This is a genomic window from Aliiroseovarius sp. CAU 1755 (assembly GCF_054482655.1).
On record NZ_JBTLRH010000001.1, the window covers coordinates 567,348 to 680,000 of the forward strand.

General features: G+C 59.0%; 107 protein-coding genes, 1 tRNA gene and 1 rRNA gene (2 of these 109 running past the window's edge). 58 read left to right on the forward strand and 51 right to left on the reverse strand.

Annotated elements, in window-relative coordinates; genetic code table 11:
- The 3 genes from ACXYMP_RS02750 to leuC form a co-directional block, all read right to left on the reverse strand.
- Positions 1-629, reverse strand: the 5' portion of a protein-coding gene (locus ACXYMP_RS02750; RefSeq protein WP_458904202.1) for a hypothetical protein. Its footprint begins 259 nt before the window's first position; the window shows 629 of its 888 coding nt (coding positions 1-629); it begins with the start codon at positions 627-629; the stop codon falls past the left edge of the window.
- 214 nt (positions 630-843) lie between these two features.
- A complete protein-coding gene (gene leuD / locus ACXYMP_RS02755; RefSeq protein WP_298567304.1) occupies positions 844-1,449 on the reverse strand; it encodes a 3-isopropylmalate dehydratase small subunit in 606 nt (201 codons plus the stop codon).
- A gap of 12 nt (positions 1,450-1,461) precedes the next feature.
- Positions 1,462-2,868 (reverse strand): 3-isopropylmalate dehydratase large subunit, encoded by a 1,407-nt coding sequence (gene leuC / locus ACXYMP_RS02760; protein WP_458904204.1) that lies wholly within the window; start codon positions 2,866-2,868, stop codon positions 1,462-1,464.
- A gap of 244 nt (positions 2,869-3,112) precedes the next feature.
- Between leuC and ACXYMP_RS02765 the strand changes: the two genes are divergently transcribed.
- The 10 genes from ACXYMP_RS02765 (at position 3,113) to ACXYMP_RS02810 (ending at position 12,513) form a co-directional block, all read left to right on the forward strand.
- Positions 3,113-4,513, forward strand: coding sequence for a mechanosensitive ion channel family protein (locus ACXYMP_RS02765; RefSeq protein ID WP_458904206.1), 1,401 nt, complete (start codon positions 3,113-3,115; stop codon positions 4,511-4,513).
- Between the two features lie 175 nt (positions 4,514-4,688).
- A complete protein-coding gene (rsfS, locus tag ACXYMP_RS02770; RefSeq protein WP_298567311.1) occupies positions 4,689-5,054 on the forward strand; it encodes a ribosome silencing factor in 366 nt (121 codons plus the stop codon).
- Positions 5,055-5,073: 19 nt separating this feature from the next.
- Positions 5,074-5,544 carry a 23S rRNA (pseudouridine(1915)-N(3))-methyltransferase RlmH gene (gene rlmH, locus ACXYMP_RS02775; protein ID WP_298567315.1) on the forward strand — a complete coding sequence of 157 codons (471 nt, stop codon included), beginning with the start codon at positions 5,074-5,076 and terminating at the stop codon, positions 5,542-5,544.
- Positions 5,545-5,616: 72 nt separating this feature from the next.
- Positions 5,617-7,137: a 2,3-bisphosphoglycerate-independent phosphoglycerate mutase gene (gene gpmI / locus ACXYMP_RS02780; protein WP_298567318.1), complete on the forward strand. Its 1,521-nt coding sequence runs from the start codon at positions 5,617-5,619 to the stop codon at positions 7,135-7,137.
- A 14-nt stretch (positions 7,138-7,151) separates the two neighbouring features.
- Positions 7,152-8,300: a murein hydrolase activator EnvC family protein gene (locus ACXYMP_RS02785; protein ID WP_458905302.1), complete on the forward strand. Its 1,149-nt coding sequence runs from the start codon at positions 7,152-7,154 to the stop codon at positions 8,298-8,300.
- The gene (locus ACXYMP_RS02790) at positions 8,300-9,634 is read left to right on the forward strand and encodes a S41 family peptidase (protein ID WP_298567321.1); all 1,335 of its coding nucleotides are present in this window, start codon (positions 8,300-8,302) and stop codon (positions 9,632-9,634) included. Before ACXYMP_RS02785 ends, ACXYMP_RS02790 begins: the two co-directional genes overlap by 1 nt.
- Positions 9,635-9,747: 113 nt before the next feature.
- Entirely contained in the window at positions 9,748-10,242 is a 495-nt protein-coding gene (locus tag ACXYMP_RS02795; RefSeq protein WP_298567324.1) for an RNA pyrophosphohydrolase, read from the forward strand.
- Positions 10,242-10,730: a hypothetical protein gene (locus ACXYMP_RS02800; protein ID WP_298567326.1), complete on the forward strand. Its 489-nt coding sequence runs from the start codon at positions 10,242-10,244 to the stop codon at positions 10,728-10,730. Before ACXYMP_RS02795 ends, ACXYMP_RS02800 begins: the two co-directional genes overlap by 1 nt.
- An 82-nt stretch (positions 10,731-10,812) precedes the next feature.
- Positions 10,813-11,502, forward strand: coding sequence for a ribulose-phosphate 3-epimerase (gene rpe, locus ACXYMP_RS02805; protein WP_298567329.1), 690 nt, complete (start codon positions 10,813-10,815; stop codon positions 11,500-11,502).
- Between the two features lie 63 nt (positions 11,503-11,565).
- Positions 11,566-12,513 carry an MBL fold metallo-hydrolase gene (locus ACXYMP_RS02810; RefSeq protein WP_458904211.1) on the forward strand — a complete coding sequence of 316 codons (948 nt, stop codon included), beginning with the start codon at positions 11,566-11,568 and terminating at the stop codon, positions 12,511-12,513.
- Between the two features lie 10 nt (positions 12,514-12,523).
- Here the strand turns inward: ACXYMP_RS02810 and ACXYMP_RS02815 are convergent, their stop codons facing one another.
- Genes ACXYMP_RS02815 through dapE form a run of 3 tightly spaced genes read right to left on the reverse strand, consistent with a single transcriptional unit; the run spans position 12,524 to position 17,119 of the window.
- Positions 12,524-13,678, reverse strand: a complete 1,155-nt coding sequence (locus ACXYMP_RS02815) for a lytic murein transglycosylase (protein ID WP_458904213.1) — start codon at positions 13,676-13,678, stop codon at positions 12,524-12,526.
- 31 nt (positions 13,679-13,709) lie between these two features.
- A complete protein-coding gene (rnr, locus tag ACXYMP_RS02820; protein WP_298567334.1) occupies positions 13,710-15,965 on the reverse strand; it encodes a ribonuclease R in 2,256 nt (751 codons plus the stop codon).
- On the reverse strand, positions 15,962-17,119 hold the full coding sequence (gene dapE / locus ACXYMP_RS02825; protein WP_458904216.1) for a succinyl-diaminopimelate desuccinylase: 1,158 nt from the start codon (positions 17,117-17,119) through the stop codon (positions 15,962-15,964). The genes rnr and dapE overlap by 4 nt, the downstream gene beginning before the upstream one ends.
- A 276-nt stretch (positions 17,120-17,395) precedes the next feature.
- Between dapE and ACXYMP_RS02830 the strand changes: the two genes are divergently transcribed.
- Together ACXYMP_RS02830 and ACXYMP_RS02835 are read left to right on the forward strand one after the other, a co-directional pair.
- Entirely contained in the window at positions 17,396-18,982 is a 1,587-nt protein-coding gene (locus tag ACXYMP_RS02830) for a Hint domain-containing protein (protein ID WP_363317608.1), read from the forward strand.
- Between the two features lie 89 nt (positions 18,983-19,071).
- Entirely contained in the window at positions 19,072-19,671 is a 600-nt protein-coding gene (locus tag ACXYMP_RS02835; protein ID WP_298567339.1) for a hypothetical protein, read from the forward strand.
- Positions 19,672-19,683: 12 nt separating this feature from the next.
- Here ACXYMP_RS02835 and ACXYMP_RS02840 read toward each other — a convergent pair whose 3' ends face one another.
- The 3 genes from ACXYMP_RS02840 to dapD form a co-directional block, all read right to left on the reverse strand.
- Positions 19,684-20,319, reverse strand: a complete 636-nt coding sequence (locus tag ACXYMP_RS02840; RefSeq protein ID WP_298567342.1) for an HAD hydrolase-like protein — start codon at positions 20,317-20,319, stop codon at positions 19,684-19,686.
- A complete protein-coding gene (locus ACXYMP_RS02845) occupies positions 20,319-20,660 on the reverse strand; it encodes a hypothetical protein (protein WP_298567345.1) in 342 nt (113 codons plus the stop codon). The genes ACXYMP_RS02840 and ACXYMP_RS02845 overlap by 1 nt, the downstream gene beginning before the upstream one ends.
- A gap of 281 nt (positions 20,661-20,941) precedes the next feature.
- A complete protein-coding gene (dapD, locus tag ACXYMP_RS02850) occupies positions 20,942-21,769 on the reverse strand; it encodes a 2,3,4,5-tetrahydropyridine-2,6-dicarboxylate N-succinyltransferase (protein ID WP_298567347.1) in 828 nt (275 codons plus the stop codon).
- A 187-nt stretch (positions 21,770-21,956) separates the two neighbouring features.
- Here dapD and ACXYMP_RS02855 point away from each other — a divergent pair, with 187 nt between their 5' ends.
- Positions 21,957-22,799, forward strand: coding sequence for an LOG family protein (locus ACXYMP_RS02855; RefSeq protein WP_298567351.1), 843 nt, complete (start codon positions 21,957-21,959; stop codon positions 22,797-22,799).
- 5 nt (positions 22,800-22,804) lie between these two features.
- Here the strand turns inward: ACXYMP_RS02855 and ACXYMP_RS02860 are convergent, their stop codons facing one another.
- The 4 genes from ACXYMP_RS02860 to ACXYMP_RS02875 all read right to left on the reverse strand — a co-directional run bounded on the left by ACXYMP_RS02860 (position 22,805) and on the right by ACXYMP_RS02875 (position 25,765).
- Positions 22,805-23,407 (reverse strand): hypothetical protein, encoded by a 603-nt coding sequence (locus ACXYMP_RS02860; protein WP_298567354.1) that lies wholly within the window; start codon positions 23,405-23,407, stop codon positions 22,805-22,807.
- Between the two features lie 99 nt (positions 23,408-23,506).
- On the reverse strand, positions 23,507-23,863 hold the full coding sequence (locus ACXYMP_RS02865) for a DUF1428 domain-containing protein (RefSeq protein WP_298567356.1): 357 nt from the start codon (positions 23,861-23,863) through the stop codon (positions 23,507-23,509).
- A gap of 82 nt (positions 23,864-23,945) precedes the next feature.
- A complete protein-coding gene (gene rlmN / locus ACXYMP_RS02870; RefSeq protein ID WP_458905304.1) occupies positions 23,946-25,130 on the reverse strand; it encodes a 23S rRNA (adenine(2503)-C(2))-methyltransferase RlmN in 1,185 nt (394 codons plus the stop codon).
- Positions 25,131-25,237: 107 nt separating this feature from the next.
- Positions 25,238-25,765 carry an invasion associated locus B family protein gene (locus ACXYMP_RS02875; protein WP_298567358.1) on the reverse strand — a complete coding sequence of 176 codons (528 nt, stop codon included), beginning with the start codon at positions 25,763-25,765 and terminating at the stop codon, positions 25,238-25,240.
- Positions 25,766-25,947: 182 nt separating this feature from the next.
- On the opposite strand from ACXYMP_RS02875, the gene ACXYMP_RS02880 reads away from it, so the two are divergent.
- Positions 25,948-26,946: an asparaginase gene (locus ACXYMP_RS02880; RefSeq protein WP_458904221.1), complete on the forward strand. Its 999-nt coding sequence runs from the start codon at positions 25,948-25,950 to the stop codon at positions 26,944-26,946.
- On the opposite strand, the gene ACXYMP_RS02885 is transcribed toward ACXYMP_RS02880, so the two are convergent.
- From ACXYMP_RS02885 to ACXYMP_RS02895, 3 genes are read right to left on the reverse strand one after another with little or no spacing between them, the layout of a single operon-like run.
- On the reverse strand, positions 26,943-27,701 hold the full coding sequence (locus ACXYMP_RS02885; RefSeq protein ID WP_458904223.1) for a TSUP family transporter: 759 nt from the start codon (positions 27,699-27,701) through the stop codon (positions 26,943-26,945). The genes ACXYMP_RS02880 and ACXYMP_RS02885 overlap by 4 nt on opposite strands.
- Positions 27,694-28,572: a phosphoserine phosphatase SerB gene (serB, locus tag ACXYMP_RS02890; RefSeq protein ID WP_458904225.1), complete on the reverse strand. Its 879-nt coding sequence runs from the start codon at positions 28,570-28,572 to the stop codon at positions 27,694-27,696. The genes ACXYMP_RS02885 and serB overlap by 8 nt, the downstream gene beginning before the upstream one ends.
- A 17-nt stretch (positions 28,573-28,589) precedes the next feature.
- Entirely contained in the window at positions 28,590-29,462 is an 873-nt protein-coding gene (locus tag ACXYMP_RS02895) for a Stf0 family sulfotransferase (protein ID WP_298567370.1), read from the reverse strand.
- A gap of 235 nt (positions 29,463-29,697) precedes the next feature.
- Between ACXYMP_RS02895 and ACXYMP_RS02900 the strand changes: the two genes are divergently transcribed.
- From ACXYMP_RS02900 to ACXYMP_RS02910, 3 genes are all read left to right on the forward strand, one after another.
- Positions 29,698-30,840 (forward strand): phosphoserine transaminase, encoded by a 1,143-nt coding sequence (locus ACXYMP_RS02900; RefSeq protein ID WP_458905306.1) that lies wholly within the window; start codon positions 29,698-29,700, stop codon positions 30,838-30,840.
- 64 nt (positions 30,841-30,904) lie between these two features.
- Positions 30,905-32,497: a phosphoglycerate dehydrogenase gene (serA, locus tag ACXYMP_RS02905; RefSeq protein WP_298567373.1), complete on the forward strand. Its 1,593-nt coding sequence runs from the start codon at positions 30,905-30,907 to the stop codon at positions 32,495-32,497.
- A 93-nt stretch (positions 32,498-32,590) separates the two neighbouring features.
- Complete coding sequence (locus ACXYMP_RS02910) at positions 32,591-33,331, forward strand: metallophosphoesterase (RefSeq protein WP_298567376.1); 741 nt, start codon at positions 32,591-32,593, stop codon at positions 33,329-33,331.
- On the opposite strand, the gene nagA is transcribed toward ACXYMP_RS02910, so the two are convergent.
- The 4 genes from nagA to ACXYMP_RS02930 are packed head-to-tail and all read right to left on the reverse strand — an operon-like array spanning position 33,332 to position 37,156.
- Complete coding sequence (nagA, locus tag ACXYMP_RS02915; protein WP_458904228.1) at positions 33,332-34,486, reverse strand: N-acetylglucosamine-6-phosphate deacetylase; 1,155 nt, start codon at positions 34,484-34,486, stop codon at positions 33,332-33,334.
- Complete coding sequence (locus ACXYMP_RS02920; protein WP_458904230.1) at positions 34,483-35,511, reverse strand: SIS domain-containing protein; 1,029 nt, start codon at positions 35,509-35,511, stop codon at positions 34,483-34,485. The genes nagA and ACXYMP_RS02920 overlap by 4 nt, the downstream gene beginning before the upstream one ends.
- Positions 35,512-35,526: 15 nt before the next feature.
- Positions 35,527-36,282, reverse strand: coding sequence for a GntR family transcriptional regulator (locus ACXYMP_RS02925; RefSeq protein WP_298567386.1), 756 nt, complete (start codon positions 36,280-36,282; stop codon positions 35,527-35,529).
- Complete coding sequence (locus tag ACXYMP_RS02930) at positions 36,269-37,156, reverse strand: glucosamine kinase nucleotide-binding domain-containing protein (protein ID WP_458904232.1); 888 nt, start codon at positions 37,154-37,156, stop codon at positions 36,269-36,271. Before ACXYMP_RS02930 ends, ACXYMP_RS02925 begins: the two co-directional genes overlap by 14 nt.
- Positions 37,157-37,294: 138 nt before the next feature.
- Between ACXYMP_RS02930 and ACXYMP_RS02935 the strand changes: the two genes are divergently transcribed.
- The 6 genes from ACXYMP_RS02935 (at position 37,295) to ACXYMP_RS02960 (ending at position 43,362) form a co-directional block, all read left to right on the forward strand.
- A complete protein-coding gene (locus tag ACXYMP_RS02935; protein WP_458904234.1) occupies positions 37,295-38,224 on the forward strand; it encodes an N-acetylmuramic acid 6-phosphate etherase in 930 nt (309 codons plus the stop codon).
- 24 nt (positions 38,225-38,248) lie between these two features.
- Positions 38,249-39,502: an ABC transporter substrate-binding protein gene (locus ACXYMP_RS02940; RefSeq protein WP_298567394.1), complete on the forward strand. Its 1,254-nt coding sequence runs from the start codon at positions 38,249-38,251 to the stop codon at positions 39,500-39,502.
- Between the two features lie 69 nt (positions 39,503-39,571).
- Positions 39,572-40,486, forward strand: a complete 915-nt coding sequence (locus tag ACXYMP_RS02945) for a carbohydrate ABC transporter permease (RefSeq protein ID WP_298567397.1) — start codon at positions 39,572-39,574, stop codon at positions 40,484-40,486.
- Between the two features lie 13 nt (positions 40,487-40,499).
- Complete coding sequence (locus ACXYMP_RS02950) at positions 40,500-41,339, forward strand: carbohydrate ABC transporter permease (protein WP_298567400.1); 840 nt, start codon at positions 40,500-40,502, stop codon at positions 41,337-41,339.
- A complete protein-coding gene (locus ACXYMP_RS02955; RefSeq protein ID WP_298567403.1) occupies positions 41,336-42,370 on the forward strand; it encodes a Gfo/Idh/MocA family protein in 1,035 nt (344 codons plus the stop codon). The genes ACXYMP_RS02950 and ACXYMP_RS02955 overlap by 4 nt, the downstream gene beginning before the upstream one ends.
- A complete protein-coding gene (locus ACXYMP_RS02960) occupies positions 42,367-43,362 on the forward strand; it encodes an ABC transporter ATP-binding protein (RefSeq protein ID WP_298567406.1) in 996 nt (331 codons plus the stop codon). The genes ACXYMP_RS02955 and ACXYMP_RS02960 overlap by 4 nt, the downstream gene beginning before the upstream one ends.
- An 84-nt stretch (positions 43,363-43,446) precedes the next feature.
- On the opposite strand, the gene pnp is transcribed toward ACXYMP_RS02960, so the two are convergent.
- Positions 43,447-45,594, reverse strand: a complete 2,148-nt coding sequence (gene pnp / locus ACXYMP_RS02965; RefSeq protein ID WP_458904238.1) for a polyribonucleotide nucleotidyltransferase — start codon at positions 45,592-45,594, stop codon at positions 43,447-43,449.
- A 246-nt stretch (positions 45,595-45,840) separates the two neighbouring features.
- Between pnp and ACXYMP_RS02970 the strand changes: the two genes are divergently transcribed.
- Positions 45,841-46,533, forward strand: a complete 693-nt coding sequence (locus ACXYMP_RS02970) for an SGNH/GDSL hydrolase family protein (protein ID WP_458904240.1) — start codon at positions 45,841-45,843, stop codon at positions 46,531-46,533.
- Positions 46,534-46,543: 10 nt separating this feature from the next.
- Here ACXYMP_RS02970 and ACXYMP_RS02975 read toward each other — a convergent pair whose 3' ends face one another.
- The 3 genes from ACXYMP_RS02975 to ACXYMP_RS02985 all read right to left on the reverse strand — a co-directional run bounded on the left by ACXYMP_RS02975 (position 46,544) and on the right by ACXYMP_RS02985 (position 48,165).
- Positions 46,544-47,263, reverse strand: coding sequence for a sterol desaturase family protein (locus ACXYMP_RS02975; protein ID WP_458904242.1), 720 nt, complete (start codon positions 47,261-47,263; stop codon positions 46,544-46,546).
- A 143-nt stretch (positions 47,264-47,406) separates the two neighbouring features.
- Positions 47,407-47,676 carry a 30S ribosomal protein S15 gene (gene rpsO, locus ACXYMP_RS02980; RefSeq protein ID WP_260517468.1) on the reverse strand — a complete coding sequence of 90 codons (270 nt, stop codon included), beginning with the start codon at positions 47,674-47,676 and terminating at the stop codon, positions 47,407-47,409.
- 156 nt (positions 47,677-47,832) lie between these two features.
- Complete coding sequence (locus tag ACXYMP_RS02985) at positions 47,833-48,165, reverse strand: DUF5665 domain-containing protein (protein WP_458904245.1); 333 nt, start codon at positions 48,163-48,165, stop codon at positions 47,833-47,835.
- A 180-nt stretch (positions 48,166-48,345) separates the two neighbouring features.
- On the opposite strand from ACXYMP_RS02985, the gene ACXYMP_RS02990 reads away from it, so the two are divergent.
- Positions 48,346-49,644 carry a calcium-binding protein gene (locus tag ACXYMP_RS02990; protein WP_458904247.1) on the forward strand — a complete coding sequence of 433 codons (1,299 nt, stop codon included), beginning with the start codon at positions 48,346-48,348 and terminating at the stop codon, positions 49,642-49,644.
- Between the two features lie 34 nt (positions 49,645-49,678).
- Here ACXYMP_RS02990 and ACXYMP_RS02995 read toward each other — a convergent pair whose 3' ends face one another.
- Positions 49,679-50,185, reverse strand: a complete 507-nt coding sequence (locus ACXYMP_RS02995; RefSeq protein WP_458904249.1) for a DUF1643 domain-containing protein — start codon at positions 50,183-50,185, stop codon at positions 49,679-49,681.
- Positions 50,186-50,278: 93 nt separating this feature from the next.
- On the opposite strand from ACXYMP_RS02995, the gene deoA reads away from it, so the two are divergent.
- Positions 50,279-51,586, forward strand: a complete 1,308-nt coding sequence (gene deoA / locus ACXYMP_RS03000) for a thymidine phosphorylase (protein ID WP_458904251.1) — start codon at positions 50,279-50,281, stop codon at positions 51,584-51,586.
- Here the strand turns inward: deoA and truB are convergent.
- Both truB and rbfA read right to left on the reverse strand, forming a co-directional pair.
- Positions 51,576-52,481, reverse strand: coding sequence for a tRNA pseudouridine(55) synthase TruB (gene truB / locus ACXYMP_RS03005; RefSeq protein ID WP_458904253.1), 906 nt, complete (start codon positions 52,479-52,481; stop codon positions 51,576-51,578). The genes deoA and truB overlap by 11 nt on opposite strands.
- On the reverse strand, positions 52,481-52,912 hold the full coding sequence (gene rbfA, locus ACXYMP_RS03010; RefSeq protein WP_458904255.1) for a 30S ribosome-binding factor RbfA: 432 nt from the start codon (positions 52,910-52,912) through the stop codon (positions 52,481-52,483). The genes truB and rbfA overlap by 1 nt, the downstream gene beginning before the upstream one ends.
- A gap of 94 nt (positions 52,913-53,006) precedes the next feature.
- Here rbfA and dapB point away from each other — a divergent pair, with 94 nt between their 5' ends.
- Entirely contained in the window at positions 53,007-53,816 is an 810-nt protein-coding gene (gene dapB / locus ACXYMP_RS03015) for a 4-hydroxy-tetrahydrodipicolinate reductase (RefSeq protein WP_458904257.1), read from the forward strand.
- A 20-nt stretch (positions 53,817-53,836) separates the two neighbouring features.
- Here the strand turns inward: dapB and ACXYMP_RS03020 are convergent, their stop codons facing one another.
- Positions 53,837-54,040: a DUF1674 domain-containing protein gene (locus tag ACXYMP_RS03020; protein ID WP_458904259.1), complete on the reverse strand. Its 204-nt coding sequence runs from the start codon at positions 54,038-54,040 to the stop codon at positions 53,837-53,839.
- A gap of 69 nt (positions 54,041-54,109) precedes the next feature.
- Between ACXYMP_RS03020 and ACXYMP_RS03025 the strand changes: the two genes are divergently transcribed.
- From ACXYMP_RS03025 to blaOXA, 10 genes are all read left to right on the forward strand, one after another.
- Positions 54,110-55,369 carry an RsmB/NOP family class I SAM-dependent RNA methyltransferase gene (locus ACXYMP_RS03025; RefSeq protein ID WP_458904261.1) on the forward strand — a complete coding sequence of 420 codons (1,260 nt, stop codon included), beginning with the start codon at positions 54,110-54,112 and terminating at the stop codon, positions 55,367-55,369.
- Positions 55,370-55,490: 121 nt separating this feature from the next.
- Positions 55,491-57,239, forward strand: a complete 1,749-nt coding sequence (locus ACXYMP_RS03030; RefSeq protein WP_458905308.1) for a heparinase II/III family protein — start codon at positions 55,491-55,493, stop codon at positions 57,237-57,239.
- Between the two features lie 22 nt (positions 57,240-57,261).
- Positions 57,262-58,851 carry a bifunctional phosphoribosylaminoimidazolecarboxamide formyltransferase/IMP cyclohydrolase gene (purH, locus tag ACXYMP_RS03035; protein ID WP_298567441.1) on the forward strand — a complete coding sequence of 530 codons (1,590 nt, stop codon included), beginning with the start codon at positions 57,262-57,264 and terminating at the stop codon, positions 58,849-58,851.
- A gap of 7 nt (positions 58,852-58,858) precedes the next feature.
- On the forward strand, positions 58,859-59,329 hold the full coding sequence (gene lspA / locus ACXYMP_RS03040; protein WP_298567444.1) for a signal peptidase II: 471 nt from the start codon (positions 58,859-58,861) through the stop codon (positions 59,327-59,329).
- Between the two features lie 53 nt (positions 59,330-59,382).
- Complete coding sequence (locus tag ACXYMP_RS03045; protein ID WP_298567447.1) at positions 59,383-59,910, forward strand: DUF3035 domain-containing protein; 528 nt, start codon at positions 59,383-59,385, stop codon at positions 59,908-59,910.
- Positions 59,911-60,044: 134 nt separating this feature from the next.
- Positions 60,045-61,379 carry a M16 family metallopeptidase gene (locus ACXYMP_RS03050; protein WP_458904264.1) on the forward strand — a complete coding sequence of 445 codons (1,335 nt, stop codon included), beginning with the start codon at positions 60,045-60,047 and terminating at the stop codon, positions 61,377-61,379.
- The gene (locus ACXYMP_RS03055; protein ID WP_458904266.1) at positions 61,379-62,689 is read left to right on the forward strand and encodes a M16 family metallopeptidase; all 1,311 of its coding nucleotides are present in this window, start codon (positions 61,379-61,381) and stop codon (positions 62,687-62,689) included. The genes ACXYMP_RS03050 and ACXYMP_RS03055 overlap by 1 nt, the downstream gene beginning before the upstream one ends.
- 69 nt (positions 62,690-62,758) lie before the next feature.
- The gene (mutL, locus tag ACXYMP_RS03060; protein WP_458904268.1) at positions 62,759-64,624 is read left to right on the forward strand and encodes a DNA mismatch repair endonuclease MutL; all 1,866 of its coding nucleotides are present in this window, start codon (positions 62,759-62,761) and stop codon (positions 64,622-64,624) included.
- Entirely contained in the window at positions 64,621-65,850 is a 1,230-nt protein-coding gene (locus ACXYMP_RS03065) for a DNA recombination protein RmuC (protein WP_458904270.1), read from the forward strand. The genes mutL and ACXYMP_RS03065 overlap by 4 nt, the downstream gene beginning before the upstream one ends.
- Positions 65,851-65,959: 109 nt before the next feature.
- Positions 65,960-66,748 (forward strand): class D beta-lactamase, encoded by a 789-nt coding sequence (gene blaOXA / locus ACXYMP_RS03070; protein ID WP_458904273.1) that lies wholly within the window; start codon positions 65,960-65,962, stop codon positions 66,746-66,748.
- 36 nt (positions 66,749-66,784) lie between these two features.
- Here blaOXA and ACXYMP_RS03075 read toward each other — a convergent pair whose 3' ends face one another.
- The 4 genes from ACXYMP_RS03075 to ACXYMP_RS03090 are packed head-to-tail and all read right to left on the reverse strand — an operon-like array spanning position 66,785 to position 69,907.
- The gene (locus ACXYMP_RS03075) at positions 66,785-67,924 is read right to left on the reverse strand and encodes a saccharopine dehydrogenase family protein (RefSeq protein WP_458904275.1); all 1,140 of its coding nucleotides are present in this window, start codon (positions 67,922-67,924) and stop codon (positions 66,785-66,787) included.
- Positions 67,925-67,938: 14 nt separating this feature from the next.
- Positions 67,939-68,178, reverse strand: coding sequence for a SemiSWEET family sugar transporter (locus tag ACXYMP_RS03080; protein ID WP_458905310.1), 240 nt, complete (start codon positions 68,176-68,178; stop codon positions 67,939-67,941).
- A gap of 10 nt (positions 68,179-68,188) precedes the next feature.
- Positions 68,189-69,244, reverse strand: coding sequence for a saccharopine dehydrogenase (locus tag ACXYMP_RS03085; protein WP_458904277.1), 1,056 nt, complete (start codon positions 69,242-69,244; stop codon positions 68,189-68,191).
- Positions 69,245-69,256: 12 nt separating this feature from the next.
- Positions 69,257-69,907 (reverse strand): histidine phosphatase family protein, encoded by a 651-nt coding sequence (locus ACXYMP_RS03090; protein WP_248364872.1) that lies wholly within the window; start codon positions 69,905-69,907, stop codon positions 69,257-69,259.
- A 145-nt stretch (positions 69,908-70,052) separates the two neighbouring features.
- On the opposite strand from ACXYMP_RS03090, the gene fdhF reads away from it, so the two are divergent.
- Positions 70,053-72,803 (forward strand): formate dehydrogenase subunit alpha, encoded by a 2,751-nt coding sequence (fdhF, locus tag ACXYMP_RS03095; protein WP_458904279.1) that lies wholly within the window; start codon positions 70,053-70,055, stop codon positions 72,801-72,803.
- Between the two features lie 157 nt (positions 72,804-72,960).
- Here the strand turns inward: fdhF and ACXYMP_RS03100 are convergent, their stop codons facing one another.
- Genes ACXYMP_RS03100 through ACXYMP_RS03140 form a run of 9 tightly spaced genes read right to left on the reverse strand, consistent with a single transcriptional unit; the run spans position 72,961 to position 79,855 of the window.
- Complete coding sequence (locus ACXYMP_RS03100; RefSeq protein WP_298567475.1) at positions 72,961-73,353, reverse strand: CBS domain-containing protein; 393 nt, start codon at positions 73,351-73,353, stop codon at positions 72,961-72,963.
- On the reverse strand, positions 73,350-73,529 hold the full coding sequence (locus ACXYMP_RS03105) for a hypothetical protein (RefSeq protein ID WP_298567477.1): 180 nt from the start codon (positions 73,527-73,529) through the stop codon (positions 73,350-73,352). The genes ACXYMP_RS03100 and ACXYMP_RS03105 overlap by 4 nt, the downstream gene beginning before the upstream one ends.
- A gap of 16 nt (positions 73,530-73,545) precedes the next feature.
- Positions 73,546-74,520: an FAD:protein FMN transferase gene (locus ACXYMP_RS03110; RefSeq protein ID WP_298567479.1), complete on the reverse strand. Its 975-nt coding sequence runs from the start codon at positions 74,518-74,520 to the stop codon at positions 73,546-73,548.
- A 3-nt stretch (positions 74,521-74,523) separates the two neighbouring features.
- Complete coding sequence (gene nqrF / locus ACXYMP_RS03115; protein WP_458904282.1) at positions 74,524-75,747, reverse strand: NADH:ubiquinone reductase (Na(+)-transporting) subunit F; 1,224 nt, start codon at positions 75,745-75,747, stop codon at positions 74,524-74,526.
- Positions 75,744-76,358 carry an NADH:ubiquinone reductase (Na(+)-transporting) subunit E gene (nqrE, locus tag ACXYMP_RS03120; protein WP_458904284.1) on the reverse strand — a complete coding sequence of 205 codons (615 nt, stop codon included), beginning with the start codon at positions 76,356-76,358 and terminating at the stop codon, positions 75,744-75,746. The genes nqrF and nqrE overlap by 4 nt, the downstream gene beginning before the upstream one ends.
- Positions 76,355-77,020, reverse strand: a complete 666-nt coding sequence (locus tag ACXYMP_RS03125; protein WP_458904286.1) for an NADH:ubiquinone reductase (Na(+)-transporting) subunit D — start codon at positions 77,018-77,020, stop codon at positions 76,355-76,357. The genes nqrE and ACXYMP_RS03125 overlap by 4 nt, the downstream gene beginning before the upstream one ends.
- Before the next feature lie 3 nt (positions 77,021-77,023).
- Positions 77,024-77,818, reverse strand: coding sequence for an FMN-binding protein (locus ACXYMP_RS03130; RefSeq protein WP_298567490.1), 795 nt, complete (start codon positions 77,816-77,818; stop codon positions 77,024-77,026).
- On the reverse strand, positions 77,805-78,587 hold the full coding sequence (locus ACXYMP_RS03135; protein ID WP_458904288.1) for an RnfABCDGE type electron transport complex subunit D: 783 nt from the start codon (positions 78,585-78,587) through the stop codon (positions 77,805-77,807). The genes ACXYMP_RS03130 and ACXYMP_RS03135 overlap by 14 nt, the downstream gene beginning before the upstream one ends.
- Entirely contained in the window at positions 78,584-79,855 is a 1,272-nt protein-coding gene (locus ACXYMP_RS03140) for a Na(+)-translocating NADH-quinone reductase subunit A (RefSeq protein WP_458904290.1), read from the reverse strand. Before ACXYMP_RS03140 ends, ACXYMP_RS03135 begins: the two co-directional genes overlap by 4 nt.
- A gap of 131 nt (positions 79,856-79,986) precedes the next feature.
- On the opposite strand from ACXYMP_RS03140, the gene ACXYMP_RS03145 reads away from it, so the two are divergent.
- The 4 genes from ACXYMP_RS03145 (at position 79,987) to ACXYMP_RS03160 (ending at position 86,539) form a co-directional block, all read left to right on the forward strand.
- Positions 79,987-81,165 carry a cytochrome c3 family protein gene (locus ACXYMP_RS03145; RefSeq protein ID WP_458904292.1) on the forward strand — a complete coding sequence of 393 codons (1,179 nt, stop codon included), beginning with the start codon at positions 79,987-79,989 and terminating at the stop codon, positions 81,163-81,165.
- A 64-nt stretch (positions 81,166-81,229) separates the two neighbouring features.
- Entirely contained in the window at positions 81,230-82,399 is a 1,170-nt protein-coding gene (locus tag ACXYMP_RS03150) for a cation:proton antiporter (RefSeq protein WP_458904294.1), read from the forward strand.
- Positions 82,400-82,613: 214 nt separating this feature from the next.
- Positions 82,614-85,295: a cation-translocating P-type ATPase gene (locus tag ACXYMP_RS03155; RefSeq protein WP_458904296.1), complete on the forward strand. Its 2,682-nt coding sequence runs from the start codon at positions 82,614-82,616 to the stop codon at positions 85,293-85,295.
- A 290-nt stretch (positions 85,296-85,585) separates the two neighbouring features.
- Positions 85,586-86,539, forward strand: coding sequence for a calcium/sodium antiporter (locus ACXYMP_RS03160; RefSeq protein WP_458904298.1), 954 nt, complete (start codon positions 85,586-85,588; stop codon positions 86,537-86,539).
- Positions 86,540-86,637: 98 nt separating this feature from the next.
- Here the strand turns inward: ACXYMP_RS03160 and ACXYMP_RS03165 are convergent, their stop codons facing one another.
- Both ACXYMP_RS03165 and ACXYMP_RS03170 read right to left on the reverse strand, forming a co-directional pair.
- Positions 86,638-87,339: a response regulator transcription factor gene (locus tag ACXYMP_RS03165; protein WP_298567513.1), complete on the reverse strand. Its 702-nt coding sequence runs from the start codon at positions 87,337-87,339 to the stop codon at positions 86,638-86,640.
- Positions 87,336-89,258, reverse strand: a complete 1,923-nt coding sequence (locus ACXYMP_RS03170; protein WP_458904301.1) for a PAS-domain containing protein — start codon at positions 89,256-89,258, stop codon at positions 87,336-87,338. The genes ACXYMP_RS03165 and ACXYMP_RS03170 overlap by 4 nt, the downstream gene beginning before the upstream one ends.
- A 216-nt stretch (positions 89,259-89,474) precedes the next feature.
- On the opposite strand from ACXYMP_RS03170, the gene ACXYMP_RS03175 reads away from it, so the two are divergent.
- From ACXYMP_RS03175 to ACXYMP_RS03200, 6 genes are all read left to right on the forward strand, one after another.
- Positions 89,475-91,640, forward strand: coding sequence for an AMP-binding protein (locus tag ACXYMP_RS03175; RefSeq protein ID WP_298567517.1), 2,166 nt, complete (start codon positions 89,475-89,477; stop codon positions 91,638-91,640).
- Entirely contained in the window at positions 91,637-92,467 is an 831-nt protein-coding gene (locus ACXYMP_RS03180; RefSeq protein ID WP_458904304.1) for an ABC transporter ATP-binding protein, read from the forward strand. The genes ACXYMP_RS03175 and ACXYMP_RS03180 overlap by 4 nt, the downstream gene beginning before the upstream one ends.
- A gap of 10 nt (positions 92,468-92,477) precedes the next feature.
- On the forward strand, positions 92,478-93,464 hold the full coding sequence (locus tag ACXYMP_RS03185) for a branched-chain amino acid ABC transporter permease (RefSeq protein ID WP_248364882.1): 987 nt from the start codon (positions 92,478-92,480) through the stop codon (positions 93,462-93,464).
- 3 nt (positions 93,465-93,467) lie between these two features.
- Positions 93,468-94,544: a branched-chain amino acid ABC transporter permease gene (locus ACXYMP_RS03190; RefSeq protein ID WP_248364883.1), complete on the forward strand. Its 1,077-nt coding sequence runs from the start codon at positions 93,468-93,470 to the stop codon at positions 94,542-94,544.
- Positions 94,545-94,654: 110 nt separating this feature from the next.
- On the forward strand, positions 94,655-95,941 hold the full coding sequence (locus ACXYMP_RS03195; protein ID WP_248364884.1) for an ABC transporter substrate-binding protein: 1,287 nt from the start codon (positions 94,655-94,657) through the stop codon (positions 95,939-95,941).
- A 77-nt stretch (positions 95,942-96,018) separates the two neighbouring features.
- Positions 96,019-96,855: an ABC transporter ATP-binding protein gene (locus tag ACXYMP_RS03200; RefSeq protein WP_298567526.1), complete on the forward strand. Its 837-nt coding sequence runs from the start codon at positions 96,019-96,021 to the stop codon at positions 96,853-96,855.
- Positions 96,856-96,950: 95 nt separating this feature from the next.
- Here the strand turns inward: ACXYMP_RS03200 and ACXYMP_RS03205 are convergent, their stop codons facing one another.
- Positions 96,951-97,817 carry a hypothetical protein gene (locus tag ACXYMP_RS03205; RefSeq protein ID WP_458904308.1) on the reverse strand — a complete coding sequence of 289 codons (867 nt, stop codon included), beginning with the start codon at positions 97,815-97,817 and terminating at the stop codon, positions 96,951-96,953.
- A gap of 61 nt (positions 97,818-97,878) precedes the next feature.
- On the opposite strand from ACXYMP_RS03205, the gene ACXYMP_RS03210 reads away from it, so the two are divergent.
- Complete coding sequence (locus tag ACXYMP_RS03210) at positions 97,879-99,099, forward strand: phenylacetate--CoA ligase family protein (RefSeq protein ID WP_458904310.1); 1,221 nt, start codon at positions 97,879-97,881, stop codon at positions 99,097-99,099.
- A 126-nt stretch (positions 99,100-99,225) separates the two neighbouring features.
- On the opposite strand, the gene ykgO is transcribed toward ACXYMP_RS03210, so the two are convergent.
- Entirely contained in the window at positions 99,226-99,351 is a 126-nt protein-coding gene (gene ykgO / locus ACXYMP_RS03215) for a type B 50S ribosomal protein L36 (protein ID WP_005850168.1), read from the reverse strand.
- Between the two features lie 81 nt (positions 99,352-99,432).
- Positions 99,433-99,507, reverse strand: a tRNA-Val gene (locus ACXYMP_RS03220).
- A 156-nt stretch (positions 99,508-99,663) separates the two neighbouring features.
- On the opposite strand from ACXYMP_RS03220, the gene ACXYMP_RS03225 reads away from it, so the two are divergent.
- Positions 99,664-100,524, forward strand: a complete 861-nt coding sequence (locus ACXYMP_RS03225) for an N-formylglutamate amidohydrolase (RefSeq protein WP_458904318.1) — start codon at positions 99,664-99,666, stop codon at positions 100,522-100,524.
- Positions 100,525-100,526: 2 nt separating this feature from the next.
- Here ACXYMP_RS03225 and ACXYMP_RS03230 read toward each other — a convergent pair whose 3' ends face one another.
- Positions 100,527-101,780: a DNA polymerase IV gene (locus ACXYMP_RS03230; protein WP_458904320.1), complete on the reverse strand. Its 1,254-nt coding sequence runs from the start codon at positions 101,778-101,780 to the stop codon at positions 100,527-100,529.
- 61 nt (positions 101,781-101,841) lie between these two features.
- Here ACXYMP_RS03230 and ACXYMP_RS03235 point away from each other — a divergent pair, with 61 nt between their 5' ends.
- Genes ACXYMP_RS03235 through ACXYMP_RS03245 form a run of 3 tightly spaced genes read left to right on the forward strand, consistent with a single transcriptional unit; the run spans position 101,842 to position 103,486 of the window.
- Entirely contained in the window at positions 101,842-102,285 is a 444-nt protein-coding gene (locus ACXYMP_RS03235; protein WP_458904322.1) for an NUDIX hydrolase, read from the forward strand.
- 44 nt (positions 102,286-102,329) lie between these two features.
- Positions 102,330-103,217, forward strand: a complete 888-nt coding sequence (locus ACXYMP_RS03240; RefSeq protein WP_298567537.1) for an SPFH domain-containing protein — start codon at positions 102,330-102,332, stop codon at positions 103,215-103,217.
- Positions 103,217-103,486 carry an NfeD family protein gene (locus ACXYMP_RS03245; protein ID WP_298567539.1) on the forward strand — a complete coding sequence of 90 codons (270 nt, stop codon included), beginning with the start codon at positions 103,217-103,219 and terminating at the stop codon, positions 103,484-103,486. The genes ACXYMP_RS03240 and ACXYMP_RS03245 overlap by 1 nt, the downstream gene beginning before the upstream one ends.
- A gap of 17 nt (positions 103,487-103,503) precedes the next feature.
- On the opposite strand, the gene ACXYMP_RS03250 is transcribed toward ACXYMP_RS03245, so the two are convergent.
- The gene (locus ACXYMP_RS03250; RefSeq protein ID WP_458904325.1) at positions 103,504-104,232 is read right to left on the reverse strand and encodes a hypothetical protein; all 729 of its coding nucleotides are present in this window, start codon (positions 104,230-104,232) and stop codon (positions 103,504-103,506) included.
- Between the two features lie 195 nt (positions 104,233-104,427).
- Positions 104,428-105,129 carry an orotidine-5'-phosphate decarboxylase gene (gene pyrF / locus ACXYMP_RS03255; RefSeq protein ID WP_298567543.1) on the reverse strand — a complete coding sequence of 234 codons (702 nt, stop codon included), beginning with the start codon at positions 105,127-105,129 and terminating at the stop codon, positions 104,428-104,430.
- A 225-nt stretch (positions 105,130-105,354) separates the two neighbouring features.
- Between pyrF and clpB the strand changes: the two genes are divergently transcribed.
- Positions 105,355-107,970, forward strand: coding sequence for an ATP-dependent chaperone ClpB (gene clpB, locus ACXYMP_RS03260; protein ID WP_458904327.1), 2,616 nt, complete (start codon positions 105,355-105,357; stop codon positions 107,968-107,970).
- 93 nt (positions 107,971-108,063) lie between these two features.
- Here the strand turns inward: clpB and ACXYMP_RS03265 are convergent, their stop codons facing one another.
- Entirely contained in the window at positions 108,064-108,300 is a 237-nt protein-coding gene (locus ACXYMP_RS03265) for an EF-hand domain-containing protein (RefSeq protein ID WP_298567546.1), read from the reverse strand.
- A gap of 394 nt (positions 108,301-108,694) precedes the next feature.
- On the opposite strand from ACXYMP_RS03265, the gene ACXYMP_RS03270 reads away from it, so the two are divergent.
- From ACXYMP_RS03270 to msrQ, 3 genes are all read left to right on the forward strand, one after another.
- Entirely contained in the window at positions 108,695-110,182 is a 1,488-nt protein-coding gene (locus ACXYMP_RS03270) for an FMN-binding glutamate synthase family protein (RefSeq protein WP_458904330.1), read from the forward strand.
- A 102-nt stretch (positions 110,183-110,284) separates the two neighbouring features.
- A complete protein-coding gene (msrP, locus tag ACXYMP_RS03275; protein WP_458904332.1) occupies positions 110,285-111,193 on the forward strand; it encodes a protein-methionine-sulfoxide reductase catalytic subunit MsrP in 909 nt (302 codons plus the stop codon).
- On the forward strand, positions 111,193-111,837 hold the full coding sequence (gene msrQ, locus ACXYMP_RS03280) for a protein-methionine-sulfoxide reductase heme-binding subunit MsrQ (protein ID WP_458904334.1): 645 nt from the start codon (positions 111,193-111,195) through the stop codon (positions 111,835-111,837). The genes msrP and msrQ overlap by 1 nt, the downstream gene beginning before the upstream one ends.
- A 153-nt stretch (positions 111,838-111,990) precedes the next feature.
- Here the strand turns inward: msrQ and ACXYMP_RS03285 are convergent, their stop codons facing one another.
- Positions 111,991-112,323 carry a hypothetical protein gene (locus tag ACXYMP_RS03285; protein WP_458904336.1) on the reverse strand — a complete coding sequence of 111 codons (333 nt, stop codon included), beginning with the start codon at positions 112,321-112,323 and terminating at the stop codon, positions 111,991-111,993.
- Positions 112,324-112,544: 221 nt separating this feature from the next.
- Between ACXYMP_RS03285 and ACXYMP_RS03290 the strand changes: the two genes are divergently transcribed.
- Positions 112,545-112,653, forward strand: a 16S ribosomal RNA gene (locus ACXYMP_RS03290); it runs 1,360 nt beyond the window's last position.

Consider the following 112,653-nt stretch of genomic DNA (forward strand, 5'->3'; position numbering starts at 1 on the left):
CGGACCAGTCGGCGCACGACGTCGCCTCCGGTCGTTGGGTCAAAGGTGGGTAGGTTGACCCAGACGTTGAACGCGCCAGCAGATTTCGACGGCCATTCCGTGAAGCGCAGAGCAATCAGGAAGACAGCCATGGACAAGAGCGAGATCAGATAGCTCATGCCAGCAGCGGCGCGCAACAGAACCATGTCGCTGAAGGAGGCGTTCTCGGGCAGCATTGAAACCACGAACCGCACAGGGCTGTAGGGAAAGTCGATGGCTTGGCCGATCAGCATCCCGACCGAAGTCAGAAATTGCGTCGCGGTCGAGTTGTCAGTCTGACCGCGAACGATGACCGACAAGCAGAACACCGTTGCAAAAAGTGCGGCAAAGCGAATGCGGTTGAAGGGCGGCGCATCGCGAAATTCGACAAGACCCGGATAGGTCGAGGCGTATTCAAAGATCGTAAGCGCTGCGGCGAAGATTGCGACGATGGCAACGATCTGGCCGGATTCCTGACTGACGCCAGGCACCAGAATTGACGGAGTCGCAATCAAGATGATCATCAGGAAGGCGCGCGCTATCGCGCCAATCATACGGCTAACCACTACCTTCATCCCTTCCACCAATGCAGATGTGTTGTCGAAGCACATCCTTGGCTGTTTGCTGTCTCGTCATCGTGGACGGACCGCTTATTCTTTTGCGTCATACTGCGCATCATCATACCCCCACTTCAAGTTGCAGCCTAAAATGGCCGGTAAAATGTGTTGCTTTTAAGGGGAAACTGGTGCGACTTTGCACCAAATTGTGCAAAAAATGGGGCCGTCTTCTCAGGCAGCCCCATTTTTATTTTTTCTTTAGAAGTGCTTAGACCCAGGGGCGGGTGGCCCCAACTGTGTCCTCATAGGCTTTAATTGAGCCCTCTTTTTCCAGCGTGAGGCCGATATCATCAAGGCCATTCAGCAGGCAATGCTTCTTGAATGCATCAACTTCAAAGGGAATCGCCTCTCCGTCCGAGGTGGTGATGACCTGTGATTCGAGGTCAACCGTCATCCGCGCATTGGCGCCTTTCTCAGCATCGGCCATCAGTGTGTCGACTTGTTCCTGCGGCAAGACGATCGGCAGAATGCCGTTCTTGAAGCAGTTGCTAAAGAAGATGTCCGCGAAGCTGGTCGAGATCACGCACTTGATACCGAAGTCAGCGATCGCCCACGGGGCGTGTTCACGCGACGACCCGCAGCCGAAATTATCGCCGGCGACCAAGATCTGGGCGTCGCGATATTGCGGCTTGTTCAGGACGAAATCCGCGATCTCGTTTCCTTTGCGATCATAACGCATTTCGTCGAACAGGTTCACGCCCAGACCCGACCGCTTGATGGTCTTCAGAAAGACCTTCGGGATGATCATGTCAGTGTCGATGTTGACCAACGGCATGGGGGCCGCGATGCCGTGGAGTTTTTCAAACTTTTCCATAGTGCGGGTTCCTCAGATAAAGTCACGAACGTCGGTCAGCTTGCCGGTCAGGGCAGCCGCCGCGGCCATCGCCGGGCTGACAAGGTGGGTGCGGCCTTTGTAACCCTGCCGCCCCTCGAAGTTCCGGTTCGAGGTGGACGCGCAGCGCTCTTCCTCGGCCAGCTGGTCGGGGTTCATCGCAAGGCACATCGAGCAACCTGCCAGGCGCCAATCAAAGCCTGCGTCCTTGAAGATGTCGGCCAGACCTTCTTCTTCCGCTTGCGCGCGCACAAGGCCGGACCCCGGCACGATCATCGCGCGCAGCCCGTCTTTGACCTTTTTGCCCTTCACGATTTCAGCGACGGCGCGCAGGTCTTCGATGCGCCCGTTGGTGCAGGACCCGATAAAGACGGTATCGATCTCGATATCCGTCAGTTTCTGGCCGGGCGTCAGGCCCATGTATTCGATGGCACGTTTGGCGGCTTCGACTTTGCCGCCGGTGAAATCGTCGGGGCTGGGTACGGTTGCTGAAATTGGCAATACGTCCTCGGGCGAGGTGCCCCAAGTCACGACTGGTTCGATCTCTTCGCCCTTCAGGGTGATGACCTTATCGAAATGCGCGTCGTCGTCGGAATAGAGAGTCTTCCACCATTCAAGCGCCTGTTCCCACTGGCCTGCTTTCGGCGCGTGGGGGCGGCCTTTGACGTATTCAAACGTGGTCTCGTCAGGTGCGATCAGGCCAGCGCGGGCGCCGCCTTCGATGGCCATGTTGCAGACCGTCATGCGGCCTTCCATCGACAGATCGCGGATCGCTTCACCGCAATATTCGATGACATAGCCGGTGCCGCCTGCGGTGCCGGTCTTGCCAATCACGGCAAGGGTGATGTCCTTGGCGGTCACACCGGGCTTCAACTTGCCGGTGATCTCGACCTTCATGTTCTTCGATTTCTTCTGGATCAGCGTCTGGGTGGCCAGAACGTGTTCGACCTCGGACGTGCCGATGCCATGCGCCAGCGCGCCAAACGCGCCGTGGGTGGCGGTGTGGCTGTCACCACACACAACAGTCATGCCGGGCAAGGTCCAGCCTTGCTCGGGCCCGACGATATGCACGATGCCTTGGCGCACATCATCTACAGGGTAATAGTGGATGCCGAAATCCTTCGCGTTCTTATCGAGCGCGTCGACCTGAATGCGGCTTTCTTCGTTCTCGATGCCCTTGGCGCGGTCCAGCGTGGTGGGGACGTTGTGGTCCGGCACGGCGATGGTTTTGTCAGGCGCGTGCACCTGACGGCCCGCCATACGCAACCCTTCGAAGGCTTGCGGGCTGGTCACTTCGTGCACCAGATGGCGGTCGATATACAAAAGGCAGGTGCCGTCATCGGCTTCGTGGGCCACATGTGCGTCCCAGATCTTGTCATAGAGTGTCTTCGGGGCGGTCATTTGCGCTCTCCGTGGATGGTCATGGGTGGGTATCAGATGTCGAAAGGGTGCCCGCCTTAAAGGCAGGCTAGAACAGTCAGCGTCGCGCCAAAAAAGCGCCAAGGCAGGCGCGCGCGGTCATCCATGTCGAAAATCCGAGTCATGCAGACGGGATACTCCTTTGCTGTCACTGGGGCAAGAGCGCAGCGGCACTGGCGGCATTGTGGCTCTGGACCTGCGGGAAAGCGCGTGTAAAACTCGGCGCATGGAGCCAGAAAGCACGCCGGATGCCGGCACCACCCCCAATAATGCCACCGGATCGGAAAACCTGCCGGATCTTGCCAGCGAAACGTTCACCAGTTTGCGTGACCAGTTAGAGCCGCTGTGGAACGACGGTGCGGCCTTTATACTTAGCCTTGGGCAAACCTGGCGTCTGTATCAGGTTGCAATCATTTTCGCGATTGCCGTTCTGGCATGGGTGATCGGCAAAATGGTGGATCCCAAGATCCATGACTGGCTGCGCACGCGCGAGGGCTGGTCAAAGCGACGGCTTCGCTTTGCCATCCACCTGCGCCGCCGCGTGCCGATGATCCTGTTCGTATTGCTGGCATGGCTCGTGACCTCGGTGATGCGTGAAATGACGTGGCCGTCCCGATCGTATCTGATCGCGGCGGTGGGAACCCTTGCTACGGCTTGGGTGTTCGTCGGACTTGCCTCGGTTGTTGTCGAGAACCGAACGCTGCGACGCACGACCAAATGGGGCATGTGGATCTATGTCACGCTTTACTATCTTGGGGTGACAGAAGAAATCGGCGAGGTCTTGGACAACCTCGCAATTTCGACGGGCACTTTCCGCATTTCGCTTCTGGATGTGATCAGCGCGGTGGTCGTCACCGCTGCCTTGTTCGCCCTTGCCCGCATGTTCAGCCGCGCTTCGGCCGAGAAAGTGCGAAATAACGAAGATATCTCGCCGTCGATGCAGGTGCTGACGGTGAAGTTTATTCAGTTGCTGCTTTATGGCGCGGCGTTCTTCCTTGGCCTTAAGGTGATCGGCGTGGACCTGACCGGCCTCGCCGTCCTGTCCGGTGCCATCGGTGTCGGCCTTGGTTTCGGTTTGCAAAAGGTCGTGTCGAACCTCGTGTCCGGTGTCATCATCCTGTTGGACAAATCGATCAAACCCGGTGACGTCATCAGCTTGGGCGAAACCTTCGGTTGGATCCAACAATTGGGTGCGCGCTATGTGTCCGTTGTCACGCGGGATGGCCGGGAATACCTAATCCCGAACGAGGACCTGATCACCGGGCAGGTGGTGAACTGGTCACATACGAATTCATTCGTGCGGCTGGATATCTATTTCGGGACAGCCTATGGCGACGACCCACACAAGGTGCGCAAGATCGCAATCAGCGCCGCGGCCAGCGTTGAACGCGTTCTCAGCTTTCGCCCGCCCGTGTGTCACATCGTCGGCTTTGGCGATAGTTCGGTCGATTATATCCTGCGCTTCTGGATTGATGACCCAACCGGCGGGCTGACGAACATTCGCGGTAATGTCTATCTGGCGCTTTGGGATGCCTTTGCGGAAAACGACATATCAATACCGTTCCCGCAACGCGAAGTGCGGCTGTTGGAGGATGCAAACGACGGGACTGCCAAAGCCGGGGCGTGACCAATTTGCCCCCAGTTTTTTGCCACGTTCTTGACTGTCATTGAGGTCACCCCCAAGTGGTGCTACGATTCTTATGTGCCCAGCGCCGGGGCCGATCGGCGCGATTTGATAGGAGGACAATGTCCTGTCTCCGCAAACAGAGGTCGCAAACGATGCGACCGCAGGGAAACCCGCAATGACGGCAACCCCGAAAAACAGCGTCAGCGACGATATTCTGTCGCGCGTGCTCAGCTCTCTGGAAGATGACAAGGCCGAAGAAGTGGTCACGATTGATTTGCGCGGCAAATCAGAGATGGCGGATCACATGGTGATCTGTTCTGGCCGCTCGACCCGCCAGGTTGCCGCGATTTCCGAGAAACTGACCGACAAGCTCAAGCAAGAAATGGGTGTCTTCAGCAAAGTTGAAGGCAAGGATCAGGGCGATTGGGTTCTGATCGACACAGGCGATGTGATCGTGCACGTGTTCCGCCCGGAAGTTCGCGAGTTCTATCAGCTTGAGAAGATGTGGATGGAGCCCGGCGCACCGGGTGCTTCCGTCTGATTTGTAGGGCCGCACAGGCATGAAAGTTCATATCTGTGCTGTTGGTCGCCTGCGGGCGGGCCCCGAGCGTGCGCTGTTCGATGATTATGTAACCCGATTTGACCGGTCCGGGCGCGCGTTGGGCTTGGGCCCGATCCACCTTCACGAAGTCGAGGACAAGAAGGGTGGCGGCATGCCTGCCGAGGCTGCCCTTTTGGGTCGTGTCATTCCTGATGGGGCGCTGCTGTGCATTTTGGATGAACGCGGCAAGCTTATGTCGTCCCCGAATTTTGCGCGCCAGTTGAGCGGTTGGCGTGACGATGGGCGCGGCGACGTGGCCTTTGTGATCGGCGGCGCGGACGGGATTGACCCCAGCCTGCGCGCCAAGGCGGATGCCAGCCTGTCCTTCGGCAAGATGGTTTGGCCGCATATGCTGGTGCGAGTGATGCTCAGCGAACAGCTCTATCGGGCGGCGTCGATCTTGGCGGGAAGCCCGTATCACCGGGTCTGACCGTGGTCCCGTCGCTTGCGCAATGCGCCTGCGATCAATACATACGAAGGCAAACAGCCCAAGGACCATCCCATGACCATTCCAAAGCCCGTCGTTCTGTGTATCCTCGACGGCTGGGGTTTGCGCGACGCGCGTGAAAACAACGCGCCAGTTCTGGCGAACACACCGAACTTTGACCGGCTCATGGCGACCTGCCCGAACAACACGCTGATCACCCATGGTCCTGATGTCGGATTGCCGACGGGGCAAATGGGCAATTCGGAAGTGGGGCATACCAACATTGGCGCAGGTCGCGTTGTGGCTATGGATCTGGGGCAGATTGACCTTGCGATTGAGGATGGCTCATTCTTCCAAAACGCAGCGCTGGGCGACTTTATCGCAGCACTCAAGAACAGTGGCGGGACCGCCCATCTGGCGGGGCTGACCAGCCCCGGTGGGGTGCACAGCCATCAAGATCATATCGTCGCGGCCGCCAAGGCTCTTACCGCCGCTGGTGTGCCGGTGGCGATCCACGCCATCACGGATGGCCGCGATGTGCCCCCGCAATCCGCGCGTGATCAACTCGCCGCATTCGAGGCAGCACTTCCCGAAGGTGCGCGGGTCGTCACCGTGACCGGGCGGTATTTCGCTATGGACCGTGACAACCGTTGGGACCGCGTCAAGCGTGCCTATGACGCGATGGTCAAAGGTCAGGGCGAAGCGGGTGCAACGGCGGATGCGATCGTTGCAGCCGCATATGCCGAGCACGAAACCGACGAGTTTATCCAACCGGCAGTTATCGACGGCTACGCAGGCATGCAGGATGGCGACGGGGTGTTTTTCATCAACTTCCGCGCAGACCGCGCGCGCGAGATACTGCGCGCAATCGGTGAGCCGGGGTTTGCCGAATTCGACACTGCACCGCGCCCAAAGTTTGCCGCCCTGCTGGGCATGGTTGAATACTCCGATGGTCACAATGCCTACATGACCACCTGCTTTCCCAAGCGCGACATCGTCAACACGCTCGCGGAATGGGTCGCAAAACACGGAAAAACCCAGTTTCACGCGGCTGAAACCGAGAAATATCCCCATGTCACCTTTTTCCTGAACGGGGGCAAAGAAGACCCGGTCGATGGTGAAGTTCGCTATATGGCGGCCAGCCCGAAAGTCGCGACCTATGATTTGCAACCCGAGATGTCGGCGGCAGAAGTGACCGATCATTTCGTGGGGGCAATTCAGGATCAGTTTGACCTGATCGTCACCAATTACGCGAACCCGGACATGGTGGGTCACACCGGCGATCTGGCGGCAGCCATGGCCGCTTGCGAAGCCGTCGACGAAGGTCTTGGGCGCGTTATGTCGGCCCTTGAACAGGTTGGCGGTGCAATGATCGTCACCGCCGATCACGGAAACTGCGAAACCATGGTGGATCCAATTACCGGCGGACCTCATACAGCGCATACAACCAACCCTGTGCCGGTCATTTTGTTCGGAGGCCCTGAGGGTGTCGCTCTGGCGCATGGTCGTTTGGCCGATCTTGCACCAACCCTTTTGGAGCTGATGCAGATCGAAAAACCCGTTGAAATGACGGGTGAGAGCTTGATCCGCCGGTGACGCGCAAGGGTCACATCCTGTCCGCTCTTGTGGCGGCGTTTGTTTTGGCTGCGATGCCTGGCGGGCTGGCCTATGGCCAAGCGGATCCGGCCCAAGCGGCCCGCGCGGCGATGCTGGCTTTGGACAAGGCCACGCTGGCTCTGGCAGAGGCGCAGAAATCCAACGACCGCATCTCGGCATTGACGCAGACCGTGCAGGCCTATGAAGAAGGTCTGTCCGCCCTGCGCAACGAACTGCGCCGTGCAAGCCTTCGCGAAGCCACCATTCAAGGGGCGCTGGATGCGGAAAGCGAACGGCTGGCGCGCCTGCTTGGTGTCTTGCAAACGATCGAACGCGCCCCAGAACCTGCTTTGCTGATCCACCCTTCAGGGCCGCTGGGCACGGCGCGGTCCGGCATGATCCTGTCCGAGGTCGTCCCGGCGCTTCAGGCGCAGGCAGAAAAACTGCGCCGCGGGTTGGAAGAGCTGACAGCGTTGCGCGCGCTTCAGGAGCGAGCGGTGGACACGCTGAAAACGGGGCTGAGCGGGGTGCAGGATGCACGGTTCGAACTGAGCCTTGCCGTGGCGCGCCGCACTGAATTGCCACGTCGTTTCGTGGCGGACGAGGCTCGAATGCAGGCACTTGTCGAAAGCGCGGATACGCTGGCAAGCTTCGCAGATAGTCTGATGGCGGCCCCAGAGGCACAGGCTGGTCCGTCGGTGACCGACGATTTCCTGTCGGTGCAAGGGCGACTGGACATGCCGGTTCTGGGCCAGATTATCCGTCGCTTTGAGGATGTAGACGCTGCCGGGGTGCGTCGTCCGGGTTATGTTGTCGCGACCCGCCCGCTGTCGATTGTCACCGCGCCCTGGCCCGCCACGATCCGATATCTTGGACCGTTGCTTGACTATGGCAACGTCGCGATCATCGAACCCGGCGACGGCTATCTGATTGTGCTGGCCGGGCTGGGTCAGCTCTATGGCGAGGTTGGCGAAGTTCTGCCCAAAGGTGCGCCCATTGGCTTGATGGGCGGCGCTGAAACCAGCAACGATCAAGCGTTTTTGATCGCTGTTGAGGAAGGAACTGGCGCAGAGCGGTCGGAAACGCTTTATATAGAAATCAGAAAGAACGGAACGCCCGTGGATCCCAGCGACTGGTTCGCGGCAGGCAAGGATAGAAACTGATGAAGAAATTCGTGATGGCTGCCCTTGGTGGCACGCTGGCCGGTGCGATAATGACAACGCAGGTGGCTGGCCCCCTTGTGGCGCAAGATGCCAACAATAACGCGAGCGTCTACGAGCAACTCGATCTTTTCGGCGATATCTTCGAACGGATTCGCGCCCAGTATGTTGAAGAGGTCGAAGCCGGCGACCTGATCGAGGCTGCAATCGACGGGATGCTCAGCTCTCTCGACCCGCATTCGAGCTATTTGTCGCCCAAGGATGCGTCCGACATGCGTGTGCAAACGCGCGGATCGTTCGGCGGGCTTGGGATTGAAGTGACGCAGGAAGAAGGTTTCGTTCGTGTGGTTTCGCCGATGGATGGCACACCGGCTGACGATGCTGGCATGGAGTCGGGCGATTACATTACACATGTGGATGGTGAAAGCCTGATGGGGCTGACGCTTGATGATGCGGTGAACAGGCTGCGCGGCCCGGTCGGGTCCGAAATCATCATCACGGTTGTGCGCGAAGGCGTGGACGAGCCGTTTGATGTCTCCATCATCCGCGACACGATCAAGCTGACCGCCGCAACTGCGCGCGCGGTGGGCAATACCGTTGTCCTGCGTGTCACGACGTTCAATGACCAGACCTATTCGAATATGGCAGATGGGCTGAAGCGCGAGGTTGAGGCGCTGGGCGGCATGGACAATGTCGAAGGCATCGTGCTTGACCTGCGCAACAATCCCGGCGGCTTGTTGAACCAAGCCATCGCGGTCTCTGACGCCTTCCTTGAAAGCGGCGAGATCGTTTCAACGCGTGGCCGCGACCCCGGTGAAAGCGATCGCGTAAATGCCGAACCCGGTGATATTGCCGAAGCCAAGCCGATGGTTGTATTGATCAATGGCGGGTCCGCCTCTGCCTCCGAAATCGTTGCAGGTGCCCTGCAAGATCATCACCGCGCGATCGTCGTTGGCACCAAGAGTTTCGGAAAGGGATCGGTGCAGACGGTTATGCCGCTGGCCTCGGACGGGGCAATGCGGTTGACAACGGCGCGGTATTACACGCCCTCAGGCCGGTCTATTCAGGCGCTCGGTGTTTCGCCCGATATTGTGGTGCAGCAACCTCCGAGCATCCCCGAGGCCGAGAACGAAGAGGAAGAAACCCGCCGTCAGCGCACCGAGGCCGACCTGCGCGGTAGCTTGAACAATGACAGCCTGTCCGAGGACGAACAGCGTCAGATCGAAGAAGAACGCGAAGCCGCCGAAGAGGCTGCAGATCTGCGCGATGATGATTTCCAGCTGTCCTATGCGGTCGACCTGATCAAAGGTCTGTCCAAGATTGCCTTGGCGCAATAAGTGGATAATTCGCGTAAGGAAGGGGCCGCCTGACTGGGTGGCCCTTTCGCCGCGCCTTGCCATTCAAGGCGGCAGATGTCGCAACTCCGTTGCTATGAAAAGCAGAGGCCAGGATGACGCCAGAAGACATTGAAAAACTGCCCTACCGCCCCTGTGTCGGCATCATGCTGGCGAACGAGGCGGGTAAAATTTTTGTTGGGGAACGTATCGACGCCCCCAAGCTTGGCACCCGGACCGCATGGCAAATGCCCCAAGGTGGTGTCGACAGCGGCGAAGATCCGCGTGCGGCCGCCCTGCGCGAACTATGGGAAGAAACCGGCGTGACGCAGGATCTGGTCTCGGTCGAGGCGGAACTGCCCGAATGGCTGCCGTATGATCTGCCACATGACGTGGTCCCGCGCATCTGGAAAGGCCAGTTTCGCGGCCAGATGCAGCGGTGGTTCCTGATGCGCTTTCACGGCGATGACGCACAAGTAAACATTGAAACAGATCACCCCGAATTCAGTCGCTGGGCTTGGATGGACCCGAACGAAGTGGCGGACAAGATCGTGCCGTTCAAACGTGAAATCTATGCGCGAGTCCTCTCGGGTTTTCGGGACCACCTGTGATGCGGGGGGTGTTGGCACTGTTGTTTATCCTGGCGCCTGTGCCCGCGATTGCTTTGTCCTGCATGCCCTATAATGCGGTATCTGCCTATCAGATGGCAGATGGGTCACCCGATGATTATGTGGTCGTTCTGGGCGACCTGACCTTTGGTGAAAGTGGCCTGCCGAAGGTGGATTGGCAGCATCAAGAGGACGTAAAGCCTGACAATTTTCTAACTGGTCACATCACGGGCAAAAGCCTGACGAAAGACGGGTTCACCAACGGCTTTGATCAACCGGTCAAAATCAATGTGCAGTGCGCTGGGCCGTGGTGCGCGGGCCTGTCTCAGGGACAGCATTTGATGTTTCTCAAGCGCGACGGCGAACGCTACTTGCTTGAAGTCGACCCGTGCGGCGGATTTGCCTTTGGTGACCCTGACGCCGCAACCTTGCAAAAAATCAAAGCTTGCTTCAGGGGCGAGCGCTGCGAGGCTGACCTGCCGCGCTACTAGTGCGAAAAACACGCGCTTTCGCCCTTCGCAAACGCCCAAATGCCGCTATAACGGCGCCAGACACTCAAGCCGGAGGCCCCGCATGTCCTTTGACCGTTCGATCAAAATCGCCCCGTCCATTCTGTCCGCCGATTTCGCGAATTTCGGACAGGAAATTCAGGCCATCGAAGCCCAAGGCGCGGATTGGGTGCATGTGGACGTGATGGACGGGCATTTCGTGCCCAACCTGACCTTCGGACCGCCCGCCGTGAAAGCCTTCCGCCCGCATGTGAAAACCTTCATGGACGTGCATTTGATGATCGCACCGGTCGATCCCTATATCGAAGCCTACGCCGAGGCTGGTGCCGATATGATCACCGCACATGTCGAGGCTGGACCGCACATCCACCGCACGCTTCAAGCCATAAGGGCGCAAGGCGTGAAGGCTGGTGTATCGCTCAATCCCGGCACACCACTGGACAGCATTGAACATGTCATGGACCTTGTCGATATGGTGCTGCTCATGACCGTGAATCCCGGCTTCGGTGGCCAGAAATTCATCCACTCGGGGGTCGAGAAAACGCGCCGCCTGCGTCAGATGATTGGTGACCGGCCAATTCACATCCAGATCGACGGCGGCGTCACGACCGAAACGGCACCTTTGGTGGCCGAAGCTGGCGCAGATGTATTGGTCGCCGGATCTGCTGTGTTCAAAGGTGGATCTGTCGCGAAGCCTGACGTTTACGGCGACAATATTCGCGCGATCCGGGCCGCTGCCGAAGCGGGGCGTTAAACGCTGGCATTACACATGCGAATGAGTCTATGTTTCCTGAACCAAAGACAGGGAGGTAATCGCATGATCCGTTTCACCACCGCAATTCTGGCCCTTCTCGCAAGCCCAGCCCTTGCCGACGAAGACATCCCCGACCAGTATCCAGGGTCAGCGCTGTATGAAAAACCGGTCGAGGTGATCCCCGAAGTCTGGACCGCCATCGGAGCCACAGCGCCGCCGTCCTATGAAAACACCGGCCATAACAACAACCTGAGCTTCATCGTCACCGGCGATGGTGTCATTGTTGTGAACGCCGGTGCGAACTTCAAGCTGGCCGAAGCTCTGCACGCCGAGATCAAGGCCGTCACGGATCAACCCGTCAAGCTGGTGATCAACGAAAACGGCCAAGGCCACGCAATGCTGGGCAACAATTACTGGATTGCACAGGGGGTCGAGGTGCTGGCCCATGTCGATGCGGCAGAAGAGTTTGAAGAATATGGCGCTCAGATCTTCGAAGGCATGAAACGCTATGCTCGTGAAAACTGGGAAGGCACCGAACCGATGGGGCCGACCACTACGTTCGAGGACAAGCATGTCATCGATATGGGGTCAAAGCATATCGAGGTCTTGCACTCCGGCCCGGCCCACAGCCCCGGCGACATTCAGGTTTGGTTGCCCGAAGACAGCCTGATGATCGCGGGTGACATGGCGTTTCACAATCGCATTCCGCCCATCTTCGAAGACACCTGCACCAGCTGTTGGATCGAGACATGGGAAACTGTCTTTGCCCCGATTGGCGCGACCTATGTGATCCCCGGCCACGGCTACCCCACCAACATGGCGCAGGTCGAAGCGCATACGATCGGGTATCTGAAGCATCTGCGCGGCGAAATTGGCAAGCTTCTGGAAGACGGCGGAACCTTGGAAGAGGCGTATTACGTCGATCAATCTCCCTTCGCCCATCACGACACATTCGAAGAGCTTGCGACAAAGAATGCGGGGCAGGTCTATGCTGAAATGGAATTCGAATAGGCCGCAGTGATCAACCGGTTTTGGATCGCAACCTGTCCAGCACTTCACCAGATGCAAATCCGTCGGGCACAAGCCCGGACCGGGTTTGATAGGCCCGAAGCGCGGATTGGGTATTCGGGCCGCTGAACCCATCTGCACCGAGGGTGTCAAAGCCCAAGGCTGTCAACCGCTCCTGAAGTTCGCGCATACCTTCGCGGCCAAGGACGACATGGTCTTTCGGGCACTGCCTTTTCAGGCGTTTGCCTCCCTGCACCCTTTCGGCCAGGTATCCAGATGCAATGCCATAGGCTTCGGCGCGATTATACGTCAGTAGCACGTTGAAGTTCTCGAACGTCATGAAGGCTGGACCGGTTGCGCCAGAGGGCACGATCACCGAACAGCGACCATAGTCAGGGATTGGTGCCCCATCAGCTGCGACAACGCCCATCGCGGTCCAGTCGCCAACTGTGCGGGTCGTCGCGCGCCCAGTCAGGGCAAAGTCGAAATCTGCTGGCAAGGCGACTTCGATGCGGCAGGGGCGGCTGACCTTCCAGCCATGCTGGGCCAGATAGTTGGCGATCGAGGCGAGCCCGTCGGTAGGGTCCGTGCCCCAGATATCGCGACGTCCGTCGCCGTCGTGGTCAACCGCGTATTTCTGAAAGCTGGACGGCATGAATTGACCATGGCCCATTGCGCCTGCCCATGACCCTTTCATCGCCGACGGTGCGATATCGCCGCTTTCGATGATCTGCAATGCGGCGATCAATTCGGCTTCGAAGAAGTCAGACCGGTGGCCGGAATGGGCCAATGTCGCCAAGGCTGACAAAACGGACCAATCACCGCGGGTCTGGCCGTAATTCGTCTCGATGCCCCAGATGGCCACGATGACCTGCACATCGACCTTGTAGGTGGTCGCGATGTCGTTCAGCAAATCCCTGTGCGCCTTGAAGCGCGCGCGCCCTTTGCGCACGCGTGCTTCGGGAACGGCGCGTTCCAAGTAGTCGCAAATCGTCAGCGTAAACTCTGCCTGCGCCGATTGTTTTTCCAACACCCGTGGATCGGCTTGCAAATAGCCGCCACACAGCTTGAGCGTGCGCGGGGAAATACCCGCCTCGGCTGCGCGTTCTTCAAACGAAGAACGCCAAACGTTGAAATCCTGTTCCAACTCTGCACTGTTACGGACCAACTCACACCTCTAAAACATTTAAACGGGTCCCTTATGAACGAGACCTTTTGACCTTCTTTTTCAATTTCGCTGATTTCCGCTTCGCGTTCATGGGTTTCCGCGCCGCAGGTTTCCCCCTTTGGCGCCCTCGACTTTTCGGAAGTTTGCGCCCTTCGATGTCGAGCAGTTCAAGCGCAAGACCACCTGTCGTCGGAATGGCCTCGGCCAGCCGGACCGTGACCCGCTGACCCAGCCCAATGACCAGTCCAGTGCGTTCGCCGATCAGCTTCTGTTCCTCGGCGTCATGGCGGAAATATTCGTTGCCCAGCGTGCTGATCGGCACCAGTCCGTCAGCGCCCGTTTCATCCAGCTTCACGAACAGCCCAAAGCGCGCGATGCCCGACACGCGACCGGAAAACTCATTGCCCACCCGTTCAGACAGGAATGCGGCCAGATAGCGGTCATTGGTATCGCGTTCAGCCGCCATTGATCGGCGTTCCGTTTCCGAAATGTGCTGGGCCGTTGCCTCTAGCCGTTCGATATCCTCGGGGCTAAGGCCATCGTCGCCCCATCCGTGACCGGACACCAGCGCGCGATGAACGATCAAGTCGGAATACCGTCGGATGGGCGAGGTGAAGTGCGCATAGGATTGCAGCGCCAACCCGAAATGTCCATAGTTTTCAGGATAGTAGTAAGCTTGCGCCATCGAACGCAGCGTTGATAGGTTGACCAATTCGTCAAACTCGGTGTCCTGCGCCTGCGCCAGTAGATTGTTCAGATGGCGGGTTTTCAAAACCTGCCCCTTTGCCAAGGTGAAGCCCGAGGCCTGGGCAACTTCTCGCAGGGCTTCCAGCTTCTCAGGGCTGGGTTCTTCGTGCACACGGAACAGAAGCGGGCGCCTGAGCCGTGTCAGTTCTTCTGCGGCGGCGACATTGGCAAGGATCATGAATTCTTCGATCAGCCGATGCGCATCGAACCGTTCGGCAAAAGCGACTGAGGTGACCTTGCCATCGTCATCCAGAATGATTTTTCGTTCCGGCAGGTCCAAATCAAGTGGTTGGCGCGCGGCGCGGGCCGTTTTGGTTGCATGGTAGGCTTCGAAAAGCGGCGTGATCACCTCGTCCATCAAGGGGGCACATTTTTCGTTCGGTTGGCCGTCGCGGGCCGCTTGCACCTCGGCGTAGTTCAACGAGGCGTGGGATTTCATCAATCCCCGAATGAAGCTGTGGCTGATCTTGTTGCCCTGCGCGTCCAGCACCATACGCACAGCGATACAGGCGCGCGGCACGCCTTCGTGCAGGCTGCACAGATCGCCGGACAGGCGGTCTGGCAGCATTGGCACCACGCGGTCAGGGAAATAAGTCGAGTTGCCCCGCCGCCGCGCTTCATGATCCAGCGCTGATCCGGGAGTCACATAATGCGCGACATCGGCAATGGCGACCCAAACAACATGGCCGCCAGTGTTCTTCGGATTGTCATCTGCGTGCGCATAACATGCGTCATCGTGATCGCGCGCATCGGCCGGGTCGATGGTGATGAGCGGAAGGTGACGAAGATCTTCACGCCCATTCAAACCGGCTGGTTTCCAGCTGTCGGCCTCGGCGATTACATTGTCGGGAAAGGCATCGGGGATGCCGTGTTGATGGATTGCGATCAGGCTGACGGCTCGCGGCGCAGTTGGGTCACCAAGGCGCGCCACGATGCGTGCCCTTGGCAGCCCCATGCGCGCCTTTGGCCCGGATTGTTGCGCCTCGACCAATTCGCCGTCCTTTGCGCCTTCGTCAGCACCGGCGTCGACCATCCACTCCTTGTCTTGGCCCTTGTCGATGGGCACGACACGGCCACCTTCCGACCCTTTTCGAAAAATCCCGAGGATGCGGATCGGATTGGTGCCGATACGACGGATCAGGCGCGCCTCGTAGCCGTAGGGTTCGTCTTGCACCTCGGTCATCCGCGCCAGAATGCGTTCGCCGGGTTTCAGCGCGGGATCAGACCCTTTCAAAAGCAACAATGCGCGCGGTGGGGCGCCCGTGCCTTCCCATTCCAGCGGGGTCGCAAAAAGATCGCCGTCCGTGTCCGGGTCATCGACCCGCAAGACGGCAACAGGCGGTAACTTGTCCGCATCGCGATAGGTCTTTTTGCGCTTGGCCAAATGCCCCTCGGCCTCAAGTTCGCGCAAGATACGTTTGAGATCGATCCGCCCAGCCCCCCTGATCCCGAAGGCACGCGCGATGTCGCGTTTGCCGGTTTGGGTCGGGTTCTCGGAGATCCAGTGCAGGATCTCTTTTTTCGAGGGCAATTGGCTCATGCGAAATAGTCCTGAATGATGCGGGAATAAATGGATTTAAGCTGGGCAATTTGGGACACATCAACGCATTCATCGACCTGATGCATGGTTTTGCCAACCAGACCGAATTCAACCACGGGGCAGATGTTCTTGACGAACCGCGCGTCCGAGGTTCCGCCGGTGGTCGAGGCCTCGGGCCGTTGTCCGGTTTCGGCCTCGACCGCTGAGGCGACCAGATCAGACAGCGGGCCGGGTGGCGTGATGAAGCTTTCGCCTGACACGGTCACGCGCATCTCGATATCCACACCCGTGGCCTTGCTGACGCGCGCGACCTGATCGTCCAGCCAGCGGGTCAGACTGTCCGAGCTGTGGGCGTCATTAAAGCGGATGTTCGCGGTGGCGTGGCATTCTGCCGGGATGACATTGGTCGCCGGGTTGCCTGTGTCGAATGTGGTGACGGCCAAGGTGGAAGCGTCGAAATGGTCTGTGCCTTGGTCCAGTTCATGCGCCGCAAGTTCAGTGATCAGCTGCGCAAGGGCCGGAACCGGGTTCAAGGCGCGGTGCGGATAGGCGGAATGACCCTGAACACCGCGTGCGGTGAAATAGGCCGTCATTGATCCGCGTCGCCCGATCTTCATCATTTCGCCCATGGTGTTGGGGCATGTGGGTTCGCCGACGATGCAAGCGTCCATGCTTTCCCCGGCGTTGGCCATCCAGTCCAGGATCGCGATGGTGCCATCAGTGGCGTCACCTTCTTCGTCGCCGGTGATGGTCAGGATCAGTGACACGCCTTTGGGCGCGTCTGCGACGAAATCGATCGCGGCTGCGACCCATGCGGCGACACCGGATTTCATGTCGGTCGTCCCGCGACCAAACATGAAACCATCTTGGATCGTGGCGCCGAACGGATCAAAGGTCCAGGCATCAGTGTCACCAACCGGCACGACATCGGTATGCCCGTTGAACCCAAGCGTTGGCGCGTCTTTTTCGCCCCAGCGGGCAAACAAGTTCGCAATGCCGCCACGGTCTATGCGCGTGCAGTCAAACCCTGCGTTTGTCAGCAAATCTTCGAGAAGCACCAGTGCGCCACCTTCGTTTGGTGTGACCGACGCGCATTTCACAAGCCGCGCGGTCAGAGCGATCGGATCAGTTGGATCAAACGTGGGATTAGGCATCACTTCGGGCTCCTTTGAAACCTCTGTAATGCCTCGCGAAGGGCACTGCAAATGTGGCTTCAAGGCGACAGATTGCGCATGCACGACGCAAAAGTCACCAATGTATTAACAGCCGGGATATTTTCAGCCATATTAAGCCAAAAGAGCGACCTGAGGCAGGGTTGGCGAACCGTTTGCACGCGAAAACGCGGCCGGTTCCATTGAAGCAGTTTCCGCATATGGGGCAAGTCCTTGCCCTGTTTCGCGATCCGCTCTGCCTTTGGATTGGAGGCAGACGTGGCGACCGCAACAGAGCTATCTATCAACACCAACGCGAACGCCATCACCATGGCGCAGGAAATCTTTGGCGACGGGGTCACGGTTGTCGACGCTTCCTATTCCGGCGACAACCAAAGCTCGGCCACCTATTCAGGCGGTGACAATACGTCGCCCGGTGTCATGCCTGCTGACAGCGGCGTGATCCTGTCAACCGGTCGCGCGTCCGATTTCACCAATGGCAATGGCGGGTCGAACACCAACGTTCGTAACAACACCTCGACCAACACAGATGGCGTGGATCGGGACGACGATTTTGACGACCTTGCCGGCGCGCGCACCTTTGATGCGTCGTTTCTGGAGGTCGACTTCATCCCCGACCCCGGCGTCACCTACGTATCGATGCAGTTCGTTTTCTCGTCCGAGGAATATCCGGAATTCACCAACTCGGTCTACAACGACGTGGTGGGTGTCTGGATCAACGGACAAGAAGTCGAGATGACAATCGGCAGTTCCAGTGTCGGAAACGTCAACAACTCAGACAACTCGAACCTATACGTCGATAATACCGGCGACCAATACAACACCGAGATGGACGGCTTCACCCTGACCATGTCGGTCAAGATCCCAGTCATTGCGGGACAGGTGAATACCATCAAGGTTGGCGTCGCAGACGTGTCCGATAACGCGTATGATTCAAACCTGTTGATTGCGGGCGACAGCATCCAGTCGGACGTTCTGGCCTTTGATGATGACTACAACGTCTATCCCAACGGCACCAAAACCGTTGACGTTCTGGCCAATGATACGGTCGCCAATGGCGGCACGCTTGAAATCACCCACATCAACGGCATCCCCGTCAGCGCGGGCGACACCGTCACCCTGAACACCGGGCAATCGATTACGTTGAACGCTGACGGCACGTTGACCTTGGTCGGTGACGGCGACACGGAAGAGGTCAGCTTTACCTATAAGGTCGAAGACACCGTATCGGGTGAAAGCGATACGGCGATGGTCAGCCTGTCCTCCATTCCATGCTTTGTGGCAGGCACGATGATTGCAACACCCGACGGGCAGGTGCCGGTTGAAAGCCTTTTGCCGGGCGATATGGTGCTGACAGTCGACAATGGGCCGCAACCTATGCGCTGGATCGGGCGCCGCCGAGTTGATGCCGTGGACAGGTTTGCGCCAATCCGCATCAGCGCCGACACCTTTGGCGAACACGACACGCTGCTTGTCTCACCACAGCATCGGGTGTTGATCCGCGACGCCTTGGCCGAGCTTTTGTTCGGCGAAGGCGAGGTTCTGGTGGCAGCAAAAGACCTTGTGAATGACAAGTCCGTGCGCCGGATCGAGGGGGGCACGGTCGAATATGTCCATATCCTGTTTGACACCCATCAGGTGGTCTTTTCGCAAGGGCTGGCCACGGAAAGTTTTCTGCCGGGACCGCAAACATCGAAAATCTTCGAGCAGGACATCGTAGATGAAATATATAGCCTGTTTCCGGAAATCGACCCGGCCACAGGCGGGGGGTATTCTGCCGCCGCACGTCGCACCCTGAAAGCGCACGAAGCACGGGTGCTGATGTCACGCTCGGCCGTGGCCTGAGGCACTTGGATCGGGGGGTGGCTCTGGACCTTGCAAGGCTACCGTCTTAACCTGCCGCAACTGGTCGCGGCATCGGCAATAGGAATCCCATGAAAAAACTCCTGTATCTCTTGATCATTCTTCCTCTGTCGGCCTGTTTCGATGCCGATCTGTCGCTGACGGTTCATGACAGTGAAACGGCGACGATGTCGGCCAACATGACCATGGGGCCAGAGCTTATTCAGATGATAGCCTCAAGCGGGCAGGATCCCTGCGAAGACGGCGTTGGCGTCCAGAACGCGGATGGATCGTATAGCTGTCTGGTCGAGGAAACCGATACAATCGACAACCTGATCGCCAAGATCGAGGAAGAAGAGGCCAATGCAGGTGCGGCCGGCAGCGTCAATCCGAACACCGGTGTGACCATCGAACGGATGGAGGGTGGCTTGATCCGCCTGTCTTTCGATCTTCTCGAAATCAAGAGAAACGCGAGCGAGACAGGCATGGACCCCGCGATGCTGGGCGCGTTCCAGAGCGCGATGACCGGACATGGTATTCAGATGTCGATCAGGGCGAAGGAAATCATTTCGACCAACGGCTCTTTGTCCGAAGATGGCACGGTCGCGATGTTCGGCATCCCGCTGCCGGCCCTTCTGGACCCTGCGGCACAGCTGCCAGACTCGTTTGAAACTGTGGTGCGGCCTGACTGAACCGCCGTCTGGTCAGGACAAAAGCGTTTCGATCACACCCGGCAGATCTGCAGGTGTTTCGACCATTGCATCCGCATCCGACAGATCATCCGACCCGCCGTAGCCCCAGGTTACGCCGACAAACTTCATGTCCACCGCGCGCGCGGCGTTCAGGTCGTAATGGCGGTCCCCCACCATCACGCAGCCACCCGGGTCGGTTGACGTGTAGGCAAGCGCGTGGCGCAAAAGATCGCCCTTGTCGTTGCGCGTGCCGTCAAGCTCTGGCCCGAACTCGTGCGTCATATGCTGCGCCAGCCCGAAATGGGCGGTGATCTTACGGGCATATGCATGGGGTTTGGCTGTCGCGATATGCATCACATGCCGGGATTTGATGGTGCTCAGCGCCTCGGGGATGCCGTCGAACACGGTGCAGTCATACATGCCGCCTTCGTCTTCATAAAACGCCCGATAATGATCCAGCGCGGCCTGGGGGTTGGCCACGCCGAGCTTCTCAAAGCTCCACAGAAGGGCAGGGCCGATCACCCATTCCAGATCATCGGGGTGCGGGGCGTCTAGACCAAGAGCCTCTAGCGCTTTAACGACGCTGCCGGTGATTCCGGGCTTGGGGTCGGTGAGCGTGCCATCAAGATCCCAAAAAACGGTGCCCATCAGGTGTCCTCGTCGAAGAACGGTGTCATCTGCGCGACTATCACGCTGTTTTCTTTCAGCGCGCGTCCCATCAAGGTGCGTTCGTCACCGGGAATGTCATGCCCTTCGGCCAGACGTTCATCAAGGCTGCCATAGCCGTTCACATCCAACGGGGCCAAATCGGCTTGCTTCAGGATTGCAACGGTTTCGCGCACAGCTTCGGCTTCGTCCACGCCCGAGGCATAACAGACCAGCGCCGCGCCGGTCGCGCCGTCGGGCAGGCCGTCGCCGTCCTTGCGGCCGACCTGAACCAGCAGGGTGTAAACCTGATGGGGCTTTTTCGGTTTTTTCTCTTTTTCCATGCGGTGGGCTTAGGCCGCATCCGCGCTGGGATCAAGCCCGCCGTGTCACACCGCGAAGGTGCAGGCGGTTGGTGCTGTTTGGCTGCGGGTCTGGGCCGCTTCGGCGGCAAAACCGACCGCAATCAGGCTGCTGAGTAGAAGTAGACGTATCATGTGATCCTCCCATCGTTTGAGGGTGATACGGCGCAGGCCGGGTTTTACGTCACTTTTTTTGCAAAAGGGTTGAAAAAAGCGCGCCGCCCACGTGGAACGGCGTGCCCAGATGCTGGATTTACAAGCGATCAGTCGCGCAGCAGATCGTTGATCCCGGTTTTCGAGCGGGTCTTGGCATCCACGCGTTTCACGATCACCGCGCAATACAGGTTGACCCCGTTCTTCGACGGCATCGAGCCTGCGACAACCACCGAATAGGGCGGCACTTCGCCATACATCACTTCACCGGTTTCGCGGTCTACGATCTTGGTGGACTGGCCGATAAACACGCCCATGCCAAGCACCGATCCTTCGCGTACGATGCAGCCTTCCACGACTTCCGAGCGGGCGCCGATGAAGCAGTTGTCCTCGATGATGGTCGGGCCAGCCTGCATAGGTTCCAGCACCCCACCGATGCCGACGCCACCCGACAGGTGCACATTCTTGCCGATTTGCGCGCACGATCCGACGGTGGCCCATGTGTCAACCATGGTGCCTTCGTCCACATAGGCGCCAAGGTTCACGAAACTGGGCATCAGAACCACGCCGGGCGCGATGAAGGCCGATTTGCGAACGATGCAATTCGGGACCGCGCGGAAACCAGCGGCTTTCCACTGGTTGTCGCCCCAGCCTTTGAATTTGCTGTCAACCTTGTCCCACCAGCCCGCACCTTGTGGGCCACCCTCTTGCTGTTCCATGTCTTTCAGACGAAAGCCCAGCAGAACGGCTTTTTTCGCCCACTGGTTCACATGCCAATCACCATTGTCCTGACGTTCCGCCACGCGCAGCCCGCCCCCGTCCAAGGCGTTCAGCGTATCTTCGATCGCTTCGCGCGTTTCACCTTTGGTGGCGGGGGTGATCGTGTCACGCGCCTCCCAGGCGGCTTCGATGGCGGCTTCGAGTTGGGCGTTCGACATGGCAAAGGGCTCCGTGCATGGGGTTGGGCGAGTTTGGTTTCGATTGGGCTATAAGCGGGATCGGTGATTTGTGCAACGAATTGCGCCATCCCGATCCGGTTGCGCCTTGGTGCAATCGCGGCACTGGCCCTTCGCCGCCAAAGGCGCTAGCTCTTGGAAGAACGCATAAGAAACAGGATCAGTGCCCATGAATGACGACCGCAGCCATCCGTTCCGCGACAGCCATCAGGACCGTGAAGCGGCGCATCAAATACCCGATACGCCTCAAACCCGCGCGCAGGCGTATCGTCTGGCCTATGACGATCAGGAGTTTATGTGCCGCGATGAATTGCGGCCCGTGCGCTGGCAGTTGGAGCTGATGAAGCCCGAGCTTTTGATGCAGGAATACGGGGTGGAGAGCACAGTCGTCCTGTTTGGCGGCGCGCGTATCCCGGAACCTGCACAGAAGGACACGGCGCGGACCGAAACGCTGGCAGAGCTGTCACGGTTTTATGACGAGGCGCGCGAGTTTGCGCGGCTTATGACACTGCGATCCAAGGTGAATGGCCACCGCGAAAACGTGATTGTCACCGGCGGTGGTCCCGGTGTGATGGAGGCTGGGAACCGAGGCGCCGTGGACGCGGGCGGCGTGTCGGTCGGCCTGAACATCGTGCTGCCGCACGAGCAGGCGCCGAACGAATATGTGACGCCGGATCTGTGCTTCAACTTTCACTATTTCGCCATCCGCAAAATGCATTTCCTGATGCGCGCTGAGGTGATTGCCATCTTCCCCGGCGGCTTTGGCACGCTGGACGAGATGTTCGAAAGCCTGACCCTGATCCAGACCGGGCGCATGAAACGGGTGCCATTCCTGTTGTTCGGCCGCGACTTCTGGACCCGGATCGTGAATTGGGAGGCTTTGGCAGATGCCGGCACGATCAGCCCGGATGATCTTGAGCTGTTTAACTTCGTCGAAACCGCACAAGAGGCGATTGAGATCATTGACGGATGGGGCAAATCAAGCAAACGGACTGATATTCCGGGGCGGTAATTCGCTTATGTCTTGCGCGCCATTTTGGTTGCGCGCGCTTTTACTCGCGTCAACAATTTGGTCGACCATGGAAGAAAAATATAGCTGATAAGCACGACGTTGACCGAGACAAGCAGAACCGTGCGCGCCAAGTCGGGAATAGTTGCAGGCAAAAGCAAATCGGCGACATAGCCCAAGATGGCGCCGATGGCGACGATCCAGAAGATCAGGATCAAAACGATTTCGACCTTGCTGATGTGCACCTTCGGATTGAGGAGCGGGGCAAGTTCGTCGAACTGAATATTGTTCGCAGTCTCTTGCGGATGTGCATCCAGTTCCGCCAAGTGTCTTTTGCGCGCGTCGGAAGATTCCCACTTTTTGAGGTTCTTGCGTGAATCGAATGCAAAGACGTTCACCAGTTCGCAGCATTCGTCGTCGTGTGAAAGGCTGTTTTGATCTCCCAGATACCCCGGCTGATTGGCGGCTGTTTTCTGCAACTCTCGGAGCGATTGCATGATGTCTTGTTCGTATTCTTGCCGGAATCGACGAATGATGATGGAGACGATGGGACGTAGATTTTTTGGCAATTCAGCACCTTGCTTCAATTTTTTCGCGACACCGGCGATCACGCCGAGAGCCGAAGGGCAGCGGGCATCATGCGCTCGCTTACCCTTATCCTATTGCAGCCCCGATCTGCCGCTGTGACGTCTGCGCCTCGTCATTCTGCATCAGCTTTCGACTTCAAAGATCGGGTCGAAGCCGGCCCAGATCATGCGTTTGCCGTCGAACGGCATCTCAGCCATGTCTTTCCAGCGCGGGTCGTTTTCCATGCGCTTGGCAGCAGCTTCACAGGTTTCCTTGTCCGGCCATTCGATCCACGAGAATACGACGGCCTCGCCAGCTTCAGCCTTCACCGCGCGCTTGAAGTCGGTCACTTTGCCGTCCGGTGTAGTCTCGCTCCATGTCTCAACGATGCGGGTCGCGCCGTATTCCTGAAAGATCGGTGCGGATTGGGCGGCAAGGTCGCGATAGGCGTCCTTGCTTTTGATCGGCACCGGGATCAGGAACCCTTGAACATAGCTCATCTTGAAACCTCCACTTTAGGGGAGGGTGCCACCTATCGGGCACCGCCCGAACCATCAGCATAGCGCGACAGGCAGGGACCGTCTATTGCCCCAAGCCCGCCTCGGCCTCGATCTGCCGTTTCGACTTGCGCGCGCGTTCCGTTTCAGACTTCAACTGACCGCAGGCGGCCATGATGTCTTCGCCGCGCGGAGTGCGGATGGGGCTGGCATAGCCGGCCTTGTAGATGATGTCTGCAAACGCCCGGATGCGGTTGTTCGAACTGCGGGTATAGGGCGAGCCGGGCCATTCGTTGAATGGGATCAGGTTGACCTTCGCCGGGATGCCCTTGAGGCGTTCAACCAGGCGGCGGGCGTCATCATCTGTATCATTTACGCCGTTCAGCATCACATATTCAAACGTGATCCGTTCGGAGTTCGACAGTCGGGGATAGTCCCGTAGGACATTCAGCAACGTCTCGATATTCCAGCGCTTGTTGATCGGCACCAGCTTGTCGCGCACCTCGTCGGTGGTGGCGTGGAAACTGATCGCCAGAAGGCAGCCGATTTCTTCGGCGGTGCGGGCGATTTCCGGCACGACGCCTGACGTGGACAGCGTGATCCGACGGCGCGACAACTGAATGCCTTCCGGGTCCATGGCGATCAACATCGCGTCGCGCACATTCTCGAAATTATACAGTGGCTCGCCCATGCCCATCAGTACGATGTTGGACAGCAGTCGGGTTTCGTCCTTGGGCGCACCGGGTTCAGGCCATTCGCCCAGATCGTCGCGCGCGACCATGATCTGCCCGACAATCTCGGCCGATGTCAGGTTACGCACCAGTTTCTGGGTGCCTGTGTGGCAGAAGGAGCAGGTGAGGGTGCAGCCGACCTGCGAGCTGATGCACAGCGTGCCGCGACCTTCTTCGGGGATATAGACGACCTCGACCTCGTGACCGCCCGCGATGCGGACAAGGTATTTGCGGGTGCCATCTTCGGACACCTTCCGGGTCACGACCTCGGGAATTTCGATGACGAAATGCTCGGCCAGCAGCGCGCGGTAGGCCTTGGCAAGGTTCGTCATGACGTCAAAGTCACGCACGCCCCATTGGTAGATCCACTGCCACACCTGTCCGGTCCGCATTTTCGCCTGCTTTTCAGGTGTGCCCACAGAAATCAAAGCGTCACGCAATTGGTCACGCGTCAGACCCACGAGGTTGCGTTTGCCACCTTCGTCGGTCTTGCGGGGGATGGTCATAACATCCTGTGTGATCGGTGCTGTGGGGTCCATGGCGCGTTCCAGTTTGTGCAAGGCGGCAAGGTATAGTCCAGCAAACATAGCTTGTCACGCCATGGATTGCGCCATGGCGTATCAGAATGTCGTGAAGGGCCTGAAGCTTAACCGCCGCAGCGTTTGCCGGCTTCTTCGACCGCTGCCGTAAAGCCCAGAAGGCTGAACGTGTCCTTGGTCTTCGTCCCGCGCGCACTTTGGGCATTCGCAATCGCAGATGCCCCACGCTTCATCGCGGCAATGATCTTGGCATCATCCGCGGGGGATGCTGACCAAGCCCATTCGCCTTCGGTGAACAGTTGGAAATCGGTTCCGCCAACGTTCAACGTCACGGTCGACCCCGGAGCGAAAGGATAGCCACCGGTGAAGGAGACCTCTCCGTTGACCTTTGCGCCAGGTCGGTAGCTGACAAACAAAAGGATGTCGCCGCGTTTCACCGCAACGGCACGCCCGTTCTTTGTGTTCACCGTTTCCTTGGGACTGGAGACACTCCAACATTCCGTTGGGTTGTCCTCTACAAACACACTCCAATCGGTGTTTGCAGCGACCCGGTTCGAACTTTCCTGAGCGAAAACGCCCGTCGCGGAAAGCGACAGGCCCAGTGCGCAAATCGCGCCTGAAATCGTTCGTTTCATATCTAACACAGCCTCCAGCTGCCTCTGCCTCAAGCCCTTGCGCGTCCCAACCGTCTGACGCGGCCCTTGACTGTTGCGCTTGGGTCGTTTCCAAGTCTGTTCTTGGAGTTTAGCGCGAAATGCGCGCGTATTAAAAGCCCCTGCGGCGGAATTTCGCGCGTTTATTGGGAAAGGAGCCTTCAATGACCCAACCAGAGCAGCTTGTCGAGGTTTGGAGGGGTGATATCCTTGAAAGCCAGCACGCTGGTCACGCCGTTATTTGCAACGCGAAGGGCGAGATTGTTGAGGCATGGGGCGATCCCGATCAGGTGATCCTGCCGCGCTCCTCGGCCAAGATGGTGCAATCCCTTCCGCTGATTGAAAGCGGCGCCGCAGATGCCGCGGGTCTGACGACCGAGCAACTGGCGCTGTCTTGTGCCAGCCACCAAGGGGCGGCGATCCACACCGACCGCGTGACGCGCTGGTTGGCAGAAATGGGGCTGGGCGATGATGACCTGCTATGCGGTCCACAGATGCCTGACGATCGCGACGCCAAGGTTGGGTTGATCAAAACCGACACAAGCCCCTGCCGGATCCATAACAATTGTTCGGGTAAACATGCGGGATTCCTGACGTTGACCCGTCATTTGGGCGCCGGGGCGGACTATGTCGATCTGGACCACCCCGTGCAAACCGCCATCAAGGCCGCGTTTGAAGACATCACCGGTGAAGACAGTCCCGGATACGGGATCGACGGCTGCTCAGCGCCTAACTTCGCGTCCACGATGGCGGGCATGGGCCGCGCCATGGGGGCGTTTGCCGGGGCGAAGGCTGGCGCGGGCACGCGTCAGGACGCTGCCGTCCGCCTGCGAGAAGCGATGATGTTGCATCCCGAACTGGTCGCTGGTGAAACCCGTGCCTGCACCGAGCTGATGCGCGCCGCAAAAGGCAAGGCGGTGCTGAAAACCGGGGCCGAGGCGTTCTTTGTGGCGATTCTGCCGGATCAAGAGCTTGGCGTTGCGCTGAAAATCACCGACGGGGCCACGCGCGCGTCTGAATGCGCGATTGCGGCGATCCTTGTGAAACTGGGTGTTCTGGATGCGCGCGACCCGATGGTGAAGAAGCGGATGAACCCGGATGTGAAGAACTTCGCCGGGTTGACGACCGGAGAAATCAGGCCCTCCGCCGCGTTGCTTCGCTAAAACCACTCGGACAGCAGCTTCAACGCCAGCGCGCTTGAGGCAATCACAAGCACCGGTTTGATCAGCTTGGCCCCGATCCGGCTGGCAAGTGTTGACCCCAAATAGGCCCCGGCCATCTGGGCCACGCCCATCGCCAGCCCAAGCGCCCAAAGTGGTGGGGCGACGAGCATGAAGCCCACCAAGCCGCCGACATTTGACGCGAAGTTCAACAGCTTGGTGTGAGCAGTGGCGCGCAAGATGCCATAGCCCGCAAGGCTGACAAAGCCGATCATGAAAAACGCGCCCGTGCCCGGCCCCAGCAGCCCGTCATAGAACCCAATCAGCGGCACGAAGGTGACGGTGAAAAGAAACGGCGTGATCCGTTCGTGTTTGTCGATGTCGTCCAATCCGGGCTTCACCGCAAAGAACACGGCGACGGCGATCAGCAGGACAGGCAGGGCCAAGCGTATTACGTCGGTGGGCAAAGAGCTTGCCAAAAACGCCCCGATGACAGCGCCCGCAAACGACAAGGCAGCGGCTCGGATTTGGCGTCGCAGGTTCACGTGACCCGCACGAGCATAGGTGACAGCCGCCATGCCGGCGCCGAACAACCCCTGAACCTTGTTGGTGGCCAGTGCGGTGACAGGCGGCACCCCTGCCAACAACAGCGCGGGCAACGTGATCAACCCACCTCCGCCCGCAATGCTGTCCACAAATCCTGCTACGAAAGCGGCGCCCAGCAACAGCAACACAACTTCAGTTGTCAGGTCAAACACCGACAAACTCGGTCTTTGCGTAGCCTTGGATGTAAAGCAGTGCGGTCAGGTCGCCGTGGTTGATGCGGATATCACATTCGGCGGCGACCGAAGGTTTGGCGTGCAGCGCCACACCCGCCCCTGCCAGCCCCAACATACCAAGGTCGTTTGCGCCGTCACCGACCGCCATGACTTCGTCATGAGTCAACCCAAGTCTGGCAGAGATGTCGCGCAGCGCGGCAACTTTTGCCTCGCGTCCCAAGATGGGTAAACTGACCGTGCCCGATAGTTTGCCATCTGCAATCACAAGCGTGTTCGCCCGATTTTCATCGAAGCCAAGGGTTTGGGCAACATGGGCGGTAAAAGCGGTGAATCCGCCTGATACGAGTGCCGCATAGGCGCCATTCGCCTTCATCGTCGCCAACAATTCGCGCCCGCCGGGCATAAGCGTAATGCGGTTTGAAAGCACGTCTGCGATGACGGTTTCAGGCAATCCCGCCAACAGTCCGACGCGTTCCTTTAGCGCGCCGTCAAAATCAAGTTCGCCGTTCATCGCGCGCGCGGTGATGTCTTTCACACGGTCCCCGACGCCGGCTTCGTCCGCCAGTTCGTCGATGCATTCCTGCTGGATCATGGTCGAATCCATATCCGCCAGAAGCATCTTCTTGCGACGCCCCTTGGAGGGTTGAACCACCAGATCGACACCCAGCTCTTGTAGCTCTGACCAGACCTCCCACTGATTTGAAGGCAGGCGCTGCAAGTCGAACTCGGCGGCCTCGTCTGCGGAAAGCCATATCGCATCGCCGCCGCCCCATGCGTTGCGCAGGTTGTCGACGAGGGCGGGATCCAAATTACGTGCCGCCGGAACGGAAAGGAGTGTCGCGGTATACATGGGATTGGGCCGTCCAGTCAGAGAAATAGCTCTTTTTGCTTTTCAATCAGTGCAAGCAATGGCGCGCGCTTGCGGTCCACTGATCGAAGCAAGTCGGGGTGTTCAGACCGGAAGCGAGCCACAAAGTCATTGCCCTTTTTGCCGGGAAGTTTCTTGTGTTGTTCTTCGACGCCTTCAGGCGGCACCGGCATGCCCAGCTTTTCGGCCAGAAGACGTGTGGCTCGGTCTGGGCCAAGGGCGTTCGTCATCTCATAGGAAAACCGGAAGCTGTCCAGCTTGGCCCGCGCGATCAAGGCCTCGGTCCGGCGCTCCATCCAGACAATCCGCGACATCGCCGCGCGGATTTGTCGGGCGTCGTAGTGAAACTGGTCATCGGCCTGCGCCAGGGCGTCCGAGCTGACATGCGGCGAATGGGCCACTTGTGTCTGGATCAGTCGTGAAACGGAAACAGCCTGCGACAAGATATCTTCGCGGATTAGCCATGCCGTTTTATGCGGTTGATAGAAGGACAGGAAACGAGCGCCCGTCGTAAACGCATAGACAATTTGTTTGTAGGTGATCTCCAACCCGAAATGACCGTTCTTCTGCTGCTGTCTTTGTATCAGCTCGACATATTCGCGCAGATTGCGAGCCGAATGACGTTTTGCGATCTGGTCGAGGAAATTGGGATTGAAGAACTCGCGGGGGCGGTTGGACAGTTCAGCATCGGCAATCAGCCCGCTTACCCGTGTGCTGCCGCTGCGGGGGGTAAAGAAAATCGCATACCGATTGGCCGGCGCGGGCTTCGACATGATCTTGTCGAACTTGCCTTGCTTGAATGACCCGTGGGCGAAAAAATCGCGCCGTCTTTTAATCAGGCTCATGATGAAGCGGGGATCAGCAAGCGGCATGTCGATTCCTTGGTTAGACGCGGGCACTCTGACCATGGGCGCGCACCTTGTTGCAAGGGCATTGTTGGGAAATTCAGCCCCGAAAGTTTCCGATCGGCGTCAAACATGCCGTTTGAACCTGACAAAGCGACGCATTTCGGCACTTTTCCGTCTTGCGCGCCTGTCTTGCGACCTCTAGTCCGGTGCGTGGGACACCCCTCCCCAACGAGGGGCACATATCTGCGAGGGTATCATGATTGATATTGCACAACCGGCGACGCGGCCGGCAAATCCGCGTTTTTCTTCTGGCCCCTGCGCCAAACCCCCCACATGGACCTTGGATGCTTTGTCGGACGCCGCGCTTGGCCGTTCGCACCGTGCCGCCATTGGCAAAGACAAGCTGAAAGCGGCGATCGAAGGCACGCGCGAGGTGCTGGGCATTCCGGCAGACTACAAAATCGGCATCGTTCCTGCGTCAGATACTGGCGCGGTCGAGATGGCGATGTGGTCGCTTCTGGGCGCGCGTGGGGTCGAAGTGCTGGCATGGGAAAGCTTTGGCGCCGGTTGGGTTGCGGATGTGACCAAGCAGCTAAAGCTGGACGCGGTGACCAGGACCGCCGATTACGGCGAGCTGCCTGATCTGGCGACGGTCGATTTCACCAATGACGTTGTTTTCACCTGGAACGGAACGACCTCGGGCGTGCGCGTGCCGAATGGTGACTGGATTCCGGCGGGGCGCGAAGGTCTGACGATTTGCGACGCGACCTCTGCCGCGTTTGCCATGGACCTGCCGTGGGACAAGCTGGATGTAACCACGTTCAGCTGGCAGAAAGTGCTGGGCGGCGAGGCTGCGCACGGTATCCTGATCCTGTCGCCGCGCGCGGTTGAGCGTCTGGAAAGCTACACCCCCGCATGGCCGCTGCCGAAAATATTCCGCCTGACCAAAGGTGGTAAGTTGATCGACGGTATCTTCTCCGGTGCGACGATCAACACGCCGTCGATGCTGGCGGTCGAGGACTATCTGTTCGCCCTAGACTGGGCGCGTTCGGTTGGCGGGCTGGAAGGTCTGATCCATCGTGCGGATGCCAACACCAAGGCCATCGCAGATTTTGTCGAGATGCGCGACTGGATCGACTTTCTGGCGTATGACCCGGCGACGCTGTCGAACACGTCTGTCTGCCTGAAGTTCACCGATGATCGCATCAAGGACGGGGCTGCGTTTGCAAAGGCCGTCGCCAAGCGGCTGGAAGCCGAAGGTGTGGCGCTAGATGTCGGCGCATACCGTGACGCACCCGCTGGTCTGCGCATCTGGTGCGGTGGCACGGTCGAGGCGTCGGATGTCGAAGCCCTGATGCCGTGGCTCGACTGGGCGTTCAACACCGAGATCGCTGCGCAATAAATTTTCGCCCTGCGCGAAAGGCGCGGGGCTTCCCCCACTCATCTTTGTGAAAAGGACCAGACACATGGCCCCCAAAGTACTCGTATCTGACAAACTGTCCGAAACCGCCGTCCAGATTTTCCGTGATCGCGGGATCGAGGTCGACTTCGAACCCGCGCTGGGCAAGGACAAGGACGCTTTGCTTGCCAAGATCGGCGATTATGACGGTCTCGCGATCCGCTCGGCGACCAAAGTGACGGATAAACTCCTTGACGCCGCGCCGAACCTGAAAGTGGTTGGCCGCGCTGGGATCGGCACCGACAACGTGGATAAAACGGCTGCGTCGAAAAAGGGTGTGATCGTCATGAACACACCGTTCGGCAACATGATCACCACCGCTGAACATGCGATTGCGATGATGTTCGCCGTGGCGCGCCAGATCCCTGAAGCCTCAGCATCGACCCATGCAGGCAAATGGGAGAAATCCAAGTTTATGGGGGTCGAGCTGACGGGCAAGACCCTTGGCGTTATCGGTGCGGGCAACATCGGCGGCATCGTTTGTGATCGGGCGCTGGGCCTGAAAATGAAGGTCATCGCCTATGACCCCTTCCTGAGCGAAGAAAAAGCCAACAGCATGGGCGTCGAAAAAGTCGAACTGGATGACCTTTTGAAACGTGCCGACTTCATCACCCTACACGTCCCGCTGATTGAACAGACCCGCAACATCCTGAGCCGCGAAAATCTTGAGAAAACCAAGAAAGGCGTGCGGATCATCAACTGCGCCCGTGGTGGTCTGGTCGACGAAGAAGCCTTGGCTGATCTGCTGAAATCCGGACACGTGGCAGGCGCGGCGTTTGACGTGTTTGCGGTTGAGCCCGCAACCGAAAACCCGCTGTTCAACCTGCCCAACGTGGTCTGCACCCCGCATCTGGGGGCCGCAACGACTGAAGCGCAGGAGAACGTTGCGCTTCAAGTGGCCGAGCAGATGTCGGACTACCTTCTGACGGGTGCCGTGCAAAACGCGCTGAACATGCCGTCGGTCACTGCCGAAGAAGCCAAGGTCATGGGGCCGTGGATCAAACTGGCCGAACATCTGGGCGCTTTTGTAGGTCAGCTGACCGAAGGGCCGATCAAGGCGGTAAACATCCTTTATGATGGTGTCGCGTCGGAAATGAACCTGAAGGCGCTGGACTGTGCCGTGCTGGCGGGTTTGATGAAGCCCGTCTTGCCGGATGTGAACATGGTGTCCGCACCTGTTGTGGCAGCGGATCGCGGCATCAAATGTTCAACGACGACCCAAGCCAAGGGCGGGTCGTTTGATGGCTATATCAAGCTGACCGTGGTGACCGAAAACCGCGAACGCTCGATTGCGGGCACGGTGTTCTCGGACGGCAAGCCGCGGTTCATCCAGATCAAGGGCATCAATATCGACGCCGAGATCGGCAGCCACATGCTTTACACCACCAACAACGATGAGCCTGGCATCATCGGCGCGTTGGGAGCGACAATGGGCAAGCATGGCGTGAACATCGCAAACTTCACCTTGGGCCGCAAAGACACCGGAGGCGACGCCATTGCATTGCTTTATGTCGACAATCCGACGCCCGAGCCGGTTTTGAAAGCCCTGTGCGACACGGGTCTGTTCAATTCGGTCAAACCGCTGGCGTTTGATATCTGATTTCGTGTGAAACCAATCTGAAAGCCCCGGTCTGGCACCGGGGCTTTTCATTTGTGCCCGCCCCGCTAAGTTGACTGCATGAAGGAGGCACCCATGCGCATATACGCAATTGGCGACATTCACGGACATCTGGACAAGCTTAAGGCTGCCCACGCCCTGATTGCCGAAGACAGCGCGCGGTGTGGGGATATCGATGCGCCTGTGGTGCATATCGGTGATCTTGTCGATCGCGGTCCGGACAGTCGCGGCGTGATCGACTATCTGATCGAAGGCCGGGCCGCTGGCAAGAAATGGGTGGTCCTGAAGGGCAACCATGACCGTATGGCCGCCATGTTCTTGCGCGACCACCCCTTGGTCGACACGCAGCTTTTGATTGATCACAACTGGCTGCACCCACGCATTGGCGGGGTCGAGACTCTGGCCAGCTATGGTGTTGGTGTGCCTGAGGGCATTCGCACCTACCAGCTTCACCCGAAAGCACGCGCTGCCGTACCAGAGCGCCACCGGGCGTTTTTGGAAGAACTGCCTGTGCTGCACCGCGTCGGCGATCTGTGCTTCGTCCACGCAGGCATCAGGCCCGGTGTCGCGCTTGAGGCGCAGGAAGAGGACGATCTGTGCTGGATCCGTTCGGAATTTCTTGAAAGCACCGACGATCACGGCCCACTGATCGTGCACGGGCACACGCCGGTCGATCACGTGACACATTATGGCAACCGATTGAACATCGACACCGGGGCGGGGCATGGCAAAGCCCTTTCCGCGGTCGTGATCGAAGGTCGGGAGGCGTGGCTATTGACCCCAGAAGGGCGCGTTCCCGTGCTGCAGGCGCGTTGATCAGGGGGTGATTGGGGCGTCTTGCACAGGTGCTGCCGCTGACAGATCACTGCGGATGCGGATCATGTCGCCAAGCGTGGTCGTGCCGGGCGCGATCCGTGGGGCTAGCTGCAGCATCTGACGTGGCGCGCGCGTCGCCGCTGCCAAGGCTCGCTCAAGGCTTACGCCGACCTGATTGACCATGACGTGAAGGGCGCGCGTCAGGTCCAGATCTGCCCCCGCCAAGGTGCCGTCCTCCAAGGTCAACCGGCCGTCGAGCCGCGAAATGCGCCGACCTTCAAGGTCGAACTGGGTCTCATCCGTCCCGGCAACCGCCATGGCGTCACTGACCAGAAAGATCTCTCCGGGGCCGGTCTTCGCATCCCAAGCCGCGCGCATCGTGGCGGGATGCACGTGTATCCCATCGGCGATCAGACCCGAGGACAGCGCCCCCGAGGCAAGCACCGCCCCCACGACGCCGGGTTCGCGATTGCCAAGCGGGCTCATTGCGTTGAACAGATGTGTGGCGCAGCGTGCGCCGACTCGCGCATAGGACAGGCAGGTCGCATAGTCGGTGTCGGTGTGGCCAAGCGACACGATTACACCGGCGGCAGCCAAGGCGAAAACCTGTTCTTGCGTCACGTTTTCTGGGGCGATCGTGACCATAAGCGCGGGCAATTGTGCCGCCGCCTCTAAAAGCGCGGCAAGATCCTGTGCCTCCATCGGGCGGATAAGGGCCGCATCATGCGCACCCTTCCGGGCAATCGACAAATGCGGGCCTTCAAGATGCAAACCGGCAACGCCCGGAACGCCTTGCCCTACGGCATCTATTGCCGCGCCGATCGCCGCGCGGGTCTTGTCCGGTGTGTCGGTGATCAGCGTCGGAAGAATAGCGGTGGCGGCAAGGCGACGGTGGGCCTGCGCGATACGTGCGATCGTGTGGACGCTGGGGTCCGCGTTGAACATGATCCCATCCCCGCCATTGACTTGCAGATCGACATAGCCGGGGCTCAGGATATCTCCGCCCAAGTCGACATGGTTCCCCGATGGCGGCCAACGATCTTCCCGCTCGACGGCGATCAGCTTGGCATCCTCGAACCGGGCGACATGCTTTTCAAGCAGGTTCGCACCGTCGAAAATCAGACCGCCGCCAAAGGTGAGGCTGGATTGGGTCATACTGTTTCGGTCACTTTCTTAAGGTGGCGCGGGGCGTCGGGGTTGATATTGCGAGCCACAGCCACCGTTTCAACCATGCCATAGAAAGACACGATCGCCGCGACAGGATCGGTGATCCAGTGGTCGGTGCGCACATGGGGCAGGTGGTCAGCTTTCTTGACCCGCTGCGTGGTCGCAAAGACCCGTGCGCCTTTGTCTGCAAGGGCATCCGCGACTTCGGCGATGCTGTCTTCGGCTGCATCACCCGCTGCAAATGCGATGACGGGAAACCCCTGCCCGATGATGGAAACGGGTCCGTGCAGCACTTCGGCCGACGAATAGCTTTCGGCGTGGATCTGGCAGGTTTCCTTGAACTTCAAAGCCGCTTCATTCGAGATTGCCCAAGACGGCCCACGCCCCAGCGTAAAAAGGGATTGCCCGCTGATGGAGTCTGCAGCTGCGGACCAATCGCAACGTGTCGCGGCCGCAAGATGCTGAGGTAGCGCTCGGATCGCTGCCAGAAGCTCTTCATCCTGCTTCAGCTCGGCGATCAACCACAACCCAGCGACCAGAGAGGTGACGAAGGTTTTTGTCGCCGCCACGCTGAGTTCGGGACCCGCATGAATTGGCAAGGTCGCGGAAGTGGCTTGGGCAAGCGGCGACGTGGCGTTATTGGTGATTGCAACGGTATAAGCCCCGGTAGCGGCGAACGCCTCGGTCAACCGCACGATGTCGGGGCTTTTGCCCGATTGCGAAACCGACAGGCAAAGCGCGCCTTCGGCGGCAACCGAAACGCCATAGATTGACTTGATCGACGGCCCGACGGATGCCATGGGCAGCCCCAGCAACAGCTCGCTTGCGTATTTCAGATAGGTGCAGGCGTGATCGGACGATCCGCGTGCGACGGATAGCAGGAACCGGGGGTCGAGCGCTCGAATATCGGCCGCCGCGTCGGATATCGCGGTGGCCCCTTCAGTCAAAAGCCGGTCAACCGCGACTGGTATTTCGTCGATTTCACGACGCATCTGGGTCAGAGTTTTGGACATGGTTTGACAGCCTTTTCAGTTCGACAAACGCAGCTCTGCCACGAAATCGTAGGCATCACCGCGATAGATGGACCGGGTCAGTTCCGCGACCCGTCCGCTTTCCAGATAAGAGGTGCGCTGGATGCTCAACCCCGCCGTCCCCTCTGCCACGCCCAGAAGCTCGGCCTCTGCCGCTTCAAGGTTGATGGCCGAAATTTTCTGTATGGCGCGGATGGGTCGGTTCCCCGTGCGCTCCAGAATATCATAAAGCGAGGTGGTAACCTCGATCGGGTTGGGCAGGATATCCAGCGGCAAGGCCGCGCATTCCAGCGCCATTGGGCGCCCGCCGGCCTCGCGCAAGCGATAGATACGCGCGACAGATTCGCCCGCAGCCAACCCAAGGGCCAACACCTCTTCCGGGGAGGGGATGAAGACCCCGCGCTCCAGCCATTTTGATGTGGTGTCCAGCCCGCGCCGCCTCATGTCTTCGGTGAAGGACGTCAGATGGGACAGTGATTGCTCAACCCGCGTGACCTGTTCGCGCACGAATGATCCAGATCCCTGACGTTGTTCGATGGAGCCCTTCTTGACCAACTCGTGAATGGCCTTGCGCACCGTCACCCGCGACAAATCGGTGATCTCTGCGATCTCTCGTTCTGGCGGAAGTGAGCTGTTGGGGGCAAGAATGCCGGTCTCAATTCCTTCTTCGAGGCGCCGGCGCAGCTGCACATAGCGCGGACCTGCCGATGGGCTGAGCCATTCTTTGGGGCGCAGAAAGTCAGAGACGTTCATGGCTGACATCCCTGCAAAAATCCTGGGCCAGCGCCACGGCGCCATCAAGGGGTTCACCCAGCGGCGCGGCGAGGTCGTGCTGCATCGCGCTGGGCAAATAGGGGGCGAAATGCGGGCCAATGCCGCCGGTCAGGCAGATCGTGGTGCCGGGCACCCAGCCCAGCGCCTTCAAGATGTCCGAAATCGCATCTGATGCGTCCTGCAAAATGCCCTTCGCAAGCTGGTCGCCCTGTTCGGCGCACCGGGTCACGTCGCGCGCAATAGCGCCGAAATCGACAGCCGTGGCTGCCGCGGCCCAAGCCACGATCCCCGCGGCTCCGCCGTGGCGCTGCAAAAGAAGGTTGGACAGATCCGCCTCGGCCCGCAGTCCGTCGACAACGTCAAGGGTCTGGCTCAGCGCGCGCCGCCCTACCCATTGTGCCGAAGACGGATCGCCCAGAACAGACCCCCACCCGCCGACCAGGCGTGTCGCGCCATTCATGCGCGCGGCAACAAATGACCCGGTGCCGCAATGCGCGATCATCCCGTCAGACGCGCCCAACGCTCCGCGCAAAGCCGCCGTGCGGTCGTCTTCGATGCGAACATGGGTAAATGGCATCGCAGACGCCAGCCGATCAGTGATTTTCTGGTCGATTGCGCCCGCCAAGCCAAAATAGGCCGGAATGCTTGCAATGGTGGCCCAATCCAAACCAGCGCGCATTACCAACGCTTCGATCCCTCGCGTGATTTCGCTGCACGCGGCGTCAAAGTTGGTCGAAACATTTGCCGACCCTGTCTCAATCACGATGCGTTCATTGGCGTGCGAAAAGGCAAAGCGACAACGCGTTCCGCCACCATCGACGGCTATGACCGGGTGATTTTTCGAGTCTCTCATATAAATACCTATAAGATACCTTTGAGGTAAATAAAAGACCGAAACATAACCAAAGCAGCTTGGATGGGGGTATTTCACTCCAATACCGCCCAGTTACGGCGAAAAAAGTAAATGGTAGACAAATGGTATCTAAAAGGTATGATCGACTCGAACCAAGGGGGGAATCACGTGACGGCCAACGCCACAGAGCAATTGCACGGTGAAGCCATTGGCCTTGATGCGCGCCCGGCAATACATGCCGCGGCCCTTCTGGCAGAGGGTCAGATCGCCGCTGCGATGGCTGTGCGCGCCGCCACCTCCCAGATCAGCGATGCCGCAGACGCGATCGCTGACACCCTGCGGCGCGGTGGCGTTTTGCGCTATGTCGCCGCGGGATCATCAGGGCTGATGGCCGCTGCTGATGCGCTGGAGCTGGGCGGCACATTCAGCATTCCATCCCGGCAGGTGCAAATCCTGATGGCAGGCGGCATACCCACCACATCCGAAATGCCCGGTGACACAGAAGACGATACGGCTTCTCTTGCCGACGCTCTGTCCGGGCTCAGTGACAACGACACTGTCATAGCTGTGTCCGCCAGCGGGACCACACCCTATACGTTGGAAGCTGTCCGTATCGCCCGCAAGGCAAGCGCTACGGTGATCGGCATTGCCAATAACGCCGGGTCGGCACTTTTGACCAGCAGCGACCATCCCATTCTTCTTGCAACCCCACCCGAGGTCATTTCTGGATCAACCAGAATGGGGGCGGGCACGGCGCAGAAAATTGCGCTGAACATGTTGTCTACGCTTGCGGCCGTTCGGCTGGGTCATATCCATGATGGTATGATGGTCAATCTGCGGGCCGACAACGCCAAGCTGCACCAACGCGCCAACGGTATCGTATGCCGCATTGCGGGTGTAGGGCCCAAGGCCGCCGCGACTGCGCTTGCGGCAGCAAAGGGGAACGTAAAATGTGCGGTCCTTGTGGCCGCCGGCGCGTCGTCCGTCGAAGCTGCCCGTCTATTGTTACGTGAGACGGGTGATCACCTTCGCCCCGCATTGGAGCGATTGAACGCAATACAATCTTGAATTGGTAATTCTGGGAGGAACCAAATGAAACGCAACCTGATGACACTGGCACTGGCCAGTTCAGCCCTTGTCGCGACCAGCGCCTATGCTGAAGATGTCACGCTGACCATTGAAAGCTGGCGCAACGATGACCTGACACTTTGGCAGGACAAGATCATCCCCGCTTTTGAAGCCGAACACCCTGGGATCAAGGTGAATTTCACTCCGTCGGCCCCTGCCGAATATAATGCCGTGCTGAACTCGAAGCTGGACGCAGGATCGGCGGGTGATCTGATCACCTGTCGCCCGTTCGACGCGTCACTTGCGCTTTTCGAAGCCGGGCACTTGGCTGACCTGAGCGGTATGGAGGCGATGGGCAATTTCTCGGACGTGGCGAAATCCGCGTGGCAGACGGACGATGGTTCAGCCAGCTTCTGTGTGCCGATGGCTTCCGTCATCCACGGCTTCATCTACAACAAGGATGCCTTTGCCGAGCTGGGGATCGAAGCGCCAACCACCGAGGATGAATTCTTCGCTGCCCTTGAGACAATCAAGCAAGACGGCACCTATATCCCGATGGCCATGGGCACCAATGATCAGTGGGAAGCCGCCACAATGGGCTATAACAACATCGGTCCAAACTATTGGAAAGGTGAGGAAGGTCGGCAGGCGCTGATCAAAGGTGAGCAAAAGCTGACCGACCCGCAATGGGTTGCGCCTTATGCGACATTGGCCAAGTGGGCGCCTTATCTGGGCGACGGTTACGAGGCACAGACCTATCCCGATAGCCAAAACCTGTTCACGCTGGGGCGTGCCGCGGTTTATCCGGCCGGGTCATGGGAAATCTCGGGCTTCAACGCGTTGGTTGATTTCGAAATGGGCGCCTTCAAGCCACCTGTGCAAAACGCGGGCGACACCTGCTATATCTCGGATCACACCGATATCGGCATTGGCATGAACACGAAATCTGCCAACCCAGACGCTGCAAAGACCTTCTTGGCATGGGTTGCATCGCCTGAATTCGCCTCGATCTTCGGCAACGCGCTGCCCGGGTTCTTCCCGCTGTCAGAGACGCCGGTTGAAATGGAAGACCCGCTTGCGAAAGAATTCGTAAGCTGGCGCGGCGAGTGCGAAAGCACCATCCGGTCGACCTATCAGATTCTGTCGCGCGGCACGCCAAACCTCGAGAACGATACATGGGGTGCATCGGTGGCTGCGATCAAGGGTGCTGAAACACCCGAGGCGCTTGGCCAAAAGCTGCAAGACGGTCTCGCCAGCTGGTACGCACCGCAACAATAAGCCTTGCGTTGTAGCAAATTGCCCGAACGCGCGACACCCGTGCGTTCGGGCCACCGACCGGAGTTTCCCATGCAAAAACCTCGCATCCGCTGGCATATCGCCGTGTTCCTTGCCCCCGCGGTGCTGGTTTACACGGCGGTCATGATCTTCCCCCTGTTCAACACCTTGCGGCTGGCCCTGTTCAGCAAGGTCGATCAGGAACGTGTCTTCGTCGGGCTCACGAACTTTCGCACCCTGTTTGGCGATCCCATCTGGTCCGAACAATTCTGGAACGCGCTGGGCAACAATTTCTGGTTCTTTATCGTGCATATGCTGGTGCAAAACCCGATTGGGGTGGCGCTTGCCGCAATCCTGTCTCATCCGCGCTTGCGCTTTGCAGCGCTCTATCGGTCGGCCATCTTCATCCCGACAATCCTTAGCTTCGTGATCGTCGGATTTGCCTGGAAACTGATCCTGTCGCCGATCTGGGGCATTGCACCTTCCATGCTGGATGCGGTTGGCCTTAAGGCCCTGTTCGCGCCGTGGCTGGGCAAAGAGGAATACGCGCTGACGACGCTGGCGCTGATTTCGGTCTGGCAGTTCGTCGGGATCCCGATGATGCTGATCTATGCGGCCCTTCTGTCGATCCCCGAAGAAATACTGGAAGCCGGAGAGATTGACGGCATCACCGGGCCGTCCGCCTTCTGGAAAATCAAACTGCCTCTGATCCTGCCATCCATCGGGATTATCTCGATCCTGACATTTGTGGGCAACTTCAACGCCTTCGACCTGATCTATGCCGCACAAGGCGCGCTGGCGGGGCCGGATTTCTCGACCGATATCCTTGGCACGTTCATGTATCGCACCTTCTTTGGCTTCCAGCTCCAACTGGGTGATCCGCATATGGGGTCCGCGATCGCCAGCGCCATGTTTGCGATAATCCTGATTGGCGTTTGTCTTTACCTTTTTGGCATCCAAAGCCGGATGCGCCGATATCAGCTGTAAGGAGCATGTGACGATGAACAAGGCCCGCACAAATCCGCTCAATACCGCTGCAATGCACGGCGCGCTGATCCTTTACACGCTGATTGCGCTGTTCCCGGTCTTCGTGATCCTGATCAACAGCTTCAAGACACGAAAAGCGATTTTCCGCGAACCACTGGCGTTACCGGACGCCGACAGCTTTTCGCTGATTGGGTATCAGACCGTGATGAAGCAGGGGGATTTCTTCCTCTACTTTCAAAACTCGCTGATCGTCACGGTCGCGACGCTGTTTTTTGTGCTTCTGTTTGGCGCCATGGCGGCCTTCGCACTTAGCGAATACCGCTTTAAAGGCAATACGCTGATGGGGCTATATCTGGCGCTTGGCATCATGATCCCGATCCGTATTGGCACCGTCGCGATTCTAGAGATGATGGTGGCCACAGGGTTGGTGAATTCGCTGTGGGCTTTGATCCTTGTCTATACGGCGCAGGGGCTACCACTGGCGGTGTTCATCCTGTCCGAGTTCATGCGACAGGTCAGTGACGACCTGAAGAACGCCGGGCGGATTGATGGGCTGACCGAATACACAATCTTCTTCAAGCTTGTGCTGCCGCTTGTGCGCCCTGCCATGGCGACGGTCGCGGTGTTCAACATGATCCCGATCTGGAACGACCTGTGGTTTCCACTGATCCTTGCTCCGGCCGAGGAAACCAAAACGCTTACCCTGGGCAGTCAGGTCTTTATCGGCCAATTCGTCACAGACTGGAACGCGGTGCTGTCGGCGCTTTCCATGGCGATCCTGCCGGTTTTGGTGCTCTACGTCATTTTCTCGCGTCAGCTAATTCGGGGCATCACCTCGGGAGCCGTCAAATGATCCGCGTTTTGATTGCAGGGCTTGGCAATATGGGGATGGCCCATGCGCTGGCCCACCACCACCACGCAGACGCGACAGTGGTCGGCTTGGTCAACCGGTCTGGCAAGGTCGATCACCCGGAGCTGGCAGGCTACCCGATCTTCACGGATTACGACACGGCACTGGCGCAAACCAAGCCCGACCTCGTCGTGATCGCTACCTATTCCGACAGTCACGCGGAATATGCCTGTGCGGCGATGGAGGCGGGCGCACATGCGTTCGTCGAAAAGCCCCTGGCCACCACGGTCGAGGACGCACACCGCGTCGTGGACACCGCCATTCGCACCAACCGAAAGCTGGTTGTCGGCTATATCCTGCGTCATCATCCATCTTGGGTGCGCCTGATCGACGAAGCCCGCGCCTTGGGTGGGCCGTATGTGTTCCGAATGAACCTGAACCAGCAAAGCAGCGGCGCCGAGTGGGACACTCACAAAGCCCTGATGCAAACCACCAGCCCCATCGTGGATTGCGGTGTGCACTATGTGGATGTCTGGTGCCAAATCACCGACGCCAAACCTGTCCGCGTGCACGGGATGGGCCTGCGCCTGTCGGACGAAATTGCGCCCGACATGTATAACTATGGTCAGTTTCAGGTCGTCTTTGATGACGGCTCGGTCGGCTGGTATGAAGCTGGCTGGGGACCGATGATGTCGGAAACCGCGTTCTTCGTCAAAGATGTGGTGTCACCTGCCGGTGCTGTTTCCATCACCGAGACTGACAAAAGCGGGTCATCCGACGTGGATGGACACACCAAGGTGGGTGGGCTTTTGGTCCACCGCCCTGATGGCGACGAAGTGATCGACCTGCCGGACGAACCCGGCCATCAGGCACTGTGCGACGCCGAACAGGATTTCATGCTGCGCGCGATCACCCAGAACCTCGACCTGACCCGGCACATGCAAGACGCGGTGCAATCGCTTTCAATCTGCCTTGCCGCGGATGAAAGCATCCGCACCGGACAACCCGTTAGCCTGAAGGAGGTAACGCCATGACGGCGCTGACCCTGACCAACGTGAACAAGTCTTTCGGGCCGGTTCATGTGCTCAAAGACATCAATATCGAAGTCGAAGACGGAGAGTTCGTCGTCTTCGTCGGCCCGTCCGGCTGTGGGAAATCCACGTTGTTGCGCGTGATCGCTGGGCTTGAAGATGCCAGCTCGGGCGAGATCCGCATTGCCGATGAGGTGGTCAACCAGACCCCGCCATCGAAACGCGGCATTGCCATGGTGTTTCAAAGCTATGCGCTTTATCCCCACCTGAACGTGCGCAAGAACATGTCGCTGGCGCTGAAACAGGAACGCCAAAGCGCCGAGGTTATCGAACAGCGCGTTAGCGAAGCCAGCCGGATGCTTGACCTTGACGCTTATCTGGATCGCTTTCCCTCCGAGCTTTCAGGTGGCCAACGCCAACGTGTTGCCATTGGCCGCGCTATCGTGCGTCAGCCAAAGCTGTTTTTGTTTGACGAACCCTTGTCGAACCTTGATGCCGCCTTGCGCATGAACACCCGTATCGAGATCGCGAACCTGCACGACCAGCTTGGCGCCTCGATGATTTATGTGACCCATGATCAGACCGAGGCGATGACGCTGGCCGACAAGATCGTGGTCTTGCGGGATGGGCGGGTCGAACAGGTCGGCAGCCCGATGGAGCTTTACAACAACCCCGTGAACCAGTTTGTAGCCGGGTTCCTGGGATCCCCCGCGATGAACTTTCTACCGGCAGAGTTGATGACCCCCGGAGACACGCGGATCTTGGGTGTGCGCCCAGAAGACCTCTCGATCGCCGGGGAAGGACAGATCAAAGCTCAGGTCATGCATGTCGAACACTTGGGCGGTGACACCAACGTTATCGCGACGCTTGGTGAGCACCAGATCACCGCGCGCTTGTTCGGCCAGCATGAGGTTCAGGCAGGACAGGCGATTTCGTTGGGGTATTCTCCAGACCGGACCTATTTCTTCGACGGTGACGGACAGCGCCTGGCCTAGGCCACGGCCTGACATGTCCGACGTGTAGAAATAAAAAGCCCCGGCGTTTCCACCGGGGCTTTCCAATTTCAAACGATCCGCGACTTATGCGTCTTCGTCTTTTTTCTTCTGCTCAGGCGCGATTTCTTCGCCGGTTTCCTGATCGACGACCTTCATCGACAGGCGCACCTTGCCGCGATCGTCGAAGCCAAGCAGTTTGACTTTCACTTCCTGGCCTTCCTTCAGAACGTCCGAGGGGTGGTTCAGGCGGCGGTTTTCGATCTGGCTGACATGCACAAGGCCGTCGCGCTTGCCGAAGAAGTTCACGAAGGCGCCGAAATCGACGATCTTCACGACTTTACCGGTATAGATCGCGCCTTCTTCCGGCTCTGCCACGATCGCGTGGATCATGTCATAGGCCTTCTGGATGGCGTCGCCATTGGGCGATGCGATCTTGATCACGCCGTCGTCGTTGATGTCGACCTTCGCGCCCGACACTTCCACGATCTCGCGGATGACCTTACCGCCCGAGCCGATCACTTCACGGATCTTGTCGGTGGGCACGTTCATCGTCTCGATGCGGGGTGCGTGAGCCGAGAACTCGGCGCGGCCAGCGGACAGGGCTTTGTTCATCTCTTCCAAGATATGCAGACGGCCTTGTTTGGCTTGCGCCAGGGCTTTCTCCATGATCTCGGGCGTGATGCCTGCAACCTTGATGTCCATCTGCAAGGACGTGATGCCGTCTTCGGTACCAGCCACTTTGAAGTCCATGTCGCCCAGGTGATCTTCGTCACCCAGAATGTCGGTCAACACAGCGTAAGAGCCGTCATCTTCCAGTATCAGACCCATGGCCACACCAGCAACCGGTGCTTTCAGCGGCACGGCCGCGTCCATCATGGACAGCGAACCACCACAGACCGACGCCATCGAGGACGAGCCGTTCGACTCGGTGATCTCGGACACGACGCGGATGGTGTAGGGGAAGTCGGTGGCCGACGGCAGAACCGCCTGCAACGCACGCCAAGCCAGCTTGCCGTGACCGATTTCGCGACGACCGGTGAAGCCGAAGCGACCCACTTCGCCGACCGAATAGGGCGGGAAGTTGTAGTGCAGCATGAAGTTCGACTTGTAGGTGCCGGTCAGCGCGTCGATCATCTGTTCGTCGTCGCCGGTGCCCAGAGTGGTCACGACCAGACCCTGTGTTTCACCGCGGGTGAACAGGGCCGAACCGTGTGTCCGGGGCAGGATACCTGCTTCCGATACGATCGGGCGCACGGTGTCCAGTGCGCGACCGTCGATACGCTTGCCAGTCTTGACGACATCGCCACGCACAACCGAGCTTTCCAGCTTCTTCAGCGCGGAACCAAGGTTTTCATCAGCGAGCTGCTCTTCCGTCAGAGCGGCTTTGATGGCGTCCTTGGCAGCAGACAGCGCCGCAACGCGTTCCTGCTTGTCGGTGTTGCCATAAGCTGCGCGGATCTTGTCTTCGCCAGCGGCTTTCACAGCGGCGTAGAGGTCCGAGTAGTCAGCAGGCTGATAATCGAAAGGTTCTTTCGCAGCGTCTTCGGCCAGATCAATGATCAGGTCGATCACCGGCTGAATTTCTTTGTGCGCGAAGTTCACGGCACCCAGCATTTCAGCTTCTGTCAGTTCGTAAGCTTCCGATTCAACCATCATCACGGCGTCTTTTGTACCGGCCACAACAAGGTCCAGACGCTGGTCTGGGTTGTTGCGCAGCTGGTGCATGTCGTCGCAAGTCGGGTTCAGAACGTATTCACCGTCTTCAAAGCCAACACGTGCCGCGGCAATCGGACCCATGAAGGGCGCGCCAGAAATGGTCAGTGCAGCCGATGCGGCGATCATGGCAACGATGTCAGGATCGTTAACAAGGTCGTGGCTCAGTACGGTGCAAATCACCAGCACTTCGTTTTTGAAGCCGGGGACAAACAGCGGGCGGATCGGACGGTCGATCAGACGCGATGTCAGCGTCTCTTTTTCGGTCGGACGCGCTTCGCGTTTGAAAAAGCCACCGGGGATTTTACCGGCGGCATAGTATTTCTCGTTGTAGTGAACCGTCAGCGGGAAGAAGTCCTGACCGGGCTTCTGCGACTTCGCGAAGGTCACGTTGGCCATGACGGATGTTTCGCCCAGTGTGGCGATCACGGTGCCGTCGGCCTGACGGGCAACTTTGCCCGTTTCCAGAGTGAGGGTTTCTTCGCCCCACTCAATCGATTTTTTAGTTACGTCAAACATTATGTTTTCCTAGTTGGAAGCACTCCCGGCCCTCCGGGTCTTCCGTTGTCATGGTGGCCCCATTGCCACCGACCCCTCTACCTTGTCATGCGCCGGGGTCGAAGCGTCACGTCTCAGATGGGCGGTCCATATAGGAAAAACAGGTGTAGGGGAAGGGGCGCGATTTCCGTTGGCAGGTAACCGGATTTTTACAAACGCCGGACATTCTGTATACAGGTGACCCTAGTTCCGAGGAGAAGCGACAAAATGATGTTTCGGCTGGTGATGTGTATCTGGATCCTGACCTTGACGTCAGGACCGACCGCGACTTTCGCAGAAGCCGCACCGCGTATTCTGGCGATCGGCGACAGCTTGTTGGCTTGGCACAAACAGCGGGGTCGGTCGATTGCCGACGTGGTGTCGACTGAATTGAAAGAACCGATCAGGAACAGGTCCGTCGGGGGCGCCCGGCTGATGTATGAACTGCCCCTCACTGGCGCGATGGGGCTTAATGTCTCTAGGCAGTTCAAGCGGGGGCCATGGGAATGGGTTCTTGTCTCAGGTGGCGGGAATGACCTTTTGTTCGGATGCGGTTGTTCGCGTTGCGACCGACAGATTGAACGAATGGTCTCAGGTGACGGCCGCCGAGGTGTCGTGCCGAACCTGCTTTATCGAATCCGCAAAACCGGCGCGAAAGTTATCGTGATCGGCTACCTTCGCAGCCCCGGCGTCGGGTCGATGATCGACGGATGCAAGCAAGAAGGCGACACCTACGAGGCCAGATTGGCCAAAACGGCTCAGCACATGAACGGTGTGTTCTTTGTGTCAAATGCTGATCTTGTACCGCATGGGGACAGGAGCTTTCACAGTGGCGACATGATCCACCCTTCGCCGAAGGGGAGTGCAGCAATTGGGCGGCGGGTGGCGGCATTGATCCGGCAAGTGGATCAATCGCGCTAAGGCCGCAGCGCTATGATTGCTGGGTGTTGCGTGGAACCTTGGTGATCCCGAACGCTTTACGCGCCGTGACAAGGCGCAGGTCTTCGGGGTCCATGCCCATCGACAGCATCGTTTTGCGATCAAATCGATCGCGGGCAACGGTGCGGTCATGCTTGGTCCCAAACAGGCGATCAATCCAGCCCATGCCAAAGCTGACGTGAAACGTCGCTCTATGATCCTGAAAATGATGCGCCAGATGCGATCGTGTTACGCGCTGCCCAAACCAACCCTTCGGCACGTTCAAATGGGCCAGCGTGTGGCAATATTCATAGAACGTGTAGGCGCTGACCGAACCGACGAACAGCGCGACATACGCCGTCAGAAGGGCGGTGCCGAAGCCCAGAAAGGGCCACAGGATTATGGTATGAATGGCAACCGATAGCAGCCCGAACCGCACAGGATACCAGTGGTCGTCACCGGTGAAAAACTCGGCATCATTCGGAAATTCATGATGGCCGATATGGCTGCGATAAAGCGCGTTGAACACGCTTTGATCAGTTGGCGGTTCTCGGTGGTACAAGAAGCGATGCATCACGTATTCGACGAAAAACTGCGCAACGACACCATAGAGAATGGCAAGAAGCAGCCAGGGCGAGAACCCAACGACAAGCGCGCAAACACCTGCAAGCCAAAATGGAAACAGCCTGTGCAAGCTGCCCATGTTGATCAAAACGGCAAGTGTCGCGGTCATCTCCATCCTCCCTGTTCGCAGCAGCATGGCCAAAGGGAGGTCGCATGAGCAAGAAAGACGCCACGTAAAGGTGCCGGGTTCGTTACCGCAAAAAGAAAAAGGGGCCGCAATGCAGCCCCTTCGTCTCGGTATTTGGAGAACGCTTAGCGGCGCAGGCCAAGGCGTTGGATCAGGTCCTGATAACGGGCCTCATCTTTTGCACGGGCGTAGTCCAAAAGTTTACGACGCAGAGCAACCATTTTCAAAAGGCCACGGCGACCGTGGTTGTCTTTCTTGTGAGTTTTGAAGTGCTCGGTCAGGGTCGCGATGCGCGATGACAGGATCGCAACCTGAACTTCAGGCGAACCGGTGTCACCTTCTTTGGTTCCGAACTCTTTGATCAGGCGTGCTTTTTCTTCAGGTGTAATCGACATCGGGGTCTCCTTTTAAGGTTAGAGTTGATGGCGCAGGCCGGGATGTCGTCCAGCAAGGCCCATGGAGAAGTCCACCCACAAAATGTCGGCAGATGGGCGCGTATAAGAAGATTCCCTGAAGAACGCAAAGAAAAAAGCAACGCAAAGGTATCGCGATTAGGGTCCCTGTATTTCTTCCAGTATCTGCCGCGCCCAATCCCCCAGCACGGGAATGAAATCGATCGAGCTTAGCATGAAGGCCAGCAAAGACACCAAAAGGGTCGCTCCGAGCACGGACCCCAGACCAAAAGCGAGCCCACGGTATAGCTGGAACAACCCAAGTTGAATCAGGCTGTCATGCAGCCGGATGAAGCGGTGGTTGTTCATCCTCTCCACCTCGGCTCTCAGCGCACGAACCTCGAAGGAAAGCGCTTGTTCCCGATCGCTTAGCTTGTCTTGCGTCATGCCGTCTGCCTTTTTGTCCGAGTTGGTCACATCGATGTTAACCATCTGTTAACAAATGATTAAGCTAAAATCTTCGCTATCTTTAACTGTCAGTTTGCGTGGTTCACGATACAATCGCAAGGGATAGGCTATACCTTATGTTTCCCGCGCATCATTCGACGTTGGGTTAGTCCGTTGGGCAGTTGTGATCTCGGTTCTGTGTGCTTTTGGAAAGCGAGAAGTTAAATGTTGTTTTCATTGTTGTTTCTGGGACTCGTTCCCGTTGCTTTCTTGTCTGACAGCTTTTCCGACATGTCGCCAGACACGGAAGAAGACCACGATGCCGGACGCGGGTTGGAGCCCACACCGACCCGCGACGTTGGCGATTTCATTGCCACTGATGATGTGGCGAGCGGTGACGCGGCTGTAACGGGTGCCTTGCTGCCAAACACGGGCGATCAGGTTGTTCCCGGCGCGAGTTCAGGAAGCGATACCGACGTGCTGACCCCAAATACCGGGCTTGGGGACGGCCCTTCACCGCACGTGGCCGATACATTTCTTGACCAGCTTTTGGGCACGGAAACTGATGCGCATTATGGCCGCGAGGATTTGGCAAGCTTTCTTGGCGACATTGACGAAACCAAGCTGACAAACGGCGACGATGATTTCGCCATGGCCAACGATGGAATTGACGGCACCGGCTGCGGGTCGATCGACGACTTTCACGGCACAGCGATTGTGCGCGACGATGATGGTATGTCCGTGGACGTTGTGGATGCGGGTGATGGTGATGACACGCTAACTGCGGGCGACGGCGCCGCCTATCTGTTTGCGAATGATGGCGACGATACGGTGATTGCAGGCGAAGGCGCGTTGGCGGCTTTCGGTGGAAACGGCGAAGATGAGCTGGATGGGCAGGCCAGTCTTCAAACCTATCTTGATGGTGGTAAGGGTGACGATGTTCTGTTGGGCGGAGACGGCGATGACCGCCTTTTTGGAGGTGTTCATGAAAAGCCTGACGACGACAGCTCGGATGATGACGTCTTGTCGGCCGGCGCTGGCGACGATGTGCTGAATGGCGGGTTCGGTGCCGACATTCTGTTTGGTGGCGCAGGGGATGATGTGATCAACCATTTGGGTCATGCCATGGAAGACAGCGCCGCGGAACGTCATGATTTCGACTGGCATATTGATGGAGACGCCGATGTTCTGGATGGTGGCGAAGGCGATGACACCCTGATCTTGGATCGCGCCGACACCGCAACGGGAGGAGCGGGCGACGATGTGTTCTGGCTCTATTCGAATGACGGGGATGGTCTGGGACATGCGGAGGTGACTGATTTCACCCCTGGCGAGGACTTCCTGCGCATTCAACTAGACCCTGCAACGGACGCTTTAAGCATGGAGTTTGATGTCCATCCCTCGGCAAGTGGTGACGACAGTATCGTCACAGTCAACGGCGAGGTTGTCGCCTTGTTGAAAGGTAGCCCAAATGCAACGGTGCGTGATGTCTATGTCGAGGTCGCGCAAGAAGCCTGGGTTTAGTGCAAACCGAACGGTCCCGTGGAAGTGGCCGGTATCAGAACCATCGCTCTGGTTGCTTCGCATATGCGATATAAAGTGGATGCTTTGGGTGACCCTCTTTCGTCTGTCCAAGGTGAAAAACGGGCTGATTTGCTTGGCGCAAAAGCGCTTCAACCGCAGGGCCGCGGTTCAGATGCACGCCGTGCGTGCCCCACCCACAGATGACCTGATCCGCCCAGGGGCAACTCTCTAAAATCGCCGCATCATTTGCTTCTCCGACAGGCTCGACAGCGGCCCGCATGTTGCGTGGGTCCGTATCGCGCCAGGCAAAAATATTCGTCACCCGAAACGCCCCGAACCCCAGAGTGCGCGCACGCCGTTCGCACCGTTCTACCGTCGGGTCGTTCTGAACTTCGGTCGCGGTGGATGGGTTCAGCATGATGAACAGCGCTTTGCGGCCCGCTGGATCCCACACACGCGTCAACTGATAGCGGTATTTCTCGCAGTCCGAATAGATGGCGGTGGAATGGGCATCGCCCTTTTGAAAGTCTCGCGTAATCATGCACGTGTTTTTGAACGCGGCGCGCCGACTTGGCAAGAGCTTGCGCCGCAGAGCAATAGGGCCGACACTGACAGCTTACAGAAAGGTCATGCCATGCTGATAGCCGAGATCATCCGCAAGAAACGCGACGCGCAGGTTTTGAACTCTGACGAGATCGCCCAGATGGTGCGCGGCATATCCGACGAAAGCGCCAGCGATGCACAGGTTGCCGCCTTTGCAATGGCGGTGCTGTTGAACGGAATGGAACGGCAGGAAGCTGCCGCGCTAACGTTGGCGATGCGCGACAGCGGGGACGTGTTTGACTGGTCTGATCTGCCCGGTCCTGTGGTCGACAAGCATTCAACGGGCGGCGTTGGCGATAATGTCAGCCTGATGCTTGCCCCGATTGTCGCAGCTTGCGGGTGCTATGTGCCGATGATTTCGGGCCGTGGTCTTGGCCACACGGGCGGGACATTGGACAAGATGGAGTCCATCCCCGGCTATGTCGCGACGCCGGATAATAGCCTTTTCTCGAAGGTCGTGAACCAGGTTGGCTGCGCCATCATTGGTCAGACGTCTCACCTGGCCCCGGCGGACAAGCGCTTCTATGGCATCCGTGACGTGACCGCGACGGTCGAAAGCATCCCGCTGATTACGGCGTCGATCCTGTCCAAAAAGCTGGCGGCCGGGTTGGGATCGCTGGTGATGGACGTCAAGTTCGGCAATGGGGCCTTCATGTCGGATTTCGACAAGGCCCGCGATCTTGCGGTGTCGATCACGGGTGTTGCACGCGCGGCGGGTTTGCCGTGTCATGCGCTTTTGACGGACATGAACCAACCGCTTGCGGACGCTGCAGGTAATGCGGTCGAAGTCGTGAACGCCGTTCAGTTTTTGACTGGCGCGCGCCGCGATACTCGACTGGCCGAGGTCGTCATTGCCTTGTGCGGAGAGATGTTAGTGACCGCAGGGCTTCAATCCGACCGCTTGAAAGCAGTGGAAACGGCGATGGCGGCGTTGGAAGATGGGCGCGCTGCGGAGCGGTTTGGCCAGATGGTCACGGCGTTGGGAGGCCCCTCCGATTTCGTCGAGAATTATGCGGCACATTTGCCGGAGGCGGCATTGCAGCGCGATATTTTGGCCCCCCATTCCGGTTTTGTAAACGCAATCGACACACGCGATATCGGGTTGGCTGTGGTGGAACTTGGCGGAGGTCGCAGGATCTCGTCCGACAAAGTGAACCCAGCGGTTGGTCTGACGCGCCTTGCGCCGCTGGGCACACAAGTTGAAAAAGGTGACCCGATTGCGGTGGTCCATGCCGATCGCAAGGACGCGGCTGATCTGGCGCAGGCTCAGCTATTGGCGGCCTATACGATTGGCGACCGGCCTGAGCCGCAGCCGGTGGTGCGCGATATTATTGATTGAACACGCGTGACGGGTGCAATTCACCTGCACGATAGATACCGACGGCAACAGCCTTACCGCCGTGGGATGCCCATGCCTCGTCGCCATATTCTACGTCTGATGCGATCACCATGCCGGGGTTTCCGTGGCGCAAACGGGTCGCGCCCTCGTCCGTTGCCTTAAGCTCGGGCAGATCTTGCAACCCTTCTTCAAGCGGGCGCAAATAGGCGTCCAGCTCACCTGTTTTCGCCAGCTTCTCGACCAGTTCAAGGCTGACACCATCGTCGCAGTCGAACGGCCCGGACCAGATGCGGCGCAGCTCGCGGACATGGCCGTGGCAGCCCAACACCTCGCCCAGATCACGCGCGATTGAGCGCACGTAACCGCCCTTGCCGCAGGTCATCTCTAACGTGACGTGATCTGCGTCGGGCCGGTCCAGCATCACCAATTCCTCGACCCAGAGGGGACGAGCGGCAATTTCGACATCTTCGCCGTCGCGGGCAAGTTTATAGGCGCGTTCGCCGTCGATCTTCACCGCAGAAAACTTCGGCGGCACCTGCATGATCTGTCCGGTGAACTGGCCCAATGCAGCTTGAATGTCTTCATCCGACGGGCGCGCAGCGCTTTCGGCGATCACCTCGCCTTCGGTGTCATCGGTATTGGTCGCCTGACCAAGACGGACGGTGAACACGTAGGCTTTCAGCGCATCGGTGATGTAGGGCACCGTCTTGGTGGCCTCACCCAGCGCCACGGCCAGAACGCCGGTGGCTTCCGGGTCCAGCGTGCCTGCATGTCCCGCTTTTTTGGCGTCCATAGCCCAGCGGACCTTGTTGACTACGGCGTTCGAACTGACACCGACGGGCTTGTCCACGACCAGCCAGCCGTGAATGTCCCGCCCCTTTTTGCGACGTCCCATCAGGTGTCCTCCGACCCGTCCTCGTCGTCTTCGACTTTGGGTTTCAGGTCGCGCTGAACGGCTTCCTGAGACAGCAGGCGGTGGGTGTGGTCCATCTGGTCGAAGGTCTCGTCCACCATGAAGCGCAGGTCCGGTGTGTGTTTGATCTTCAACGCTTTGCCTAAGATACGACGCAGCTCACCTTTGTTGCGGGCCAGCGCTTTGATCGCCAGATCACCATCCTTGCCGCCCAAGGGCAGGGCGAACACGGTGGCGATGCTGAGGTCAGAGGTCACGCGCACCTCGCCAATTGTGATCGACATGCGCCCAAGGTCGGGGTCGTGTACATCGCCACGCATCAATGCTTCGGACAGGGTCCGGCGGATCAGCTCGGCGATGCGCAGCTGTCGCTGCGTTGGGCCGGCTGTGTCATGAAATCGGTTCTTTGCCATAGGGGCCATTTATGCCCGATTGCACGCCTTCGCAACAGGGCTTTGCCAAGATAGGGCAAGCGCGCTAGACAGCGATGAAGCGAAGGAGACGAAGATGAGCGATTTGCCGGGCATAGTTGTGATGGGGGCATCGGGCCGGATGGGCCAGATGTTGATCCAAGAAATCAACGCGAACAAGGGCGCACGGCTGGTTGGTGCGTTGGAGCGTTCGGGGCATGATTGGGTCGGCAAAGATGTTGGCATCTGCATGGGCGGTCAGGCGCTGGGCGTCATCGTGTCCGATGATCCGCTGGAGACGATGGCGAAGGCGCAGGCGGTCATAGATTTCACCGCGCCCGCCGCAACCGTCGCGATGGCCGAGATCGCCGCACAAGCACGGGCCGTTCATGTAATTGGGACGACCGGCCTGAGCGATGATGATTTGGCGAAGCTGACACTGGCCGGACGGCACTCGACCATCGTGCGCGCGGGCAATATGAGCCTCGGTGTGAATTTGTTGGTGCAGTTGACCCGCAAAGTGGCCAAGGCGCTGGACGAGGATTTCGACATCGAGATTGTCGAGGCACACCACCACCACAAGGTGGATGCCCCGTCCGGCACCGCGTTGATGCTGGGTGAAGCGGCCGCCGAAGGCCGGGGCGTCGATCTGGGCGAGGTCTCGGACCGGGGTCGTGACGGCATCACAGGCGCGCGCAAAAAGGGTGACATCGGATTTCACGCCGTGCGCGGCGGCGACATTGTGGGCGAACATGACGTGATGTTTGCGGCCCCCGGAGAGCGTATTGTATTGCGTCACCTAGCAACTGATCGTGCGATTTTCGCACGAGGGGCTTTGAAGGCCGCGCTTTGGGGGCAGGGCAAGAAGCCCGGCGAATACGACATGATGGATGTGTTGGGGCTGTAACCCGAGCGGTGGCTGGCCGATCAAAAGTCGATCGCGATGCCCTTCTTTTCCCAATCGCCATAGCGGACCGGCTCAGGCCCGTCTCGGCCTCCGAGTTCTGTCGGGCGAGTTTTGGCTTCGGCATCGGCCTTCTTGCGGCGTTCCGCGGCTTCGGCCAGGGCGCGCTTGGCGGCGGGCGGCAGGTCGCGCTGCTCGGTCTGGGGCTTTGATGGCGTGTCGGACATGGGCCTGATCCTTGTGGCTTTCTGTGCCATGATATAGGTCGCGCGCAGATGAAACGCAAAGGGGTGCCGATGAGCAACGCCGTGGACCCGCGACATATCGCGGTGGATTTGTTGGGGGACGTGCTGGACGAGCATCGCTTGCTGTCCGAAGCATTGCCGAAACGGCTGGCCAAAGTTGCCCCCGAAGACCGCGCCCGCGCCCAACGCCTGACCCTTCTCGCGCTTCGCAACATGGACAGGTCAGATCGCATGTTGGGGCCGCATTTGAAAAAGCGCCCGCCTGCGCGCGTGCTGAATGTCTTGCGGCTGGGTGTGGCAGAGATTTGCACCGGTGGCGCGGCACATGGCGTGGTGAACTCGCTTGTGGCCGCGACCCGAGCAACGCGCGAAACCGAGCGGCTATCTGGTCTGGTTAACGCCGTTCTGCGCAAGGTCGCGGACGAGGCGGGCAAATGGGACAGCTTGCCGGTCCCGCGCCTGCCAAAATGGCTGCGCAAACCGCTGATTGCCGATTATGGCAAGGCGCAGGTTGAGGCGATCGAGGCCGTTCAGGCGCTCGCCCCGCCGCTTGATCTGACCGCGAAAACCGATGCGGCCGAACTGGCCAAGCGGCTTGGCGGGACGTTGCTGCCGACGGGTTCGGTGCGCCTGCAAGACGCCGGGCAAGTGACCGGGCTGGACGGGTATGAGGCGGGCGATTGGTGGGTGCAGGATGCATCGGCGGCGTTGCCGGCGAAGGTGCTTGCGCCCAAGGCGGGCGACCGCGTGCTGGATCTGTGCGCCGCACCGGGTGGCAAGACCATGCAGCTTGCGGCGACCGGGGCGGATGTGACGGCGCTGGACGTGTCCGATGTGCGGATGAAGCGCGTGGCTGAAAACCTTGCACGCACCGGGCTAGAGGCGACGTTGGTCGTTGGCGACGCGCTGGAATTTGACGAGCCTCAGTTTGACGCAATCCTGCTGGACGCCCCCTGCACTGCGACCGGAACGATCCGCAGGCACCCCGATCTACCCCACGCCAAGGATGGCAGCGACTTTCCCGGCCTGTTTGAGTTGCAGGAATACATGATCGACCGCGCGCTGGGCCTTTTGAAACCCGGCGGACGTCTGGTCTTTTGCACCTGTAGCCTGCTGATCGACGAGGGCGAAGAGCAGGTGCGCGATGCGTTGGGCCGTCACCCAGATGTGCAACTTGATCTGGATGCGCTGCGCCTTCCGGGTGTAGACCCTGACTGGATTGGCCCCGAGGGGCTGCGTATCATGCCCAGCCATTGGGCCGATCTGGGTGGTATGGACGGCTTCTTCATCACGGCACTGCGCAAAGGCTGAGGGGCACCGGCAATTCTCCGATGACTCTCGTGAAACGGGTCTGTATGCTTTCGCCAATGCCCCCAAAGAGGGGTCGACCAGTTCAACCATGTTGAATGATTTGAGGCGAGGCTCCCCCGTGGTGCATCAAGATGGCTTCCCTGGGTTCAGAACCCGATTTGCGAACCGCTGTCACGCGAAGCTTGCCGCGCGTGCGCGGTCGGCTACGGGATTTGTATCGCAACCAGAGCCGCGCACCATTGGGGCCTTTGCACGTGGTAAGCAGCTGATTGCCGGGAACTTTTTGTTTGCGGGGCATCTGATCAATGCGCCTGATCAAAGCATCTGGGCAGCAACGCCACCCAGTCAGGAATTTGCCGAAGAAATTCAAGGATTTGTTTGGCTTGATGATCTTGCCAGCGTTGGCGACGGGGATGCGCGTAAGCGGGCGCAAGCCTGGATGTTGGAATGGATCGATTTGTTTGGCCGGGGGGGCGGTGACGGGTGGACGCCCGACCTGACGGGCCGCCGGCTGATCCGCTGGATCAACCACGCCATTTTCCTAATCGCAGGCATGAACTCGGATCAGAGCTATGCCTTCTTTCGGTCCTTGGGGCAGCAGACCATCTTTTTGTCACGTCGCTGGCAGGCAGCCACCCCCGGTTTGCCCCGGTTCGAAGCGCTGACCGGGTTGATCTATGCAGGGCTCAGCCTTGAGGGGATGGAGGCCCGTGTGGACCCGGCGGTGAAGGCGCTTGCGCGGGAATGTGCCGATCAGATTGATGCGGAAGGTGGCATTCCCACGCGCAATCCAGAAGAGCTGCTGGATGTCTTCACATTGCTCAACTGGGCGGCCATGGCTCTCTCGGAAAGTGGTCGGCAAGCGGCTGGCGCGCATATCGCGGCCATTGAACGCATCGCCCCGACCTTGCGCACTTTGCGCCACGCGGATGGTGGGTTGGCCCGTTTCCACGGTGGTGGGCGCGGACTGGAAGGTCGGCTGGATCACGCACTGGCCACGTCCGGTGTCCGGGCGGCGGCAAATGCGGGTCTTTCGATGGGCTATACGCGCTTAGGCGCAGGTCGCACGAGCTTGATCATCGACACGGCACGCCCACCGCGCGGTGCGGCTTCTGCTAATGCACATGCCTCGACACTGGCGTTTGAGCTAACATCGGGGCGGCGGCCATTGGTCGTGAACTGCGGCTCTGGCGCTCATTTCGGCGCAGAATGGCGCAAGGCTGGGCGGGCGACGCCTTCGCATTCCGTCTTGGGGCTTGCCGGCGTGTCGTCGTCACGTTTGGGGGCGTCGAAGCACTTTGGCGCGGGCGAGAAGATTTTTCTGACCGCAACGCCGCAGAAGGTTCACCTTCAGAAAGTCGTGGAACAGAACGCCACCGGGGTGGTCGCGGCACATGATGGCTATACCCCAAGCCATGGATTGACCCATATGCGCCGAATTGAACTGACCACCGACGGGCGCGACGTATCAGGCGAGGATACGTTGGTTGCCGTAAGCGACAGCGATCAAGCCAGATTTGACCGCGCCATGGATCAGGTGTCGCTTCAGGGCATCCCCTTCACGGTGCGATTCCATCTGCACCCCGATGTCGATGCGGCGCTTGATCTGGGTGGAACGGCCGTGTCGATGGCGCTTCGGTCCGGCGAAATATGGGTGTTTCGCTTCGACGGCCGCGGCGAATTGGCGCTGGAAAGCAGCGTTTACTTAGAAAAGACGCGTTTGAAGCCGCGGAAAACAAAACAAGTGGTTCTATCTGGCGTCGCAATGGATTATGCGACACGCATCCGCTGGACGCTGGCTAAGGCGCAGGAAACCCCCTCGGTTTTGCGTGACCTTGAAGGCGGCGACGCGGCGGAGCTGCCAAGTTAAACGCCAAGGGGGCCAATGAGCCATGACCGACCTTCATCCCGTGCGCCGCGCGCTGATTTCCGTATCCGACAAGACCGGCCTGATTGATCTGGGTAAAGCGCTGGAAGAGCGCGGGATTGAAATCCTGTCGACTGGTGGGTCGGCCAAAGCCCTTCGCGAAGCAGGTGTGGCCGTGAAGGACGTGGCTGATGTTACAGACTTTCCCGAGATGATGGATGGTCGCGTTAAAACCCTGCATCCCATGGTGCATGGCGGCCTTTTGGCCCTGCGCGACAATGACGAACACCTTGCATCGATGGAAGAACACGGCATCTGGGCCATCGACCTGCTGGTCGTGAACCTTTACCCGTTCGAGACAACCGTTGCCTCGGGCGCCGACTATGACACCTGCATCGAGAATATCGACATTGGCGGCCCCGCGATGATTCGCGCTGCGGCCAAGAACCACGCGTTTGTGAGCGTCGTGGTGGATGTTGAAGATTACCCCAAGCTTCTGGGGGATCTGGACCAGCATGGTGGGTCGACCTGCCCGAAATTCCGCAAGAAACTGGCACAGAAAGCCTATGCGCGCACGGCGGCCTATGACGCTGCTGTTTCGAACTGGATGGCAGATGCACTTGAACTGAAAGCGCCTCATCGGCGCGCCTTTGCGGGCCAGTGGAAACAGACGCTTCGCTATGGCGAAAACAGCCACCAACAGGCCGCATTCTACACTGATGGCTCAAACCGTCCCGGTGTGGCGACGGCCCAGCAGTTGCAGGGCAAGGAACTCAGCTACAACAACATCAACGACACCGACGCCGCGTTTGAACTGGTGGCGGAGTTTGACCCGGCAGACAGCCCCGCCGTGGCGATAATCAAACACGCGAACCCCTGTGGTGTGGCCCAAGGCGCGACACTGGCCGAGGCGTATCAGAAGGCGTTCGACTGCGACCGCACCTCGGCCTTTGGCGGGATTGTTGCGCTAAACCAGCCGCTGGACGCGGAAACCGCCACCAAGATCACCGAGATTTTCACCGAGGTCGTGATTGCCCCCGGCGCGTCTGATGAAGCGCGCGAGATTTTTGCCGCCAAGAAAAACCTGCGCCTTCTTCTGACGGATAGTCTGCCCGATCCCCGCGCGCCGATGACCGCTTATAAGCAGGTTTCCGGCGGTCTTCTGGTGCAGGACAAGGACGTGGGCTATGTCGGCATGGATGACCTGAAGGTTGTGACCGAAAAAGCGCCGACCGAAGAGCAGATGCGCGATTTGCTGTTTGCCTGGAAGGTCGGAAAACACGTCAAATCCAACGCGATCGTCTATGTGAAAGACAGGGCAACAGTGGGTGTTGGCGCAGGGCAGATGAGCCGCTTGGACAGCGCGAATGTCGCCGCCGCCAAGGCTCAGCGGATGGCGGACGAACTGGGATTGGCTGACAGCCTTGCCAAAGGCTCGGCCGTGGCATCGGATGCATTCTTCCCGTTCCCCGACGGCCTTCTGGAAGCCGCTGCAGCGGGCGCAACTTGCGTCATTCAGCCCGGCGGCTCAATGCGCGATAACGAAGTGATCGACGCCGCCAATGACGCGGGCCTTGCCATGGTGTTCACCGGCATGCGCCACTTCCGGCACTGACCAAGCCATGCGTGTGATTCTGATAGCTGCCGTTTTGGCCTTCGCCCTTGATCAGGGCAGCAAGTATCATGCGCTCTACGTGCTTGATCTGGACCGCGTCGGCGTGGTCCAGGTCTGGCCGCCCTATCTGGTCTATCAAATGGCGTGGAACACGGGCATCAATTTCGGCCTGTTCGGGTCCGACGGCGCGGCCATGCGTTGGGTGCTGGTGGCGCTTAGTTTTGTGATCTCGGCTTGGGTCGTCATCTGGGTTCGCCGCGAAAAGCTTGGCCGACTGGCACATATATCCGCTGGGCTATTGGTTGGTGGCGCGCTGGGCAACGTCCTTGATCGTATCTATTACGGGGCGGTGGTCGATTTTCTGAACATGTCCTGTTGCGGCATTCAGAACCCGTTTTCCTTCAACGTTGCTGACATTTTCGTATTTGCAGGCGCCATTGGTCTGGTTCTCTTCTCGTCTTCGCACAAGACCCCGTGACGCGCGTTTCCAGATGGGCTAAGAAGCGGTAGGAAACGAGGGTTTTGCGTCACATGCGTACTACATTCATCAAGCCGTTGACCGCACTTTGTGCTGCGATCATAGTCTCTGCCTGTTCTGGCAACGATCCCAAGCTGATGAACATCAAGTCCACGCAAGGTGGACCTGACGAGTTTTCGATTCTGCCAACCAAGCCGCTGCAAGAACCGCCGAGCTATCAAGCGCTGCCGGCGCCGACGCCGGGTGGGAAGAACATCACCGACCCAACGCCGCATGAAGACGCTGTTGCCGCACTGGGCGGGCAACTTCGCAATACCGGGCTGCGGGGTGGGGAAGGCGCTTTGGTTGCCGCCGCCAGCCGTTATGGTGTCGCTGCTGGTATTCGCAACCAATTGGCGGCTGAGGACCTTGAATGGCGCAGCAACAATCGTGGCAAGGTGTTAGAGCGTTTGTTCAACGTGAATGTCTATTACCGCGCCTATGAAGCGATGGAACTTGACCAGCATCGCGAACTGGAACGGTTGCGCAGACTTGGGTTGTGGACTCCGGCCGCACCGCCCAATCCGGCTGTCGCGCAATAAGCGAAGGGGCCAGTGGCCGCTTGTTGAATTGGACGGCGTTAAACCCCCGTCACCACCTGTTCACATATCCGTTGCCCGGGCTTGAAGCCCGCGCTGATGCCCGTAGTTTTGACGGGAATGGTAAGGAGAAATCGATGCGTTTCCTGATAGGTGCATGCGTTGCGCTTGGCCTTGTTGGCCCTGCGTTCGCGAAAGAGTTGGTTAGCGACTTCACGCTCGACAACGGGCTGGAGGTTGTCGTGATCGAAGACCACCGCGCGCCGGTTGTTGTTCAGATGCTCTGGTATCGGGCCGGGGCCGCGGATGAAACACCGGGCGTCTCGGGTATCGCCCATTTTCTGGAGCACCTGCTTTTCAAAGCGACCGACAACATAGAAGCGGGCGAATTCAGCAGAGTCGTGGCAGAAAACGGGGGGTCTGACAACGCGTTCACATCGCAGGACTATACCGCCTATTTCCAGCGCGTAGCAGCCGACCGGTTGGGGCTGATGATGCAGATGGAAGCTGACCGGATGCGAAATCTGCGCCTGTCAGAAGATGATATCGCCACCGAACGCGATGTAATTTTGGAGGAACGCGCGCAACGCACGGATAGCGAGCCATCGGCCTTGTTCCGCGAGCAGTTGAACGCCGCTGCGTTTCTGAACCACCCTTATGGCACGCCTGTGATCGGTTGGCGCCATGAGGTCGTGAACCTGTCGCGTGAGGACGCTCTTGCCTATTACCAGCGGTTTTATGCGCCCAATAATGCCGTACTGGTCGTTGCGGGCGATGTAACCCCAGAGGAGGTTCGCGCGCTGGCTCAAACGCATTATGGCCCGCTGGAACCCACCGTCGATTTGGCCGAGCGGTCCCGACTAGTCGAGCCACCGCAACTCGCCGAACGGCGTCTGAGATATGAAGATCCACGCGTCAGCCAGCCCTTCCTGATGCGTCGCTACCAAGCTCCTGAACGCGATCCCGGCGCGCAGGAAAACGCCGCCGCCTTGGTCTATCTGGCAGAAATTTTGGGGGGCAGTGGGGCCACATCGGTCCTTGGACGCGCGCTTCAGTTCGACGAACAGATCGCTGTCTATGCCGGGGCGGGATACAGCCCGGTCGCATTGGATGACACCACTTTCACGCTTGTTGTGTTGCCTGCAAAGGGCGTTTCGCTGGCTGATGCCGAAGACGCACTTGACCGCGAGATTTCCGCCTTTTTGGAGGCTGGCATTGATGAAGCTCAGTTCGAGCGCATCAAATTTCAGATCCGCGCTGGTGTGATCTATGCCCAGGACGACGCAATGGCGCGGGCACAACGGTATGGCGAGGCACTGACATCTGGTCTGACGATAGAGGATGTGCAGGCGTGGCCTGACGTGTTGCAGGCGGTGACGCCGGATGATGTGATGGCCGCAGCACGGGCGCTGTTTGACGACCGCAAGTCAGTCACCGGCTGGCTGGTTCCCGAAGGTGGAGAGGAAATGTGATGAAACATCTGGTTCTTGGCATTGCCGCCCTGATTGCCTTCGGAGCGCCCGTTCGCGCTGAAATCGCCATTCAAGAGGTTTCGACCCCATCCGGGATCACCGCTTGGTTGGTTGAAGAACACAGCCTGCCGTTTACCGCACTAGAAATCCGCTTTCGTGGCGGCACCTCGTTGGATCGTCAGGGCGCCCGCGGGGCCGTCAATATGATGATGGGGCTGCTTGAAGAAGGCGCGGCGGATCTGGATGCACGTGGCTTTGCAGAAGCCCGCGAAAGCCTTGCCGCCTCTTTCGGGTTCGACGCCCATGGTGACGCGGTAACAGTGTCCGCGCAGTTTCTAACTGAAAATCGGGATGATGCGGTGGCGCTTTTGCATGCAGCGCTGACCGAGCCGCGTTTTGATGCCGACGCGATCGAACGGGTGCGCGGGCAAATCTTGTCGCACCTGTCGTCGCGCGCGACCGATCCCAACGCGATTGCCGGCAATACCTGGAGCAAACTGGCTTATGGTGACCACCCCTATGGCAGCTACGATGCCGGGACCGAAGACAGTGTCGGGGCGCTGACACGCGACGATCTGATGGCGGCGCTGGCTGACACGATTGCCATGGACCGCATCTATGTGGCAGCCGTCGGTGATATCACTGCGACCGACCTTTCGGCGCTGCTTGAGGCGCTGTTTGATGGCCTGCCGGCAACTGGCGCTCCTTTTCCGGAACGCGCTGATTTTGCTTTGGCCGGTGGCACGACCGTGGTGCCGTTTGACACCCCTCAGTCAGTCGCCCGTTTTGGCCAGATCGGTATCGCCCGCGAGGATCCTGACTTCTTTGCCGCCTATGTGGTGAACGAAATATTGGGCGGGCTGGGGTCAAACTCACGCCTCATGGAAGAGGTGCGAGAGGCGCGTGGCCTGACATATGGTATCGGCAGCTACCTGATCCCTGCCGATCTGTCGGAAACCATAATGGGCCATTTTTCCAGCCAGAACGGGTCGATGGGCGAGGCGATAGAGGTCGTGCGCGCCGAATGGAAAAAGATCGCCGAAGACGGCATCACGCAAGACGAACTGACAGCCGCGCAAACCTATCTGACCGGGTCATACCCGTTGCGGTTCGATGGCAACGCCACCATCGCAAACATCATGGTCTCGATGCAGATGGAGGGCCTGCCCGTCGATTATATCGCCACGCGCAACGATCGGGTGATGGCGGTGACATTGGAAGAGGCCAATCGGGTGGCGGCGCGTCTCTATGACCCGGACGCGCTGCATTTCGTGGTGGTGGGACAGCCCGAAGGGGTCGTTGCAAACTGACCTAACGGCCAAGTGAAGACATGAATTCGCAATGGTCGAATCGGCGCGAGATATGCTAGGTTTTGTGGTATGCCCGAGGATAACCCCCATATAAGCCCGGCGCGCGTCTCTGATCGCCGCCCGATGATCCGACAGTTGGATGACGCCGCAATCAACCGGATTGCGGCCGGTGAGGTTGTGGAACGCCCCGCATCCGCTGTGAAAGAACTGGTTGAGAACGCGCTGGACGCCGGCGCGTCGCGGGTCGAGGTAGCCTATGCCGATGGCGGCAAGACACTGATCCGCGTCACGGATGATGGTTGCGGTATTGCGCCCGAGGATTTGCCGCTGGCGCTGTCACGCCATGCGACGTCGAAGATCGACGGCTCGGACCTTCTGGACATTCACACCTTCGGCTTCCGGGGCGAGGCATTGCCGTCGCTCGGGTCGGTTGGTCGATTGACCATCATTTCGCGGGCCGATGGGTTTGATGCTGCCACGATCCGGGTGGCAGGGGGCGAAACAAGTGCGGTCAAACCCGCCGCATTGTCGGGTGGCACGGTGGTCGAGCTGCGCGACCTGTTCTATGCAACACCCGCGCGGCTGAAATTCATGCGCACCGATAGGGCCGAGGCGCAGGCGATCACCGATGTGATCAAGCGCCTTGCGATGGCTGAACCGCATGTGGGCTTCACCCTGCGCGATGTGTCGGGGGGCGGTGAGGGGCGCGTGACCTTCCGCGCCGACCCCGAAACCGGCGATATGTTCGATGCGCTGGGCGGGCGACTTGGGTCGATCCTTGGGCGCGATTTTTTGGATAATGCGATCCAGATTGATGCCGAACGCGACGGGTTGCGCCTGACGGGGTTTGCAGCGCTTCCAACCTATTCGCGTGGGGCGGCGGTGGCGCAGTTCCTGTTCGTCAATGGCCGCCCGGTAAAGGACAAGCTGCTGACCGGCGCATTGCGCGCGGCCTATTTCGATTTCCTCAGCCGTGACCGGCATCCGGCGGCGGCGCTGTTCGTATCCTGCGACCCGCATCTGGTGGACGTGAACGTGCACCCGGCAAAATCCGAGGTGCGGTTTCGCGAACCCGGTATCGCGCGTGGCTTGATCGTATCCGGCCTTCGCCATGCGCTGGCAAACGCGGGGCATCGTGCGTCAACGACTGTCGCGGGGGCGACTTTGGGCGCGATGCGCCCTGAGCCAGCCGGCCCGCGCGTTTATCAAATGGACCGCCCCGTCGCGGGCGCGATACGGCAGGCTTATGCTACGCAAGCCCCCGGCTCTGACATGCCGGGCTTTGCGGAGATGTCCACGCCCTCCGCCCGGTTCGATCCGGTGGTCGAGCCGGATAACGAAGCCCCGCAAGAGGCACTGCCCCTTGGCGCTGCCCGCGCGCAGGTGCACGAGAACTACATCATCGCACAGACCGAAACCGGCATGGTGATCGTTGATCAGCACGCGGCCCACGAACGGTTAGTTTATGAGAAACTCAAGCGCCAGATGGCCGAAAATGGCGTCGCGCGTCAGGCGCTTCTGATCCCTGAAATTGTTGAACTGTCCTCCGGTGACGTCGCACGCCTGTTGGAAGTGTCCGACGCTCTAGCCGATATGGGGCTTGTCATTGAATCCTTCGGCGGTGACGCCATCGCCGTGCGCGAAACCCCAGCCATTCTGGGTGAAATAAACGCCACAGAAATGATCAAGGACGTGCTGGACGAACTGGCTGATCTGGGCGACAGCAACAAGGTCCAAGCCAAAGTCGAGGCCGTGTTGTCGCGGGTCGCCTGCCATGGCTCGATCCGGTCGGGCCGCTGGATGCGCCCGGAAGAAATGAACGCCCTGCTGCGCGAGATGGAGGCGACGCCCCATTCCGGCCAGTGCAACCATGGCCGCCCCACCTATGTGGAACTGAAACTTGCAGATATCGAAAGGCTGTTTGGCCGCACATGATCCAGATTGGTGATACAACCTACAACCTCGCGGACCCGTTAACCCTTCTGGTGATCGGCGCGGCAGTGCTGGCCGTGTTGATGTTCGTCCTGCTTATCGTCGTGGTGCGCCGGGCGGGGCAATCGGCACGCGTGGCCCAAGACCTTGCCCGCGATATGGGCGGTCTTGGTCAGGCAGTGCAGGTGCTGGGCGCGGGGCAGGATCAGCTGTCGGGCGGGTTGCGCACGGTATCGGATGCTCAGTCCACGGGCCAAGCGCAGGTGTTGCAGGCGATGGAAACGCGTCTGGCCCATGTGCAGCAGCAGATGAACGACCGGCTGCATGAGAACGCGATGAAAGCCGCGCGCTCTATGTCCGAGCTGCAGGAACGGATGAAAGAGAACCTTCAGGGCAACACGGTGAAAACCACCCAAAGCCTGACCCAGTTGCAGGAACGCCTTGCGGTGATCGACAAGGCGCAGGACAACATCACGCGGCTGTCGGGCGATGTGTTAAGCCTTCAGGACATCCTGTCAAACAAGCAGACCCGCGGCGCGTTTGGCGAGATACAGTTGCACGACATCGTGTCCAAGGCGCTGCCCAAAGACAGCTATGACCTGCAACAGACCCTGTCCAACGGAAAACGCGCCGATTGCCTGATCCACCTGCCCAACCCGCCGGGACCGATCGTGATCGACTCGAAGTTCCCGCTGGAGGCGTATGAGGCGCTGCGCAAAGCCGACACTCAATACGAGTTGAACGAGGCCGCCAAAGCGATGAAGGTCGCGGTGAAGGCGCACATCAAAGCGATCTCCGACAAATACATCATCGAAGGCGAAACCGCAGACGGCGCCCTGATGTTCCTGCCGTCCGAGGCCGTTTATGCCGAGCTACACGCCAACTTCCCCGAACTGGTCCGTGAAGGGTTCGCAGCGCGTGTCTGGATCGTGTCCCCCACGACGTGCATGGCGACCCTGAACACGATGCGGGCGATCCTGAAAGATGCCCGAATGCGCGAACAGGCGGGCGAGATCCGCAAGATGCTGAAGAACCTCCACCGCGACGTGGAGCTGGTGGTCGAACGTGCGGGCAAATTGGAGCTGCATTTCGATCAGGCGCGCCGGGATGTCGAGGGGATCTCGACGGCGGCAGAGCGTGCGGGCAAACGCGCCGCGCGGTTGGATAACTTTGACTTTGAAGAGTTGTCCGATGGGGCCGAGAATGTGGTGCCGATTGGGAAGGGGTAGGGGGTCGTGGAGGCGTTGAAAGCCGACATCGAGCCCAAAAATACCAATTCACTATGATCGGCATTGCCGATAGATCGAGAGCGAAATCGCGAAGCGGAGGAAAGTTGATTTGCGTATTTTGGTAGCCTTGATTACCGCGACAATCCTTTCATTCCCCGCCAGAGCGGACACGATTTGCACCCTAATACTTGATGCTTCAACAGCGGATGTGCTGGTGGAAGACGGCGACTGCCGGTCCCGCGTCACGCCTGCATCAACCTTCAAGGTGCCGTTGGCAGTCATGGCATATGATGCAGGCGTGCTGACGGATGCACATGACCCGGTCATGGCATTTCAGGCGGGCGATCCCGATTGGGGCGGAACCAATTGGACGAGAGACACCGATCCAGAAGACTGGATGCGCTTTTCGGTTCTTTGGTATTCCCAGCGGATCACCCATGCGATGGGTCAACAGGCTTTGACCCGACATGCGCTGGCCTTTGGCTATGGAAACGCTGATTTTTCTGGCGATCCTGGCTTTGACAACGGACTTGATCGCGCGTGGATCGCGTCGTCCCTTCAGATATCTCCTTTTGAGCAGGCTGCCTTCTTATGTGGGCTAGTGTTAGATGAGTTGCCCGTTTCATCGCAGGCCATGCAAAATGCGCGCGGGATCATGCAGAGTTGGCAGATCGGCAACTGGCTAATTTATGGCAAGACCGGCGCGGCCTACCCCCGACGCGCGGATCGCAGTTTTGATTACGCGCGCGGGTGGGGCTGGTTCGTGGGGTGGGCGCGAGAAGAAGATAGAACATTGGTCTTTGTCAGGTTGACCCAAGCAAGCGAGCGGACAGGGATGTCACCCGGTAATCTGGCGCGGGATGCTTTCTTGGTGGATTGGTCCGGGTTAGTCGATTGACGGCAACACGGTCCCGCACAGCAGACATTCCCCTTCTCAACCATGCTCCACCACCTCAACATGCTGGGCCAGTTCCTTCACGTGCCCCATCCAGGCCTCGATCATCTTGGGATCATCTGTCGCCGCTGACACGCCCGCGGGGGCTTTGCCGTCTCGGATCATCTCGACGGCCAGTGACACGGGCGTGGACACAAGCCGCGCCATGGCGGTGCCGCGGTCGTCGCCCCATGCGTCCATGACATAGGTCTTGTGATAGACCTCGGCACCGTCCTTTTCCGCCTTCAATGCTACGCACATGATCACGCGGTCAGGCTCGCCCTCGTCATAGGAATTCTCGTCCCAGAACTGGTCGGACATTTCCTTCAGCCGCGCGTCGCCTTCTGGGCCTTCCAGCGTCTCGACCTCGGCAAACACGTCTTTCCACGCCTCGGTCCAGCCATTCAGGCGCAGGGTGCCGCGCACGAAGGTGTCGACGTTCCATTCGGGGTCGAACTTGTAATCCTCCATGAACGGGATTGAATCGCGGTTGGGATAGACCTCGAAGCTTTCGACCTGCTGCAACGGCGCGTCATAGGACGAGATTGCGTCCCAAGGGCGCGCGACGTCCAGCGGTTTGCCGTCCTTGATCGAACGCGAGGGCGAGCGCAGCGCTTTCAGCACACCCAGCGGCGACCAGCTGAATTTATAGCGAAACGGGTTCGGGATTTTCGGCACGCCGCCGCAATAGCTGATGAAACTCAGCGTGTTGTCCGGATCAAAGGCATCTGACGCGCGATAATCGGCGACAAGCCAGTGGGCCATCAGGTGGTCGATGCCGGGGTCCAGCCCGATCTCGTTCACGCAGGCAAGACCAGCGTCGCGGAAGTCTTCGTCCAGCGCGCGCATCTCGGGCGAGATATAGCTGGAGGACACGAAATGCGCGCCTTTCTGCAGGCAGCGCTTGGCCAGGGGGACGTGCAGATCGCGGGGCAGCATCGACACCGCGATATCGCCGGGGGCAAGGGCCGCGGTTACGGCGTCCAGATCGAAGGGGCGTATTTTGTCGGTCAGATCGCCAACGGCTTCGCGCGCCTTGTCGACGGTCCGGTTCCAGACAACGACGTTGCGGCCGGACTTTAGCAGGCGACGCAGGCCGGGGATGGCCGACAGGCCGGTGCCACACCAATGGATTGTCATATCAGGGCGTCCTTTCAGCCGAATTTCAGTTTGGCGGTGATGATGGACCCCACCATCACCAAGGCAATTGCGTTGGCGATGACCATAGGCCACGCGTCGAGCATCAGGCCATAGACCAGCCACAACGCGATCGAGGCGAAGACCATCACATTTGTTGGCAGCGACAAGTCCGCTGTGTGTCGCGTGCGCCATGCCCGAATGGTTTGGGGCAGCCAGCAAATGGTGCTGATGACGCCGGCGGTACTGCCGATCACGGTTTCCAAATCAGATGTCCTTCATGTGGGTGCGGAACGTCGCCTCGGCCCGGCGCCAGACGCCCGTGGTCAGATCAGTCAGGGTCAGAAGCGATGGCAGAAGTTGTCCGGCGTAGTCGATGGAGCTTTCCAAGGGCAGCATAGACGGCAGGTTGTCGATTGCCATCACATCCAACACCGGATCTTGCGCCACGCGCAGGGCCGGGGCGTCCCAACTGGTGGCTTTGTCATAGACCGGCACAGGGTTGTAGTCGCTGTCCGGGTCGCAAGCCACATCGCCGATGGCTGTCAGTTTGCGGCCTGCCGACAGCGCGTCGCGCGGCACGAACACGGGGGTTTGTGGCCCGGCGAGGATGCAATTGATAAACAGGTTGTGGTCGAGGATTTCGGGGAAGGGTCCGCCACTGGCGGTTTCGGCCATGTCCCATTTGGTGACGGTGACGCCCATCGCTTCCATCAGGTCAGACGCGCCTGTTCCGACGCGGCCAAGGGCGCCGATCACAATGGCGGCCGGGCGCGGGGTGTTGGTTGCGTCGAGTTCGGAGCGAAGCTCGTCCAGCAACGCGTCCTTGTTCTTGTAGGCCCCGACCGGACCACACAGCTTTCCGTGCTGTTGCGCGGCCCACGCCTTCAACGTCACTGCCGCGCCTGCAAACCCAGCCCAATAGCCAAATGCCGCCACACGGCGTCCGGTTTCATCCACCAGATATTCCAGATCATAAAGCGTGCCACCCCCTGCCTTGAACCGCTCCAGCAACGAACGGCCAGAGTGCTGGCCCTTGAAGGCGTGACCGAACATGATGTGGCGATGCGGCAGGGGGGTGCCGTCTTCTGGCAGTTCTTTGAGGCCGAAGATGAAGGCGTCTTTCGGCGCGTTGGGCCAGCTGTTTTCCGGTGCAATCTCACAACCCGCATCACGATAGCCGTCAATGCCGATGGCCCGCGCGCCGCTTTCTTCGACCGTCACGTGCAGACCCGCATCAATCAGCGCCTTCGCACCGTCAGGCGTCAGCCCCACGCGATCTTCGTTAAGGCGCTGTTCGGCGCGAACCCAAAGATGTGTCATGGACGAAGCTCCTTAAAAATGCGTCTGCGCGTGGTGGCGGTCGGTGGGTTCCAGATGCGGCACGGCGTTGAATTGGATCAGGCTTAGCCCCGCAGGTGTTAGTCGCATCCGGTGGACTGAACTGTTCATAATGGGCAGGATCGTGCGGGTGAACGGGCCAATATCAAGCCCCATGACCACCCGCGTTGCCATGCCAATAAACCCGCCCGAGGTGAAAATGATCGCATCCTCGCCGCGTTCAGCGATGTCGTGGATCACGTCGCTGACGCGCGTTTGAAAGTCGTGGAAGGTCTCGGGCGCATTGTCGATCTTGCCTTCCTGCCATGCCGAAAAGGTCAGTGGCAGGTGGTCGACGAAATCTTCATGGGTGCGGGGATGCGGAATGCCAAACTGCGTGTGCATCCGTTCGGACAGATCGAAATAGCGCACTTCGTCCAGCCGGGCGTCCTGTGTGAATTCGTCAGCCCCCCATTCCTGCGCGGTTTGGCGGTGCCGTGTCAGCGTGCCGGTATAGGCCTTGCTGTAACGCTGCCCGGTGTCGCGCATGTAGTCGCCCAGCCAACGCGACTGCTGGCGGCCCAGATCGGACAGGCGGTCATAGCCAGTCTCATCCGTTGCGGTGTTGTTGGCCTGGCCGTGGCGGATTAGCGTAATCGTGGTCATGGGGTCTCCTTTCGGCCTATTGCTAGACAGTTGGGTGCAGTTCGAAAAGGGGGTCTGGCGCAAAATCGGTGCGGGGCGTCGGGATTGAAGGACTGACGTGCCCCATCGCATGGTTTATACTGGTCAGGACTAGACGGAGGTTTCCATGAGCGACGGCATCAAGTTCACCTTGGACGGACAAGAGGTTACGGCACGCAAGGGCGAGAGCATTTGGGACGTGGCCAAGCGCGAGGGCACCCTGATCCCGCATCTGTGCTACAAGGATGTGCCGGACCTGCGCGCCGATGGGAACTGCCGCGCCTGCGTGGTCGAGATTGAGGGCGAACGCGTCCTTGCGGCGTCATGTATTCGCGAACCTGCTGAGGGTATGGTTGTCACCACCGACAATGCCCGCGCGCGGACGGCCCGCAAAATGGTGGTCGAACTGTTGATGGCCGACCAGCCGGAGACCCCACATGATGCTTCGTCGCATCTGCTGGACATGGCCGACCTGACCGGCGTGGAAACCAGCCGCTTCCCGAAGCTGGAATCCGGGCGCATCCCCCTTCTGGATGACAGCCATGTCGCGATGAGCGTCAATCTGGACGCCTGCATTCAGTGCAACCTTTGCGTCCGTGCCTGCCGCGAGGTGCAGGTCAATGACGTGATCGGCATGGCGGGGCGGGGGCATGATGCCTATCCGGTGTTTGATATTTCCGACCCGATGGGCGCCTCGACCTGCGTGGCGTGTGGCGAATGCGTGCAAGCCTGCCCCACCGGGGCGCTGATGCCAGCCAAAGTGACAGACACCGAAGACTATGACCGCGAGGTCGAAAGCATTTGCCCCTTCTGCGGTGTTGGCTGTCAGGTCAGTTTGCGCGTCAAAGATGACAAGGTTGTCTATGTCGAAGGGATCAATGGCCCCGCCAATGAAGGTCGTTTGTGCGTGAAGGGCCGGTTCGGGTTCGACTATATCAACCACGACCACCGCCTGACCAAACCCCTGATCCGTAAAGAGGGCGCACCCAAGGGGCTAAACGTCGATCCCGCCAACCCGCTGACCCATTTTCGTGAAGCAAGCTGGGACGAGGCGTTGGATTTCGCGGCAAACGGTCTTGCCAAACTGCGCGATACCCATGGCGGCGACGCGGTCTCTGGCTTTGGATCGGCCAAATGCACCAATGAAGAGGCCTATCTGTTCCAGAAACTGATCCGCGCGGGCTTTGGCCACAACAACGTGGACCACTGCACCCGGCTGTGCCACGCGTCTTCTGTGTCGGCCCTGCTGGAAAACGTAGGCTCGGGCGCTGTGACCGCCACCTTTAACGAGATCGAAAACGCCGATGTGGCAATCGTCATCGGGTCAAACCCGATCGAAAATCATCCCGTTGCGGCGACCTATTTCAAGCAGTTCACCAAGCGCGGTGGCAAGCTGATCGTGATGGACCCGCGCGGCACCTCGCTCAGCCGGTTCGCGACGCATATGTTGCAGTTCAAGCCGGGCGGTGACGTGTCGATGCTAAACGCGATCATGCATGTGATCGCCGAAGAAGGTCTGATCGACGACGCCTATATCGCCAAGCACACCGAGAATTGGGAGGCGATGCGCGAACACCTGAAAGCCTTCCCGCCCGAGGATATGGCCGAGATTTGCGGCATCTCCGCAGATGAGCTGCGCGCCACCGCCCGCACCTTTGCGGCTGGCAAGGCCGGTATGATCTTTTGGGGCATGGGTATCAGCCAGCACGTGCACGGCACAGATAACTCCCGCTGCTTGATTTCACTGGCATTGATGACCGGTAATGTCGGGCGTCCGGGCACAGGTTTGCACCCGCTGCGCGGTCAAAACAACGTGCAGGGCGCGTCTGATGCGGGCATGATCCCGATGTTCCTGCCCGACTACAAATCGGTGAAAGACCCTGCTGTTTTGGCCGAGTTCAGTGCCGAATGGGGTGTGGACAACTTGTCCGACAAGCCCGGCTTGACCGTGGTCGAGATCATGGATGCGGTGCATGATGGCCGCATCAAAGGCATGTATATTCTGGGCGAAAATCCGGCCATGTCTGATCCCGACATCACCCACGTGCGCGAAGCGTTGCAGCGGATGGAGTTTCTGGTCAGTCAGGACATCTTCCTGACCGAAACGGCCAGCTATGCCGATGTGGTCCTGCCCGCCGCTGCCTTCGCCGAGAAAACCGGGACGGTGTCCAACACCAACCGGCAGGTCCAGATGGGCCGCCCCGCCGTGCCGCCTCCGGGTGAGGCGCAAGAAGATTGGTGGATCACAGTCGAGCTTGCGAAACGTTTGGGGCTGGATTGGACATACACCCATCCCAGTGAAGTGTTTGCCGAAATGGGTCGCGTGATGCCGTCGCTCGATCATATCACGTGGGACCGGCTCGAGGCGCAGAATGCCGTCACCTACCCGTCGCTTTCCCCCGAAGATCCGGGGCAGGCGGTGGTGTTTGGCGATGGCTTCCCGCGCCCAAGCAAACGCGCGCGCTTCACGCCCGCCGCGATCCTGCCGCCCGCCGAACTGCCGGATGCCGACTATCCGATGGTCCTGACCACCGGGCGGCAGTTGGAGCATTGGCACACCGGTTCCATGACCCGCCGCGCCACCGTGCTGGACGCGATCGAGCCCGAGGCCAACTGCTCGCTCAACCCCAAAACCCTACGTGAAATGGGCGTTGAGCCGGGCGATATGGTCCGCCTGACCACGCGACGTGGCACAATCGACATCATGGCCCGCGCGGATTATGGCGTGGCCGAAAATATGGTGTTCCTGCCATTTGCCTATGTGGAAGCAGCAGCCAACACGCTGACCAACCCTGCGCTGGACCCATACGGCAAGATCGCCGAAATGAAGTTCGCTGCGGTGAAGGTTGAGAAAGTGGCGCAGGTGGCAGCGGAGTAGGGTGCACGCATCGCGGTATGTCAGCTTTGCGCCCCATCTACGAATTCAACGGGGGCGCAGCGAAGGTCCGCATGCGCGGCGGAAATTATCTCAAGAATTCTATTGGCCAAGAGGTCAGGATCTTCGCGGGCACCGCCCCCTGATCTCGATTAGCCCGCTACTCAATGCGCAACAGTAGGGCAAGGACATCAGAGCGGTCCACGAGCCCGACAACCTTGCCGCCCTCCATCACTGGAAAGAGGCGGTGCGGGTGGGACAAGAACATCTCTGCAATGTGGATGACATCGTCGCTGGCATCGACACAAACCACATCGCGCGACATTTGATCGGCGACGCGCCCGGTCCACTCCTGATAATAACTTGCATTCAGGGCGGGGCGGAAACAGTCTTTCTGGGTCAGGATGCCATCCAGCCTGCCATCTTCACCGACCACAGGCGCGGCGGCGATGCCTGCGTCAATCAGCTGGGCGACGGCACGCCGGATCGGTGTATCAGGCGTCAGAATGGGCACATCGCGGCGCATAATAGACGCGACCCGGTGCGCGCTCATTGCTCCGCCTCCACTGCGTCAGCGATGCGCCGCAATGGGCAATCCGCACAGCGCCCCTCGCGCAGACCGGCGGACGCCCCGCAGCTTGTGCGCACCGGTCCGCGCCCCAAGGTCAGCCCAAGGCCCAGACCCGCAGCCGCAAGGCCAAAGATCGCAATTGCAAACAGGATTTCCATTATCCGAAGTCCTTATTCATAGCAGCATCGTTTCGATTGAACCGGTCTTGATCGACCTGATCCCCGTTCCATCGCGCACAATCAAAAGGGCGGATAGATCGTGATCGCGCGCAAGGGCTGGCCCTGCTGTCGGGCCTGCTGCAAACAGCGCCGTCGCCCAACCATCTGCAGTCATCGCATCCGCGCCCAGAACCGTGACGGACAATAGTCCTGCATCGGCAGGCGCGCGCTTTGTGGGGTCGATGATATGCCCATATCTGCGCTGCGCCAATTCATAGCTTTGCGCGCGAAGTCCCGATGTCGCCACGGCCTGCCCGTCTGTCAGGCGTAAAGTGGCGGCAGGTTGGCCGGTCAGCGGGTGCTGCACCGCGACGTGCCACGGTCGCCCCGAGGGATGTGTGCCAAGCGCCTTAAGCTCGCCGCCCAGATCAAACAGCAGATTGTCGATGCCAGCCTCCTGCGCCAGATCAACAGCGCGATCCAGGGCGCGGCCCTTGGCAATTCCGCACAGATCAAGCGTCAGGTCATCGCGCGCCTTGGCGATGTAATCCACGCCAAGCGACAACCCGCGCCAATCCGGTGTTCTGCCGCCCTGAATTGGCCCGAACCCCCATTGCGCGACCAAAGGCCCGACGGTGGGGTCGAACGCGCCGTTGCTGGCGCGCGCAAGATGCAGGGCAGAGGCCGTTACGTGGATCATCTCAGCGTCCACGGCCTGTGATCCTGTGGCCATCGCGTTGAAGCGGCTGATGACGCTGTCGCTGCGCCATGGTGACATTTGCCGATCAATGCTGGCGAACAGTGCTTTGATGCCAGACCGAAGGCGCTCCAGTTCGGCGCTTGGCGGCCCAACGATCCGCCATGTCGTGCCGAACGCATCGCCCGCGATTTCCGAGACGGCGGCGGCATGGCTGACCTTCGGCAGCACCAGTGCTGCGCCAATCAGGCCAAGCGCGGTGCGGCGCGACGGTCGGATGGTTCGGTCATTCATGTCTCAGCCTCCAAAATCATCGTAGAAAATCGAGCGCGGCTCGACGCCCAGTTGTTCCAGCGTGGCGAGAACGGCGGAAATCATAACGGGCGGGCCACATAAGTAGTATTCACACTCTTCCGGTGCGGGATGGGTGCTCATTTCCGCTTTGAGCCTTTCGTGAATGAACCCGGTCGCGCCCGTCCAGCGATCACCTGGTGCTGGATCTGACAGGGCCGGTGTCCAGCTAAACGTAGCATGATTGGCGGCCAGTTCCTCGAACTCGTCAGAATAGAACAGATCGGCTGCGGTGCGCGCGCCATAGAAATAGCGAATGCGCCGGGTGCTTCCGCGCCCGATCTCCTGATGGATCATCGCGCGCAGTGGTGCCATGCCCACGCCGCCCCCGATGAACACCATCTCGCGTTCTGTTGGCTGGACGTGGAATTCTCCGAACGGACCCGAGGCAAGGACCTTGTCACCCGGCTTGAGTGAAAACAGCCAAGACGACACGATTCCCGGCGGAACGTCATCCTCGCGTCCGGCGGGCGGCACGGCAAGGCGGATGTTGAACACCGCAAAACCCGTATCCTCGGGGCGGCTGGCCAAGGAATAGGCACGGGTGACATCGGCATCGGACGTCACGTTCAGCCTGCCCCATCGGTTGATGTCCCATGCGTCGCAAAAGCGCGGTTCCAATTCCAGTGTCGCAAAATCCAGCCGGTAGGCAGGCGCGGTGATCTGCATGAAATCGCCTGCCTTGAACGTCGTCGGATGATCCTTCGGCAGTTCAAGCACGATCTCGCGGATCAGCGGCGCCAACATGCGTGTGGAGGTGACCGTGCAGGTCACGCCTGCCCCCGCGCTCAGGATGTCTTCGGACACCTGCACAGCACAGTCGCCGCGCAAAGTTGCCTGGCAAGCAAGGCGCATATTGGCCCGCCTTTCCTTCGGGGACAACACACCGCGTTCGGTTGCTTGCGGCGTGCCTGCACCCTCGCCGGTGACGGTCACGCGACACAATCCGCAGGTGCCGGACCCGCCACAGGCCGCAGGGATACGGATTTCGGCGTTGTGCAGCACATCCAGCAATTTGGTGCCCCGTTGGGTGGCGATCTGCACGGTGTCGTTCACGGTGACGTCGATATTGCCTTGCGGGACCAGCCGGCGCCGCACCAAAAGCAGCCCGGTGGCAAGTCCGACGACAAGCATAGCGATGATCATGCTGCCTAGGACAATCTCGCTCATGGGGCTGCTGCCATTTGTGCGAAAGAGGCAAAGCCCAGTGACATGAGACCCGTGAGGATGAAGGCGATCCCTAACCCGCGCAGCCCCGCGGGCAGGTCCGCATAGGAAAGGCGCGCACGGATCGCGCTAAGCATGACAACGGCAACCGCGAACCCAACGCCGCTGCCCACGCCAAAGACCGCCGATTCAACGAAAGTATAGCTGCGCTCGACCATGAACAGGCTGCCGGCAAGGATGGCGCATTGCACGGTCAAAAGCGGCAAAAAGACCCCGAAGGCTGCGTGAATTGCAGGAAAGAAGCGATCCAGCAGCATCTCTAAAAGCTGCACGGTGGCCGCGATCACGCCGATAAAGGCGATCAAGGCCAGATACGACAGATCAAGGTCAGGCTGGCCCGCCCAACCCCAAGCGCCGGGCGCAAGAAAGAGGTTATAGATCAGGTTATTCAGGGGCACCGTCACGCCCAGAACACCCGTCATCGCAATGCCAAGCCCAACCGCGCTTTCCGTGCGCCGTGACAGGGCAAGAAACGTGCAAAGCCCCAAAAACAGCGTCAGCGGCATGTTGTCGACAAAGGCCGCGAACAGGAAAAAGGACCACAGGTCGTTCAATCCACGGCCCCCCGTTGCAAGGGCGGCGTGTGATCAGGCGGTTCGACCTGTTCAGTGCGCACCGACCGCACGGCCCAGACGAGCCCTCCTAGCAGGAAGAAGGCTGATGGGGCCAGCAACATCAGGCTTAGCGGTGTGAACCAGCCACCGTTTTCAGCCAGCGGCAAAACCTGCGCGCCAAACAACTGCCCCATGCCGAAAAGTTCGCGAATTGAGCCAATCACGATCAGCACAAGCGAATACCCAAGCCCATTGCCGAACGCATCGACCATCGAGGGCAGCGGCGCATTAAAGCGAGCGTAGGATTCAGTGCGTCCAAGGACCAGACAGTTGGTCGTGATCAACCCAACATAGACCGAAAGCGCGCGGCTGATATCGGCGAAATAGGCTTGTAAGATCTGGTCGATCACGATCACGAGCGAGGCGACGATCACGATCTGCACAATCAGCCGGATCGTGTCGGGGATATGGCGCCGGATCAAGCTGATGATGCCAGCCGCCAGCGTCAGCACGACCGTCAGCGACACCGACATGGTCAGCGCCGTGGCAAGCGTTGTCGTCACGGCCAGTGCCGAACAGATACCAAGGATCTGCAACGTGACCGGGTTTTGCCGGATCAGCGGGTCGGTTAGCGTGGTCCAGAACGAGATGCGCGCGCTCATGGCCTAGAACTCCCCGCGCGCGATTGCGTCAATCAGGGGGCCGTATCCATCGGGGCCAAGCCAGAACCGCATCATGCGGGTGATACCGCTGCCGGTGCGGGTGGCGCCGGTGATACCGTCCACTTCATAATCGGTGGTCGCATCGCCACGTGCGACGCTGAACCTGACATCCCCGCTGTCGTCGCGGATGATCGTGCCGGGAAAGTTTTGCTGCCACGAACGGTCTTCGATCCGTCCACCCAGGCCGGGCGTTTCGGCGTGTTGGGTGATCGCGATGCCGGCGATCGTGTTCATGTCGCCGTGAACCGCAAGGATCGCATCAATCTGCCCGCCATAGCCTTGGCCGGCGACCGGCAACAGTGCCAGCGATACTCCATCGTCGTCGCGCAGCAGGAATATCTGCGCAAAGTTAGGCCGCTGCCCAAGCCCGGCAATGTCCGCGCCAGCGTCCAGCACTGTCCAGTTCGCCATATCGGTCAGGGCGGCATCAAGTGTTTCGGCTGTTACGTCTTGTGCGGCGCGCCCCGTGTTAAGATTGATGACGACGGTCGAAAGGGTGCCGCCGGACTCTTCCAAAAGGGCTGCCATGCCCGGAATGCCGCGCACAAGATCGCCAATGCGTGCCTGTTCTTCTGCGGCACGGTTCGCGGTTTGGATGGGGCGCAGAAGAACCGTGGCGCTGCTGACCAGCAAGGCGCAGATGGCTGACACAAGAAACGCCACGATGATCGTTTTGGCGCGGCTTTCATTGGGCAACGCAAGCAGGCGGCGCCAAGGGTTCCAGTCAGTTCCGGCCATGACGCCTCCTGCGTTGCGCGATCCAAAGAGTGACCGCGATTTCATCCAAAAGCGGCGTTGCCAAGGATGTCAAAAGCGCCGCTGCGATTGCAAGTTGAACCGGGGCAGCGTCGGTCCAGCCCGTCGCGAACATAACCACCAAGCCTGCATACAGACCGCCGTTGATCCACCGGCCAAGGGTCGTTGATGCGCTTGTCACCGGATCGACAACAAGAAGCACCAGAACAATTCCGGCTGCAGGCAGAACCGCATCCAATGGAACACCCAGCATCACGGCACCCGCGCCTACCACCAGCGCGCCGCCCAATACGGCGGCGGGCATGACACCCGTCGCGACCCCAATCAGGGCCGCAGGGATAGCCGCCCAAACAACCGGATCATCAAAGCCCGGCCAAGCAAAGCCCGGAAACCCGAAGCCAAGGAACGACAGCGCCACGGTCGCGGGGTTCACGACATTGCGGCCCCAGCCCCCGAACACCAGTTCGCCCATCACCACGCCGAAACTGATCCCCAATAGCATTCGGATCGCGCCAAGATCCTGCGGCGCAAGCATCGCCACAGCCAAGGCCGTTATCAAAGCCGCAAACGACGGTGGCTGCGCCCGTGCAATCATGAAAACAAGATGCCAGACCGCAAGGACAAGAAGTGCGAAGCCAAGCCGTGAAAGTGCCTCGGCGCCGCCAAACCAAAGCCAGAAAAGCGCAAGTGGCATATAGGCGGCCAGCAACATCAGCGCGACAGTTTCACGATCCCAAAGCCCCTTCATCATGGCGCAAGCTCTGTCTGTATTCGGTCCAGCATGCCGCGCAGAAGTTCGGCCAAGTCCGACTGCCCGCCAAGCACATAGTCGGCAAGACCCACGTCTTCCTCAAGCATGGACAGCGCCCCCAGTTTCATCGCCATTTCATCGTCACCCGCACTGAGCGCGCGCACCAGTGCGACGGCGGGCAGGGCCGCGCCGAACGCTTGCGTCAACGCGGCCGTCGGAATAACCGGCTTTGGCAGCCCCGAGCGTGTGAGCGCTGCGACGAACCAATGCGGCGGCTTGTCGTTTTGCGGACGCGGCAGCACCGTGATTTGCCGGTGGCGCGGGGCAAGCCAATGGGTTTCGTGACCGTCCAGCGGCGATCCCGACATCAACACATGCGCTCCGGGTGCCACGGCGCGCAGCGTCAGTTCGCGCAAATCGGCACCGGGTTGAGCACGGACCAGTCGGCTTTCGCGCAGTCCCGAACCTGCAACACGCACAAGGCGCGACATTGGTAGAATCCCGGTCGAAAGAAGGTCGCCCAATGCGGCGACATCTTCGGCGTGAATGTCCCAAACGGGTGTTTCGGTCGTGGCTGGCGCAAGGGCGTGAATGCGCAGCCCGGCAGATCCTTGCGGGTGGCGCGGGGTGCAGGCTTCGGCGCGCACCTGTCCGTCGCCAAGGCCGCGTTCAAACAGCGCAGGGCCGGGTGCATGGCAGACAAAGACCGGACCGTCGCTTAAAGATGCCAGTGCTTGCAGACCGTGCGCAAACGCTTCTTCGCGCCCTGCCAGCGCCTGACGCGGATCGGGGGCGAAGGGCCGCGTGTCGATGGCCATAACGACAATCGCTGACGGGCGTTCATCGGCGGCTGGCATGCCACCAAATGGCCGCCGTCGCAGCCACGGCCACACACCGGCAGATTGCATCAGGTCGCGCAGAGCATGGTCAGTTGTTGCACCGGCACCGTCGTGCTGGACCACTTCGCCGCCTGCTTCGTGAAACATCACGATTTCGGACAGCTTGCGCCCCGGCTTGAGGGAAATGCGTGCGATGCGTCCGGGCATCGGTGCGACAAACTGGATCTGTGGCGCATCCCGCAGGCACGCAACAGGCGCGCCCTGCGCGACAAGGTCATCTTCTTTCACAAGCGGCGTGATGCGCAGGGTTTGGCCCGACGATGTTCGTATTCCGGCCTCTTGAGTGATCACGTCTGTCGGCCCCCGATCGCGCTGAGGTGGCGACGGAAATGTCGGGGTCAATCCCGCTCGAACTTTGAGAGCTGGCATGATCTCACTCCTGCGTCTCGCTCGCGCCAAAACACGGGAGCACATCAGATAAGCACAATTTTTCCGTGTAACGATAACATGATCGTGATTAGATGGAAGGGTCCCATTTCGCATGCCACGGAGAATCAACCATGAAAGATTTTTTTCGCGTATCGACCATCCCTCTGGCCCTCTTAGCGGTTTTCATCCTCGTGTCCGGCAGCTACGGCGTTCTTAGCCAAAGCACGGATGACACGCCCGGCGAGAGCGAAGCTGTCATCCCCTTTGCACTGCCAAAATCAGGGCCGTTCAAGCCGGCAGATATCAAAATTGAAAATAATGATGCGATCGCCAACTGGTTCCGCTCGGCCCATGCCGATGCCGCGGCCGAGGCGTTTCGTCATTGGGATGAAGATGAGGAAATCCGACCCGCCTGCGCGGTCTGCCACTCCGGTGAAGGATTTCGCGCGTTCCACGGGCTGGATGGAAGCGAGCCCGGTGTCATCGAAGCGCCCGTCGATATTGGCGGCGTCGTGGATTGCGGCACATGCCACAATGCTGGCCTTGCCGAAATCACCGAGGTGAAGTTCCCCAGCGGCTTGGCGCACCCCGTTCAGGGTGTCGAGGCGTCCTGCATGACGTGCCACCAAGGCCGCACTGCTGGCGTCAATGTCAGCACTGCCATCGCGGATATGGACATCGACACCTCAAACCCAGAGCTGCGGTTCATCAATCCGCACTATGCCACCGCTGCGGCGACGTGGCTGGGCGGCTATGGCGGGGCGGGCTATCACTACGAAGGGCGCGACTATTCGGGACGTTTCTTCCACGCCCGTCCGGTATCGACCTGTAACTCGTGCCACGAACCGCACACGCTTGAGGTGGAGTTTGAACCCTGCCTGACATGCCACCAGGCAGACAGCGCGCAGGACATCCGCATTTCGCGCCAAAGCTATTCCGGCACCGGAGATACGTCGGTCGGTATCCGCGCCGACATTCAGTCGAATGCCGCGTTGCTGTTGAAAACTGTGGAAAGCTATTCGCGCGACGTCGCGGGTGTGCCTATCGTTTATGACGGGACACGCTATCCATACTTCTTCACCGACGCGAATGGCGATGGTGTGATCGACGAAAGCGAAGGCAAACCCGTTGCCTATAACGGCTGGACACCCCGAAGCCTGCGCGCGGCTTACAACTGGAAGCTGGTGACGTCTGACCCCGGCAACTACGCCCACAATCCCCACTATGCGCTTGAGCTTCTCTACGACTCGATCGAGGATCTGAGCGGCCCGTTAGGGATGGATTTGGAAGCCCTCAATCTGCTGAGATAACCCAATCCGTGGTCCGGTGATGCATCGGACCACGGGGAACCTCAACGCATAGGAACCGCAGGGCATGGAACAGGCGCTATTGCTCATCACGATTGGCGTGCTTTTCCTTGGCGGGTTGCTTGCCGACAAGATCGGCCACCTGACCCGGTTGCCCCGTGTGACGATGCTGTTGCTTCTTGGGCTTCTGGTCGGGCCATCAGGTCTTGATCTTCTGCCGCAGGCCGCAACCGACTTGTTCGAACCGATTTCAGTGGTCGCACTGACGATGGTGGCGTTCCTACTTGGGGGGGAGCTGACACGCGACAACCTGAGCCGCCATGGGCGCGCCATTTCCGCGATATCACTTTGCATTGTCGTAGGAACGACAGGAATTGTCTGGGCGGGTCTGAGCCTGCTGGGTCTTGATCCCGCCCTTGCGCTTTTGCTGGGGGCGATTGCCACGGCAACCGACCCGGCGGCGATCTCGGACGTGATCCGCCAGTCGGGAATCCGCAACGGGTTCACTGAGACGCTCAACGGTATCGTCGCCATCGACGATGTTTGGGGGCTGTTGATGTTCAGCGTCTGCCTGGCCTTGATCGATCAGTCCGGCGGCTGGGCCGCGCCGCTTTTGGGCGCAGGTCGTGACATCGGGGGGGCGGTATTGCTTGGCATCTGTGTTGGCGTTCCGTCCGCATACCTGACCGGACGCCTGAAAGAGGGCGAGCCGCTGCAGACCGAAGCCATTGGCGTGGTCTTTGTCACCGCGGGCCTTGGGATATGGCTTGAGGTTTCGTTTCTGGTGGCGGGCATGACTGCTGGCGCGTTGATTGCCAATCTCGCGCGCCATCACGCCCATGCTTTTCACGAGATCGAATACATCGAATGGCCGTTCATGTTGCTGTTCTTTCTGCTCGCAGGTGCGTCCCTTGAATTGGACGCATTAAGGACGCTTGGCTGGATCAGTCTTGCCTATGCCGGGCTTCGGATCGCCGCACGGCTGGCGAGCGGCTTGTTCGGCGCATGGATCGGTGGCGTCCCCCGGGCCGAGGCGTCTCACTACGGTCCGGCACTTTTGCCACAGGCCGGTGTTGCCGTCGGTATGGCGCTGGTCGCTGCCGAGGCATTCCCCAGCTGGGCGGCAACGATCATGACGCTGACCATCGCCGGCACCGTTTTCTTCGAGATCGTCGGCCCCCCCGTCACTCTTTTGGCGCTCTACCAAAACGCCCGCGCACGGCGCGATCGGTTGTAGCGGGCTTGCTCGCCCGCCGCTGACTGCAGGTAAGTGAGGTTTGAGACGCTGATCGTCGGCGCCAGGCTGTGCGAGATCCGAGTTATTCTTCGCCAAACGCAGCCTTCCAAAAACAGCGCCGATCATGATCTACATCATTATTTTTCAGTGCGTGTGGATTGATACTTAGGACAGTTGGGTATGTTTTACGCCCGCAAAAAATGGGGCGGAGAACATGGCAGACTACCACACCAGATCGCTTACAGACGTCTTGGAGGAGCTTGACAGCACGCGCGAAGGCCTGACGACAGACGAAGCGAAAAACCGGCTGGAGCGGTATGGCACCAACGAGTTGAAGGTTTCGAAGGACACGCCCGAAATCGTCAAGTTTCTTCAGCAGTTCAAGAATTTCTTTGCCATCCTGCTGATCGCAGGCGGCGCGCTGGCGATGACGGCCGAGAAATTGGACCCAGGCAACGGCAATCTCTATATCGCCATTGCGCTGGTCGGTGTGGTGTTCCTAAACGCGGCGTTCACCTATTTTCAGGAACATCAAAGCGAACGCATCATGGACAGCTTCAAGAATATGCTGCCCTCGATGATCACCGCCCTGCGCGACGGCAACCCGCAAGAGGTGCCCGTCGGCGAGCTGGTGCCCGGTGACGTGATCGTGCTGAACGAGGGTGACAAGGTGCCTGCCGACGGGCGGTTGATTGAGGCCAAAGAGCTTAAGGTCGACAATTCAAGCCTGACCGGTGAAAGCGAACCGCAATTGCTGGACGAAGGCAAATCAGCCAAGGCAATGCTGGAAAGCCCCAACATGATCTTCTCGGGCAGCCTTGTGCAAAACGGCGAAGGTAAGGTGCTGCTGGTTGAAACCGGCATGAACACCCAGATCGGTGGCATTGTGGCGTTGACCAAGGCCACAGAGGCGACGGAAACGCCGATCCACCAGGAACTGAAATACTTCATCAAGGTCATCAGCTTCATCGCAATCTTTCTGGGGGTGAGTTTCTTTGGCGTGTCTGTCGCCATCGGCAACAATGTGATCGGCAGCCTGATCTTCGCGATCGGCATCATTGTGGCGAATGTGCCCGAAGGCTTGCTGCCCACTGTTACGCTTAGCCTGACCATGGCCAGCCGCCGCATGGCGCAGAAGAACGCGTTGATCAAGAACCTTGAAAGCGTTGAAACCCTTGGGTCGACCACTGTCATCTGCACAGACAAGACGGGCACCCTGACGCAAAACCGGCTTGGCGTGAACACGGTTGTCGTCGGCGGGGCCGCCTATGCCGTTGATGACAGGCAGGTGGCGGATGCCGCTGCCTTTGATCGGCTGCTTCGGGTCATGTGTGTCTGCAACAACGCCTATCTGACCGATGATGGTTACGCGGGCGATGCGACCGAAGGTGCGCTGCTGCTTTACGCGCGCAACTACACCGATCCAGCCGCCCTGCGGCGTGTCGAAGAGATCGCCGAACAGCCCTTTAACTCGACCAGCAAGCGGATGATCACGGTCACCGATGATGGGACCGGGCCGCAAGCCTACCTTAAGGGCGCGCCCGAGGTGGTGCTGGCCATGTGCGACAAGGTTGCTCTGAATGGCGAAGAATTTGCGCTGACCCCGGATCGCCACGGCGACATCGTGGATGCGTATCACAAATTGGCAGGCCGCGGCGAACGCGGGCTGGGCTTTGCCGCGCGTGCTTGCGACCGCGACGGGGTGCCCGAGGATGGATACGTGTTTCTGGGCCTGACGGGGATGATCGACCCGCCCCGCCCAGAAGTGCCCATCGCCTTGGAGCGTTGCGTGTCAGCAGGCATCAGGGTGATCATGCTGACCGGTGATTTCGGCCTGACCGCAAAGACCATCGCCCAACAGATCGGGATGATGGGCCCGCATGGACGCGTGGTGCAGGGCGACGAGCTGTCACAGATGACCGACGCCGAACTGCAGACCGTCTTGCAAGACGAGGCAGAGATTATCTTCGCCCGCATCGCACCGGCCCAAAAATTGCAGGTCGTTCAGGCCCTACAAGCCAGCGGAGAGATCGTGACAGTCACAGGCGACGGGGTGAACGACGCACCCGCGCTGAAGAACGCCGACATGGGTGTGGCCATGGGCGTGATGGGAACCGATGTCGCCAAAGAGGCCAGCGATATGGTGCTGATGGACGACAATTTCGCCACCATCGTTGCGGCCGTAGAAGAAGGCCGCACCATTTTCGACAACATCAAGAAGTTTATCGCCTATATCCTGACCTCCAACATCCCCGAGATTCTGCCCTTCATCGCCTTTGTGTTGCTGGATATTCCCTTGCCGCTGACGGTGATCCTGATCCTCAGCATCGATTTGGGCACGGACATTCTGCCCGCGCTCGGTCTGGGGGCGGAAAAGCCGGAAACCGATGTGATGAAACGCAAACCCAGACAACGGGGTGAACGGTTGCTAAGCCGCAACCTGCTGCTGATGAGTTATGGAATTATCGGAATGTTGCAGGCGGCGGCGGGGTTTTTCACCTATTTCACCATCCTCTACACCGGGGGGTGGGAATGGGGGCAAGACCTGGCCAGCTCGGACCCATTGTACCGGACGGCAATCACCGGGTTCTTTGCCTCGATCATCATTTGCCAAGTGGCGGATGTGATCATCTGCCGAACCCGAACGCAAAGCCTGCTGACCGTCGGACTGCTGTCTAACAAGCTGGTCTTGGTGGGGATCGCATTTGAACTGCTGCTGCTGGCCTGCATCAGCTATATCCCGGCCTTCAACACGTTTTTCGGCACCGCACCGCTTGAGGCCTGGCACCTTATGCTGTCCGTCCCGTTTGCCCTGCTGATACTGCTGGGGGACGAACTGCGCCGCGTCTTTGTGCGACGCGGAAACCCGTTCGTGCTGCGCTTTTTGACGTGGTGAGGCGATCTTTGCACCCGCATCGTAAAGCTCGTCCGTATCCCGGCCCGCAGGTTAGATGAGGTGTCAGCCCCCCCCCCGCCCAATCACGCGGTCGCCGCAACACCTGATCGTCGCCTTTTGGGTGCGTGCGCTGTCCGCGTAGGCGGCATTTGGTGACTGCACCGCGAAGGGCGGGTTTGAAGCCATTTTGGCGGACGCTGAAAGCTGCACGAATGTCTGCTTAGGCTCTTGTAAAGTGGTTCTGAATGCACACTTCCGCTCTGTCATTTGGTAGAAAGATCTTCCCGTAAATGAGTGCAATACTTCTCGTCATTTTTGGCCTTGTTGGCTTGATCGTCGGCGGCGAAATGCTCGTACGTGGCGCAGTGTCCGCTGCCAAGTCATTCGGCATCTCGCCGATGGTGATCGGACTGACACTGGTTGGCTTCGGAACCTCGTCACCTGAGCTGGTCACCAGCCTGCAAGCGGCTCTCTCTGGGTCTTCCGGCATTGCTATTGGTAACGTCGTTGGCAGCAATATCGGCAACGTTCTGCTGATCCTTGGCATTGCCGCTCTGATTGCACCTATTTCAGTCGATCCAAAAGCGTTTCGGCGGGACGGAGCCGTCGTTGTTCTTTCAACGCTGCTTTGTCTGGGTGCTGTTCTTCTCGGTGAGGTCGGTCGGTTGATCGGCGCGGGCTTAGTGGTCGCCTTGGCAACCTATTTGGGCTTCACGCTCTGGTCTGAGAGGCGGTCAGGAGGCACGCCAGCTGCGACTGTCTACGAGAGTGAAGCTGACGCCGTGCCTGGCCCGGAAACAAATCTCGGTGTTTCCTTGTTGATAGCACTTGGAGGTTTGGTGATTACCATCTTTGGGGCTCGGTTCTTGGTGTCCGGCGCAGTCGCTATTGCTCAATCGGCGGGGCTTTCGGAAGCTTTGATCGGTTTAACAATCGTCGCTATCGGAACATCGATGCCTGAACTCGTGACCTCCATCATTGCAGTGCGCAAGGGCGAAGGCTCTGTCGCACTAGGCAATGTCCTGGGCAGCAACATTTTCAATATTCTGGGCATCCTCGGCATTACCGTTCTTGTCCAACCTATGGTAATCCCAAGCGAGATTGCCCGTTTCGATATTTGGATTTTGTGTGCGACCGCACTTTTGCTCGTCGCCTTCGCCCGAAGTGGTTGGACCATCTCTCGGCGTGAAGGTGGCTTTCTCGTTCTTGCTTATGCCGCCTACCTCGCTGCGCTACTGACTTGAACTTGAAGAGAGGTCGCAGAGACGGCTCGGGACAAAAAAGCGGGCTTTGGCGAGGTGTTGCCGAGAGTCTGCTTTGTCACGCTAACCGGACATAGGCTTCATCCCCAACTCACATCCCCTAGAAAGATATACCCGGCGCCGTAGATCGTCTTGATCAGGCGCGGATTTTTGGGGTCTTCCTTAAGTTTGGTGCGCAGACGCGAGATGCGGACATCCATGGCGCGGTCGAAGCTTTCACCGGCGACGCCACCCAGTGTTTCTTGCATTTGCGCGCGCGATATGAGCCGCTTGGGGGCGTCAAGGAACAGGCGCAGCACTTCGCCTTCGGCGTGGGAAAAGGCGGTTTCCTCGCCGCTGTCGTCTTCCAGCATGTAACGGTCGAAATGCGCGGTCCAGCCGTTGAACGTCGCGGTTTGCGCCGTTTTCAGGCTGGATTTCGGCCCGCGCAGGCGCGCGCGGACGCGGGCGACGACCTCGGCGGGTTCGAATGGTTTGACGATATAGTCGTCGGCCCCAAGCTCCAACCCGGTGACGCGATCCTGCACTTGGGTGCGGCCTGAAATGATGATGATCGACGCGCCGCTTTCCAGCGCCAGCCGATGCACCAAGGTCAGCCCGTCACGGTCTGGCAGACCGAGGTCCACAAGGCAGACATCCGGGGACATGGTGTTCAAGGCGGCCTCGAACTCGGTGGCGCGGGCGAAGCTTGCGGTGCGAAAACCGGCGTCTTCCAACGCATCTGACAGCATCCGTCGGATTTCCGGTTCGTCGTCAAGGATGGCGACCAATGGCTGGGTCATACGCGGACCTCTTCAGACAGGAACGTGGCGAGTTCGCCCTTTGTGAAGGGTTTGGGCAAAACCGGGAAACCGGCTTCTGCCCTGCGCGGATCATCGGCGGGAAGAGAGGTCATAACCAACATAGGGACATCAATGCCCGCCGCGCGCAACCCTTTCAGGAACTCGGGACCTGTCTGCGCGCCCTCAAGCATCACGTCGCTAATGATCAGGCCCAACCCATCCAGATCGACAAGGCCCAGCGCTTCTTCGGCGGATGTCGCCTCGATCACCTGATGGCCCATATCGGTCAACATTTTGCGAACGGATGTGCGGATGTCCTCCATATCCTCGATCAACAGGACAAGGCGCGGAGATATGGGCTGGAGCGGTTTGCGCAGCGGCAGGCGGACAGACACAACCGCGCCGCCCGTGTCGGCCGAATTGAACAGTTTCACCTGTCCGCCAGCAACCTTGGTCTGGTCATAAACCATTGATAAGCCTAGCCCGGAGCCTTCGCCGCCCTTGGTGGTGAAAAACGGGTCAAGTGCGTGCTCAAGCGCCTTTCGCGAAAAGCCGGGCCCGCTGTCGGTGACACGGAATTCCACCCATGTGTCGCGGATCGGGCGGGCCGTCAGGTGGATGGTGCCGGGCGACGATCCGATCGCATGGGTCGCGTTCAGGATAAGGTTCAGAATCCCGTCCTGCACCGCGCCTGCGTCCAGCACAATCGGGTCGTTCAAGTCCGCGACGTTGATTATCAGGTCGATGTCATCGGGCAGCGTTGACCGCGCGAGGGTTTCCAGTCCATTCAGCATATCGGGCACGAGGGTCGGTTCGAAATGCAGCTCGCGCCGGCCCGAGATCGAAGCGATCCGGTCCAGCAACGTCCCTCCGCGCCGCACCGCGGCCGTGGTGGCGGCAACCATCTGCTGTGCATCATCGCCAAGTGGCATCTGGGCCAGACGGCTTTGCAGCCCAAGGATGATGGTCAGCAGGTTCGAGAAATCATGCGCCACGCCCGACGTGAGTTGCGCGGCCAGCTCGCGTTTGCGGGTCTGGGCCAAGGCCGCGCGGGCTTGTGCTTCCTCAGTGACGTCCATCGACAGGATGTAGACGCCCGAGATTTCATCACCGTCTTGATCAGGGGTTAGTGCGACCCGAATACGGCGTCCTGACCCTTCGTGCGAGAATTCGAACACGCTGGGTTCGCCGTTAAAAGCACGGGCGAAATAGGGCGAGATATGCGCGTAAGCTTCGTCGCCCAGTGCTTCGATTGCGTGCAACCCGATCAGGTCGCTCGGTCGCCCCGTGATGACGGATCCAAGGCGACGGTTCGAGAAGGTGTAGTGCCGATCGCGATCTATGCGCGCGATGTGCGCGGGCATCATTTCGGCGGTCAGGCGGGTGCGGCTTTCCATCTCGGTCAGCTCGCGTTTGGTTTCTTCCAGCGCTGCGATTGTCGAGGCCAGTGCCCGGTTGGTCTGGGTCAGTTCTTCGGTATAGCTCAGCACTTGGTCGGACAGTTCCTCGGATCGGGCGCGCAACAGTGCCTCTTGCCGCTTGATTGGTGTGATGTCCGTATAGACAGTCACCCACCCCCCTTGCGACAGCGGATGACCTTCGACCGAAATCACCCGACCGTTGGCGCGCGTGCGCTCCATATAATGTGGCTCGAATGCCAAAGCCTGATCGACGCGCGATTTGACGAAAGATTCGATATCACCAACAGCCCCGTAATCGCCGCGCTCTGCCAGAAATCGGATGGTGTCCGAGAACTCCGCACCGGGGGTGGCAAGGTGGTCTGGCAGGTCAAACATATCCTGAAACTGGCGGTTTCCAACAACCAGCCGAAGCTTGCGATCATAGATGGAAAGCGCCTGCTGAATAAGGTTCAAACCGGCTTGAGTCAGGGCCGAGGTTTCGTTGAAATTCTGTCCCAATGGCGCCTCCTGTTACGCTCTTTCGCTAACACCTGAACCGGCGCATGAAAAGGAGTTTGACTGGGTCGCACACATCTGGACCCGCCATGTAACAATTCGTTAGGATTGCGAAAAAGTGGCGAAACCTTTGACGGCCAAGTTTTTTCAGTCAGGGTTGCAAAGGAAGATTCGCTTTGCGATCGGGAACGTCGCCCGTACCGACGGTGGGAGGAAAATTTGTCACAGGAACTAGCCGCAGCAGGCGACTTTGCTTCCGTTCCCGCGCTACTTGCGCGGAACGTGAAGAAGTATGGGGATCGCCCGGCCTATCGTGAAAAAGAATTTGGCATCTGGCAGAGCTGGACATGGGCCGAGGCCGCCAAGGAAATCGAGAACCTGGCCCTTGGGCTTTTGGCGCTTGGCATTGATCGTGGCGATCATGTAGCCATCATCGGCCGCAACCGTCCCGCCCATTACTGGGCGATGATTGCCGCGCAGAAAGTCGGTGCGGTTCCGGTGCCTTTGTATCAGGACGCTGTTGCCGAAGAAATGGAATTCGTGCTGGACCATTGTGGCGCGCGGTTCGTGATCTGTGGCGATCAGGAACAGGTCGACAAGGTCATTGAGGTTCAGGAAAACGTCAAACATATCGAGCATGTGATCTACTACGACAAGCGCGGCTTGCGGAAATATGATCACAGCCACCTGCATTGGTATCGTGACATTCAGGAAGAAGGCCGCGTTGCACATTCCCGCCTTGAAGGCGAGATGGCTGCCCGCGAGGCAGAGCTGACTTACGATAGCACCTGCGTCATGCTTTACACATCGGGCACCACCGGGCGCCCGAAAGGTGTGGTTCTGTCGAACCGCAATATCGTTGAAAGCGCCAAGAACACCTCGGAATTTGACAATCTGGGTCTGAACGAAGACATTTTGGCCTATCTGCCGATGGCATGGGTAGGTGACTTCATCTTCTCGCTGGGTCAGGCGATGTGGTGCGGGTTCTGTGTGAACTGCCCCGAAAGCCCGGAAACGATGATGACGGATCTGCGCGAAATCGGGCCGACCTATTACTTCGCCCCGCCCCGCGTGTTTGAAACCCAGTTGACCAACGTGATGATCCGGATGGAAGACAGCGGCGATCTGAAATACGCGCTGTTCCACCACTTTATGGATTTCGCCAAAAAAGGCGCCGGCGAGAAATACGGAATGCCGCGCCGCAAGGTCACCACCCAGAAAAAGACCCTGGAGCAGAAACTCCGCCATGGCTTCCGCTATGCAATGGGGATTGGTTTTGCCGCCGAAACGATTGTGGAGAACGCGATCCGGTTGGGCTTTGCAAAGCTGCGGCATGGCAAAAATGCGCGCAAGCACTTCAAGGCCAAAGATCCGCTGGGTCTGAAGCTCTATAGCGGCAAGGCGTTTGAATACTTCAAATATCGTTGCGGCGATGTTCTGGTCTATGGCCCGCTGAAAGACACGCTGGGCTTTGGACGCATCCGCGTCGGATACACGGCTGGTGAAGCAATCGGCCCCGAGATTTTCGAGTTCTACCGCTCGATGGGGATCAACCTGAAACAGCTATACGGTCAGACCGAAGCCACCGTGTTCATCACCGTGCAACCCGATGGCGAGGTGCGCAACGATACCGTTGGCGTGCCCGCGCCCGGCGTTGAAATCAAACTGGCGGACAATGGCGAGATCTTCTATCGCAGCCCCGGCACGTTTGTTGAATACTACAACAACCCCGAAAGCACCGCCGACACCAAAGATCCCGAGGGTTGGGTGGCTACAGGTGACGCGGGCTTCTTTGATAAGGTGAACGGTCACCTCCGCATCATCGACCGCGCCAAAGACGTTGGCAAAATGGCCGATGGCCGTCTGTTCGCGCCGAAATATGTCGAGAACAAACTGAAGTTCTATCCCGACATTCTGGAAGCCGTGGTGTTTGGCAATGACCGTGACATGTGCACCGCGTTCATCAACATCGACCTGACGGCAGTTGGCAACTGGGCCGAACGTAACAACGTCGCCTATGGGTCCTATCAGGAACTGGCGGGCCACCCGGACGTGGTGTCGACCATTCAGGAACACGTTGAAGCCGTTAACAAATCCGTTGCTGAAGACGAGATGTTGTCGGGCTGTCAGATCCACCGCTTCCTGATCCTGCACAAGGAGCTGGATGCGGATGACGGTGAAATGACCCGGACCCGGAAGGTGCGCCGCAAGATTGTGGAAGAGAAATACGCGCCACTGATTGACGCGCTTTATGGCGGCAAGTCCGAGCAATATATCGAAACCGAGGTCACTTATGAGGATGGCCGCAAGGGCTCGATCACGGCCACCTTGGAAATCCGCGACGCGGCTGTGGTTGGCACCAAACAGGGGATGGCGGCAGAATGACGACAACAACTGACATGAACGCCGACAGCTATGTCACTGCAGATGGCCGCACGATTGGCCCGGTGGTGATGGATATGAAAAACATCACCCTGCGCTTCGGCGGTGTGGTGGCGATCAAGGACATCAGCTTTGACATTCGCGAAGGTGAAATCCGCGCGATCATCGGCCCGAACGGGGCTGGTAAATCCTCGATGCTGAACGTCATCTCGGGCTTTTATAAGCCGCAAGAAGGTGAAGTTTGGTTCCGTGGTGAAAAACGCCCGCCGATGAAGCCCTATCAGGTTGCGCGGCAAGGTTTGGCGCGGACCTTCCAGAACATCGCTTTGTTTGACGGGATGACCGTGCTGGACAACATCATGACCGGCCGTCTGAACCACATGAAGGCGAACCTGCTTCAGCAGGCGATCTGGAAAGGCAAAGCCGAGCGGGAAGAGATTGCGAACCGCGAGATTTGCGAGAAGGTCATCGACTTTCTGGAAATCCAGCACATCCGCAAAACGCCTGTTGGACGTCTGCCCTATGGCCTGAAAAAGCGGGTCGAGCTGGCGCGTGCGCTGGCTGCGCAGCCGTCGCTTCTTTTGCTGGATGAGCCGATGGCTGGCATGAACGTCGAGGAAAAAGAGGACATGTCTCGCTTCATCCTCGACATGAATGACGAATTTGGAACCACAATCGCCCTGATCGAACACGATATGGGCGTGGTCATGGATCTGTCCGACCGGGTGGTCGTGATGGATTACGGAAAAAAAATTGGGGATGGCACACCGGACGAAGTGCGCAACAACCAGGATGTGATCGACGCCTATCTTGGCGTGGCACACGATTAAGGGGGGACTTATGCCTGAACAGCTACTCTTTGCGATGGAAGTCACCCTGAACGGCCTGATGGCCGGGGTGCTTTACGCGCTGGTCGCGCTGGGGTTTGTCTTGATCTTCAAGGCCTCCGGCATCTTCAACTACGCTCAAGGTGTTATGGCGCTGTTCGCAGCACTGACGCTGGTGGGCATTCAACAAGGGCAGGTGCCTTTCGCCCATTTGATCAACGCGGTCTTTGGCACCGAGGTGCATCATTTCCCATGGCAGGTTCCATCGCTGATCGCGATTGTGCTGGCTGCGGGGGTTATGATCCTGTTCGCCTGGATCGTCGAAAAATACGTCCTGCAACACCTGATCGGACAGCCTGACATTATCCTGTTCATGGCGACCATCGGACTGGCGTATTTCATGGAAGGTTTCGGCGACATCATGTGGGGGTCAGACATCAAGAAACTTGATGTCGGTCTGCCGCAGGGTATGAACGCCACCATAGATCAGGTCACCTTCGACTGGTTCGGCTATGGGTTCTTCATTGATAATCTGGACATCGTCGCGGCGATCGTCGCCTCGCTTTTGGTGGCCGCGCTGACGATCTTCTCGCAATACTCCAAGCAGGGCCGGGCGCTGCGCGCCGTGGCGGATGATCACTCGGCGGCTCTGTCGGTTGGTATCTCGTTGCGCTTCATCTGGGTGCTGGTTTGGTCGATTGCAGGCTTCGTGGCCTTGGTCGCGGGCATCATGTGGGGCGCCAAGTCTGGCGTCCAGTTCAGCCTGTCGCTGATCGCACTGAAAGCCTTGCCGGTTTTGATGCTGGGCGGGTTTACCTCGATCCCCGGCGCCATCGTTGGCGGTCTGATCATCGGCGTGGGCGAGCAGCTGTTTGAATTCACCATCGGTCCCATGATCGGCGGCGCAACCCAGAACTGGTTCGCCTATGTGCTGGCACTTATTTTCCTGATCTTCAGGCCCCAAGGCCTGTTTGGCGAAAAAATCATCGAGAGGGTCTGATCCATGTTTTACCGCGAAGCAGGTGACTTCAAAACGTCCTACCGTGACGACAGCCAGACCTTCCCGATCCGCCTGGATCGGATGGGCTATTACATCCTGATGTTCGTGGCCTTCTTGGTGGTCCCGTTCTTCATCAACGACTATTGGGTCAACGCCGTCTTTGCGCCGTTCCTGATCTATGCGATTGCGGCGCTGGGCCTGAACATCCTGACCGGTTACGCCGGGCAGGTGTCGCTGGGCACCGGTGGCTTCATGGCTGTGGGGGCGTATGCCAGCTATAAGCTGATGACGAGCTTTCCAGAGGTCAGCATCCTTATCCACATCATACTTGCCGGCGGGATCACTGCGGTTGTGGGTGTGGCGTTTGGTTTGCCATCCTTGCGCATCAAGGGATTCTATCTGGCGGTGGCCACGCTGGCCGCACAGTTCTTCCTTGTGTGGGTCTTCAACAAGGTGCCGTGGTTTTACAACTATTCAGCATCGGGCCAGATCAACGCGCCTGAACGCTCTGTCTTCGGTGTCATCGTGACCGGCCCCAATACCGAAGCCTGGGCGAAATACATGATCTGCCTCGTGTTTGTCGTGGTGCTGGCATGGGTGGCGCGCAACCTGACGCGCGGCATGATGGGCCGCAAATGGATGGGCATCCGTGATATGGATATCGCGGCCGAGATCATCGGGGTGAACCCCCTGATGGCCAAGATGTCGGCTTTTGCGGTATCGTCCTTTTTTGTTGGCATTGCCGGAGCGCTGTTTTTCACGGTCTATCTTGGCGCGGCCGAAGCAGGCGAGGCCTTCGGGATCACCAAGTCGTTCCTGATCCTGTTCATGATCATCATCGGTGGTCTGGGATCGATCTTCGGATCATTCGCAGGCGCGGCCTTTATGGTGCTTATGCCAGTGTTTTTGAAGAACGTGCTGGTGGGGGGACTTGGCTGGCCGACCGATCTGGCCGCGCATTTCGAGTTCATGATCGTGGGCGGCCTGATTGTCGTCTTCCTGATTGTGGAACCGCACGGTCTGGCGCAACTATGGCGCCTGACGAAAGAAAAACTGCGTCTGTGGCCCTTCCCGCACTAGGGCCCGCGCAACTCATCTTATCCTCTGAACCAATGAGGAAACGGTTCAGAGGGTCAAAGCAATGTGACCCGCAACGGGCACGAAAATTTGCTAATCTAGGGAGGAAGCAAATGAAATACTCGAAACTCGCAGCAGCCAGTGTTACGGCGCTTATGGTGGCAACTCCGGTCCTTGCGGATCTGGTGTTCCCCTCGCTCAGCTACCGGACTGGTCCTTACGCCGCAGGCGGCATCCCCTATGCGGATGGCTTTGCGGATTACTTCACTCTGCTGAACGAACGTGACGGCGGCATCGGTGGCGTGATGACATCAGCCCCAGAATGTGAGACGGCTTATAACACCGAAAAAGGCGTCGAATGCTACGAAGCCACCAAAGGTCAAGGCGCGCTGGCTTATAACCCGCTGTCGACCGGCATCACCTATCAGCTGATCCCGAAAGTGACGGCAGACGACATTCCGCTTTACACGCCCGGTTATGGCCGCACGTCGGCTGCAAACGGCAAAGTGTTCAGCCACGTGTTCAACTTCCCCGCCAACTACTGGAATGCAGCCTCGCTTGCTGTGAACCACCTGAAAGAGGTTAGCGGTGGCGATCTGGCGGGCAAGAAAATCGCGCTGGTCTATCACAACTCGGCTTACGGTAAAGAACCGATCCGCACGCTGGAAGGTCTGGCTGAAAAGCACGGCTTTGAGCTTGTGACACTTCCGGTCGATCACCCCGGGCAGGAACAGAAAGCGCAATGGCTGCAAATCCGCCGCGAGCGTCCTGATTTCGTTATGATGTGGGGCTGGGGCGTGATGAACCAGGTTGCCATTCAGGAAGCTGCCAACATCCGCTTCCCGATGGAAAACTTCATCGGCGTTTGGTGGTCGGGTGGTGACCATGACGTTTCTCCCGCCGGTGACGCAGCCACGGGTTACAAGGCTGTGACCTTCCATGGTGTTGGGTCGGACTATCCGGTTTTTGCTGATATCCAAAAGCATGTTGTGGATGCAGGTAAGGCAGCCGGCAATGGCGACAACATCGGCAAGGCCCTTTACAACCGCGGTGTCTATGCCGCGATGTTGCTGGCCGAATCCGCCAAGAAGGCACAGGAAATCCATGGCACGCCGGACATCACGTCATCCATGATGCGTGACGGTATGGAAGCTCTGGAAATCACCGAAGCCCGGATGACTGAACTTGGTATGCCCGGATTTGGCCCCGAATTCACCGTCAGCTGTGAAAACCACGGTGGCCCCGGCACGGGTGCGATCCAGCAATGGGACGCAGCCGCCGGCACCTGGTCGCTGATTTCAGACTTCGGTCCGTCGGATATGGATGTGATCCAACCTTTGATCGACGAAGACTCGGCCGCTTATGCCGCCGAGAACAACATCGAAGAACGCTGCAACTAAGCCGCGTGCATGACCTTTCGTCCGGGCCGTTTGGCCCGGACGATCCCCGAACAACGAACACAGACAGGACGACCGATATGCTGGACGCCGAGAAGACTACCGAAATTGCAGGTGAGAACCTTTTGGAGGTCAACAACATCGAGGTGATCTATAATCACGTGATCCTTGTGTTGAAGGGCGTCAGCCTGCATGTGCCGAAAGGTGGCATTACAGCCATTCTGGGCGGCAACGGCGCGGGCAAGACAACCACGCTGAAAGCCATATCGAACTTGCTTCAATCCGAACGGGGCGAAGTCACCAAAGGCTCGATCCTGCACAAGAATGAAAACGTCGCCGATCTGGGCCCGTCCGAGTTGGTCAAGCGCGGCGTTATCCAGGTGATGGAAGGCCGTCGCTGCTTTGAACACCTGACCGTCGAAGAAAACCTGCTGACGGGCGCCTACACCCGCACGGACGGCAAAGGCGCGATCGCTGCTGATCTTGAGATGGTCTATGAATATTTCCCCCGCGTCCGCGAGCGCCGCAAAAGTCAGGCGGGCTATACCTCGGGCGGTGAGCAGCAGATGGTGGCGATGGGCCGCGCGCTGATGTCGCGCCCCGAGATGATCTTGTTGGACGAGCCGTCCATGGGCCTCGCCCCTCAGTTGGTCGAACAGATCTTCGAGATTGTAAAAAAAGTGAACGAAAATGAAGGCGTGACCTTCTTGTTGGCTGAACAAAACACCAACGTGGCCCTGCGCTATGCGCATTACGGCTACATTCTGGAAAACGGTCGCATTGTGATGGACGGCCCCGCCGCTGAATTGCGCGAAAACCCGGATGTGAAAGAGTTCTATCTTGGCATGTCGGATGAGGGGCGCAAGAGCTTCCGGGATGTGCGGTCCTATCGCCGCCGGAAGCGTTGGTTGGCCTGATGCACCTGAAAACTGGGCATAAATCCTCGTCGCGTTGCGCGTCGATGGCTGCTTTGCGGCCTGATTGTCGGCGGAGCCGCGTTTGGCAGCCGGTGTCAGGCGACCTTGGTGCGCAGGGCATCAAGCTCAGCCAGCGCCGCACTGCGGTCTTTTGGACTGGCCGGGCGCATCGACACGACCTGCGTACGGTCCTGTGCGGTGACGTCCGCCATTCCATAACCGACCTGACCCAGAGCGTAGCTCAGGCGCAGGCGTTTGGCGGCGCGCGATTGGCTCAGCCACGCGTCTTGCTCGACTCGCAGATGTGCGGTGTTGATCAGGAAAAACCACTTTCTGCCGGTGTCTTCCAAGGCCGCTGCCAAGGTGCCGTAAACCACGTCGACATCCCCCGAATGGCGCAACGTCAGCCCCGACAGGTCGATTTCGGCAACACGAGTTTCGGTGTCCAGCACAAGGCGCTCGGAGATGTCGGACGCATCATATTGCGCGGTCCGATCCAGCTTGCGCACCCGTTGGGACGGCAGTTGCGCCAGCCGGGCCAGCGCCGCGTCGCGGGTTGTAAACAGGTTAGGATTGAACGCGTCCGTGCCCGCCGTGCGAGCAAGCTCGGCGCGGGTAATGTCGCTGGCATCCACTTTGACGATGCCTTGGCTGTGCGCTTTGCTCAGCGCTTTGCCGCGCTGACGTTGTGCCGTCCAAGCAAAGCTGTCGACGCGCATGCCTGTGACATCCAGCAGCATGAACCATTTGTCCTCACCCGTCGCGCTGATCGCTGTGAGGATCTGATCGTAGGCTGCGTTGACGTCGGCCGAGTTGCCAAGGCGAAGGGTCGTGAAGTCGACCTCCATCACTTGGGTGGCGTGGTCGAAGCGAATGCGGTTGGTCATGTCGATCATGATGCGCGGACTCTTGCTGCGTTGCGGCAAATTATAGAACGTCGCCCCCATCGTATACAATTGCATGCAGTGCATAGCGGGGTTTCGCCTCGCTCAATGCTCAGTTCTTCTGAAAAGGGTTTCGACCATGCCTGATTATTATGACGCCCTGGAAAACCGTTCCGCAGATGCCCGCATGGCTGACATTGCAAAGGCGCTGCCCCTGCAGATCGCCCGTGCCAAGGGGCTGCAAGGTTACCGAGCCAGCTTTGCCGATGTGGATCCAGCACGCATCACAAGTGTCGAGGCGTTGGTTTCGCTGCCCGTCCTGCGCAAATCCGAGATTGGAAAGGCGCAAGCCGCCGACGGTCCTCTTGGCGGGTTCGGTGGGCTGGCAACGCATGAGTTTTCTCATATTTTTCAAAGTCCCGGCCCGATTTACGAACCGGGTGGCGTCGGGCATGACTGGTGGCGAATGGGACGGTTCCTGAACGCCTGTGGAATCGGAAAAGGCGATATCGTTCAGAACTGTTTTGGATACCACCTGACCCCGGCTGGCATGATCTTTGAAAACGGCGCGCGGGCTGTCGGCGCAGCGGTTGTCCCCGCCGGTGTGGGCCAGACCGAGCTGCAAGTGCGCGCCGCCGCAGATATCGGCACAACGGCCTATGCGGGCACGCCGGACTATCTGAAGGTCATTCTGGACCGCGCAGATGCTGATGGAGTGAAGCTGAAGATCACCAAAGCGGCCGTCGGAGGAGGGGCGTTGTTCCCCAGCCTGCGAAGCGAATATGCCGATCGTGGTATCACTTGCCAGCAAAGCTACGCCACAGCCGACCTTGGCAACATCGCGTATGAAAGTGCTGCGATGGAGGGCATGATCGTTGACGAAGGAGTGATCGTGGAAATCGTACGACCCGGCACGGGTGATCCTGTCGCACCGGGCGAAGTGGGCGAGGTTGTCGTGACGACGCTAAACCCTGACTATCCGCTGATCCGCTTTGCCACAGGTGACTTGTCGGCAGTTTTGCCGGGCACCAGCCCCTGCGGACGCACGAATATGCGCATCAAGGGATGGATGGGGCGCGCCGATCAAACCGCCAAGATCAAGGGTATGTTCGTGCGTCCTGAGCAAGTTGCGGATTTGGTCGCAAAACATGCCGACGTGACCAAGGCGCGCGTGATTGCGACCCGCGACGGCGAGATGGACGCAATGACGGTTCAGATCGAAACCGACGCAACGGACCCAGCGCCCTATGCAAAGTCGGTGGTCGAAACACTAAAGTTAAAAGCCCGGATCGAGATCGTTTCCAAGGGCAGTTTGCCGAATGACGGCAAAGTCATCGACGATCAAAGGGTCTACGACTAGAACAGGTTCCTTCCGGGAAAGGGGCTGAGGCAGCAATGCTTCAGCCCTTTTCTTTTGGCAAACCACCGAATGGAAAGAAAAAAGCCGCCCAGAAGGCGGCCATTTCTTTTTCGCTGCTGATGCGACTTAGCCTTGACGGGCTTTGAAGCGGCGTTGCGTTTTGTTGATCACGTAAACGCGGCCTTTACGGCGCACCACGCGGCAATCGCGGTGGCGGTTTTTCAGCGAGCGGAGCGAGTTGCGGACTTTCATGGTCCTTCTCCTTCAACGCGGCGCTGCGGTTGCGCCTAAGCTACATTTTGCCGTCTGACCATAGGGTCATATGGCGGTTCATGGTGGGCGATACTGGGATCGAACCAGTGACCCCTTCGATGTCAACGAAGTGCTCTACCGCTGAGCTAATCGCCCTGAATTTCATTTCAAACCAGTCAATACGACCAATCCAAAAAACGCGACGCGGGAAAACCCGCGCCTGTTCGCGGTTCTATAAAAGGAGTCGGGGTCGTGCGCAAGGGCTTTTGGTGAGAGATTTTTTCGCTTTATAAGTGGTATGGAGGAGACTGCATGTTGATACTGCCCTACGCGCTGACACTGCCCAAGATACGCGACACAAGTGTCGTGTTTGCGTCGCCTCATAGCGGGCGCCGCTATCCTTTGGCGTTCGTGAAGGGCAGCTTGTTGGATGAACGCACGATCCGCTCGTCGGAAGATGCGTTTGTCGATCAGCTCTATGCGGCCGCACCTGACCATGGCGCACCTCTTTTGGCGGCAACGACGCCACGCGCCTATGTCGATCTGAACCGCGGTGCCGAGGAATTGGACCCGGCCGTCATCAACGGATTGCGGCGGGTTGATCACAACCCACGCGTGGCGTCGGGACTGGGCGTCATTCCACGCGTTGTCGCTGGCGGCCGCGCCATTTATCGCGGCAAGATGTCGTTGGGTGACGCGCAAACGCGGCTGGCAGACCACTGGCGCCCCTATCACGCAGCGCTGCAGTCCTTGCTGCAAGACAGCACAGATGCTTTTGGCGAGGCAATCTTGATCGACTGCCATTCGATGCCGCACGAGGCCGTCACCAGTCTGTCCAAAGGGTGGGCGCAAAGTCCCGAGGTCGTTCTGGGCGACCGGTTCGGGGCCTCTGCCTCATCCGAGGTCGTCAGCCATGTTGAAGAGGCCTTCAAACGTGCCGGGTTCCGGACCTCGCGCAACACACCGTTTGCCGGGGCTTATATGGCGCAGCATTACGGGCGCCCATCGCGCAACCAACATGTGGTTCAGGTCGAAATCGACCGTGCCCTATACATGAACGAACGGTTGATCCGACCCAATCGGGATTTTCATGAAATCCAACAGCGGCTGGCCATGGTGATCAAGGAAATAGCCGCGTTCGGTCAGCAGGATCGGGCGCTCGCCGCAGAATAGCTCTAGCGGATCGAGCGTCCTTTCAAGATCACTTTGTCCCCGAAACGGGCCCGGATCGTGTCGGTGGCACGTTCCGCAGCCCTTCGTCGCGCGGCCTGAGGATCAAGCAGGTCGTTGGTCAGATCGGCATTGTCAGCAGGCCCCAGATGGCTGAGCCCGACACCGACAAGCCGAAATGGACCCTCGCCGGCAACAGTGTCAAACAATCCGCGCGCTGTGCGGTAGATCCGATCAGCGAATTGCGTCGTATCACCAAGATTGGTTTGACGGCTGAGCGCACGGAAATCGGCGCGCTTAAGCTTCAACGTCACGACGCGCCCCGCCAAGTCGCGCGCCTTGGCGCGGTCCGATACTTTCTCGGACAGGCGCCACAAGTGGCCGTCCAGGATGTCGGGGTCGGTGGTGTCCTCGAAAAACGTCGTTTCGTTCGAAATTGACTTGATCGGTGCATGGGCCGAAACGCGCCGCTTGTCTTGGCCCCGCGCCAGATGCCACAACCGGTCACCCATGCCGCCGAACCGGGCAACAAGGTCTGCCTTTTCCCAACGAAGCAGATCCGCGAAGGTTCGGATGCCTGCTTTCTCCAACGCGGCCTGACTGACGCCGCCGACGCCCCAAATCAGCCCGACGGGTTTGTCATGCAGGAATGTGGCAGTCTCAGCCTTGCCGATCACCGAAAAGCCGCGCGGCTTGTCCAGATCGGACGCGATTTTTGCCAGAAATTTATTGTGACTTAACCCGATTGAGCCCGACAGACCAATTTTGTCTTGCATCCGTTTGAGCAGCCGCGCCAGCATCACGGCAGGTGGGGCACCATGCAGTTTCTCGGTGCCGGTCATGTCCAGAAACGCCTCGTCCAACGACAGGGGCTCTATCGAAGGGGTCAGTTCATCCATCAATGCGCGGATTTGCTTGGATACCGCTGCATAGTGGCGACCGCGTGGTGGGATCACGACCGCATCCGGGCAAAGCTTCAGCGCCTGAAACATGGGCATGGCAGATCGCACACCGCGAATGCGCGCGACATAGCAGGCGGTTGATACGACCCCGCGCTTTCCGCCGCCGATAATGACAGGCTTGTCTGCCAGTTCGGGATGGTCACGCTTTTCCACCGAGGCATAAAAGGCGTCACAATCCATATGCGCTATGGTCAGGTCGAACAATTCAGGGTGCGATGTCACCCGCGGGCTACGGCAGGAAGGGCAGCGGCGACCATCATCAAAGCGGTTCAGGCAATCTCGACATAAAGCGGGCATGATGCAAAATACATCATGCGGCCGCGGGGCTCAAACACTCGTCAGTCTTGGAAAGGCAAGAATGGAGAATTTTAGCGGCACAAAGCTGGTTTTGCTTGTCGGCGGGAAGGTTGCAACCCTGCTGCGCGACGATCGGCCCGACATCCCTTGCCCGAACATGTGGGATTTCCCCGGCGGTGGTCGCGAGGGAAGCGAAAGCGCCGAAGACTGCGTGCTGCGGGAAACACAAGAAGAGCTTTCCCTTCGGTTGCGGCCCTCTGATCTGAGTTGGAAGCAGGAATTCGACAGCCCTACGGTGCCCGGCACCACGTCCTGGTGGTTTGCAGCCACGTTGCCTGCAAGTGCTTCCAGCAAGATCAAGCTTGGCAATGAAGGGCAACGCTGGACGTTGATGGCACCGAGCGATTGGCTGACGAATCCAAGCGCCATCCCGCATTTCAAGCCCCGATTGCGCGCTGCCCTGCGCGGACTTGGTCAAGATGCTGTTGTAACTGACGCAAAATGATCCCATCATCTTGCGAATTAATGCGTCGGTGAAAGGTTCCCCTCATGAATGAAATTCCAACAGATCTTGCTGGCGGAAACACAGTCCTGTTTTTGCTAGCTGCCTTCCTGATCATCGTTGTCTTCCTGGGCGTCAAGATAGTGCCGCAAAGCCAGAAATATGTCGTGGAGCGCTTTGGGCGACTGCAAGCGGTGCTGGGGCCGGGGATCAACTTCATCGTGCCATTTCTTGATCGCGTGCGTCACAAGGTGTCGATTTTGGAACGCCAGTTGCCGACCGCCAGTCAGGATGCGATCACATCCGACAACGTGTTGGTGCAGGTCGACACCAGCGTGTTCTACCGCATTCTTGAGCCTGAAAAGACGGTGTATCGAATCCGTGATGTGGACGCCGCGATTTCGACCACAGTGGCGGGGATCGTGCGCTCGGGCATTGGCGAAATGGAGCTGGACGAGGTGCAGTCAAACCGCCAGCAGCTGATCTCGAAAATCAAGCAACAGGTCGCGGATGCGGTTGATGATTGGGGGATCGAAGTTACGCGCGCTGAAATTCTTGATGTGAACCTTGATACGGCCACGCGAGAGGCGATGTTGCAGCAGCTAAACGCTGAACGCGCCCGCCGCGCACAGGTGACAGAGGCCGAAGGCACGCGACGCGCGGTCGAACTGGCCGCAGATGCAGAGCTTTATGCAGCCGAACAGGCCGCCAAGGCGCGCCGCGTCAGCGCAGATGCCGAAGCCTATGCAACCCAAGTGGTGGCAAAAGCTATTGCAGAGAACGGGCTTGAAGCAGCGCAGTATCAGGTGGCGCTGAAACAGGTCGAGGCCTTGACCGAAGTCGGCAAGGGCGATGGAAAGCAAACCATTATCCTGCCGACGCACGCGTTGGATGCGTTTGGTGATGCCTTCAAGCTGCTGAAAGGTAAGTCATAATGCTGTGGGCGACTTGGTGGGTTTGGTTGGCCGGTGCGATTGCCCTTGGCATTCTTGAAATGCTGGTCCCCGGCTTTATCTTTCTTGGCTTCGCGGTCGGCGCTGCGGTGGTTGGGGCGGTGTTGCTTTTGGGACTTGCGCCAACTCTGCCGTGGCTTCTTGTTGGCTTTGCGGCAGTGTCGCTGGTGTCTTGGTTGGCGATGCGGCGTGCTTTTGGTGTGCGTAAAGGCCAATCGAAGGTCTTCGACATCGACATCAACGATGGTTGACAGGTTTGGTGCAGGGTCTAGCTGACCGGCGCGCCAAACAAAAATGGTATTTCATTTGAAAGGGTTTCACCTTTCAAAAGCCAGCTGAGCCCAAGCGCCCAAAGCGCGACGCTTTCAGCCCAGAAGGTGAAGCTCCAATCGCTGTCCCACCTTTGACCGGACTCTGGCAAGAAGACCTTCACCACGCCGACCAAGACGACCATTGCGAGGATGGTCCACCCGAAGACTCGATAGCATTGGTTTCTGCGCTGTTTGTGCGGTCTGGGGTTCTTGACCGAACACCGCGTGAACAGCCTAAGCGACGTGATCCCCATGCAAACCAGAAACAGTCCTGCCGCTGCAAAATGGATGTTTTGCTGCGTCTGATCGTATGCTGCGGGGATAAGCCTGTCGAACAAAGCCAACGGCCGATAGCAATCTTCGGTGGCACATAAAGTGGGCACAAATGCCGTGGTAAAGACCGCTACGCCCGCAATGCTCGAGATCACGCGGTCAGAGAGCACTTCGCCGGATCGTCGTGGGTAACCTTGGTAGGCAACCAAAAACAGGCCCGTCCCTGCCGATGCTGAAACGAAGACTTCGCGCATCTCTGTGAAGAAAAAGTCCGAAACCGACCGTTGCATCGGGATGCCGAAAAGAACGACCCCTGCCAATAGGACAAAGGGTAAGGTCAAGCCGATGGCGCCGATTGCCCGACGCAGGCGCATCACCGTGGACAGGTCAGGATGTGGTCGGGTGTCAGACATGATAGCCCTTGAAGCCACGAAGGTTGACGCCGCGCTATGCGACTGTACGCCACGCAAAAAGGCGCACTTTCACCTCATGTTCTGTTCATTGGGCGCCCGGCGCAAGGGCGCAAGGGCGTGCGGCGGCTCACATTCTCAGGAGCGAACGGTGAGGTGAGGTCACCTGCGCGCAAAGGCAGGCGCGCTTTTCGGCGGCTAGGCGAGGGGGGCGTTCAGTTCCGCCAAAACGGCTTTGGCAGCGTCGCGCGGGTTGGCCGCCTGACGGATCGGACGACCCACCACGATGTGATCCACGCCGTCAGCAATGGCTTGCGCGGGCGTGGCCACCCGTTTCTGATCACCCAATGCAGCCCCCGAAGGACGAATGCCGGGGGTCACGATCAACTTGCCAGCAGCCTGCGAAAGCGCGCGGATAAGCTTGGCCTCTTGCGGTGACGCGATTACACCATCTGCGCCTGCGTCCAACGCCCGCACGGCGCGCTCCAACACCAGGTCCTGCACATCGCCCGCCTTGATTAGCGAGGCATCCAGATCGGCCCGATCCAGCGAAGTCAGGATCGTCACGGCAAGGATTTTCATGTCCTTGGCACCTTTTCCTTCCTGTGCAGCGCGCACGACGTGTGGATCGCCGTGAACCGTCAGGAAATCCAGATCGAATTGCGCCAGACCGCGCACGGCCTCTTCGACGGTGTTGCCGATGTCAAACAGCTTCATGTCGAGGAAAATCTTCTTGCCATGTTCGCTTTTCAATTCGTTGGCCAGCGCAAGCCCGCCTCCGGTCAGCATGCCCAATCCGATCTTATAAAAGCTCACCGTATCGCCAAGCTGCTCGGCAAGTTCCAATCCGGCAAGGGCATTGGGGACATCAAGGGCGACAATCAGGCGGTCATCGGACATGGAGGGCTCCTATTTTGGTTGTTCCGTCCTAACCGGGCGGGCGCTCAAACGCAATTCCCGCCAAACGGTGTGCCAAAAGGTGTTCTGCGCGACGATTTTCAAAGCCCAGAATGCCGCACCATCTTGCAATTTTCAGGCCTGTTCCCATCTTTATTCCGAGGCCCTGAAAGGGATGTGCCGCTTGTGTGGGCATCCCGTAAGTGGGCGCTTTAGAAGGAGAGTGACATGGACTTGAACAAGTTCACTGAACGGTCGCGTGGTTTCATTCAGGCCGCACAGACCATCGCGATGCGCGAAAACCATCAACGATTGGTTCCCGAGCATTTGCTGAAAGCCCTTATGGACGACGAAGAAGGGATGAGCGCCAACCTGATCCGCAAGGCAGGTGGGTCGCCTGAACGCGTGCGCGAAGCCGTCGATACGGCCATCGGTAAACTGTCGAAGGTGACGGGGGATGCTGCCCAGGTTTACATGGACAACGCCACCGCCAGCGTATTGGACGAAGCGCAGAAGCTGGCCAAGAAAGCCGGTGACAGCTTTGTGCCTGTCGAACGGCTTCTGACCGCTTTGGCCGTTATCAAATCCAAAGCGCGTGACGCGTTGGATGCGGGTGCCGTGGACGCCAAGAAGCTTAACGCTGCGATCAATGATGTGCGTCAGGGCCGAACGGCCGACAGCGCCAGTGCCGAAGACAGCTATGAAGCGCTGTCGAAATACGCAATGGACCTGACCAAAGCTGCCGAAGAGGGCAAAATCGACCCGATAATTGGCCGTGACGAAGAAATTCGCCGCACGATGCAGGTTCTAAGTCGCCGCACCAAGAACAACCCGGTTTTGATCGGGGAACCCGGTGTTGGTAAAACCGCGATTGCCGAAGGCCTTGCCTTGCGCATCATCAATGGTGATGTGCCCGAAAGCCTGCGTAACAAGAAGCTGTTGGCGCTGGATATGGGCGCGTTGATCGCCGGTGCGAAATACCGTGGTGAATTCGAAGAGCGGCTAAAGGCCGTGCTGAACGAAGTCACAAGCGCTGCGGGCGAAATCATCCTGTTCATTGACGAAATGCACACGCTTGTCGGTGCAGGTAAATCCGACGGTGCGATGGATGCGGCCAACCTGATCAAACCGGCTCTGGCGCGTGGAGAACTGCACTGTATTGGTGCCACGACGCTGAATGAATACCGTAAATACGTTGAAAAAGACGCGGCCTTGGCCCGTCGGTTCCAGCCTGTGATGGTCGAAGAGCCGACCGTCGAAGACACGGTTTCGATCCTGCGCGGTATCAAGGAGAAATACGAACTGCACCACGGTGTGCGTATTTCCGACAGCGCGTTGGTTTCGGCGGCCACGTTGAGCCATCGCTATATCACCGACCGGTTCTTGCCGGACAAGGCGATCGACCTTGTGGATGAGGCTGCCAGCCGCCTGCGGATGGAAGTGGATTCGAAACCCGAAGAGCTGGACGCGCTTGACCGCCAGATCCTGCAAATGCAGATCGAAGCCGAAGCGCTGCGCGTTGAGGATGACAAGGCATCGAAGGACCGGCTTGAAAAGCTTAAGGCTGAACTGTCCGACTTGCAGGAAAAGTCCAGCTCGATGACCGCCAAGTGGCTGGCCGAGCGGGACAAGCTGGAAGGTGCCCGCGACCTGAAAGAGCAATTGGACCGCGCCCGCGCCGAATTGGATTCGGCCAAGCGGGAAGGTAACCTGGCCAAGGCTGGCGAGCTGTCCTATGGCGTTATCCCCGGGCTTGAGAAAAAGCTGCAAGAGGCTGAAACTGCCGAGGCCGACATGATGGTCGAAGAAGCTGTGCGGCCCGAACAGATTGCAAGCGTGGTCGAGCGTTGGACAGGTATTCCCACCTCGAAAATGCTGGAAGGCGAGCGTGAGAAGCTTCTGCGGATGGAAGACGAGCTGCACAAGCGGGTCATCGGTCAGTCCACGGCAGTGAAAGCGGTTTCGAACGCGGTGCGCCGTGCGCGTGCCGGGCTGCACGACGAGAATCGCCCGCTTGGGTCGTTCCTGTTCCTTGGGCCGACCGGCGTGGGTAAGACCGAGCTGACCAAGGCATTGGCCGAGTATCTCTTTGACGACGACAACGCGATGGTTCGCGTGGACATGTCCGAGTTTATGGAGAAACACGCGGTTGCCCGTCTGATCGGCGCACCTCCGGGCTATGTCGGGTATGACGAAGGTGGTGTGCTGACCGAAGCTGTGCGGCGTCGGCCCTATCAGGTCGTGCTGTTTGACGAGGTTGAGAAAGCGCACCCAGACGTGTTCAACGTGCTGTTGCAGGTTTTGGACGACGGGGTGCTGACCGATGGTCAGGGACGCACAGTCGACTTCAAACAGACGCTGATCATTCTGACGTCAAACCTTGGTGCCCAGGCGCTGAGCCAGCTGCCGGATGGGGCGGATGCTTCGGACGCCAAACGCGACGTGATGGACGCGGTGCGGGCCCATTTCCGTCCCGAGTTCCTGAACCGTCTGGACGAAACGATCATCTTCGATCGCCTCAGCCGCGGTGATATGGATGGCATCGTGCTGATCCAGTTGGAGCGTCTTGCCAAACGGCTAGGCCGTCGAAACATCGGCCTTGAACTGGATGATAGCGCACGTAAATGGTTGGCCGATGAAGGCTATGACCCGGTGTTCGGTGCACGGCCCCTGAAGCGTGTCATTCAACGCGCGCTTCAAGATCAGCTGGCCGAGATGCTGCTGGCCGGTGATGTCATGGACGGTGATAAAATTTCGATCACCGCAGGTGCGGACGGGTTGATCATTGGCGATCGGGTTGCGCATTCGAACCGCCAACCGCCCGAAGACGCTGTCGTCCACTGACACGGCACCACAGCGCCCTGAAACGAGTTGCCCCGCCGGAACGAACCGGCGGGGCATTTCATTTCGTGAGTGGTGGGTGTGAGGGGGGAAGCCTCACATCTCGGACGGGATCAATCCGGCTTCTTGTGCAGCTGCGACTTCGTCCGCGCTCAGCGTGCCACTGGCATCTGCATCAGCTTCCGAAAAAGCTTCGGCGGTGACATCTGCATAGACTGCAACCAGCTCTTCCATCGTCACCTCGCCATCTTCGTTGGCGTCCAGCGAAGTTTGAGCCATCAGCGCGCTGCTGCCTGCGATAAGAAGAATGCCTGCGAGAGAAGTGGTTTTCATTGGATATGCTCCATCAGTTGTTAAACGCACCCGTTCAATGAGTGCGAGGTCATATGGTCATGTCCCAATTGCGACCACATCCGAATACTGCGCAACGGCTCTTCTTAGGCGCTGAATCGCAAAAAGCAGGTCTACCCACAGGCGAAAAGCCGCAAAGGTATCGGGCGGCCTTGTCGGGCGGCGGAACAGTTCCGATTCTAAAGGCAGGAATTGGCGAATGCGCGCTCATAAAGCGTCAGTTTGATGCATGTGCGGTAAAGCGCCGGTGCGTTCTGTCGCGATTCTTTTCGGTCGGCGCGGCCCGAACAACGCCATCAGACACAGAAAAGCGGCATGAGTCGCTTCCCGTTCCGATCCGGGACAGTACACTTGCATCGAATCACAGGAGAATTCGATGCAATCCATGTACTGGGCAATTGAGCTGTTGGCGCAGGTTCTTATTTTTCTTGTTGGGGCGTTCCTTGCTGTCGTGGTGGTTCTTTACCTGATCGACAGGTTTCAGACCCATGACGCCATCCGCCGCAACTTTCCGGTCATCGGGCGGTTCCGGTCGCTTTTCTCAAACTTGGGCGAATTTTTCCGGCAGTATTTCTTTGCGATGGACCGCGAAGAGCTGCCGTTCAACCGTGCGCAACGTGACTGGGTCGAACGGGCAGCCGTGGGTCGCGGCAACACGGTTGCGTTCGGATCGACGCGCAACCTTGGAATTCCCGGCACACCGATATTCGTGAACGCGGCCTTTCCGCCTTTGGGCAATCAATACAGCCAGACCGCACCGATGATCATCGGCCCCACGGCACGCGAACCATACGAGGCGAAGTCGATCTTCAATTTGTCGGGGATGAGTTTCGGCGCCTTGTCACGCCCCGCCGTCGAGGCCCTGTCGATGGGTGCTGCGCGGGCCGGGATCTGGATGAACACCGGCGAAGGTGGGCTGTCGGTCTATCACCTCAAGGGTGGCGGTGATCTTGTTTTTCAGATCGGCACCGCAAAGTATGGCGTGCGCGATCTGGAAGGCAATCTGTCGGACGAGAAGCTGCGCGAAATCGCTGCGCACCCTGAAGTGAAGATGTTTGAGTTGAAGCTCGCTCAAGGGGCCAAACCCGGCAAGGGCGGGATCCTGCCCGCAACGAAAGTATCGGCAGAGATTGCAGCGATCCGGGGCATCCCGGAAGGTGTCGCCTCGATCTCTCCGAACCGGCACCCGGAGATTGAAGATTGGGATGATCTGCTGGATATGGTGGCCCATATCCGCGACGTGACTGGCAAGCCGGTGGGCTGCAAGACCGTCGTTGGTGCGATCGAGCCCTTTGCAGAGCTTTTTGTCCGGATTGCAGAACGCGGACCCGAGGCCGCGCCGGATTTCATCACCATTGATGGTGGGGAAGGTGGCACAGGTGCCGCGCCCATGCCGTTGATCGACCTCGTCGGCATGCCAATTCGTGAAGCGCTTCCCTTGATCTGTGACCTCAGGGACAGCCACGGGCTGCATGATCGCATTCGCCTTATCGCGTCGGGCAAGCTGATCAATCCGAGCGACGTGGCCTGGGCCATCTGCGCTGGCGCTGATTTCGTCACCTCGGCGCGTGGCTTCATGTTCTCGTTGGGCTGCATCCAGGCAATGAAATGCAACCGGAACACCTGCCCGACGGGGATCACGACACATGACCCACGATTGCAAAAGGGCCTTGTGCCTGAAGACAAGTTCGACAAGGTCGCGCGATATGCCAAGGGTGTCATTCACGAGGTTGAGACCATCGCACATTCGGTCGGTGTGGCAGAGCCGCGCCAAATGCGCCGCCGCCATGTTCGTTTGGTGCAAGACAGCGGTCGTTCGGTCCCAATGAGCGAGATATACCCCCCATCGCCGCCGCCAAGTTGAGGCTTTGTTACAATACGCTGGCGCGGACGTGAGCCGATGTGCTTTGGCTTTGCGTCTCGCCTGCCTTACGTCATGTATAGACGATAAGAAGAGGTGCGCCTGATGGCTTACAAGAATGTGCTGAAATACTCTGATGTGACGCCGCGAGCGGACTATATGAACCGCCGTCAACTGATGGGTGGCGCCGCTGGCCTTGCGGCTGGCATGGCGCTTGGCCCCGCCTTTGGGGCATCCGGATTTTCGGTGGATGAAAAACCGAACACGATGGAAGAAATCTCCTCCTACAACAACTTTTACGAATTTGGCACGGCCAAGGGTGATCCCGCCAAGAACGCACATATGTTGACCACGGACCCTTGGTCGGTGGAAATCGACGGCATGGTGGACCGACCGGGGTCCTATGGGCTTGAGGACATTTTGAAGAATGTCACGCTTGAAGAACGGATCTACCGCTTTCGCTGTGTTGAAACCTGGTCGATGGTTGTGCCGTGGGTTGGGTTCGAGCTGAACCAGTTGCTTGCTCTGGCCGGCGTACAGAGCTCCGCCAAGTATGTGGCCTTCCAAACGCTGCTGCGGCCCGAAGAAATGCCGGGGCAAAGGACCCGCAGTCTTGAATGGCCCTATCGTGAAGGCTTGCGGTTGGACGAAGCGATGCATCCACTGACCATCATGGCGACGGGCATCTATGACGACCCCCTTCCGAAACAGAACGGTGCGCCCCTGCGGCTCGTTGTGCCGTGGAAGTATGGCTATAAGTCGATTAAGTCGATTGTGCGCGTGACACTGACAGATAAAGAACCGCAAACCACCTGGAACATGCTGCAACCGCGCGAATACGGCTTCTATTCCAACGTAAACCCCGAAGTCAGCCACCCGCGTTGGTCACAAGCCTACGAAAAACCGATCGGCGGCGGGTTGTTGGCGCGCCGGAAAGAAACGCTGATGTTCAATGGGTATGAGGATCAAGTTGCCAGCCTTTATGACGGAATGGATCTGGTGGCGAACCACTGATGACTGTGGTTGATCGGATCAATGGCGGTCTGCGCAAGATTCCGGTCTGGACCGTCTATACCATTGGTGCATTGTGGCCCGCCTGGCTGTTCTATCTTGCCGCGACAGGGGCCATGGGCGTCGAACCGATCGAAGCGTTGGAGCATGCGCTCGGCGAGTTGGGGCTTCAGGCGCTGATCCTCGGATTGTTGATCACACCCTTGCGCGCCGTGACCGGTATCAACCTGATCAGGCTGCGTCGTGCCATTGGTGTGCTGACCTTCTATTTCATATCCACGCATCTGCTGGTGTGGCTGGTGCTTGATGTGCAGATCCTGTCCGAGGTTTGGAAAGACATTCTGAAACGCCCCTATATCACGGTCGGCATGGCAGCGTTCCTTCTGATGACTCCGCTTGCAATCACTTCGAACAATTGGTCGCTGCGCAAGTTTGGGCCATCGTGGCGCAAGCTTCACCGTTTGGTCTATCCAACCGCCATTCTGGGGTGTGTTCACTACATTATGGTCGGTAAGACGTGGGAGCTGGAGCCGCTTGTGTATCTCGCGGTTGTTCTGACGCTGCTTGGCTGGCGCGTCCTTCAGGCCCGCAAGAAAAGCAAAGCCCGCCTTCAATCGAGCGCGCGGGCATCTCGTGTCACGTCATAGGTGCGCTTTTTCGGTTAATAGCCAGAGCACACACTGAGTTGAGTCAGATCAAGAGCCGCATTTTGAGCAATTCTCTGGCGTAGACAGGGTGCCGCTAGGGCAGTCAGAATTGGACACAAATAAAATTGCGCGCAGGCTTGAATTTCTTGCTGTTCATTGCTGCAACTTACCAAAAATAAAGAAAAAATCAGAAATTTGCAAAAAGATGCCATTTTCGGAAAAAAGGGGTTGCGACTCTTTTGAGTTGGGCCTAGAACCCCCTTCACCGGCGGCGCTGATGGCGCGGTTGGGTCGCGGGATGGTTTGTTGCTGAAGCAGCGGGTGCGGAACGCGGTATAATTTTTGAGGTTGATGACGCGGGTTGCGCCAGTTAAGTACGGCGCTTCCGGTTGATTTTGTCTCGGGGCTTTTTGCTCCACGCTCTTTGACATTGATGGTATCTGAAGAGATATGTGGGCGGTTTGGTTCATTTCGATGAACAAACAACTGCGCATATTATCAACTACCTAGGGGTCTTTCGGGATCTCGATGATGGATAGTCAGCTTCACTGTTTGGACGGCTTTTGTTTACTTTGGTAAGCTGAAGCACAACAAACAGAGACTTATTCAAGTTTTCAGTAAGGCTTGGATATGAATAGTTCCGACCAGCCGGTCGGGACGATATGTGCAGAGGTTCGAACGTCAAGGACAAGCAAGCAATTGCTTTTCAACTTGAGAGTTTGATCCTGGCTCAGAACGAACGCTGGCGGCAGGCCTAACACATGCAAGTCGAGCGCGCCCTTCGGGGTGAGCGGCGGACGGGTTAGTAACGCGTGG

Coding starts and splice junctions, on each gene's coding strand:
- pnp (WP_458904238.1), bottom strand. CDS start 45,594: ATGTTTGACGTAACTAAAAAATCGATTGAGTGGGGCGAAGAAACCCTC.
- ACXYMP_RS03230 (WP_458904320.1), bottom strand. CDS start 101,780: ATGCCCGCTTTATGTCGAGATTGCCTGAACCGCTTTGATGATGGTCGC.
- ACXYMP_RS02920 (WP_458904230.1), bottom strand. CDS start 35,511: ATGTCCAAAACTCTGACCCAGATGCGTCGTGAAATCGACGAAATACCA.
- ACXYMP_RS02840 (WP_298567342.1), bottom strand. CDS start 20,319: ATGGGCACCGTTTTTTGGGATCTTGATGGCACGCTCACCGACCCCAAG.
- gpmI (WP_298567318.1), top strand. CDS start 5,617: ATGACCATTCCAAAGCCCGTCGTTCTGTGTATCCTCGACGGCTGGGGT.
- ACXYMP_RS02845 (WP_298567345.1), bottom strand. CDS start 20,660: ATGGAAAAAGAGAAAAAACCGAAAAAGCCCCATCAGGTTTACACCCTG.
- ACXYMP_RS02925 (WP_298567386.1), bottom strand. CDS start 36,282: ATGAACGTCTCTGACTTTCTGCGCCCCAAAGAATGGCTCAGCCCATCG.
- ACXYMP_RS03140 (WP_458904290.1), bottom strand. CDS start 79,855: ATGCCAGCTCTCAAAGTTCGAGCGGGATTGACCCCGACATTTCCGTCG.
- purH (WP_298567441.1), top strand. CDS start 57,262: ATGACCGACCTTCATCCCGTGCGCCGCGCGCTGATTTCCGTATCCGAC.
- dapB (WP_458904257.1), top strand. CDS start 53,007: ATGAGCGATTTGCCGGGCATAGTTGTGATGGGGGCATCGGGCCGGATG.
- ACXYMP_RS03125 (WP_458904286.1), bottom strand. CDS start 77,020: ATGAGCGCGCGCATCTCGTTCTGGACCACGCTAACCGACCCGCTGATC.
- ACXYMP_RS03110 (WP_298567479.1), bottom strand. CDS start 74,520: ATGAATGACCGAACCATCCGACCGTCGCGCCGCACCGCGCTTGGCCTG.
- pyrF (WP_298567543.1), bottom strand. CDS start 105,129: ATGTCCGATGACCGCCTGATTGTCGCCCTTGATGTCCCCAATGCCCTT.
- ACXYMP_RS02995 (WP_458904249.1), bottom strand. CDS start 50,185: ATGATTACGCGAGACTTTCAAAAGGGCGATGCCCATTCCACCGCCATC.
- ACXYMP_RS02990 (WP_458904247.1), top strand. CDS start 48,346: ATGTTGTTTTCATTGTTGTTTCTGGGACTCGTTCCCGTTGCTTTCTTG.
- ACXYMP_RS02895 (WP_298567370.1), bottom strand. CDS start 29,462: ATGCCGCTTGCTGATCCCCGCTTCATCATGAGCCTGATTAAAAGACGG.
- rsfS (WP_298567311.1), top strand. CDS start 4,689: ATGACGGCAACCCCGAAAAACAGCGTCAGCGACGATATTCTGTCGCGC.
- dapE (WP_458904216.1), bottom strand. CDS start 17,119: ATGCCTAATCCCACGTTTGATCCAACTGATCCGATCGCTCTGACCGCG.
- ACXYMP_RS02910 (WP_298567376.1), top strand. CDS start 32,591: ATGCGCATATACGCAATTGGCGACATTCACGGACATCTGGACAAGCTT.
- ACXYMP_RS02800 (WP_298567326.1), top strand. CDS start 10,242: ATGCGGGGGGTGTTGGCACTGTTGTTTATCCTGGCGCCTGTGCCCGCG.
- truB (WP_458904253.1), bottom strand. CDS start 52,481: ATGGGACGTCGCAAAAAGGGGCGGGACATTCACGGCTGGCTGGTCGTG.
- ACXYMP_RS03225 (WP_458904318.1), top strand. CDS start 99,664: ATGTTGATACTGCCCTACGCGCTGACACTGCCCAAGATACGCGACACA.
- fdhF (WP_458904279.1), top strand. CDS start 70,053: ATGAGCGACGGCATCAAGTTCACCTTGGACGGACAAGAGGTTACGGCA.
- msrQ (WP_458904334.1), top strand. CDS start 111,193: ATGACTGTGGTTGATCGGATCAATGGCGGTCTGCGCAAGATTCCGGTC.
- msrP (WP_458904332.1), top strand. CDS start 110,285: ATGGCTTACAAGAATGTGCTGAAATACTCTGATGTGACGCCGCGAGCG.
- dapD (WP_298567347.1), bottom strand. CDS start 21,769: ATGTCGAACGCCCAACTCGAAGCCGCCATCGAAGCCGCCTGGGAGGCG.
- ACXYMP_RS03105 (WP_298567477.1), bottom strand. CDS start 73,529: ATGGAAATCCTGTTTGCAATTGCGATCTTTGGCCTTGCGGCTGCGGGT.
- ACXYMP_RS03020 (WP_458904259.1), bottom strand. CDS start 54,040: ATGTCCGACACGCCATCAAAGCCCCAGACCGAGCAGCGCGACCTGCCG.
- ACXYMP_RS02790 (WP_298567321.1), top strand. CDS start 8,300: ATGAAGAAATTCGTGATGGCTGCCCTTGGTGGCACGCTGGCCGGTGCG.
- ACXYMP_RS03235 (WP_458904322.1), top strand. CDS start 101,842: ATGGAGAATTTTAGCGGCACAAAGCTGGTTTTGCTTGTCGGCGGGAAG.
- rbfA (WP_458904255.1), bottom strand. CDS start 52,912: ATGGCAAAGAACCGATTTCATGACACAGCCGGCCCAACGCAGCGACAG.
- leuD (WP_298567304.1), bottom strand. CDS start 1,449: ATGGAAAAGTTTGAAAAACTCCACGGCATCGCGGCCCCCATGCCGTTG.
- ACXYMP_RS02940 (WP_298567394.1), top strand. CDS start 38,249: ATGAAACGCAACCTGATGACACTGGCACTGGCCAGTTCAGCCCTTGTC.
- leuC (WP_458904204.1), bottom strand. CDS start 2,868: ATGACCGCCCCGAAGACACTCTATGACAAGATCTGGGACGCACATGTG.
- ACXYMP_RS02950 (WP_298567400.1), top strand. CDS start 40,500: ATGAACAAGGCCCGCACAAATCCGCTCAATACCGCTGCAATGCACGGC.
- ACXYMP_RS02930 (WP_458904232.1), bottom strand. CDS start 37,156: ATGAGAGACTCGAAAAATCACCCGGTCATAGCCGTCGATGGTGGCGGA.
- clpB (WP_458904327.1), top strand. CDS start 105,355: ATGGACTTGAACAAGTTCACTGAACGGTCGCGTGGTTTCATTCAGGCC.
- ACXYMP_RS02960 (WP_298567406.1), top strand. CDS start 42,367: ATGACGGCGCTGACCCTGACCAACGTGAACAAGTCTTTCGGGCCGGTT.
- ACXYMP_RS02985 (WP_458904245.1), bottom strand. CDS start 48,165: ATGGTTAACATCGATGTGACCAACTCGGACAAAAAGGCAGACGGCATG.
- ACXYMP_RS03150 (WP_458904294.1), top strand. CDS start 81,230: ATGGAACAGGCGCTATTGCTCATCACGATTGGCGTGCTTTTCCTTGGC.
- mutL (WP_458904268.1), top strand. CDS start 62,759: ATGCCCGAGGATAACCCCCATATAAGCCCGGCGCGCGTCTCTGATCGC.
- ACXYMP_RS03050 (WP_458904264.1), top strand. CDS start 60,045: ATGCGTTTCCTGATAGGTGCATGCGTTGCGCTTGGCCTTGTTGGCCCT.
- ACXYMP_RS03265 (WP_298567546.1), bottom strand. CDS start 108,300: ATGAAAACCACTTCTCTCGCAGGCATTCTTCTTATCGCAGGCAGCAGC.
- rpsO (WP_260517468.1), bottom strand. CDS start 47,676: ATGTCGATTACACCTGAAGAAAAAGCACGCCTGATCAAAGAGTTCGGA.
- ACXYMP_RS02865 (WP_298567356.1), bottom strand. CDS start 23,863: ATGAGCTATGTTCAAGGGTTCCTGATCCCGGTGCCGATCAAAAGCAAG.
- ACXYMP_RS03210 (WP_458904310.1), top strand. CDS start 97,879: ATGCCTGATTATTATGACGCCCTGGAAAACCGTTCCGCAGATGCCCGC.
- ACXYMP_RS03130 (WP_298567490.1), bottom strand. CDS start 77,818: ATGGCCGGAACTGACTGGAACCCTTGGCGCCGCCTGCTTGCGTTGCCC.
- ACXYMP_RS02955 (WP_298567403.1), top strand. CDS start 41,336: ATGATCCGCGTTTTGATTGCAGGGCTTGGCAATATGGGGATGGCCCAT.
- ACXYMP_RS03240 (WP_298567537.1), top strand. CDS start 102,330: ATGAATGAAATTCCAACAGATCTTGCTGGCGGAAACACAGTCCTGTTT.
- rlmN (WP_458905304.1), bottom strand. CDS start 25,130: ATGGACCCCACAGCACCGATCACACAGGATGTTATGACCATCCCCCGC.
- ACXYMP_RS02935 (WP_458904234.1), top strand. CDS start 37,295: ATGATCGACTCGAACCAAGGGGGGAATCACGTGACGGCCAACGCCACA.
- ACXYMP_RS02795 (WP_298567324.1), top strand. CDS start 9,748: ATGACGCCAGAAGACATTGAAAAACTGCCCTACCGCCCCTGTGTCGGC.
- ACXYMP_RS02810 (WP_458904211.1), top strand. CDS start 11,566: ATGATCCGTTTCACCACCGCAATTCTGGCCCTTCTCGCAAGCCCAGCC.
- rpe (WP_298567329.1), top strand. CDS start 10,813: ATGTCCTTTGACCGTTCGATCAAAATCGCCCCGTCCATTCTGTCCGCC.
- ACXYMP_RS03085 (WP_458904277.1), bottom strand. CDS start 69,244: ATGACACATCTTTGGGTTCGCGCCGAACAGCGCCTTAACGAAGATCGC.
- ACXYMP_RS03155 (WP_458904296.1), top strand. CDS start 82,614: ATGGCAGACTACCACACCAGATCGCTTACAGACGTCTTGGAGGAGCTT.
- lspA (WP_298567444.1), top strand. CDS start 58,859: ATGCGTGTGATTCTGATAGCTGCCGTTTTGGCCTTCGCCCTTGATCAG.
- ACXYMP_RS03270 (WP_458904330.1), top strand. CDS start 108,695: ATGCAATCCATGTACTGGGCAATTGAGCTGTTGGCGCAGGTTCTTATT.
- ACXYMP_RS03025 (WP_458904261.1), top strand. CDS start 54,110: ATGAGCAACGCCGTGGACCCGCGACATATCGCGGTGGATTTGTTGGGG.
- rlmH (WP_298567315.1), top strand. CDS start 5,074: ATGAAAGTTCATATCTGTGCTGTTGGTCGCCTGCGGGCGGGCCCCGAG.
- ACXYMP_RS03055 (WP_458904266.1), top strand. CDS start 61,379: ATGAAACATCTGGTTCTTGGCATTGCCGCCCTGATTGCCTTCGGAGCG.
- ACXYMP_RS03160 (WP_458904298.1), top strand. CDS start 85,586: ATGAGTGCAATACTTCTCGTCATTTTTGGCCTTGTTGGCTTGATCGTC.
- ACXYMP_RS03135 (WP_458904288.1), bottom strand. CDS start 78,587: ATGATGAAGGGGCTTTGGGATCGTGAAACTGTCGCGCTGATGTTGCTG.
- nqrF (WP_458904282.1), bottom strand. CDS start 75,747: ATGAGCGAGATTGTCCTAGGCAGCATGATCATCGCTATGCTTGTCGTC.
- ACXYMP_RS03075 (WP_458904275.1), bottom strand. CDS start 67,924: ATGACAATCCATTGGTGTGGCACCGGCCTGTCGGCCATCCCCGGCCTG.
- ACXYMP_RS03180 (WP_458904304.1), top strand. CDS start 91,637: ATGACGACAACAACTGACATGAACGCCGACAGCTATGTCACTGCAGAT.
- ACXYMP_RS03200 (WP_298567526.1), top strand. CDS start 96,019: ATGCTGGACGCCGAGAAGACTACCGAAATTGCAGGTGAGAACCTTTTG.
- serB (WP_458904225.1), bottom strand. CDS start 28,572: ATGTATACCGCGACACTCCTTTCCGTTCCGGCGGCACGTAATTTGGAT.
- ACXYMP_RS03065 (WP_458904270.1), top strand. CDS start 64,621: ATGATCCAGATTGGTGATACAACCTACAACCTCGCGGACCCGTTAACC.
- ACXYMP_RS02875 (WP_298567358.1), bottom strand. CDS start 25,765: ATGAAACGAACGATTTCAGGCGCGATTTGCGCACTGGGCCTGTCGCTT.
- deoA (WP_458904251.1), top strand. CDS start 50,279: ATGCTGATAGCCGAGATCATCCGCAAGAAACGCGACGCGCAGGTTTTG.
- rnr (WP_298567334.1), bottom strand. CDS start 15,965: ATGAGCCAATTGCCCTCGAAAAAAGAGATCCTGCACTGGATCTCCGAG.
- nagA (WP_458904228.1), bottom strand. CDS start 34,486: ATGACCCAATCCAGCCTCACCTTTGGCGGCGGTCTGATTTTCGACGGT.
- ACXYMP_RS03245 (WP_298567539.1), top strand. CDS start 103,217: ATGCTGTGGGCGACTTGGTGGGTTTGGTTGGCCGGTGCGATTGCCCTT.
- ACXYMP_RS02975 (WP_458904242.1), bottom strand. CDS start 47,263: ATGACCGCGACACTTGCCGTTTTGATCAACATGGGCAGCTTGCACAGG.
- ACXYMP_RS02835 (WP_298567339.1), top strand. CDS start 19,072: ATGAAAAAACTCCTGTATCTCTTGATCATTCTTCCTCTGTCGGCCTGT.
- ACXYMP_RS03090 (WP_248364872.1), bottom strand. CDS start 69,907: ATGACCACGATTACGCTAATCCGCCACGGCCAGGCCAACAACACCGCA.
- ACXYMP_RS02880 (WP_458904221.1), top strand. CDS start 25,948: ATGACCCAACCAGAGCAGCTTGTCGAGGTTTGGAGGGGTGATATCCTT.
- ACXYMP_RS03165 (WP_298567513.1), bottom strand. CDS start 87,339: ATGACCCAGCCATTGGTCGCCATCCTTGACGACGAACCGGAAATCCGA.
- ACXYMP_RS03250 (WP_458904325.1), bottom strand. CDS start 104,232: ATGTCTGACACCCGACCACATCCTGACCTGTCCACGGTGATGCGCCTG.
- ACXYMP_RS03190 (WP_248364883.1), top strand. CDS start 93,468: ATGTTTTACCGCGAAGCAGGTGACTTCAAAACGTCCTACCGTGACGAC.
- ACXYMP_RS03205 (WP_458904308.1), bottom strand. CDS start 97,817: ATGCAATTGTATACGATGGGGGCGACGTTCTATAATTTGCCGCAACGC.
- ACXYMP_RS02945 (WP_298567397.1), top strand. CDS start 39,572: ATGCAAAAACCTCGCATCCGCTGGCATATCGCCGTGTTCCTTGCCCCC.
- ACXYMP_RS03185 (WP_248364882.1), top strand. CDS start 92,478: ATGCCTGAACAGCTACTCTTTGCGATGGAAGTCACCCTGAACGGCCTG.
- serA (WP_298567373.1), top strand. CDS start 30,905: ATGGCCCCCAAAGTACTCGTATCTGACAAACTGTCCGAAACCGCCGTC.
- ACXYMP_RS03045 (WP_298567447.1), top strand. CDS start 59,383: ATGCGTACTACATTCATCAAGCCGTTGACCGCACTTTGTGCTGCGATC.
- ACXYMP_RS02765 (WP_458904206.1), top strand. CDS start 3,113: ATGGAGCCAGAAAGCACGCCGGATGCCGGCACCACCCCCAATAATGCC.
- ACXYMP_RS03145 (WP_458904292.1), top strand. CDS start 79,987: ATGAAAGATTTTTTTCGCGTATCGACCATCCCTCTGGCCCTCTTAGCG.
- ACXYMP_RS02855 (WP_298567351.1), top strand. CDS start 21,957: ATGAATGACGACCGCAGCCATCCGTTCCGCGACAGCCATCAGGACCGT.
- ACXYMP_RS03195 (WP_248364884.1), top strand. CDS start 94,655: ATGAAATACTCGAAACTCGCAGCAGCCAGTGTTACGGCGCTTATGGTG.
- ACXYMP_RS03100 (WP_298567475.1), bottom strand. CDS start 73,353: ATGAGCGCGCACCGGGTCGCGTCTATTATGCGCCGCGATGTGCCCATT.
- ykgO (WP_005850168.1), bottom strand. CDS start 99,351: ATGAAAGTCCGCAACTCGCTCCGCTCGCTGAAAAACCGCCACCGCGAT.
- ACXYMP_RS02970 (WP_458904240.1), top strand. CDS start 45,841: ATGATGTTTCGGCTGGTGATGTGTATCTGGATCCTGACCTTGACGTCA.